We start from the raw sequence: 115343 nt of genomic DNA, 5'->3' as shown, positions 1-115343 counted from the left end.
CCTCGGCTGTCTTGATAGCGGATTCGCGGTGGCCTTCAGCCGTCAGAATCATCGCGCGCTTCTCGCGGTCCGCCTTCATCTGCTTTTCCATCGACTCCTGGATGGAGGGCGGAGGATCGATGCTCTTGAGTTCGACGCGGGCCACTCGCAGGCCCCAGCGACCGGTCGCCTCGTCGAGGACACCTCGAAGCTGACCGTTGATGGAATCACGCGAGGTCAGCGTCTCTTCGAGGGTCATTCCGCCGACGACGTTTCGCAGCGTCGTGGTTGTCAACTGCTCGACGGCAGCGATGTAGTTGCTGATCTCGTACACCGCAGCTTGCGGATTGGTGACCTGGAAGTACACCACCGTGTCGATGGACAGTGTCAGGTTGTCCTGGGTGATCACCGGTTGCGGTGGGAAGGAGACCACCCGCTCACGAAGATCCACCTTGGCGCGCACACGATCGGCGAACGGGATCAAGAATGTGAGCTGACCGGACACCGTCTTCGAATACCTACCGAGCCGCTCGATCACCGCGGCTTCTGCCTGCGGTACCAGTGCTACCGACTTCGCGACCACCAAGATCACGAATAGCACCAACACACCGAGCACTATGAGTGCTGCCATTAAGGTCCCCTCCAGACGACTGCTGTTGCGCCGTTGATTTCCATCACCGTCACCTTGGTGCCCGGCGGGTACACCTCGGTGGTGTCGTACGGCCTGGCAGTCCACACCTCGCCGTTCAACTTGACCTGCCCGGAATGCTCGCCCACTTCTTCCAGAACCAGAGCGTGTTTACCTTCGAGTGCCTGAATTCCGGTCGGGGTCGGTGGCGGACTACCGAAGCGACGCAACATGATCGGTCGCACACCCAGGACGAGGGCGGCGGAGAACACTCCGAACATGACGGCGTCGACCCACACCGGGAAGTCGGTGACAGCACTGACACCGGCAGTAGCGAGCGCCCCACCGGCGAGCATCAGCAGGAAGAAATCCCCCACCAGCGCTTCGGCCCCGGCGAGCACCAGTGCTCCGATCAGCCAAATAAGTGCAGCCACAACACCATCTAACCAGAATGTGTGACCCAGGCCGCCGCTACGTCAGTTCGGCTCGGTAACGAAATCGACAAGTTGTTCGACGGCACCGATCAAGGGAGCTTCCAGATCGCGGAAGCTCTCGACCGAGTTGTAGACCCGCCGCCAGCCCTCCTGAGGTGTCCCCCAGCCCAGTTCGCGGCAGATTCCCGTCTTCCAATCCTCGCCGCGTGGAATCTTCGGCCAGGAGGCGATTCCGACAGATTTGGGACGAACGGCCTCCCACACGTCGATGTACGGATGTCCGGTCACCAACACGTTCGGGCCGAGGCCCTGAGTCAGTTGGGTTTCCTTGGAACCGGTGACCAGGTGGTCGACGAGGACACCGACACGGCGGCCGGGGCCCGGCCCGAATTCGGCAAGCCGCTCCCCCAGATTGTCGAGCCCTTCGAGATGTTCGACGACAACACCTTCGACGCGAAGGTCATGGCCCCACACCCGCTCGACGAGGGCAGCATCGTGTACTCCCTCCACCCAGATCCGGCTGGGCAGTGCCGTGCGTGCACGTAAGCCTTCGACTCGGGTCGAACCCGAAGCCGATCGTGCGGGTTTGGTGGACGCGGGCTTGGGGGCCGGGCGAACGAGGGTGACCGGTGAGCCGTCGATGAGGAAGGCCGCCTCGCGCATCGCGAACAACCGCGTCCGGGAACGCCCGTCCTCGAGTCGCACGAAATCGCCGTCGTACGTGCGCTCGAAACCGACTACCGCACCGCAGAATCCTGTCGCCGCATCCTCGACGACAAGATCACGTTCGGCCGCCACTTCAGGCGTCACGCGCTTCTGTTTGCGGGTATGACCCGCAAAAATGTCACCGTATCCGTTGCCACCGCTCACGCCGGATCACGCTAGGTCACAACGCCGGGGCCGCGCATGTCGCCACGCCGAACTAAACTTCACGGTCATGAGTTCTCCCAGCGCAACCCTCACCGTGTGGGCAGCGTCATGGCTCGCCGGCGACGCAGCGCCGGACGACGTCATCGACGCCCTTGCCGCGTGGGCGCCGATGCACCTGATCGGCGCCGCCGATGCGGAAACCGCGGTCCGCCACGATCTCGAGTGGCCGGGAGTCACGGCTTCGGGTGTGTCCACCCTGTTGAGAATCGCACGCTCGGAGGCCGCTGAAGTCCGCCTCGTCCTTCCTACGGCCGGCGATGTACGTGGCCTGCCCACTGGCACCGAGTTCGCACGCGCTGCGATCGCAACGGGTGAAGGGATACAGATCGGCGCCGTCGGCAAGCCGGGAGTCGGCCTCGTGCCGTCGAAGGAAGGTCCGGACGTCTTGCGGTGGACGGTTTTCTCCATTCCCACTGTGGCGGGCAGCGCCGAATCGATCGGACTCCGTGAAGCCGAATACGAACTGCGCCAGGCTGTTCGGGACGCAGCGGAGGTGCTCGGCGGGCTTCCGACCGTAGCCACCGGAATGCCTGGGGGCGACGCTCGTACGCTGGTCGCCGAAGCGCTGCAGGCCCAGTCCGGGTACCGCTGGCCGTCGACACTGTCACCTCGGCACCTACAGGTGATCGACACCGCCGACAACGTGGCAGCCATTCTTACGGTCGCTGCGTCGGTCTCGACCAATCAGGCCCCGAGCGTGTCCACTGCGCAGAGGCGTGACGACCTGCTGCGACGACTGTGGGACGTCGTTCGCACTGCCCGTGTCGCGTCGGCGAACAGCGTGTCGATCAGAGCTTGAGCACGAAGTTCCGGCGTTTCTCGGCAAACCCGTTGCGGTCACCGAACATGTCGATCTTCATCTCTTCGAGCTCACGCTCCTCGTAGGGCTCCACCGGATCACGTTCCAGTCGAAGACGTTTGCGCTCCAGCATCGATTCCATCCGATCTCCTTCGAGCAAGTCGGTGGCGACCTCGTGCAACCACGCCTGGAACAGATCCGGCCGCCTGGGGCCGATCGCGTCGACAAGTCCGATGTCCAAGGCTCGACGGATACCGATCGCACTGCACTCGGCCAGCAGGCTGCGGGCCTGCTCCTCGCCGACCCGAGCCGGAAGTGTGTACGTGTGCAGTTCCGAGCCGAACAGGCCCATCGTGGCGTAATGAGGATTGAGAACCACACCGTCCCTGGCCACGACTACGTCGGCTCCAAGCGGGAGCATGACCCCGCCGGCACCGGCGTTGCCTGTGAATGCCGCCACCACAACCTGTTCCGTACAGGTGACGATCGCTTTCGCGATCTCGTTGATGGCTTTGATGTTGGCCCACGCTTCTCCGGCTTGATCAGACGCGGCCTCGATGACGTTGAGGTGGATACCGTTGCTGAATCTGTCGTAGTCACCCGTCAGGACAAGGATCTTGGTGTCCTGCGCGATCGCCCAGCGGAGCCTGGCGGCCAGTCGGGTGCATTGCTTCGTACTCATCGCACCGTTGTAGAAGCGGAACGAGAGATATCCGATTTCGCCGTCGCGGTGATAGTCGGTCTCGGGGTAACGACTCTCCCAGACCTGTGGAACGAACACGTCCGGACGTACGACCGCGGTCGACGGAAGTTTGACATTGCCGGCGCCGACGAGCCGCGCATGTCCGATCCATACGGAGCCCGCACCGGTGGCGACACGTATCGCCTGGTGGAAGTACTCGACGATGGTGCCGGGCGCTGCATCGACGTGGGTATCGGGGTGAGCGTCGTAGACGTAGACCCGGTCGAGCCCCAACTGAACGGCGACGCCGGGAAACCCGTCGGCGGCGTTGACGGCGCGGACGATGCTCGACGCGTCTTCCTCCCAGCTGAAAACGCGATCGGCCTGTTTCATGCTGGGCCTCGATCGGGCCGATGCCACGGGCCGCGCAACTCGGTCCGATGGGATCGCCTGGAAGTCAGGAGTACGGAAATGTTCGACGACCTCCGTAATGCACTCCATCGCCGCGTCGGTGACTGCCTCGTTGTATACCGAAGATTTGGTTGCACCGCTCTGGAGTTCGAATGTCCGCCACGCCCACAACGCTCCGGCATCGAGTTCCTCGGCGGCCTGCAACGCGGTCACTCCCCAGATCGGTTCGCCATCCGTTATCGCCCAGTCCAGCGACGACGGTCCGCGATCACCGGGCGGGCCGGGATGGATGATGATCGTTGTCCACCGCTGCCAAATAGATTCCGGTACATAGGCTTTCAGAAACGGGCAGATGATGAGATCAAAATCTCCCGCAGACGTCGCGGCCAGCGCTGCGTCCGCGTCGGCGACGACGGCGGTGCGGACTTGGTGCCCCGCCTCGCGAAGAACAAGACCAGCCCGCTGCGAGAGACCATTGTCGGAGGTGACGAGAAGAAGCACGCTCAACGGTGGCGCGGAAGCCGCGCGTGGGCGTGAGCGCCGGAACAGCGCCGCCGTCGCCGCTCGCAGACGGCCCCTGCCCGGTGCAGCTTCGCGTAGCTTCGTCGTTGCTCCAGCGCTGGAAATAGCCACAGAAGTCGTGAGTGCGGCCGATTTGGGCATCGGTCTAACTTCGGGGGTCGAAACCATGGATTCCTGCTCGCATGCTCGGGTATCTGCAGCGCAGACCAAACTCCCCCCAGAGCAGGGCCGACGCACCGATAGATTGATTGAGGTATTTAGGGACTTTATACCTACCGTCGGTTTGTTTCAATAGCTATTTTCAGGCAAACCGCTTGATCGGTCAACCCGCAGTCTTGTGATTGATCGCAATATGGCGGTCGATGCGAATATGTTCGTCCAACGTCGGGTAGCGCAAACCGGTGTCCTGGCTGTACCCCTGACGGCGCAACCAATCCAGGACATCGCCCCAGAACCAGATCCCCCCGGCGACCGAGTTGTACGGAATCGGGAAGGGAGTGGCCGCCTGCCGGACCCCTCGCACCCATTGTCCGACAGCCTGCCTCGTCACTCCCGCACGGTCGGCAATGTCCTGACGTGACACCAAATCGGGATGTGTCCGCTGGGGACGCACGCCTGCAGCCACCAACTGGTCGACCACGGTGATAGCCGTCGTCGCCGCTCGCATACCTTCCGAGGTGAGCGTCAGCAACTGCAGTCCGCGCCGGTCCTCGACCCTTCCGCCCAAGCTCTCTTCGATCGCCTGCTCTTGCGAGACTGTCAGCATCTGAACGATGAATGTGAATTCGTAACGGTGATAGAGGTCTTCGGCCACGCAATGAACATAGCCGTAAGCTGCACTGTTTCCACATGGACACACCCGGATCCCGCCCTCGCACGCACAATGGGCAGATGATCGACGTGGACGACAGTCAGTTCGAGGACATGGTCAAGCGGGCGCTCGACAGTCTGCCCCCGAAGTTGGGAGCGGAGATGGCCAACGTCGCGGTGACCGTACAACTCGAAGGTGGACGACCGGGGCTGCTCGGGTTGTATCAGGGCATCCCACTGACCAAGAGAACCACCACGTACGCCGGCGTCCTCCCCGACCGCATCACGATCTACCGCAGGGCCATCTGTGCGATCTGCAGCACCGAAGACGAGGTGATCGAGCAAGTTCGTCGAACCGTGATCCACGAAATCGGCCACCACTTCGGGATCGGAGATCCCCGGTTGCGTGAACTCGGATGGTGACAACCGACTCATCTACAAGTCGGAAATCAGCTAGAGGTTGATAATCGGCGAATTGTCATGTCAGCTGTACCAAACCCGCAACAATTGAACACTTACAGGAGTTCGCATGGTCAATTTGATCCAGATCGCCCCGAAGAATGCCCCGACGTTTGCGATGAGCCGACAGAAGGCCGCCGAACTGCTGGGCATCTCGGTCGACAGCGTTGCGTTTCTCCTCAAGTCTCGCTATCTCCCGGATCTGGACGCCGGCCGGTTGATCTCGATGGCCAACCAACCCTGGTTGTACTCGGACGGCGACTTTCCCGTGCTACAGCAAGGTGCATCCGAACTTGCGCCTAAGAAGATGCTCCCCGCCCGTAAGTACATCGGCGAGAGCGCAATTCACTCCGACGCCGAATGCGTGGAAGCCAACCAGGGGCAGTGGGCGGGATTCAACGTCGACCATGTGCTCGGCGCCCGCTTCCTGCCTGTGACGCTGCGCAAGTTTCCGGTGTCGGTGCTGCAGATCCACGACGTCAACGACGACGACGAAGAACGAGTGTCATTTGTAGCGACCCTCGCCGGGCGAGTCCGCGAACTGGGGGCGCCCAAGCTCAACTTCATCGACCCGTCACTGAGCCCCGAGGATCGACAGATCGTCGAGACGCTCCTCACCTCACGCAGCACGTCCACCGTTCCGGGACCCTGCGGAAAGCTGAAGCAGCCGAACTCCTGAGCGTCGGAAAGCTTCCGTCAGCGGGGGCGCTGAACGGCGGCGCAGCAGTTCACCGCACACGAGAGACCGTTGGTGGTCGAGCCGAGCAGCGGCTCGACCCCCAATCGCAGTGGCTGCTCGGCGTCGGCCAGTTCCCGAACGAGCGTGGGCACCAGCTGCGCAAAACGCTGATCGCGGCCGGGTGTCGCGGCGCGCACGAAATCCATACCGAGTTCGGCCGCCTTGTCCTTGGCCTCGGTGTCCAGGTCCCACACCACTTCGAGGTGATCGGAGACGAAACCGACAGGACACACGATCACGGCGCGAACGTCCTTGGCGGACAGCGTATCCAGGTGATCACAGATGTCGGGGTCGAGCCACGGAACCTGCGGCGGGCCTGATCGCGACTGCCACACCAGATCAAAATCTTCGACGCCGACGGCCTCGGCAACCAACTTCGCAGCCTCGGCAACCTGTCGGCTGTAGAGGTTTCCGCCCTCTGCCGGCGGCCCTGCATTGCGGTCTGCGGCACTCGGGACCGAATGCGCCGTGAACACCAGGCGCGCGGTATCGCGAGTCGCTTCGGGCAACTCTGCGCGGGCCGCGCGCACACCGTCGGCGAACGCGCCGACGACGAGCGGATGGTCGTAGTACTGACGAAGTTTTGTCAGCGTCGGTGCGCCGTCACCGACGGCTTCACGGGCACGGACGATGTCCTCGTGGTACTGCCGACATCCCGAGTAACCGCCCCACGCCGACGTGGCGAACACGGCGGCATTGCGGACACCGTCCTCGCGCATCTTGGCGACGGTGTCTTCGACCATCGGGTGCCAGTTGCGGTTGCCGAAGTACACGGGCAGGTCCACGCCGGCTGCTGCCAACTCACCTTCGACCCGTTCGATCAGGTCTCGGTTGAGCGCGTTGATGGGCGAAACTCCACCGAAATGCATGTAGTGCTCGACAACGGCGTCGAGCCGCTCCGGTGGCACTCCCCTACCGCGCGTGACGTTTTCGAGGAACGGCCGTACGTCTGCGGGTTTTTCGGGACCGCCGAACGACAAAACGAGAAGAGCATCGAACTGCATGTCCATACTTGCGGTCATGAGTTCAATCTTGCGTGATGCCGTTCGGCGGGGGTCACCCGGGTACTCACCTGTGTAGTAGAAGGGGTGCTACTAGCCGACCATCGCGTGGAAGCCGCCGTCGACGTAGATGATCGACGCGGTCGTGCCGGGCAACCAATCCGAGAGAACGGTGCAGACCGTTTTGGCGACCGGCTCGCGATCGTCGACGTCCCAGCCGATGGGCGCAGCACCGTCCCATGCGGTGTTCAGCTTGTCCAACTCCGCGCCCGGACCGGTGCTGTCACCGGCAATGGCCTTGGCGGCCAGGGTCTTGATCGGGCCGGAGGACACCAGGTTCGAGCGGATGCCGCGGACGCCGACCTCTTTGGCCACGTACCGATTGACGGCCTCGAGGGTTGCCTTGGAGACACCCATCCAGTTGTAGAAGGGCATTGCGCGTGCCGGATCGAAGTCCATTCCGACGATGGACGCGTTGTCGTTGAGCACCGGCAGCAAGGCCTTGGCCAGTGCGCTGTACGAGTATGCGGACACCTCGAGTGCGACCGCCACGTCTTCCCACGGCGCGTCCATGAACGGGCTTCCCAGGCAGGAGCGGGGAGCGAAGCCGATCGAGTGGACCACGCCGTCGATACCCTCGGGAGCCAGCTCGCGCACACGCTCGGCGAGAGATGCGAGATCCTCCGAGCTCTGGACGTTGAGCGAGATTGCCGGCGGCACGGGCTGCGGCAGTCGCTGGGCGATGCGATCGATGAGGCGCAGACGATCGAATCCGGTGATCAGCACCTTCGCGCCCTGCTCCTGCGCGACCTTGGCCACGTGGAACGCGATCGACGAATCGGTGATGATGCCGGTGACAAGAATGGTCTTACCCTCGAGCAAACCGCCCATGAGATGTCCTCCTGATTTCAGACGTACGAGAAAGGTGTGTGTGCGAAAAGCGGGTCAGTGCCCCATGCCGAGTCCGCCGTCGACGGGGATGACTGCACCCGAGACGTATGCCGAATCGTCGGAGGCGAGGAAACTGACAACTGCTGCAACATCTTCCGGCTTTCCGGTCCGCTGCAACGGGATGAACTCGGTGGCCTTGTCCTTCACGTCGTCACCCAGTGCTGCCGTCATGTCGGTCTCGATGAAACCCGGTGCGACGACGTTGGCGGTGATCGAACGCGAGCCGAGTTCCCTTGTCAGGGAACGAGCGATACCGACGATGCCTGCCTTGGACGCGGCGTAGTTGACCTGGCCGGCTTGTCCCGCCAGACCCACCACCGAACCGAGGAAGATGAAGCGTCCGAAACGCGCGCGCAGCATCGACCGGGTCGCACGCTTCGAGAGGCGGAACGTACCGGTGAGGTTCGCGTCGACGACGCTCGTGAACTGCTCTTCGCTCATTCGCATGATCAGTGTGTCGTCGGTGACGCCGGCATTGGCGACGATGACCTCGACCGGCCCCTGGTGCGCTTCGACCTCTTTGAATGCACGGTCGATCGACTCGGTGTCGGTGACGTCGCAAACGACGCCGAACAACCCTTCGGGGACACCGGAACCGCGATGAGTGACGGCTACCTTGTGGCCGTCTGCGGCGAGCCGCTGAGCGACGGCCAAGCCGATTCCGCGGTTACCGCCGGTGACGAGCACCGAGCGCGGTGTGGTGACGGTCCGTTCGGAAACCACTGTCGTGGGAGGGGTAGACATGGCGATCAACCTATCAATTCTCTGCGGGCCGCGTACCAGCGGTATTTGGACAATTCGGAACTGCTCTCGATCAGGGCAGACGCTGCCTGCGTACCAGGGCAATCGTCAGACCAGCGGTCGCGAACACGACGCCGAGGACCAACCACGGTCGACTCGCATCGCCTCGTGTCGTCTCGAAACCGATCTGCTCTTCGAGCGTGTCGTACACCTGGCGCAGTTCTTCGAGGCTCGATGCCGTGAAGAAACTTCCGCCGGACAGGTTGGCGATCTCCTTCAGCGACGCATCGTCGACCGGGACGGGGATTCGGTCTCCTTCGATCTCGACTCGCCCGTATGTCGTTCCGAAGGAAATGGTCGAGATCGGAACGCCCTTGTCCTTGGCCTGACGGGCAGCGGTGAATCCGCCCCTCGGATCGTCCGAGTTCTCGGGAACGGTCTGCTTACCGTCGGACAGCAACACGATGCGCGCCGGTGGCGCCTGATCGCTGCCGCCGAGAACAGCCGACAGCGTGTCGATCGACTGCAACGAGGTGAAGATCGCCTCGCCCGTCGCCGTTCGCTCACTGAGCTTGAGGTTGTCGATGGCGACCTTCGTCGCGTCACGATTCGTGGTGGGCGACACCAGAACCGAAGCGGTTCCGGCAAATGCGACCAACCCGAGGTTGATGCCGGGAGTCAGACCGTCGGCGAACGACTTGGCAGCTTCCTGCGCTGCTGCCAATCGCGTCGGCTCGACGTCGGTGGCCTGCATCGACAGCGACACGTCGATCACGAGGATCACCGTGGCACGGTTTCGCGGGACCTTCTTGTCTGCCGTCGGACCGGCAAGGGCGACGGTGAAGAACACCAATGCGACGACCATCAGAATCGCCGGAATATGACGCCACCGCCCGGGCCGCGAAGGCGCGACCTTCTCCAACAGTGCGAAGTTCGTGAACCGAAGTGTGTGCTTGGCTCGCTGCTTCTGCACGAGTACGTAACCGACCACCAACGCGGCGATGACAGCGAGGAACAGCAGCCACCACGGTGCGGTGAATTGAGAAAGACTCACGAACGAACGCCCCCAGTTCCGGCGCCGGCACCATAACTGTGTCGGCGTGCCGAGATGAATCTCACGACGTCGGCGATCCAGTCCCGATCGGTGTGCAGGGACATGAGCGGTGCGCCGCAACGACGTAGAGCTTGCCTGACCTCGACGCGGTGCTCGGCGGCGACTCTGGCGAAGTCGGCGCGCAGTTGCGGCGTCGTGGTGAATTCTCTGGTCCGGCCGGACTCGGGATCGTGGAGCACAACGTCGCCGACGTCCGGAAGTTCGAGGTCGCGCGGATCTACCACCTCGACGCCGAGCACGTCGTGACGTCCCGAAATGGCGCGCAGCGAGCGTTCCCAGTCGATCGGCCCGAGGAAGTCGCTGATGACGACCGCGAGTCCGCGCCGACGCTGTGGCCGTCTGAGCGCTTCGATCGCGCCGACCAGATCACCGCGTACCCCGTCCGGAGCGTGCGGAGTCGTCGCGATCTTGCGGAGCATCGCCTGTGCGTGAATGCGCCCACCGCGGGCCGGAATTCGAGTTGTCTGGGCGCCCGTCGAGATGATGGCGCCGACGCGGTTACCGCCCGAACTGGTCAGGTGAGTGATCGCCGCGGCTGCGGCGACAACCAGGTCGCGCTTCTCGCATCCGGCGGTCCCGAAGTCGAGACTTGCAGACAGGTCGATGACAAGCCACGTTTCGAGCTCACGATCCGCGACCGACTGGCGCACGTGTGGGTGCGTCGTCCGTGCAGTCACGGACCAATCCATCTGCCGCACGTCGTCGCCCGGCTGATACTCGCGGGCGTCACCCGGTTCGGAACCCGGGCCGGGAATCAGGCCGAGGTGATCGCCGTGCAGCACACCGTCGAGGCGACGACGAACCGTCAGCTCGAGGGTGCGCAGCGCAGCGGTGAGTTTGGGATCGCTGAGCTCGCCGGATCGGAACGACGGCGGAGAACCGGTGGATCCGGCGGGTGTCGCCTGGCCACCGTCGCGGCCTTCGGTCACTGCGGGCGACTCATCGTCTCAGCGGTCGCGATCGGCGCGCCGTTTCCCTGTGGATTGACTGTGCCCTGTGGATTCGCGGTGCCCTGTGCGTTGAACTGAGGTGCCTGCGGTGCGCCCTGCTGAGGCGGACCGGGAACGGTAGGAACAGGCCGCGCGGCGATCTGCGGCAGTCCGACGGTCTGCAGCACCCGGGCGATGACCGCGTCGGGAGTCACCTCGTCGGCCATGGCGTCGTAGGAGAGAACGAGGCGGTGGCGCAACACGTCCGGGATCACCTCGATGACGTCTTGCGGCACGACGTAGTCGCGGCCGCGGACGAGAGCGAGAGCCCGCGACGCGGCGATGATGCCGAGCGTCGCGCGGGGTGAGGCGCCGTACGCGATCCAGCCCGCGACGTCCTCGAGTCCGATCTCACGCGGCGTACGCGTAGCGGCGATGACCCGGACAACGTAGTCGACGAGCGCGTGGTGGACGAAGACGTTGCTGGCGACGCGTTGGAGCCTGACCAACTCCTCCGGACCGAGGATCTGGTGCGGTTCCGGGGCTGCCACGCCCATCCGGTAGACGATTTCGCGCTCTTCCTCCACTGTCGGGTAGTCGACGAGGATCTTGAACAGGAAGCGGTCGCGCTGCGCCTCGGGGAGCGGATAGACACCCTCGTTCTCGATGGGGTTCTGTGTCGCCATCACCAGGAACGGGTCGGGCATGTGGTAGCGCTTGCCGCCGATCGAGACGTGGCGTTCTGCCATCACCTCGAGGAGCGCGGACTGCACCTTGGCCGGGGCACGGTTGATCTCGTCGGCCAACACGAAGTTGGCGACGACGGGTCCGAGTTCGGTGTCGAACTCCTCGCGGCCCTGACGGTAGATGCGCGTGCCGATGAGGTCGGTTGGCACCAGGTCGGGGGTGAACTGGACCCGGGAGAACGAACCGCCGACGACCTTCGCGAAAGTCTCGACGGCCAGCGTCTTGGCGACACCGGGTACGCCTTCGAGGAGGACGTGCCCCTTGGCGAGAAGTCCGACGAGAATGCGCTCGACAAGCCGGTCCTGCCCGACGATGACTCGCTTGACCTCGTAGATCGCTCGTTCCAAGGTCTGAACGTCGGCTGCCAGGGAAGGTGCTGCTCCGTCCGCACTTCCGCTCGCCTTGCTTACGTCGACCGTTCCGACCGAATCTTCACGTGAGGTCACCAAGAATCCATCGCTTTCACCTAGAAAAGTACCGACAGTAACGTGTTCCCCGTCAACTATTCCAGGTAGTTGCGCTCGATGCCGTAACACCACGTCGGGAACTTGATAGTTCCCTGACAATGCGGGTGTCAGCGGCATTTCCTCTGACGGTCAGGACACCAGTCGGACGGCGTACGGCGTCATTCCGCCCCAGCGAACCGGGGAGACCATGACACTCGAACCGGATTGTGGTGCCTCGAGCATCTGCCCGTTACCGAGGTAGAGCGCCACGTGCTGGCTGGCGTTGGGGCCGTAGAAGATCATGTCGCCGCGTTTCATCTCCGAAGACGGAACCTGCGTGCCCGCGGTGTACTGATAGCCGGTGTAGTGCGGCAGCGAGATTCCGATGCCGGCGAAGGCGTAGATCATCAAGCCCGAGCAGTCGAACCCGACTTTGTTGAAGTCGCCGTAACTGTCGGCGACGCCGCCGTCACGGATGCCTCGCGTCGGACCGTTTTCGTCGCCTCCGCCCCAGGCGTACTGCACGCCGAGCTGAGACATTCCGCGGTCGATGACGGATTCGATTGCAGCGCTTCCGGTAACGGAAGGCTTCGGCGTGCTGGGCTTCGGCGTCGTCGGCTTGGGGGTGGTGGGCTTGGGCGTCGTGACCGTTTCCTCTTCGGTGCCGGTCTCTTCGTCCGTGCCTGTTTCCTCGTCGGTCCCGGTTTCCTCGTCAGTCCAGGTGTCGTCGTCGTCCGGGATGACGGTCGGAGTCGGGTCTTCCACAGCGGTGTGCGGACGCTGAGCCGCTGCCAGTGCTGCAGCTCGATCCTTGGCGGCCTGGTCGGCAGCTGCGCGGGCGGCAGCCTGTGCGGCAGCTTCCTTGGCGGCAGCTTCGAGAGCCTTCTGATGAGCTTCCTCGGCGCGACGCTGCTCGTCCCACGTCGCATACGCCTGGCGTTGGCCCTGCAAACCTGCGACTGCATTGCGGGCGGCGTCGAGCTGAGCCTGAGCGGAGTTCCGCTCGGCTTCGATCGCGGCCTTCTTGGCAACCTGCTGATCGAGAGCGTTGCGCGCGATCTGAATCGCCTGCTCGGCCAGATCCTTCAGTTGTGCCGCGACCTCGGCGGCGGCGTCGGCCTGCTGCTTTGCCTGGCGGGTCGCGGAGTCCTTGTTCGCCTGCTCGGTACGTGCTCGTTGGAGACCGTCAAGCACTGCGCTCTGCGTATTGGCGAGCAGTTTGAGGACCTGCGCGCGGTCGAGGACGTCGCCCGGGCCCTTGGCGTCGAGGAACGACGAGATGGACGCGGTGTTGGTGCCCTTGACGTAGCTCGAGCGTGCGTACTTGTCGAAGTCCGTCTGAGCGACCTCGATCTGCGCCGACGCGTCCTTAAGAGCTTGTTTGGTGACGCCGACGGCCTGCGCTGCGGTGTCTGCGGCGCCGCGAGCGTTCTGCAGATCCACGAGCGTCTTGTTGACGTCTTCACGCTTGATCGCAACTTCGTTGTCGAGTGCCGACAACTGTTCGTTGGCCGATGCGACTTGATTGATGAGCGCGCTGACGGTGCCGACGCTCGACGAGACCTGCGAATCGGCCGCAGCGATGTCCGAGTCACTCGGATTCGGCGGCGGCGGTGGTACGGCCGAGGACATGGCGGGCGTACCGACGATCAGGGACCCGACAACGCCGAATCCGATGACCAGTTGCGCCAGGCGCATCGACTTACGGGAAGGACCACGACGGGACTCGCCGCCACGTGTTACTTGCCTCACAAATAACTCTCCCTCGCGTGTAACGCCACGGCCCGCTGGGTCGCCGATCCGTGCGGGGAGGGAATGCGCAGACCAAGCTCCGGTCGCCCACAGCCCGAGAGCTGCTCGTCGACCTGGACGTGCCGTACGAACGCCACCGTCGACACCTCGAGAACAAGGCAACCGACAAGTACGCGTCGAACAACATCAGCCTGTCTGCGACACTTCTTCCCCAAAAAGTGCCAGTTGTACCGTACGACACTCAAGCGTTCTTTGGAAACTTTAGCCACAAATAACACAAACGGTATTTGAGCTGGTCGAATGGCATGCAGGTACCAAAAAGGGCAGGTACTCACCGCAAACAGCGGTGAGTACCTGTTTTCGACGAGTTACTGAAAATCTCGCAAAAGGACCAAGGTCAGACGGAATCGGCCCGGTGGTCGGAAGATGTCGCCGTTTCTGAAGTCGAAGCGATATGTCTGGTTTGCGCGTTTTCCGGCTCTCGCCGCCACTTGACGGCAAAGGTAATTCCTGCAATAACCGCAACCAGTGCGATGACAAGGACCGTGTAAAGCGTCCACGGCGGACCCGGCGCCACGATCTCGTGCGAGAAGCGGTCCGCGGTCACGCTCGCGCTTTCTCCGAAAGATCGGTCCTGCGCGGTTTCGAGCTGCACGCGACTGATCGAGTCGCTGTAGCTACCCATCCAGTCTGGGCTCAGAACGAGAACCGTGCCGCCTTCGGTTTTGCCGACCGTCGTGGCCAGGTCGCGAAGATCGGACGGCCGGCCCGGATTTGCGTCGACCACCACGACGCTCAAGTCGACACCACGTTCACGGGCGTCGGTCACCACCGCAGTCAGCCCCACAACATCGGACTCCGGGGCGGAGACGCCGTCCGTCGAAAGGTCCGCGAGCACGTCGTCGAGATCGACATCCGACGGAACAGCGACGTGCAACGGGGACTTCACGTACACAGGCGCAAAAGCGTGATTGGTAGGAGCAGACATCTCTCATCCGGGTGCTGTTCGGATTCCGTCCACCGCTGAGATGCGGGGAGTTCTTCCGAGGTCGTTTTTCGGCGGCCGACCCGCGACGGGCCTGCATGCAGCCTACTTCAGGTCGACTGCCACCAGGCGTCACACGCAACCGCCGCGCGTGCCGCCCGAGCGGTAACTGTGGGTGTGGTCACCCAGCCAAGCCTGCGTTGCGCAGGCCCGCAGTCTGCATGAAGATTGTTTCGGTCAACTTGCCCTGAATTCTCACAGGACAAGCGTACTGTTAGACTTGGACCAAGAGGTACCACCGGTCAGGACAGGTTCTACTGCAGCTCCGATGTTCGGACAGTTCTCACGCGAACTGTGCGATTGGCGTGAGCTACGGAGGGTCTTCCCGGCCGAAGTACCTCGCTTCAGCTGCCGACACAGCCCCGTCGGTAGCGACCCTCATAGACGAGTGGAGCAGACGTGAGCACCAGTATCGATTCATTCGGAGCCAAGGGAACCCTCGAGGTCGGTGAGAACTCTTACGAGATCTTCCGCCTCTCGGCCGTCCCCGGCACCGAGAAATTGCCCTATTCCTTGAAGGTTCTCGCCGAGAACCTTCTCCGCACCGAAGACGGTGCCAACATCACCGCGGATCACATCCGCGCGATCGCGAGCTGGGATCCCTCAGCCGAGCCGAGCATCGAAATCCAGTTCACGCCTGCCCGCGTGATCATGCAGGACTTCACCGGCGTTCCTTGCATCGTCGACCTCGCCACCATGCGTGAGGCCGTCACCACCCTCGGCGGCGACCCGAACAAGGTCAACCCGCTCTCCCCCGCCGACATGGTCATCGACCACTCGGTCATCCTCGACGTCTTCGGCCAGGCCGACGCACTCGAGCGCAACGTCGACCTCGAATACGAGCGCAACGGCGAGCGTTACCAGTTCCTCCGTTGGGGCCAGGGCGCATTCGACGACTTCAAGGTCGTCCCCCCGGGAATGGGCATCGTTCACCAGGTCAACATCGAATACCTGGCGCCCACCGTCATGTCCCGTAACGGACAGGCATACCCCGACACCTGTGTCGGCACCGACTCGCACACCACGATGGTCAACGGCCTCGGCGTGCTCGGCTGGGGCGTCGGCGGCATCGAGGCCGAGGCAGCAATGCTCGGCCAGCCCGTCTCCATGCTGATCCCCCGCGTTGTCGGCTTCAAGCTCTCCGGTGAGATCAAGCCCGGCGTCACCGCAACCGACGTCGTGCTCACCGCCACCGAGATGCTCCGTAAGCACGGCGTCGTCGGCAAGTTCGTCGAGTTCTACGGCAACGGTGTTGCCGAGGTTCCGCTCGCGAACCGCGCAACGCTGGGCAACATGAGCCCCGAATTCGGTTCCACCGCAGCGATCTTCCCGATCGACGCCGAGACCATCGAGTACCTGCGCCTCACCGGCCGCAGCGACGAGCAGCTCGCTCTCGTCGAGGCGTACGCCAAGGAACAGGGCCTGTGGCACAACCCCGACAAGGAACCCGTCTTCTCGGAGTACATCGAGCTGGATCTGGGAACCGTTGTTCCCTCGATCGCCGGCCCGAAGCGCCCGCAGGACCGAATCCTGTTGTCGGAGTCCAAGACTGCGTTCCGCAAGGACATCCACAACTACGTGGAAGAGAACTACCCGACCGAGCACACCCAGCTCGACGAGGCCGTCGAAGAGTCCTTCCCGGCTTCCGATCCCGCGGTTCTGTCGTTTGCCGACGACGGAGCGGTCGACGTTCTCTCTGCTGCCAACGGTGCAGAAGGCCGTCCGAGCAAGCCGGTCGTCGTCAAGTCAGACGCCGGTGAGTTCGTTCTCGACCACGGCGCCGTCGTTGTTGCAGGTATCACCTCCTGCACCAACACGTCCAACCCGTCGGTCATGCTCGGTGCTGCACTGCTCGCACGCAACGCCGTCGAAAAGGGCCTCGCCACCAAGCCGTGGGTCAAGACCAACATGGCTCCCGGTTCGCAGGTCGTCACCGATTACTACGAGAAGGCCGGCCTGTGGCCGTACCTCGAGAAGCTCGGTTACTACCTCGGCGGTTACGGCTGCACCACGTGCATCGGTAACACCGGACCCCTGCCCGAGGCAGTCTCGAAGGCCATCAACGACAACGACCTCTCGGTCACCGCGGTGCTCTCGGGTAACCGTAACTTCGAGGGACGTATCTCCCCCGACGTCAAGATGAACTACCTGGCTTCCCCGCCGCTCGTGATTGCATACGGCCTCGCCGGAACCATGGACTTCGACTTCGAGACCGATTCGCTCGGTAACGACACCGACGGAAACCCCGTCTACCTCAAGGACATCTGGCCGTCCACGCAGGAAATCGAAGAGACGATCAAGTCCTCGATCGACCAGGACATGTTCCGCAAGTCGTACGCAACCATCTTTGCGGGCGACAGCCGCTGGCAGAACCTCGAAACCCCGAAGGGTGACACCTTCGAGTGGGACGTGAACTCCACCTACGTGCGGAAGCCACCTTACTTCGACGGCATGACGATGGATCCGGCTCCGGTCAAGGACATCAAGGGCGCTCGCGTCCTCGCACTGCTCGGCGACTCGGTCACCACCGACCACATCAGCCCGGCAGGTCCGATCAAGGTCGGTACCCCCGCTGCGCAGTACCTCGACTCCCACGGCGTCGAGCGTGCGGATTACAACTCGCTCGGCTCGCGTCGCGGTAACCACGAGGTCATGATTCGCGGAACGTTCGCGAACATCCGTCTGCGCAACCAGCTCCTCGACGACGTCTCCGGTGGTTACACCCGCGACTTCACGCAGGAAGGCGCACCGCAGGCATTCATCTACGACGCGTCGCAGAACTACCAGGCAGCCGGCATCCCGCTGGTCGTCCTGGGCGGCAAGGAGTACGGCTCCGGATCCTCGCGTGACTGGGCAGCCAAGGGCACCAGCCTGCTCGGCGTCAAGGCCGTCATCACCGAGTCGTTCGAGCGCATCCACCGCTCCAACCTCATCGGCATGGGCGTTGTCCCGCTGCAGTTCCCGGTCGGCGAGTCCGCAGGTTCGCTCAAGCTCGACGGCACCGAGACCTTCGACATCGAAGGCGTCGAGAAGCTCAACGAGGGCGTCACCCCGAAGACCATGAAGGTCACGGCAACGCGCGAGAACGGCGAGAAGGTCGTGTTCGACGCAGTCGTACGCATCGATACCCCCGGCGAAGCGGATTACTACCGCAACGGTGGCATCCTGCAGTACGTGCTTCGCAACATGATCCGGGGCTAGTCAACCGAGCCCTGCTCTAACCCACGTGGCGGACTCAGCGAGGTGCTGAGTCCGCCACGTGCGTTCAGAGCACAAAGAAAGCGCGAGACGAGGACAACAACGTGCCCAAGGTCAGTGAAGACCATCTCGCGGCACGGCGCAGTCAGATCCTTGACGGCGCCCGCCGCTGCTTTGCGGAATACGGCTACGACGGCGCCACAGTTCGCCGTCTCGAAGAAGTCACCGGTTTGTCCCGAGGAGCGATCTTTCATCACTTCAAGGACAAGGACGGCCTGTTCCTCGCTCTCGCAAGCGAGGATGCGAGCCGGATGGCAGATGTCGTCGCCGAAGAGGGCCTTGTCCAGGTCATGCGGGACATGCTCGCGCAGCCCGATCAATTCGATTGGCTGGGAACGCGACTGGAGATAGCGCGTCGACTGCGCAACGACGCCGACTTCCGCGAGAAGTGGTCACAGCGCTCCGTAGAACTGACGGAAGCGACCAGTGCGCGCCTCGCCAGACAGAAATCGGCCGGTCGGCTCCGTGACGACGTTCCCACCGAAATTCTGATCGGATACCTGGATCTGGTGATGGACGGCCTGGTCGCGAGAATCGCCTCCGGCCACGGCGTCGACAACCTGTCAGCTGTTCTCGATCTGGTCGAGGAATCGGTGCGGCGGCGAGATTGAGGGGCTTCGCCCCTGTGAGTGGTTGAGGAGTGCGGGGACTCCCTAACCACTCACAGGGGGTTAGGCGAGCTGGATCAGCTCGAGGTATTCCTGCGACCAGTGGTCCTCGTTGCCGTCGGGCAGGAGGATGACCCGCTCGGGGTTGAGTGCCTCGGCAGCGCCCGGATCGTGGGTGACCAGGACGACGGCACCGGTGTAGCTGCGGAGCGCGTCGAGCACCTGCTCGCGTGAGATCGGGTCCAGGTTGTTGGTGGGCTCGTCGAGAAGCAGAACGTTGGCAGCGGACGACACCAGACCGGCCAGAGCCAGACGCGTCTTTTCACCACCCGAGAGCGTTCCGGCCGGCTGTTCGAGCTGTGGGCCGGTGAACATGAAGGCACCGAGCAGAGAACGCAGTTCCTGCTCCCCCGTATCCGGCGCAGCGTGGCGGATGTTCTCCCACACGGACGCGTCGTCGTCGAGGGTGTCGTGCTCCTGAGCGAAGTAGCCGACCTTGAGTCCGTGGCCGGCGATCAGCTCACCCGCGTCCGCCTTCTCCGCGCCCGCGAGGATGCGGAGCAGCGTGGTCTTACCTGCACCGTTGAGTCCGAGGATAACCACACGAGACCCACGATCGATCGCGAGATCGACACCGGTGAAGATCTCGAGCGAGCCGTACACCTTGGTGAGGTTCTTGCCCATCAGCGGAGTCTTGCCACAAGCGGCGGGCTCGGGGAAACGAATCCGCGCAACCTTGTCCGAGACACGTTCGGCATCGAGGTTCGCCATCAACTTGTCGGCTCGCTTGGCCATGTTCTGAGCCGCGACCGCCTTGGTTGCCTTTGCACCCATCTTCGCTGCCTGAATCCGCAGCGCACCGGCCTTCTTCTCGGCGTTCGCGCGCTCGCGGCGACGACGCTGCTCGTCAGTGGCACGAGCGTCGAGGTACTTCTTCCAGTTCATGTTGTAGACGTCGGCCTCACCGCGGACGGCATCGAGGAACCACACACGGTTGACGACGTCGTTGAGCAGGTCGACGTCGTGACTGATGACCACCAGTCCGCCCTCGTGGTTCTGGAGGAAACCACGCAGCCAGGTGATGGAGTCGGCGTCGAGGTGGTTGGTGGGCTCGTCGAGCAGCAGAGTCGTGTCCGAGCGGGCACCGCTGCCGTCGGAGGCGGCAAAGAGGATTCGCGCCAATTCGACACGACGACGCTGACCGCCGGACAGCGTGCTGAGCGGCTGCCCGAGAATACGGTCTTCGAGGCCGAGGCTGCTGGTGATACGTGCGGCTTCGCTCTCGGCTTCGTAGCCGCCGAGGGCCGAGAATCGATCCTCGAGCTGGCCGTACTTCTTGACCGCGCGGTCCTGAGATTCCTGATCGAGCACCTCGCCCATCAGGATCTGCTGCTTCTCCATCTCGCGGAGCATCGTGTCGAGGCCGCGGGCAGAGAGAACCCGGTCCTTGGCGAGGATGCTCAGGTCGCCCTCTTTGGGGTCCTGCGGGAGGTATCCGAGTTCACCGGTGCGTACGACGCTTCCCGCATATGCCTCACCTTCACCGGCGAGGATGCGCAGAGTGGTCGTCTTTCCGGCACCGTTACGTCCGACGAGTCCGATCCGGTCGCCCGGCTGGATGCGCAGCGAAGGCCCGGGAGCTGTGAGAAGGGTGCGGACACCGGCACGAACTTCGAGGTCAGTGGCGGTAATCAAGCAAACTCCTCAGGAAAAACGACGAATACGGGTAAACAATGCCTGACTACAGACACAAGAACTATCGATTTTACCGTGACCTGACGGTCGTTCCGACCAGGAGCGTGTGAGTCCGCTAACGTTCGGGACATGACTAGCGAAAACAGCACTCGTCCTCGCGACCTCGAAGGCCGCGCCGCCATCGTCACCGGCGCAAGTCGCGGAATCGGCAAAGCTGTCGCCGCCGAACTCCTCGCTCGCGGCGCCGACGTCTTGATCACAGCCCGCAAGCCGGAGCCCCTCGAGGCCGCTGCATCCGAACTGTCCGATCTGGGGCACGGCGGCAAGGTCGTCGCATTCGCGGGCAACGCAGCCGATGCCGAGGCCCGATCCGGTGCCGTCGACCGCGCCGTCGCCGAGTTCGGTTCGCTCGACATTCTGGTCAACAACACCGGAATCAATCCCGTCTTCGGTTCGCTCATGGAGGCGGACCTCGACGCCGTGCGCAAGATCTTCGACGTGAACGTGGTTGCCGCCCTCGGCTACGTCCAACAAGCACATCGGGCGTGGATGGGCGAACACGGTGGAGCCGTCGTGAACCTGGCAAGTGTGGCCGGGATCCGGTCGACGGGCGTCATCGCGGCGTACGGCGCGTCGAAGGCTGCGCTCATCCGGTTGACGGAAGAACTGGCCTGGCAACTGGGACCGAAGATTCGTGTGAATGCCGTAGCACCCGGGATCGTCAAGACGCAGTTCGCGGCAGCACTGGTCGCTGCCGGCGAGGACAAGGCGTCGGCGGGCTACCCGATGAAGCGGCTCGGCACCCCCGAGGACGTTGCCGGCTTGGTCGGCTTCCTCGTCTCCGACGCGGCGGCATGGATCACCGGCGAAACGGTCCGGGTCGACGGCGGTCTGCTCGCAACGGGATCGATGTAGTGCGCCGATCATGAGCACACTCGACTCCTCCGCCGACGTGGTGATCGTGGGCGGAGGGCCGGCGGGGCGGGCACTCGCGACGCGCTGTATCGCCCGGCAACTCACCGTTGTCGTTGTCGATCCGCATCCTCATCGGGTGTGGACGCCGACGTACTCGGCGTGGGCAGACGAGCTGCCGTCGTGGCTGCCGGACGAGGTGATCGCGAGCCGAATCGAACGCCCGAGCGTGTGGATCAGCGGGCAGAAAACGCTTGATCGCATTTATTGCGTATTGAATACATCTTTACTGCAATCATTTCTCTCCGACACATCCACAGAGTTCAGAGGCTTACGCGCTCAAACACTGTCCACCACCACCGTCGTGTGCGTGGACGGATCGCAGCTGACGGGATCCGTCGTCGTCGACGCCCGAGGCACCGATCTGGCAGTGACAACCGCGCAGCAGACGGCCTTCGGAATGATCGTGGACCGAGCTCTGGCCGACCCGATTCTGGGCGGCAGCGAGGCCTGGTTCATGGACTGGCGAACAGACAACGGCACCTCCGACGCCGACACTCCGTCGTTTCTCTACGCGGTCCCGCTCGACGACGAGCGAGTCCTCCTCGAGGAGACCTGCCTCGTCGGCCGGCCGGCGTTGGGGTTGCGCGAACTCGAAACACGTCTGCGCACCCGACTTCACAATCGGGGCTGCGAAGTCCCCGACGACGCGCCGATCGAGCGAGTCCGTTTTGCAGTCGAAGGCCCGAAGGACTCGTCCCCGGACGCTGTCCTCCGGTTCGGCGGGCGAGGCGGTCTGATGCATCCGGGAACCGGATACAGCGTTGCCTCCTCACTCGCCGAGGCCGACACTGTCGCGAAAGCAATCGCCGACGGTGAGGATCCGAACGCGGCACTCTGGCCTCGCTCGGCCAAGGCGGTATCCGCTCTCCGCCGCGTTGGTCTGAACGCACTTCTCACCCTCGACTCGGGCGAAGTCACCACATTCTTCGACAAGTTCTTCGATCTACCGGTCGAGGCTCAGCGGTCATACCTTTCCGATCGGCGGGACGCGGCCGCGACGGCGAAGGTGATGGCAACACTGTTCCGATCGTCACCGTGGCACGTGAGAAAGACGTTGATGCGCGCGCCGTTTTTCCGGTGACTAGATCCGCACCGACTACTGCGCTGCCATCGAGCCGGCGATCATCGGCCAGGAGTTGTGGAGGTCGTCCTGCCAGTAACCCCACGAGTGGGTTCCGCTCGGCTTGAAGTCGAAGGTCGCGGGGATGCCCAGTGCGTTCAGTCGGTCCGCCAATCCGTGTGTGCACCCGTTGACCGCGGATTCGATGATGCCGCCGACGATGATCTGATTCAGGAGTGCTCCGGGGTTTCCGTTCACATCGGGCGCCTGAAGGTTGTCGTGCGGACCTGGCAGCCCGGATCCGGTGGAGACGTACAGTTCGGTCCCCCGCAACTTCTCCGCGTTCACGACGGGATCGTTCTCGCGCCATCCCGGACCGTCGAACGGTCCCCACATGTTTGTCGGATCAGCGCCACCCCGCGCACCGACCACCAGTCGCACGTAGTCCTGACCCGGCTGGGTGGAAGTCTCCGCGCACCCGCTGTAGGCCCCGACACTCCGATACAGCCCTGGGGCTGAGATCGCGAGATTGAGTACCGAGGTCGCGGTCATCGAGATCGCCGCGATGGAGTTGACCCCGTTGGTACCGAACTGCGCATCGATGACTGGCGGCAGTTCACGCGTGAGGAACGTCTGCCACTTGTTGCGTCCGAGTACGGGATCGTCCTTCTGCCAGTCGGTGTAGTAGCTGAACGCTCCTTCCAGCGGCGTCACGACGTTGACGTTCTTGTCGGCAAAGAAGTCCAGGACATCGGTCCGTCCTTCCCACGTTGCACTGTCCTCGCCACCACCGGCGCCGTTGAGCAGATACAACGTGGGCCGTGGGGCGCTCGTGTCGGCGGGGAGGATCACCTCGAGTGGAATGTCGCGGCCCATCGCATCGGAGTGGACGCTGATGGTTACGGTGCGTGCCGGATCTGCGTTCGCGGGCCAAGGCGCAAACAGCAGTGGAACCAGTGAAATTGCCAGCGCTGCTGCTACGCGTCGACGGTAGGTTCGGATACTCATCGGAGTATGCCCCCAGGTGTGCGAGTCGGATTCTCGGAGCGGATACCCGCTCGCCGCGCCTCGAACCGGCCCACCCGGACGCAACGGTTCGGGATCAACCGTGAGCGTTTGCCTCGCGCAATCGGCTGGGGGCGACCATCATGGGAGGCATGCGCTCGATTTGGAAAGGCTCGATAGCCTTCGGTCTGGTCAACGTTCCGGTCAAGGTGTACTCGGCGACCGAGGACCACGACATCCGATTTCACCAGGTCCATGCAAAAGACGGTGGCCGCATCAAGTACAACCGTGTGTGTTCCGAGTGCGGAAACACGGTTCAGTTCGCGGACATCGACAAGGCGTACGACTCGGAAGACGGATCGCGCGTCATCTTGAGCGACGAGGACTTCAACAAACTCCCGGCCGCGGAGAAGCACGAGATTCCGGTGCTGGAATTCGTGCCGAACGATCAGATCGATCCGATCTTGTTCGAGAAGAGTTACTTCCTCGAACCCGATTCGGCGTCGCCGAAGGCGTACGTCCTGCTTTCGACTGTGCTCACCGAGAGTGATCGAACGGCACTGGTGCATTTCACTCTGCGACAGAAGACGCGCCTGGCCGCGATGCGCGCTCGCGACGGCGTCCTCGTGATCCAGACGTTGCTGTGGCCCGACGAAGTTCGCGCAGCAGAGTTCCCTTCACTCGACGACGTGGAGAAGCCGAAGGCCAAGGAACTGAAGATGGCGCAGACGCTCGTCGAGAGCATGGCGGGCGATTTCGATCCGACCGAGTTCACCGACGACTACCAGCTCCAACTGCGGCAGTTGCTCGACGAGATGATCGAGAACGGCGGCAAGAAGGTCATCCCCGCCGCCGAGGTCGACCAGGAGGGCACCGATGCAGAGGTGGTCGACCTCGTTGCCGCACTGCAGCGCAGTGTGGACGAAGCGAAGTCGAACGCCTCCAAGGCCGGCTCGTCGAAGTCGACGACGCCGAGGAAGAAACGAGCCTGAGGTCAGCCGCGCACGTCTTGGATCTCGATAAGAGCGTCCAACTCGGCGTCGACGTCCGGGGCCGCGTGACGACCCGTTCCGACCGCCAGGTTGATCACGGGCCCGATCGCCTCCAGACCTGCCTCGGCGAACATTTCGGCGTGTGACGTGGGCACCGGACGGTCGATGATCACCCCGGACACGAACGGTCGCCACGCCGACGCCGTGCGCAGCGGGTCGAAGGTGTCGGTCTGTGCCGAGAAGAACAGCAGATCGCCCACGAACTTGCCCGGGCGGTACCGCTGGGCAAGCTCCGCGCCTGCGGAGTATTCCTCGAACAGTCGCTCGATCCGATCGCTCGAGACCAAAGGGTGATCGCCGATGGACTCATGCAAGAGCGCTTCGGCGTCCTCCGGTGTCAGATCACGCTCGTCGGCGTCCGGGACCGAGATCCCCAACCCGCCGATCAGTTCGGCGAGAGAAGGCTGCGCGCCCGCCATCGTCGGGTCTTCGAGAACGAAGCTGTCGAGCAGAATCAGGTCGGCGACGCTCTCACCCGCTGCTTGCAACTGCACCGCCGCCGCGTGAGCGATCAATCCCCCGATCGACCACCCCAGCAGGTGATACGGACCGTGCGGCTGAACTCCGCGAATTTCCTCGACGTACCGCGCCGCGAAATCCTCGATCAGCTCCGCCCGGAATTCGGGGTCCGTCAGAATCGGCGACTGCAGGCCGTAGAGCGGCCGGCTGGAATCGACGTACCGATCGAGTGCCCCGTAGCACCAGGCCAATCCGATGGCCGGATGGATGCAGAACAGTGGCTCGGCGCGGCCTTCCGGGCGTAGTGGCAGGACTACTGCAAGTGCGGAGGTATCCGCGTCACTTGTCACAACTGTTGCCTCGAGTTCGAAGAGTCTGCGCGCCAATGCCTCCGGCGTCGGGTCGGAGAATATCCACGCGACGGGGACGGTCATGCTGGTGCGTTCCTTGATGGCAGCGACCAAACGCGTTGCCATGAGCGAGTTTCCGCCGAGTTCGAAGAAGCTCGAATCGGCGTACGTGTCTGCGTCGGCGAGATCGAGTACCTCCGCGAAAGCAGCGCAGATCGCAATCTCGTCGCTGCCTTCCGGACTGCGTCCACTCGGCGCCTCCCAGAGGGGCGCAGGCAGAGCTGCGCGATCCAGCTTGCCCGCCGGTGTGGTCGGGACTGCACCGATCGTGACAAAAGCGGACGGGATCATGTGCGCAGGCAGGGATGTGCCTGCGTGGCGTCGTAGTGCGGTGACGTCGACGTCCCCGTGTGCCGGGACGACGTACGCGACGATCCGAGCGTCGACGCCGTCGCCGACGACCACGCTCACAGCCGAATGCACGGACGCCTCCGACGCCAGCACCGCGTCGATTTCACCGAGTTCGATCCGGAACCCTCGGACCTTGACCTGGTGGTCCGCGCGTCCGAGATAGACAAGCGACCGTGCGCGATCCTCACGCACAAGATCCCCGGTGCGGTACATCCGAGAGCCTTCGGGTCCGTGCGGGTCGGCGACGAACCGCGCTGCCGTGAGCGCGGGGTTGCCGAGGTACCCGCGGGCGAGACCGTCGCCGCTGACGTAGAGCTCACCGACGACCTGTCCGGGGACCGAGTGCAGTCGGGAATCGAGAACCATCGCATCCACACCGCGGATCGGACCGCCGATCGTCACAGACTCCCCCGCGACGAGTGAATCGCTGATGGTGACTGCGACGGTGGCCTCGGTCGGGCCGTACGCGTTGAACATTCGGCGCCTCGGCGCCCACCGAGATACGAGGTCGGCGGTGCAGGCGTCGCCACCGACAACGACGGCCTCGAGATGGTCGAGACCGGCGGGATCGACAGTCGCCAGGGCGGCCGGAGTCACGAATGCATGGGTGATCGCCTGCTCGTCGAGCAGTTCGTGCAATTCGACACCGCCGAGAACCGTCGGAGGCGCAATCACCATCGTTGCGCCGGCGCCGAATGCCAGAAGGAGCTCGAGAACCGACGCGTCGAAGCTCGTCGAGGCGAAGCTCAGAGCGCGAGAGTGCGCGGTGACGCCGAAACGTTCCCGCTGTTCGTCGGCAAACGCGGCCAATCCCGCGTGAGTGACCAATACGCCCTTGGGTTTTCCGGTCGAGCCCGAGGTGTAGATCAGGTAAGCCGGGTTGTCGAACTCGAGTGGCGCGTCCGGCAGTGTCTCGGAATGGGCTGCCTCGATTTCGGTGGTGAATTCGACCGCGTCGAGCTCGATCCACGACGTGGCGCCCGGAAGGCCGGCCACATACTCGCCCCTGGTGATACCGAGTACCGCCCCACTGTCGGTGAGCATGTGCTCGATCCGCTCGGCGGGGTACGCCGGGTCCACGGGAAGAAACACTCCGCCGGCTTTCGCTACGGCCCAGAGCGCGATCACATAGTCGGCCGACCTCGGAAGCGCGAGTGCCACAATCATTTCCGGCGCAATCCCGCGAGCGATCAACGCAAACGCCATTGCGTCGGAGCGTCGGTCGAGTTCGCCGTACGTGAGCGTGGCGGAAGCCGCGACGTCGACGATTGCCGGAGCATGCGGATCGGCCGCGCTGCGAAGCAGCAACTCCGGCAAGGTCAAAGCATCGCCGGCCGGACGTCCGGGCAACGCACGCAGGCCACGTCCCGCAAGATCCACGTCACCGACGACGGCGGAGGGCTGGGCAGTCAGTGTCTCGATGACCGTTTCCAGCATCACCGCAAACGACTCCGCCGTATCGGTGTCGAAGAGGTCCTTCGCGTAGGTGAGGGAGGCCTCGTAGCCGCCGCCTTCCTCCGCGGTCTGTTCGACAACGGTGAACTGCAGGTCGTACTTGGCGATGTCCGGTGTGATCTCGTGGGCACGAACGGCAAGTCCAGGCAGGTCCCACGTCGTCGGGTGGGCGCCGTGGAACGAGATCATCGTCTGGAACACCGGATGACGGTCGGTGGTCCGGGTCGGCGCCACAACGTCCACGACCTGCTCGAACGGAATGTCCGCGTGGGCGAAGGCGTCGAGATCGACGGAGCGGACAGTACGCAGAACGTCGACGAACGTCGACCCGGGATCGACCGTCGTGCGCAGTCCGACCGTGCCCACGAACATTCCCACGAGGTCGTCGAGAACTCGGTGTCCTCGCCCGGCGACCGGAGATCCGATCACGATGTCCGTGCTTCGACTCAGCCTGGACAGCAGCACGGCATAGGCAGCGTGCAACACCATGAACGGCGTCGCCGCATTCGAGCCGGCGACCGCCTCGACCGCGATCCGGGTGTGCGCCGGAAGCGACACCGCGGTGTGGCCGCCGCTCAACGACTGGGTGAGCGGGCGCGCTCGATCGCACGGAAGGTCGATCAGCTCAGGTGCTCCCCGCAACGTCTCCCGCCAGTACGACGCCTGTGCCCCGAGCACGCTCTCGGATTCGTTCACAGAGCCCAGCGCTTCCCGCTGCCAGATGGCGAAGTCCGCGTAGTGCACCTCGAGCGGAGTGAACTCGGGAGCGCGTCCCGAACTTCTCGCGACGTAGGCGGTGAGCACGTCCTTCATCAACGGCGCGATCGACCATCCGTCCGCCGCGATGTGGTGGATCACGATGACAAGCGTGTGGTGCTGCGGCGTCGACTCGAGCAGGAGCGCGCGAACGGGAGATTGGGTCGTGATGTCGAATCCACGCGACGCGAATTCTCTGGCGAGCTCTGCCGGTTCACGGGTGTCCACATTTCCGTACTCGAGCGAGGTGAATGCATCCTGGATCACCTGGTGTGGGCCGGTGTCGGAGTCGGGGAACACCGTGCGCAGGATTTCGTGCCTTTCAATCACGTCGAGGACCGCAGCTTCGAGGGCTGGGACGTCGAGTGCACCGTCGAGGGAGATCGCGGCAGGGACGTTGTACGCGGGTGAGCCGGGATCCATCTGGTTGAGGAACCAGATGCGGGCCTGCGCGTAGGACAGCGGAATTTGCTCGGGGCGGTCGACGGCGGTGATCGGTGGTAGCGCCTTCGGCCCGGCGGATGTGTCGAGTACGGTGGCAAGTTCCCGAATTTCGGGGTGCTCGAACAGCATTCGGACAGGTACCTGCCTGCCCAACGATTCGCCCAGTCGCTGGGCCAGTCTGGTGGCGAGCAGTGAGTTGCCGCCGAGTTCGAAGAAACTGTCCGACGCACTGATCTGTTCGATACCCAGTAGTTCTGCCACGACGCCGGCAACCTGGAGTTCGGTCGCGGTGGTCAGCGGCTCGACACTCCGCTCGGACGAACGCAGTGTCGGCGCCGGCAGCGCCGATCGGTCGAGTTTCCCGACGGGGGTCAGCGGAACGTGCTCGATCGGGGTGATCGCCGACGGCACCATGAAGGCGGGCAGTGAGCGGCGCGCATGGTTCAGCAGTTCGTCCATCTCGACCGCATCGGCGCCGAGTACTACGTACGACGCCAACATCGTCTCACCGGAAGCTGCGTCGATGCCCACGGTGACCGCGAACTCGACGCCGGGGTAATCGCTGAGGACGGAGTCGATCTCGCCCAGTTCGATGCGGAATCCGCGTACTTTCACCTGGTGATCAGAGCGTCCGACGTATTCGATCGTCTCGAGCGGCGTCCACCGAACGAGGTCACCGGTCCGGTACATGCGGGCGCCGGCCGGGCCGAACGGCGCTGCCACGAATCGCGTCGCCGTCAACGCGGGTTGGTCGAGGTAGCCGCGGGCAAGTCCGAGGCCGGCGATGTAGAGCTCACCGGTGACCCCGACGGGTACCGGCTGAGCCGAGCCGTCGAGAATTACCGCGGACACGCCCCGGACGGGTCCACCGATGGTCACGGTCTCCCCCACCGTCAGGGCATCGCTGATGCACACCATGACCGTGGTTTCCGTCGGCCCGTAACCGTTGAACAACCGGCGACCCGGTGCCCACTTGCGGACCAGTTCGGGTGAACAGGCCTCGCCGCCGACAACGATCGACTGCAAGACGTCCAGCCCGGTGGGATCGACCGAGGCCAGCGCTGCCGGCGTGATGAACGCGTGGCTCACCTGGTGATCGGTGATCAGTTTTGCGAGGTCCTCGCCGCCGTACACATCGGGAGATGCGATCACCATCGTCGCGCCCTCACCGACGGCGAGCAGCAGTTCGAGGATGGATGCGTCGAAGCTCGGTGAGGAGAAGTGCAGCGTCCTCGACTGCGCCGAGATGCCGTAGCGCGCCGTCTGCTCGGCGGCCAATGCGCTCAGGCCACGGTGAGTGACGCTGACACCCTTGGGCTTTCCCGTCGATCCGGAGGTGTAGATGATGTAGGCGAGGTTGTCGATTCGGATCGGCGCGGCAGGAACCGGCTGCCAGACACCGTCGCCGTGGATGTCGTCCATCGTCATCCACGGAACCGGACGGGGCAGTGATTCGATCACCGCTTCCGTTGTCACTCCGCGAGTGGCTCCGGAGTCGGTGAGCATGTGCAAAATGCGATCGGCTGGGTATCGCGGATCGACCGGAACGAACGCGGCGCCGGTCAAGGAAACGCCCCACAACGCGACGATCGAGTCGATCGAACGCGGAATCGCTATCGCCACAATGTCTTCGGCGCCGATACCTTCCATGGTCAAACGGCGGGCAAGCGCCGATGCACGGGAGAAGAGATCTCGGTAGAGCACGGTGGTGTCACCAGATCGAAGGGCCACCGAATCGCCTGAACGGGTGGCGGTCCGCGTCAATATTTCGGCCAAGGTGCGCGAACTGGTCCACGCCGGACCTCGTACCGGCATCAGCGACGCACGCTCGAGGGTGCTGAGGAATTCCATGTCGTCGATCGCGGTGTCCGGGTCTGCGGCGACGGCGCGGGCCACCGACTGCACACGTGCGGCGATCGTTTCCGCGGTGGAAATGTCGAAGAGCGCTTCGGCAAACCTGAGCGACCCGGTGATCTCCGCGTTCTCGGAATCGCCTGCCAGCAGGGTGAACTCGAGGTCGAACTTAGCGACGGACGGTTCGAGCGCTTGCGCCTCGAGATGGGCGTCGTGGACGGTTACCTGCGGCGAGACCACATTCTGGTGGTACGACAGCATGACCTGAAACAGCGGGTGTCGCGTAGTTGACCGGTCGAGATCGAGGGCGTCGACCAGCACCTCGAATGGCAACTCGGGGTGCGCGAAGGCGGCAAGGTCGCGTTCACGGACGACCTCGAGCAGGGAGGTGAACGACGCTCGGTGATCGACCGGTGTGCGAAGCGGTAGCGAATTGACGAACATCCCGATCAGGGAATCCAGTTCGGGTCGGCCGCGGCCTGCCACCGGAGTACCGACCACCACGTCGTCGGTAGCACCGAGACGCGCCAGAACAACCGTCAAGATCGCGTGTACGACCATGAATTGCGTCGTGCCACTGCGCCTTGCCAAGGCGGCGAGCCGCTCCCCGGTCGCCGCGTCGATGACGATCGGCACCGATCCGACGGCGGTCGTGGTGACAAATCCGCGTGGGCGATCCACCGGTAGCAGTACCTCGTCCGGGGCACCGGCCATGGCAGCGGTCCAGAAGGTCAGCTCGCGGGCAACCAGAGACTCCTGGTCGTCGATCTGCCCGAGCGAGTCTTGCTGCCACACCGCGTAGTCGGCGTACTGCACGTCGAGCGGTGTGAAAACCGGGGCGTCTCCGACGACGCGTGCGGAGTACGCCGCGACGAAATCTGTCGCGAAGGGAGTCAGGGACCAGCCGTCGAAGGCGATGTGATGGATGACGACGACCAGTACGTGAGCGAAAGTGTCCTCGCGCACCAGCATGGCCCGAATCGGCAGATCCGAACCGAGATCGAACCCACGCGCCGCGAACTCCGTCGTCGCGGATTCGATACCTTCGGATCCGCGGTAGCGCTCGACGGAGAACTGCACGTCGGAAATTGCTCGGATGACCTGACTCGGGCCGTCGGCGCTGTCGACGTAGATCGTTCGAAGCACCTCATGGCGTGCAATGACGTCCGCAAGCGCCTCCTCGAGTGCATCGCCGTGGATGTCTCCGGTGATCCGGATCGCGAACGGAATGTTGTAGACCGCGGACTGCGGGTCGAAGCGATTGACGAACCACAGCCGCTGTTGCGCAGCGGAGAGCGGTAGTCGGTCCGGGCGAGCACCGGCGCTCAGGGCAGGTCGATCGTCTGATTCTTCGGCGCTCGCCGCCAGACGTGCAGCGAGCGCTTCGACGGTCGGCGCTTCGAAGATCGAGCGCACGTCCACGGCGAGTCCCGTCGCTGCGCTCAACCGCGCGGACACCTGCGTCGCGACGAGGGAGTTGCCCCCGAGATCGAAGAAACTGTCTCCGGCCCGGACCTCGGGTACGTCGAGCAGTGAAGCGAACACGTCGGCGACGGTGCGTTCGAGCCCGGCCTCGGGTTCACGACCCGTACCGAGGACTTCGCGCGGTATCGGCGTCGGCAATGCTCTCCGATCGAGTTTGCCGACCGGAGTCAACGGAATCGCGTCGATCGGGGTGATCGACGACGGAATCATGTACGACGGCAGCGTGTCGGCGAGTGCAGCAAAGAGCGACTCGATATCAGCGTCGCCGCTGAGCAACACGTACGACGCCAGAGTGGTGCCTGCGGCGGATTCGACGGGAATCGTCGTGGCGAAGTGAACGAGAGGGGAATCCATCAGAGCAGCGTCGATCTCGCCGAGTTCGATGCGGAACCCGCGGATCTTGAGCTGATGATCGCTGCGGCCCACGTAGCGAAGGGTCAGGTCCTTGGTCCAACGGACCAGGTCACCGGTTCGGTACATCCGCGCACCGGACGTCGAGTACGGATGCGCGACAAAACGATCCGACGTCAGCGCGGGACGAAGGTGGTAACCACGTGCAAGCCCCGGCCCACCGATGTACAGCTCGCCGACGCCGCCGATCGGGACCGGTTGCAGCCGAGCGTCGAGCACCACGGCGTCGATTCCGCGGATGGGACCGCCGATGGTGATCGGATCGCCCGGTGAGAGTGGGTCACTGATGGCAACCATGACAGTGGTTTCGGTCGGACCGTATCCGTTGTGCAGTCTGCGCCCGTTGCCCCAGCTCGAGACCAATTCCGGGGTGCACACGTCGCCGCCGACGACTACGCATTCCAGTGCCGTCACGCCCGCCGGATCGACGGTCGCCAGAGCAGCCGGAGTGATGAAGGCATGAGTGACCTCGCGGCTTCGGAGGAACTCGCTCAACGCCTCCCCTCCGTAGATGTCGGGAGGGGCGATCACCATCGTCGCGCCGGTCGAACCGGCGAGCAGTAGCTCGAGTACGGCGCCGTCGAAGCTCGGTGACGCAAAATGCAGAGTTCGCGACCCGGCGGTGATCCGGTACCGATCCTGTTGTTCGCGAGCGAGATTGGCCAAACCTGCGTGAGTGACGACGGTGCCCTTCGGCACTCCGGTCGAGCCGGAGGTGTAGATGACGTACGCAGCCGACGCCGCAGTGATCGACGCTGTTCTGTCAGCGTCGTCGATGGCAGCGTCGTCGATGGCAGCGTCGGAGTAGGCGGCACATTCTGCAACCGTGTCCGCGTCGCCGAGGTCGATCCAGACTGCGACGTTCCCGCGGGTTGCCGGACCGGCCGCAACCTCGGCGGACCGAATTCCGATCCGCACACCCGAATCCTGGAGCATGTGCGCAACTCGATCTGCGGGGTAACGGGGATCGACCGGGACGAAAACACCGCCGGCTTTGGTGACCGACCAGACTGCGAGCACAGAGTCGACCGATCGGGCGACGGCCAGTGCGACCGGTGTCTCGGGGCCGACGCCCAGGTCCATGAGGTATCGAGCGATCCGATTCGATCGACGCTCCAGCTCCCCGTACGAGAGTGAGCGCTCGGAGTCTTCGAGGGCGATCGCGTCGGGATACGTCCTCGCGGTAGCCCCGAGGATCTGCGCCAGCGTCGATTCGCCGACCGAAGCCACGCCGCGCCGCGGCAATATCGCGGCACTCTCCCGGGATCCGAGTACACGAAGATCACCAACCGGTGCAGTCGGTTCCGACACTGCCGATTCCACGAGGGTCACGAAGTTTCGCGCCAACGCTTCGACCGTCGCGTTGTCGAACAGGTCGGTGGAATAGGTGAACGTGGCATCGATTCCAGCTGCGGCCCCGGACTCGTGACGTTCGGTGACGGTGAGCTCGAGGTCGAACTTGGTCAGCCCCGTCTCGACTGCCCGCGCCGTCATCGACACCCCGGCCAGTTCGGCTGTGTGAGCCGTGGTTATCCGAGAGGTGATGGCAGCTTGAAAGACCGGATGGTGCGCAGGCGAGCGGTCGAGTTCGAGCGCGTCCACGACGACGTCGAAAGGCACGTCCGCATTGTCGAAGGCATCCACGTCGACGGCCCTGACCTGCGACAGGTGTGCGGCGAACGTCGCGTCCCGATCGACGACGGTCCGCAAGGCCAGAGTGTTGACGAACATGCCGACGAGCAGATCGAGAGATCTGTCCCCTCGTCCTGCCACCGGTGTTCCGATGACGATGTCGTCCGTCCCGCTGTACCTGGCCAGAAGCAGGGCGAAGCACGCGTGCAGGGCGATGAACGGCGTGGCGTCGTGATCGCCGGCAAGTACAACGAGCTTCTGATGAGTGGAAGCGCCAATTCTGATGTCGACTCCGGCCCCGCGCATGGTCGGGTCGAGTGGGCGCGGACGGTCCGTCGGCAGGTGGAGTTGCTCGGGCGCTCCCGCCAGCTGCTGCTTCCAGAACGCGATCTGTGAGTGGGCAAGCGAATCGGTGGATGCCACGTCGCCTAGGTGTTCTCGGTGCCAGAGCGTGTAGTCGGCGTACTGCACCGGAAGGGGCGCCCACTGCGGGCTGTTGCCGCCGACGCGGGCGGCGTAAGCGCCGGTGAGATCAGCAGCCAACGGCGCGAGCGACCAGCCGTCGGCCACCATGTGGTGCAGAACTACGACGAGGACTGCTTGCTCGTCATCGCCGTCCTTGCCATCGCCTTCCTCATCGTCGGCGACAGTGATCAGCAGGTAGCGGACCGGGCGTTCGCGGACCAGATCGAAACCCGCCGAGGAGAATTCGAAGATCACACTTTCGAGATTCTCGCGTTCCACTTCGATCGACTCGAGCCCCGCGATACCCTCGCCCAGGCCCAGAACCTTCTGCGTTGCGTTGTCCCCGATTTGAGGAAACACGGTGCGTAGTGACTCGTGACGTGTCACGACGTCCACGATCGCGGCACTCAGTGCGTCGGGATCGACGGCGCCGCGCAACGACACCGCCAACGGAATGTTGTATGCACCTGATTCCGGTGCGACGCGGTTCAGGAACCACAGTCGCTGCTGCGCGGGAGCGAGAGGCAGTACCGTCGGCCGGGCCACGACCTGGATACCGTCGGCGTCCGGGGTCTGGGCGGCACGCTCGATCGTCGCCGCGATCCCGGACACCGTGGGATGGTCGAAAAGCGCACGCAGTGGCATACGAACTCCGGTGGCTTCGGTCAAGCGCGCCACAGCCGTCGTCGCTACCAGCGAGTTTCCGCCCAAATGAAAGAAATTGTCGTCGAGCCCGAGCGGTCCACTACCCAGGATGTCAGCCAGAACCGCGGCTACCTTGCCCTCGGTCGGAGTCGTCGGGGGCCGGAAGACCTTGGTGGAGGCGAGGATCGGCGACGGCAGCGCACGCCGGTCGAGTTTTCCGTTGGTGGTCAACGGAATCGAATCGATGACCATGAAGGCATCGGGAACCATGTAGGTCGGGAGGGCTTCGGCGGCGTGCGCGCGAAGGGCTTCGGCGTCCACGGCGTCCGAAGCGGTCACATAGGTCACGAGAGCGCCGCCGGCCGGCGTCGGAGCCACGACGGTCACGGCGTCGTCGATTCCCGGCGCGCCGAGGATGACGGAATCGATTTCGCCGAGTTCGATCCGGAATCCGCGGATCTTGACCTGCGCGTCGCCGCGTCCGAGGTACTCGAGCTGTCCAGGCGCAATCCATCGTGCGAGGTCACCGGACCGGTACAACCGCCGGCCGCCCGCGTTGAATGGATCGGCAACGAACCGGCCCGCGGTGAGGTCTGGTCGGCCCAGATAGCCACGGGCGAGTTGACCGCCGGCGACATAGATCTCCCCCGCAATCCCCACCGGGACCGGGGAGAGATGCTCGTCGAGCAGGTACACACGAAGTCCGTCGATCGCGTCACCGATCCGGCTGCCGGTAACCGCACTCGCGCTCGCCCGGTCGAGTTCGAGATGGGTGACATGCACCGTCGTCTCGGTTATGCCGTACATGTTGACGAGTGCGGGCCCGGATTCCGTGTGATCGTCGTAGCCCGCGTGATTGTCGTACCAGCGCCCGAGGCGACGAAGATCCAAGGCTTCGCCACCGAAGATCACGTACCGGAGCCGGGTCGCCGAATCGGCCCGAAGGTCGGCTTCGATGTACTGGTAGAAGGCCGAGGGCGTCTGATTGAGCACGGTGACGCCTTCTGCGGCGACGAGCGTGCGGAAGGCATCGGGGTCGCGTGAGACTTCGTGATCGACCAGAACCAGCGTTCCACCGTGGAGCAGCGCGCCCCACAGTTCCCACACCGAGAAGTCGAAGGCGAACGAGTGGAACATCGTCCACACGTCGTTGCCGTCGAATCCGAATTCGACCTGCGTGTTCTCGAACAATCGCACCACGGTGGCGTGGGTAACCGAGACGCCCTTGGGTCGGCCCGTCGACCCCGAGGTGTAGATCACGTACGCCAGATTGTCGGCTCCGTGCCCGCGCGGGCACTCATCGGTTTCCAGACCCTCACCGGAGTACTCGTCGGAGTCGACCCCGACGACCACCACGTCAGAGTTCGGGAAGGCGGAGTTCGGGAAAGTGGAGTTCGGGAAAGTGGAATCGGAGATGACGCACACCGGTTGCGCATCCTCGACCACGTATGCCAAACGCTCGGCGGGGTGCGCACGATCGAGTGGGAGGTATCCGCCGCCGGCCTTCACTACCGCGACAGCGGCAACGATCATGTCCACGGATTTCGGCAGCATGATTCCGACCAACGACTCGGATTGCACGCCATGCTCGACGAGCTTGCGCGCCAACTGATTCGATCGTCGATCGAGTTCGCGGTACGACACGCGCTCGCTACCTGCGACAACGGCGATCGCTTCCGGGGTCGCCCGAATGCGATCGGAAAGGATGTCGGAGAGCGTTCGGACCGGGGTAATCGGCAGAACGGGCGGCACCAGCGCCTGGCGCGCGTCCGGGCGGAGTAGATCCACTGAGCCGAGCGCCGAGTGCGGAGCACCGACCATCGCGGTCAAGATTCGTAGATAACGGTCGGCGAGGTCCTCGGCTTGCTCCTTCGTGCCGAGCCAATCCAGAACACCGGAGATCGGCTGATCGAATTCGGCATGCTCACCAGTCGGAATCGCCAGGGAGACAAACAGTTCGGGCACGGTGGCCAGATCCGATCCGATAGGCGCACCGACCATGAGCCCCGGAAATCTCGGGTGAGCATCCAGCGGCTCCTCGAAGCAGACCATCGCCCGGAACAACGGGCCCGTCTCCACCCAGCGGCCGTCACCGAGTGCGGCGGTCACCGAAGACAGAAGAATGTCTGCGTGTTCGAAAGCTTCGATTGCGACGGTGTCCACCGCACCGACCAGGTCGTTGAGCGTCATGGTGTTCGACACCGTCGAGCGAAGCACCAACTGGTTGGCGAACATCGAGACGAAATCGTCCGGGTTCGAGGCGCCGTACCCGCGGACCGAGACGCCGATCGACACCTCGTCAGCCGAACCGACGCGGCGCAGCAGTCCGGCCATCGCAGACTGGAACAGCACGAACAGACTCGTGTTCATCGTCGTCGCCATCGTCTCGAGGCGGCGGCAGAGGTCTGCCTCGATCTCGAGGGGCGTGGACGTCCGACCGGATCCGGCGACGACCGGCAAACCCAGATCCTCGGCGGGGTTCGACAATGTCGAAGACCAGTACTCGACGTTGCGGGCGTGTTGAACTTCGGCGATCCACTTCCCCGCGGCGTCCGGGTCGATGTCCATCAATCGAGTTCCCGATTCCGCAGCACAGAACAATTCGAGGAATTCGAGGAAACGTCGGTGGTGACGCGTGATGTCCTCGTTGGTGTAGAGGTCTGGATTCGCGGCGAAGTCGATCTGGATCTCTTCGGCTGCGGAAGTCTGATAGACGTTGACCGAGAGGTCTTCGATCGGTCCGGTCGAGATCACGTTCAGTTCGCCGTGCGCGTCCCCGAGAGTGATTCCCGAGTGGAACAGCATGAGGTTGATCAACGGCCCGTGGAAGCCGCGTCCGTCGGCGATGCTGTGATCACCGGCGTTGAGGTCGCGTCGTAGGTCCTCGTGGCGGTACTTCTGATGACGCAGTGCGCCGGTGAGTTCGATCTTCACCTCGTGCAGCAAGTCTCCCACCGCGAAGTGCGGATCGACACTCGCACGTATCGGGACGACGTTCGACATCATTCCGCCGGACCGGCGAGCAGCTTTTGTCGTCCGCCCCGAGACCGGCAAGCTGAGGACCACGTCGCGGGTCCCGGTGGCCCGGGCGAGGTAAGCCGCCAGTGCACCGATCACCACTGACGACGTAGTCACGTCGTGAGCGACGGCGAGCCTTTCGAGGGAGCTTCGCAGTTCCGTAGGTACCGTCGCCGACCGTAGGCGTGACCACGCCTGCGACGGAGCAGTCGAGGACGCGAGCGAGGTTCCGCCCGGCTTGTCGGCCATCTTGGTGTTCCAGTAGTCGCGATCGCGTTCCCACCGGGAAGAGCCCAGATAGTCGGCCTCTGCCTTCACCAACGATTGGAGGGGGGCAGTTACCGCTGGGGGAACTGGCAGATCCCGCACCGCGGCGGTGTAGATCTCGGCTGTGCGGTTCATCATCGACATCGCGCCGAAACCGTCGAGCGCCACATGATGAATACGGCTGTACCAGTAGTAATGGTCGTCGCGAAGCACCAGGACTGCCAGCCTGACCAGGCGATCGGTGAACGGATCGATGGCAGCAGTGTGCTCTTTGCGCATCCATTCTCGCGCCGCCGATTCCGGATCGGATTCGGCGCGCAGGTCGACCACGTCGAGGGAGTCGTCCATGTCGAGATCGAGCCACTGACGCGCAACCCCGTCCACCTCGACCAGGCGCAGGTATCCGGAGCCGATCTCACGGCCGGTCTGTTTACTGGCAGCGGTCAGCAGCTCGATGTCGAGCGGGCCGTCCACGTCGACGTACTGAGCGATGCTGACGGGAATCTCGGGTCGAAGCTGTTGTGCGACAAGCAGGGAAAGTTGCGCGGCAGAAAGAGGGAAGGTGAGTTCGTCGTCCGGACGAGCTGCGGAAACGATTCCTCGGTCGGGACTGCCATCCACACGAATCTCCCTCTTACAACTTGATCATGATGCAAACAGGTATATGCGTCCGCTGGACGCTTCGAACTGATCGGGGCACTTCGAAATGAGACGAATACATTGGAAAGCTCGGGTGGAAACTGGCAAATCGCCCGCCGGAGATCACATCGTGACAATCAGCTGCGATGTTACCGATCAGTCAGCTTCCAGCAAATATTCATCAAACAACCATTTGGGACTATTGTCCTGAATATCATGGCTAAAACGGCCCTATATAACAAACCGAAGCGCCGGTACCCGACGAACGGGCACCGACGCTCCGGTGAAATGTATTCAGTTGATCGTGCAGCGAGGCTGCTTGTCAGACCGTGAAGCCGAGTGCGCGCAGTTGCTCGCGTCCGTCTTCGGTGATCTTGTCCGGTCCCCACGGCGGCAACCACACCCAGTTGATCTTCATGTCGGTACACAGATCGCTACGCACAAGTGCGCCGCGCGCCTGGTCCTCGATCACGTCGGTCAACGGGCACGCCGCCGACGTCAAAGTCATGTCGATCGTGACGACACCGTCGTCTTCGAAGAGTCCGTAGACCAAGCCGAGATCGACGACGTTGATTCCCAGTTCGGGGTCGACGACGTCGCGCATCGCTTCTTCGAGTTCGTCGAGTCGCTCAGGCGACGGGACAGTGCCACTGCCCTGTGCGCCACCGAATTCCGCAGTGGAATCGGGATTCGGATTCACCGGAGCGCCGACCTCGGCGTCCTGCACTGGTTGTGTCTCGGTCATGATCCCTGTCCTTCAGTCGTGTCGACCAATTCACTGCTGCTGTCCGCCGTCGTCACAGCACTGCCGTCGACAATCTGGACTACAGCATCCTTGAATGCCATCCATCCGAGCAAGGCGCACTTCACGCGTGCCGGATACTTCGAGACACCGACGAACGCGATGCCGTCGCCGAGAACGTCCTCGTCCCCCTCGACGGTGCCCCGACTGCTCACCATCTCGTTGAACGCCGTCACCGTCTTCAGTGCGTCGGTGACCTGCATCCCGATGACGAGGTCGTTCAGCACCGACGTCGACGCCTGGCTGATCGAACAACCCTGACCGTCGTACGAGACGTCGGAGACCGTTCCGTCCTCGGAGATCTGGACGCGCAACGTCACCTCGTCGCCACACGTCGGGTTGACGTGGTGCACCTCGGCGCCGAACGGCTCACGGAGTCCGCGGCCGTGCGGATGTTTGTAGTGATCGAGGATCACTTCCTGATACATCTGCTCCATGCGCATGATTCAGTTCAACTCCCCTGCGACACCGAAAAATTCCTGCGCACGCTTGATCGCTGCAACGAGAACATCGATTTCCGAGGTGGTGTTGTAGAGCGCAAACGACGCACGGGCCGTCGCAGCGACCCCGAACTTACGATGCAGCGGCCACGCGCAATGGTGTCCGACGCGGATCGCGACGCCCTCGTCGTCGAGGATCTGGCCGAGGTCGTGGGCGTGAATACCGTCCACGACAAAGGAAATCGCTCCGCCGCGGTTCTCGGACGTCTGTGGTCCGATGATGCGCAGACCTTCGATCGCCGACAACTTTTCGAGAGCAGCCTCCACCAACACGTGCTCGTGCGCGGCGACGGCGTCCATCCCGAAGGTGTTCAGGTAATCCACGGCAGCGCCCAATCCGACCACCTGTGAGGTCATCGGGACGCCGGCTTCGAAACGCTGAGGCGGCGGCGCGTAGGTGCTGACCTCCATGGTGACCGTCTCGATCATCGATCCGCCGGTGATGAACGGAGGCATCGCTGCCAGCAGTTCACGACGGCCGTAGAGAACTCCGACCCCCGAAGGGCCGAGCATCTTGTGGCCCGAGAACGCCGCGTAGTCCACTCCCAGTTCGTGGAAGTCGACGGCCATGTGAGGCACCGACTGGCACGCGTCGAGCACGACGAGTGCCCCGACGGCGCGTGCTCGTCGCACCAATTCCTCGACGGGCGCGATCGCGCCGGTCACGTTGGACTGGTGGGTGAACGAAACGACCTTCACCGCGTCTGTCAGCTCCAGCGAATCGAGATCGATCCGGCCGTCGTCGGTCACGCCGTACCACTTGAGCGTCGCACCGGTTCGGCGCGCAAGTTCCTGCCAGGGAACGAGGTTGGCGTGGTGTTCGAGTTCGGTGATGACGATTTCGTCGCCAGGACCGACATGGCGGTCGAAGCGATCGTCACCGAGAACGTAGGTCACCAGATTGAGAGCCTCGGTGGCGTTCTTGGTGAACACCAACTCGTCCGAATCCGCGCCCACGAAAGAAGCGATGGTGGCGCGAGCATTCTCGAACGCGTCCGTCGCCTCTTCTGCGAGCTGATGAGCACCCCGGTGTACTGCCGCGTTACACGTGGTCAGGAAGTCCCGTTCGGCATCGAGAACCTGGACCGGACGCTGCGAGGTAGCGCCGGAATCCAAGTACACCAAAGGTTTTCCGTCGCGCACGGTTCGCGCCAGGATCGGGAAGTCGGCCCGAACCGCTGTGACGTCGAGCTCGCGCACCGAGGTGGTCATCGTGATTACGCTCCCTGGGTAGCTGCGGTGTCCGCGGTGAAACGAACGTAGCCGTTGGTCTCGAGCTCGTCGGCCAGCTCCGGTCCACCGGACTCGACGATGCGGCCACCGACGAACACGTGAACGAAGTCGGGGTTGATGTAGCGCAGAATGCGCGTGTAGTGCGTGATCAGCAGAACGCCGCCGTTCTCGCGCTCCTTGTAGCGGTTGACGCCTTCGGAGACGGTGCGCAGAGCGTCGACGTCGAGGCCGGAGTCGGTCTCGTCGAGGATCGCGATCTTCGGCTTGAGCATGCCCAACTGCAGGATCTCGTGGCGCTTCTTCTCGCCACCGGAGAAGCCTTCGTTGACCGAGCGCTCGATGAACGAGGGATCGATCTCGAGCTCGCTGAGGGCTTCCTTGACTTCCTTGACCCAGTGGCGCAGCTTGGGAGCCTCGCCTCGCACGGCCGTAGCGGCGGTGCGCAGGAAGTTGGACATGGAAACGCCGGGAACCTCGACGGGGTACTGCATCGCCAGGAAGAGCCCGGCACGTGCACGCTCGTCGACGCTCATTGCGAGGACGTCTTCACCGTTGAGGGTGATGGAGCCGGACGTGACCTGGTACTTGGGGTGACCGGCGATAGCGTACGACAGAGTCGACTTGCCGGAGCCGTTGGGGCCCATGATCGCGTGGGTCTCCCCCGAGCGGACCGTCAGGTCGACGCCCTTGAGGATCTGGATGGGCTCGGCGTTGGCATCGGAGTTGGCGACCTCGACGTGCAGGTCACGAACCTCGAGGACCGAGGTGGTGGTGTTGTCACTGGTAGACATGAAATTCCTTCAAGATGAGGCGGGCGAGCGTAGCGACGGGGTGGTGTCGCAGGCGGGGCGGTCAGGAGCCGACGGCTGCGAGTTCGGCTTCGACTGCGGCTTCGAGGCGATCGCGCACCTCGGGAACAGCGATCTTGTTGATGATTTCGTGGAAGAACCCACGTACGACCAGACGACGAGCCTGATCCTCCGGGATACCACGAGCACGCAGGTAGAACAGCTGCTCGTCGTCGAAACGTCCCGTTGCACTTGCGTGGCCGGCACCGACGATCTCACCGGTCTCGATTTCGAGGTTCGGAACCGAGTCGGCGCGGGCGCCGTCGGTCAGCACCAGGTTGCGGTTGAGCTCGAACGTGTCGGTGCCCTCCGCTGCGGCGCGGATGAGAACGTCGCCGATCCACACGGTGTGCGCGTCGGGCTTGCCGGATCCGGGATCGCCCTGAAGCGCACCCTTGTAGACCACGTTGGACTTGCAGTTGGGCTGCGAATGATCGACCAGCAGACGCTGTTCCAGATGCTGGCCGGCGTCGGCGAAGTACAGGCCGAGCAGTTCGGCGTCGCCGCCCGGTCCGTCGTACTTGACGGTGGCGGACAGGCGAACCAGGTCGCCGCCCAGGCTGATCGAGGTGTATCGAAGCACTGCGTCGCGGTTCAGGCGAGCGTGGTGTGACGTCACGTGAACTGCGTCGTCCGCCCAGTCCTGGATGGCCACCACGGTCAGCTGCGAACTGTCACCGAGAACGAATTCGATGTTCTCCGCGAAGGTTCCGCTGCCGCGCTGGTCGATCACGAACGTCGCCTTGGCGAACTGTGCCAGGTGAATCTGGGTGTGTCCGTAGGCGACGTTGTCGACTCCGGGGCCGGTCATGGTGACCACGACTGGCTTCTCGACCTCGACCTCGGCGCCCACCGAGATGACCGTTGCAGTCTCGAAGCTCGAATACGCCTGCGCTGCAATGCGATCAGCGGGAACGCCGGCTTTGCCCAGACGCACGTCGTCACGGCCGACGGTCTCGACGGTGATGTCGCTTCCCCCGTCGACCTCGACGGTGACCTGTCCGTTGGCGACGGCGCTGCCGTCATGCAGTCCCCGGAGACGACGCAGCGGGGTGAACCGCCAGATCTCGTCACGTCCGCCGGGAACCTCGAATGCATTGACGTCGAACGAGGAGAACTGCTCGCCCTTGTTCGTGATAGGTGAGCCTGTGGCTGCACCCTTTACAGGAGCGGTCGGGTTCTCCCCGGCAACAGCTCCGATGACTCCGGTCTCTGGCGTGGTCACTAACCCACAGCCCCTTCCATCTGAAGTTCGATAAGGCGGTTGAGCTCGAGCGCGTACTCCATCGGGAGTTCCTTCGCGATGGGCTCGACGAATCCACGCACGATGGTGGCCATCGCCTCGTCCTCGGTCAGTCCGCGGCTCATCAGGTAGAAGAGCTGATCGTCACTGACCTTGGAGACGGTGGCCTCGTGACCCATGGTGACGTCGTCCTCGCGGATGTCGACGTACGGGTAGGTGTCGCTTCGGCTGATCTGGTCGACCAGCAGAGCGTCACACTTGACGGTCGACTTGGAGCCATGGGCACCCTTGTTGACCTGCACCAGACCGCGGTACGACGCACGTCCGCCACCACGGGCGACAGACTTGCTGATGATGGTCGAGGACGTGTGCGGCGCGAGGTGGAGCATCTTGGCGCCGGTGTCCTGGTGCTGGCCCTCGCCGGAGAACGCAACGGAGAGAACCTCACCGCGGGCGTACTCGCCCATCAGCCACACGGCCGGGTACTTCATGGTGACCTTGGAGCCGATGTTGCCGTCGACCCACTCCATGGATCCGCCTGCCTCGACCTTGGTGCGCTTGGTCACCAGGTTGTAGACGTTGTTGGACCAGTTCTGGATGGTCGTGTAGCGGCAGTGGCCGCCCTTCTTCACGATGATCTCGACGACGGCCGAGTGCAGTGAATCGGACTTGTAGATCGGCGCGGTGCAACCCTCGACGTAGTGCACGGAGGCATCTTCGTCGACGATGATCAGGGTGCGCTCGAACTGACCCATGTTCTCGGTGTTGATGCGGAAGTACGCCTGCAACGGGATGTCCACGTGGACTCCCGGCGGAACGTAGATGAACGAGCCACCGGACCACACGGCGGTGTTCAGCGCGGAGAACTTGTTGTCGCCGGCCGGGATGACCGATCCGAAGTACTCCTTGAACAGCTCCGGGTGCTGCTTGAGACCGGTGTCCGTGTCGAGGAAGATGACGCCCTGCTCCTCGAGGTCCTCACGGATCGAGTGGTAGACGACCTCGGACTCGTACTGAGCTGCGACGCCGGCAACGAGGCGCTGCTTCTCCGCCTCGGGGATGCCGAGCTTGTCGTACGTGTTCTTGATGTCCTCGGGCAGGTCTTCCCACGACTCGGCCTGCTTCTCGCTGGACCGGACGAAATACTTGATGTTGTCGAAGTGAATACCTTCGAGGTCGCTGCCCCAGTTCGGCATCGGCTTCTTGTCGAAGGTGCGCAGCGCCTTGAGGCGGATGTCGAGCATCCACTCGGGCTCGCTCTTCTTGGCGGAGATGTCCCGCACGACAGCCTCGGACAACCCGCGCTGCGCGCTGGCTCCGGCTTCGTCGGAATCGGACCAGCCGTAGCCGTAATGACCGAGGGACGCGATGGTCTCTTCCTGCGTGAGCGGCTCGGTGCCTGCTGCCGCAGTGGTAGTCGCCTGGTCTGATGTGACGGTCATGCGAGCTCCTTCCGGAGTCTTGTTTCTTGACGGCTGCTCGGGTTCAGCGAGGGCTGGTCGCTGTGGTCGAGCAGTTCTGACTTTGAAGAACTAGCTGAAAAATCTCTATTCGAACGCTGCACGGTGGCAACGCTCGGTAGAACACTGTGGTCCGGTCATCTACTCCCGGTGGACACGAGGGGCACGTGCGTCGTGCAGGCGCAGTCACCGTTGGCGATGGTCGCCAGACGCTGGACATGAGTCCCGAGCAATTGCCGGAATGCTTGCTGCTCTGCCTCGCACAGTTCCGGAAACTCTTCTGCCACATGGGAAACCGGGCAATGGTGTTGGCAGATCTGCACGCCGTTGCCGACCGGCCGGGTCGACGCTGCGAACCCCACCGCGTTGAAGGCTTCGGCGATTGCGTCCGCTGTCGCCTCGACGTTGTCGACATCTGTCGGATCAGCCGGTTCGACGTCTCCGACGATCGCCTGGACCCGACGCTTGGCGAACTCCTCGATTGCCGCGTCTCCGCCGATTTCACGGAGTTGCCGCATCGCGGCTCCCGCCAGATCGTCGTAGGTGTGGCCGAGGCGGCCGCGACCGGTCGCGGTGATCTGGAACTGCTTGGCGGGACGACCTCGTCCGCGCTGACGCAGCGACGACGCCGAAGCGGTACGGGCTTCGCCCGACTCGATCAACGCATCCAAGTGACGTCGGACACCTGCGGCACTCAAACCGAGGCGTGTGCCGATTTCGGAGGCGGTAATGGGGCCTTCTTCGAGTAGCAGCTTGACCACTGCCGCCCGCGTCTGACCTTCGACGCTCACCGTAACCGGATTTGCGGCAGCACTCGGCGAGGCCGCTACAGTGGGCTGACCTGCAACTTCCTTGCTTCGTGGGTCTGACGCATTTCTTTTCACAACACAAGTGTGACGGAATTCTTTTCGCAGGTCTACTAAGGGCAACCTGCATTACATTCGGGAATATCCGGACAACGTACGTTGTTTGTGCTTGTCTGTCCGGCTGGATGGAGCCGCTACGCTGCCTGGTGTGCCGCAGACCCCCGAGAAGACGACGACCGCGCGATCGGCGCGCGCGATCCTGCTGGAAAAACCCAAGGCACTCGCGCTTTCCACAATCGGCGTTCGACCTTTCGGATCCGCTCCCCGGCAGAGTATGGCCGCGGTGCTGCACGGCGACGAGGACGAGCGCCCGGGCCTGAACGCGAAGGAAACCGCGCAACTGCGAGGGATCCGCCGATTCGGCGCGACCGGCGCGGTCTTGATGGCAGTCGGAGCGCTCGGCGCCGGCGCACAACCCGTCCTGCAGAATCCGACCGCAGGACTTCGAGTCCTCAGCCTCCCCGGACGTATGCCGACGGTCTCACTCACCATGACGATGACCGGAACCGTGCTCGTCGTTCTCGCCTGGCTGATGATGGGCCGATTTGCAGTCGGGGACATACGCAGCCGTTCCGGCGCACCGCGGCGCATGACCCGTTCCCAGTTGGACCGCACACTCCTGCTGTGGATCCTGCCGCTCTCGGTCGCACCGCCGATGTTCAGCCGCGACGTCTACTCGTATCTGGCACAAAGCGAAATCGCGGCCCGTGGACTCGATCCGTACGCCATCGGCCCCAAGGCGGCACTGGGCGTCGACCACGTTCTGACCCGCACGGTTCCGACGATCTGGCGCGACACCCCGGCTCCGTACGGTCCGTTCTTCCTGTGGCTGGGACGCGGGATCAGCTCACTGACCGGCGACAACATCGTGGCCGGAATCTTCTTGCACCGCTTGCTCGCATTGGCCGGCGTCGCGCTCATCGTGTGGGCGATACCTCGACTGGCAAAGCGATGCGGTGTCTCTGCCGTCAGTTCGCTCTGGCTCGGTGCCGCGAACCCGCTGTTGCTCTTCCACTTGGTGGCCGGCATCCACAACGAAGCGCTCATGCTCGGGTTGATGCTCGCCGGAATCGAGATCGCCCTCCGCGCAGTCGAAGGGTCCGGGCCGATCCGTGGGCGAGCGCTGTTCTATCTCGTTGCGGGATCAGGTTTGATCGCGTTGTCGTCGACCGTCAAAATTCCGTCCTTGCTTGCCTTGGGATTTGTCGGCATGGCCTTGGCTCGGCGTTGGGGTGGAACCTGGAAAGCCCTGGCGGGAGCCGCGATTCTCCTGGGCATCGTTGCCGCTGTCGTCACGTTTGTCATCAGCGTGGCCAGTGGGCTCGGTATGGGTTGGATCAACACCCTCGACACCGCCACCGCAGTCCGGAGTTGGATGTCCATCCCGACGCTCCTGGGCGTCGGCACGGGATTGGCCGGTGTACTGCTCGGACTCGGCGATCACACGACGGCGATCCTCACGATCACGCGGCCCATCGCGACTCTCGTCGCCATGCTCGTCACCGCACGGATGATGATCTCGGTGTACATGGGCCGCATACACCCGGTCGGTGGGCTCGGCATCGCACTCGGAGCGATCGTTCTCCTGTTCCCCGTCGTTCAGCCGTGGTACCTGCTGTGGGCGATCCTTCCGCTGGCCGCGTGGGCCACCGCACCGATTTTCCGCATCCCTGCCGTCGTTTTCACCTCGATCGTCAGCGTCATGTTGATGTCCAACGGCGCCGAATACCTTCCGTTCATGATCGTGCAGGCCGTCATCGCGACCATCCTCACCGCCGGAACGCTCATCGTCTTCACCCGCAATTCACTCCCCTGGCGTAGCGACAAGCCAGTAGCGGAGATCACGAAAGGCGGACCGGTAGACGAAGACAACTCGGCGGGGGCTTACGCTGATTCCCCGTGACCTCGAGAGCCTCCAGATCGTCGACGCCGGCGGTACAGATCCAGGGTGTCGTCAAGTCCTTCGACGGTGTTCGAGCCGTCGACGGTATCGATCTCACTGTCGAGACGGCCCAGGTCGTTGCCCTGCTCGGCCCCAACGGTGCCGGTAAGACAACCACCGTCGAGATGTGCGAAGGGTTTGTCACCCCCGATGCCGGCACGGTTCGAGTGCTCGGTCTCGACCCCATCGCCGACTCCGGTGAAGTCCGCTCACGAATCGGCGTCATGCTGCAGGGCGGCGGCGCGTACCCCGGGTCCAAGGCCGGGGAAATGCTCGACCTCGTGGCCGCATACTCGGCCGACCCGCTCGATCCCGCCTGGCTCCTTTCCAGACTCGGCCTCACCGATGCGCGCAAGACCCCGTACCGCCGTCTCTCCGGAGGCCAGCAGCAACGACTGTCCCTGGCGTGCGCGCTGGTCGGCCGCCCCGAATTGGTATTTCTGGACGAACCCACCGCTGGACTCGACGCTCAGGCGCGCCTGCTCGTGTGGGAACTCATCGACGCTCTGCGACGCGACGGCGTGAGCGTCCTGCTCACCACACACCTCATGGACGAGGCCGAAGCACTCGCCGACGAACTGGTCATCATCGACCACGGCAAGATCGTCGCATCGGGAACGCCGGCCGAGGTCACCAGCAAGGGCGCCGAAGGACAACTCCGTCTGACGACGGTTCCCGGTTTGAGCCTCGATTCGCTGGCCGGTTCACTCGCCGGGTTCCGCATCGAGGAATCCAACCCAGGCACCTACGTCGTCGAAGGTGCAATCGATCCGGCAACCGTGGCAACAGTTGCGACGTGGTGTGCCGATCAGGACGTGCTGATCAACGACATTCGCGTCGATCAACGGAGTCTGGAAGACGTCTTCCTCGAATTGACGGGCCGGGAACTGAGGGGATGACGGAGATCAAGGTCATGAACGAAACAGCGTCGAACGGCCAGAGCAGTCCCATCAGCGTTGCCAGAGACCGACGGCTCGCCGAGAACCGCTTCGAGCCAGGCACCTTCTCGCCGGATCCCCGCCCCAATTCGGCGGCCAAGATGCTGGCGGCGCAGACCAAACTGGAGCTGACACTTCTGCTCCGCAACGGTGAGCAATTGCTGCTCACCATGTTCATCCCGATCACCCTGCTCATCGGACTGTGTCTACTTCCGATCGGCGATTTGGGCGATTCTCGGGTCGATACCGTGCTCCCTGGTGTCATGATGGTTGCCGTGATGTCGACGGCGTTCACCGGACAGGCCATCGCCGTCGGATTCGATCGCCGATACGGCGCGCTCAAACGACTCGGTGCAACGCCTCTACCGCGGTGGGGAATCATCGCAGGCAAGAGTGCTGCCGTCATCATCGTCGTGGCGCTGCAGTCGCTGTTGCTCGGCGCTATCGGTTTGGCGTTGGGGTGGCGTCCGTCGTTCGTCGAACTTGTGCTCGGCGCAGTGGTCATTGCCATCGGTACTGTCACATTTGCAGCGCTTGGCCTGCTGCTCGGCGGTACATTGCGAGCAGAAATCGTTCTCGCGCTCGCCAACGTCCTGTGGTTCATCATGGTGGGCATCGGCAGTGTGGTCTTCGCCAGCGGTGAACTCCCGACCGCTGTTCACACGCTGGTGCGCATTGTTCCGTCCGGCGCTCTCGCACACGCACTCGAAGCGGCCCTCGACACCTCGATGGACTGGTTCTCGATTCTCGTACTTCTCATCTGGGCCGCAGTGGCCGGAGTCTGCGCAGCAAGGTGGTTCAAGTTCACGTGAGTACACGACGGACAGCTCAGATCGTCGGCTGTGTGGCCGCAACAGTGATGTTGTGTGCCGGACCCGCAACGGCGACCCCTTCGGTGTCCGGTCCACTCGCACCTGCAAATCCGCACCTCGGTCCCGTCGGTACTTCCACCATGCACGGTGACGCGGGCTCGTCCGACGTCACGCCGCTGCCTGGTCCAGGGACCGGCCCACACGAGGTGACAGCTTTCCCGATGATGGCCGCCTGCCCGACGGTCCTCCAGGGTTCCGACGGCATGATCGTCTCGCTCTGCACGACGATGATCGGCCAGATCCCGACCATCCATTTGATCGATCCGAAGGCCGACGCCACACCCTTGGGACGGTCGGTCGCGCAACTGCCGCTCGCGAAGGGCAGCCTGCTCGGCGGCGTCTACGCCTACCTCGACAACGAGAACCGTCTCGTAGCCGTCGACGGAAACCGTCAACTGGTCCGCATTTCCCATGCGCAGAATCCGGACGGCAGTTGGCGGCTGGAACTCGCGGATGTCATCGATCTCAGTGGTGCGGTTGCCGCCGACGACAACGTCACCGGCCTCGCTCCGGATTGGGACGGCAATGTCTGGTTCGCCACGGGGCACGGCACCGTCGGGTATGTCGGCACAGATCGAATCGCGCACAGCATTGCGCTCCCCGAGGGTGAGCAGGTGCAGAACAGCATCTCCACCTCCCCGACGGGCACTGCCGTCGCAACGACCCACGCGCTTTACCAACTGAAGCGAAGTGGCGACGAAGTCGTCATCGACTGGCGTCAGCCGTACGACCGAGGGCCGGCCCGCAATCCGGGTCAGCTCAGCTGGGGAACCGGATCGACTCCGACATACTTCGGCCCGTCGACGGGCAGCGATTTCTTGACCATCGTCGACAACGCCCACCCGACGGTGAGCTTGCATGTCTATCGCGCTGACACGGGCGCCGAGGTGTGCACGCAGCCGGTGTTGTCCGCGGCCAGCAAGGACGGCTCACCGAGTGGCAGCGAGAACTCCCCCGTCGGCATCGGTCATTCGGTCTACGTGGCCGGCACTTACGGATACCCGTACCCCACGACTCCTGAAGGTGCCGGTCCAGCGGTCCCCGCCACGGCACCCTTCAACGGCGGAATGACCCGGGTCGACATCGATCCGGTCGGCTGCCATGTCGTGTGGGACAACACGATTCGTAGCTCCGCGGTACCGCACCTCTCGACGGCGGACGGCTCGATCTACACCGTCACGCGGGACGGTAATCCGAGCACCTCTCCGCTCGACGGGTACTCGTTCGCGGTGATCGACTCGAAGGACGGGTCACAGATCGGTTCGACTCCGCTGCCGTCGACGATCCTCAACGACACCCTGCAGATGTCGGCACTCATCACCGAGTCGGGCGAGTACTTCCAGGGAACGATCTCGGGAATCGTGCGCGTTCGCGCGAACTGACGCGAGCTGGTCCCGACGACGCGGGGCAGCTCGCTTCGCGCCTGCTTCAACGCCTGCCCCCAACGACACTGTGTAGTTGATGGGGAACTACGATCGTTGGCGTGGTGAATCGTGTGTATGCCGGATTTTTACGCTTGGTGGATCGACTACCTCTCCCCTCGCTGAAAACGCAGAAAATCATCGCGTTCATCGTGATCCTGACGCAGGGCGGCATCGCTGTCACCGGCGCGGTGGTGCGCGTGACGGACTCGGGACTCGGTTGCCCGACGTGGCCGCAGTGCTTCCCCGGTAGCTTCGTCCCGGTCGGCCACGGACAGGTCGCGGTGATTCACCAAGCCGTCGAGTTCGGCAACCGCCTACTCACGTTCCTGGTCGTCATCGTCGCTGCCGCAATCGTGCTCGCGGTGACTCGCGCTCGCCGCCGCAAAGAGGTGCTTGTCTACGCCTGGATGATGCCGCTCGGCACTGTCGTTCAGGCAGTGATCGGCGGTATCACCGTCCTCACAGGTCTCCTGTGGTGGACGGTCGCCATTCACTTGGTGGCGTCGATGCTGATGGTCTGGGTTGCCACGGTGATGTACGCGAAGATCGCGGAACCCGACGAGGCAACAACTCTGGTCGTGATGCCGAAGCCGCTGCGCTGGCTTACCGCGCTGTCAGGTGTCGCGCTCGCCGGCGTATTGGTCGCCGGAACTCTCGTGACGGGCGCAGGTCCCCACGCGGGCGACAAGGGCCTGGACCGCACGGTTCCGCGCCTGGAGGTCGAGATCGTGACGCTTGTTCATCTGCACTCACAGCTGCTGGTCGGATATCTTGCGCTGGTCGTGGGTCTGACATTCGGTCTATATGCGGTCGGGACATCTGCGGCCGTGAAGATCCGTCTGAAGGTCCTGCTCGGACTGATCCTCGCCCAAGCGCTCATCGGGGTCGTGCAGTACTTCACCGATGTGCCGGAAGTTCTGGTGATCATGCACGTCGCCGGTGCGGGACTGTGCACGGCTGCGACCGCAGCAGTTTGGGCTGCGGGTAAGACCCGCCAGTACACGCCGACCGATTCGCCGATACCGGCTCTCTGACGCTTCAAGACACGTGTGGGGCGTAGGAACACCAAGAAGTGTTCCTACGCCCCACACGTCATTTCAGGCTTCGTTGCGTGCTTTCGGGAACCGAGTCTGGTTGGCGACCCAACCGGCCATCTTCTTGAAGTGGCCTTCCTGGGGGGTGACGATGCTCGTCAGCTCACGCTCCCACTCGGCAACGGTGACGGTGTCGAAGGACGCAACGACGGCATTGGCCGTGGCGAGGTCCTCGACGACCTGATCACCGAGGATGCCGTCGGCACCCACGAGAGTGATGCGAACGCCGGCCAGGCCGACCGGCTGAATGACGGCGCTGGCGGTGCCGCCGTGCTCGGCGACGAACTTGGTGATGGCGTTCACCGTGGACTTCGGCAGTTCCGGCGCGGACGGGGTGGCGTCCGACTTCTCGGTATCGGTGCTCATGACTCGACAATACTGGTCGGTAGCCCGGAAGCGACACCAGGCATGGACTGAGCGTCGGCCGTCTCGGGTGTAGAACAGAAACCATGCGAGCCATCTACGTGACCGAGACCGGCGGACCAGAGGTTCTGACTCTGACCGAACAACCCGAACCGACACCCGGCCCAGGCGATCTACTCGTCAGGACCGAAGCGATCGGCATCAATTTCATCGACACGTATTTCCGAATGGGCCAGTACAAGCGTCCGCTCCCCTACATTCCCGGCGACGAGGGCAGCGGCGTCGTCGAAGCTGTCGGTTCCGACGTCACCGAATTCGCCGTTGGTGACCGTGTCGCGTGGGCGGCCGCCACGGGCAGCTACGCCGAGAAGGTGGCTGTTCCCGCCGCAGTCGCCGTGAAAGTGCCTGACGGTGTCCCGGCATCGGCCGCAGCGTCGGCGCTCCTGCAGGGGATGACGGCGCACTACCTCGCGAAGTCGACGTATCCGATCCAGAGCGGCGACACCGTGCTCGTGCACGCAGGCGCGGGCGGCGTCGGGTTGATCCTGACGCAGATGGCCGTCAGCCTCGGGGCGAAGGTCATCACGACTGTGTCGTCGGATGCGAAGGAAGAACTTTCGCGCGGCGCCGGTGCCTCGGAGGTCCTGCGGTACGACGAGGACATCGCAGCGCGAGTCCGGGAGTTGACCGGCAGCGAAGGAGTAGCGGCGGCATACGACGGCGTCGGCGCGACAACTTTTGATTCGAGCCTGGCTTCCGTCCGTATTCGCGGCACTGTCGCATTGTTCGGTGCGGCCAGTGGCCCGGTTCCGCCCGTCGATCCGCAGCGGCTCAATTCATCGGGTTCGCTGTTCCTGACGCGTCCGACGCTCGCACATCACATTCGCACTCGTGAGGAACTGACCTGGCGTGCCGGCGATGTCTTCGACGGCATTGCGGCCGGAAATCTCGATATTCGCGTCGGCGCCGAGTATCCGCTCGCCGATGCGGCAACAGCGCATCGGGATCTGGAGGGTCGAGCAACGACCGGGTCGATCGTTCTGATTCCCTAGCAAAGTGCTGTGCGCCTTTATTAACCGCCCGCGGTTAATAAAGGCGCACAGCAGAATCAGCTGAGCATGTCGCTGATCGTCTGGAGTCCGAGAACCGAGTCGACAGCGAGGCCGACGAAAACGATCGCAAGATAGTTGTTCGACTGCAGGAACAGGCGCAGCGGCTTGACCTGAGCACCGCCGCGAACGCTGCGGTACAGCTGATGAGCCATGAGCAGGAACCACGCACCGGCGACGATGGTGATTGCGGCGTAGATGACGCCCGACGCAGGGACGAGGACAAGCGTCGTGACGACCATCGCCCAGCTGTAGAACAGGATCTGCTTGGTCACGTGCTCCTCGGTGGCGATCACCGGAAGCATGGGAACGCCTGCCGCCTTGTAGTCCTCTTTGTATCGCATCGCGAGCGCCCAGGTGTGCGGCGGCGTCCAGAAGAAGATGATCAGGAACAGCACGACGGGCTGCCAGCTCAGCGACCCGGTGACAGCGGCCCAGCCTACGAGGACGGGCATACATCCGGCTGCGCCACCCCAGATGACGTTCTGCCAGGTACGACGCTTGAGAACCATCGTGTAGATGAGGACGTAGAACGCGATCGTGATCACGACGAGGATGCCGGCCAGGAGGTTGGCTCGCCACCACAGCCACAGGAACGACGCGAGTCCGAGAAGAAGTCCGAAGACGAGTGCGTTACGGGTCGGCACCGCCTCGCGGGCCAACGGACGCTTCGCGGTGCGCTTCATGACCTTGTCGATGTCGGCGTCGACGACGCAGTTGAGCGAGTTCGCACTCGCTGCGCCCATCCAGCCACCGAAGAGGGTGCTGAGGATCAGAACGATGTCGACCGTTCCGCGATCTGCCAGCAGCATTGCCGGAATGGTTGCCACCAACAGCAATTCGATAACTCGCGGCTTCGTGAGCGCGATATAAGCCAGAACCTTGCCCGTTGCGCGTCCCCACACCGTATCGGTATTGGTCGCCCGCGGGGCGGCACCTGGGCTGCCGAAGCCATGTCCGCTCGGCTGTTGCCCTGTCCGCACGTTCTCTCCTTGCACCACGCGTTACCGCACTAACTGTTCACGACACACTGCTGACACTGTCCTCTACTACGAACGATGGTAGACCGCAGCCATTGAGGAACCGAATCGACCCGGACAGCCAGGACCATTAGGCTGGGTTACGCAGTGGAGGGACACCCCACCCTCGCAATCCACGTACACCATGTCAGGAGACATCTGCCAGTGTCGATCACAGACGAGATCCACGTCCTCACGCAACCCGTCCACCCCTCGGACTGGACCGACCTGGACACCAAGGCTGTCGATACCGCCCGCGTGCTCGCCGCCGACGCGGTTCAGAAGGTCGGCAACGGCCATCCCGGAACTGCAATGAGCTTGGCGCCGTTGGCATACACCCTCTTTCAGCGCATCATGCGCCACGATCCTTCGGATGCAGAATGGGTCGGCCGTGACCGCTTCGTTCTTTCCTGTGGCCATTCGTCCTTGACGCTGTACACCCAGCTCTACCTCTCGGGGTACGGTCTCGAGCTTGCTGACCTCGAAGCTCTCCGCACGTGGGGCGCACTGACCCCCGGTCACCCCGAGGTAGGCCACACCGTCGGCGTCGAGATGACCACCGGTCCGCTCGGCCAGGGCCTTGCGTCCGCAGTCGGCATGGCCATGGCGGCGCGTCGTGAGCGCGGGCTGTTCGATCCGGAGACCCCGGTCGGCTCCTCCCCCTTCGACCATCACATCTACGTGATCGCGTCCGACGGTGACATCGAGGAAGGCGTCACCTCCGAGGCGTCGTCACTCGCCGGTGTCCAGGAACTGGGCAACCTGATCGTCTTCTACGACGACAACAAGATCTCCATCGAGCACGACACCGCCATCGCTCTCGGCGAAGATGTCGGAAAGCGCTACGAGGCATACGGCTGGCACGTTCAGCACGTCGATGGCGGCGAGAACGTCTCCGGCATCCTCGACGCGGTTGCCGCAGCCAAGGCCGTCGTCGACCGTCCGTCCATCATCTTGCTCCGCACCATCATCGGTTTCCCGGCGCCGAAGAAGATGAACACCGGCGACGTTCACGGCTCTGCACTCGGTGCCGACGAGGTCGCCGCGGTCAAGGAAGCCCTCGGGTTCGATCCGAGCAAGTCCTTCGACGTCGACGCCGACGCTCTGGCTCACGCCCGTGAGGTCGTCTCGCGCGGAGCCGACGCACACAAGGCATGGCAGGTCGAGTTCGACGCGTGGGCCGCACGTGAGTCCGAGCGCAAGGAACTCTTCGACCGCCTGTTCGCCGGTGAGTTCCCTGCCGGCTGGGCCGACGCTCTCCCGACCTACGAGGCCGACGCCAAGGGCGTTGCGACTCGCAAGGCCTCCGGTTCGGCACTCAACGCGCTCGGACCGATCCTGCCCGAACTGTGGGGCGGTTCCGCCGACCTCGCCGGCAGCAACAACACCACCATCAAGGGCGCAGATTCGTTCGGCCCCTTCTCCATCTCCACGAGCGACTGGACTGCGCAGCCTTACGGCCGCACGCTTCACTTCGGTATCCGTGAGCACGCGATGGGCTCGATCCTCAACGGCATCGCGCTGCACGGCCCGACCCGCCCGTACGGCGGAACCTTCATGGTCTTCTCCGACTACATGCGTCCGGCGGTTCGCCTGGCTGCACTGATGAAGACTGCCGTCACCTACGTCTGGACCCACGACTCGATCGGTCTCGGCGAAGACGGCCCGACTCACCAGCCGGTCGAGCACCTCGCTGCTCTTCGAGCGATCCCGAACCTCGCCGTCGTCCGCCCGGGTGACGCCAACGAGACCTCGTTCGCATGGCAGGCAGCACTCGAGAACAAGACGGGCCCGACGGCTCTGGCACTCACCCGCCAGGACATCCCGGTTCTCGAAGGCACCAAGGAGAAGGCTGCCGAGGGCGTCAAGCGCGGCGCTTACGTCCTCGTCGACGCTGCCAACGGTTCGCCCGAGGTCATCTTGCTTGCGACCGGTTCCGAACTGCATCTGGCCACCGAGGCTCGCGAGACCCTCGAAGCTCAGGGCGTCGCAACCCGCGTCGTTTCCGTGCCGTGCCTCGACTGGTTCCTCGAGCAGGATCAGGCGTACCGCGACGAGGTCATTCCGCCCGCCGTCCGCGCACGCGTGTCCGTCGAAGCCGGTATCGCAATGCCGTGGTGGCGCATCCTCGGCGACGCCGGCCAGGCCGTCTCGCTCGAGCATTACGGCGCTTCCGCCGATTACAAGACCTTGTACCGGGAGTTCGGCATCACCGCCGACGCGACTGTCGAAGCCGCGCAGCGCTCCCTCGCAGCTGTGAAGGGATGATCTCGATGACACAGAACGTGAATACCGAAAAGCTCTCCGCTGCAGGCGTTTCCATCTGGCTCGACGACCTCTCGCGAGATCGCATCCAGTCCGGCAACCTGCAGAACCTGATCGACACGAAGTCGATCGTGGGTGTCACGACCAACCCGTCGATCTTCCAGGCGGCACTGTCCAAGGGCTCGGCCTACGACGCTCAGGTTCGCGAGTTGGCCGAGCGCGGCGCCGATGTCGACGCCACCATCACGGCCGTCACCACCGACGACGTGCGCGCTGCGTGCGACATCCTGGCCCCGCAGTTCGAGGCCTCGAACGGCGTCGACGGCCGCGTGTCCATCGAGGTCGATCCTCGTCTGGCGCACGACACCGACGCGACTGTCGCGCAGGCGATCGAGTTGCACAAGATCGTCGACCGCCCGAATGTCCTCATCAAGATCCCCGCGACGCTGGCCGGTATCCCCGCCATCGCCAAGGTGATCGGTGAAGGCATCAGCGTCAACGTCACTTTGATCTTCTCGGTCGAGCGCTACGAAGCTGTCATGGGCGCGTACCTCGACGGTCTGGACACCGCCAAGGCTGCCGGCCGTGACATCTCGTCCATCGAGTCGGTCGCCTCGTTCTTCGTCTCCCGTGTGGATTCCGAGATCGACAACCGCCTCACGGCGATCGGCACGCCGGAAGCTCTCGAGCTTCGTGGCAAGGCTGCACTCGCAAACGCTCGTCTGGCGTACAACGCGTACCAGCAGATCTTCGAGGTGCAGCCGCGCTTCCAGGCTCTCCTGGCCGATGGCGCCAAGGCTCAGCGCCCGCTGTGGGCGTCGACCGGCGTGAAGAACCCGGATTACCCGGACACGCTCTACGTCACAGAGCTGGTTGCGCCCAACACGGTCAACACCATGCCGGAGAAGACGCTCGACGCTCTCGCCGACCATGGTGAGATCACGGGCGACACGATTTCGGGCACCGCTCAGGACTCGCAGGTCGTCTTCGATCAGCTCGCAGCTGTCGGCATCGATCTTGCGGACGTGTTCAAGGTCCTCGAGACCGAGGGCGTCGACAAGTTCGAGGTGTCCTGGAACGAGTTGCTCGACGCAACTGCCGAGCAGCTTCGCGCAGCAACCCAGAAGAGCTGAGCCTGTGAGCGATTCCGCGGCGGCATCAGATTGGGTGAATCCCCTTCGGGACAGCACCGACAAACGGCTTCCGCACATTGCGGGGCCCTGTGCCCTGGTGATCTTCGGTGTTACCGGCGACCTCGCCAGGCGCAAGCTCATGCCAGCCATCTACGACCTCGCCAACCGTGGACTGTTGCCGCCCGGATTCGCTCTGGTCGGGTTCGCCCGGCGTGAATGGACGGACGAGGACTTCGCGAACGTCGTCCTCGAAGCAGTCAAGGACGGTGCTCGCACCAAGTTCCGTCAGGACGTCTGGGAGAGGCTCGCCGAAGGTATCCGGTTCGTGGAGGGCAGTTTCGACGAGGCCGAGGCCTTCCAGAACCTGTCCGAGACGTTGGCCACCCTCGACAACGAACGTGGTATCGGCGGCAATCACGGGTTCTACCTTGCGATTCCGCCCAACGCGTTTCCTCAGGTGCTCGAGCAACTGTCGGCGTCAGGCCTCGCGCAGGCCGAGGACGGTCAGTGGCGACGAGTTGTCATCGAGAAGCCGTTCGGTCACGACCTCGAGAGCGCTCGCGAACTGAACGCCGTCGTCAACAAGGTGTTCCCCGAGGACACGGTCTTCCGTATCGACCACTACCTCGGCAAGGAAACGGTCCAGAACATCCTGGCTCTGCGGTTCGCGAACCAGTTGTTCGATCCGATCTGGAACGCGCACTACGTCGACCACGTCCAGATCACGATGGCCGAGGACATCGGCCTCGGTGGCCGTGCCGGGTACTACGACGGCATCGGCGCGGCCCGTGACGTGATCCAGAACCACCTGCTCCAATTGCTCGCGTTCACGGCGATGGAAGAACCCATCAGCTTCGAACCGCTCAATCTGCAGGCGGAGAAGATCAAGGTTCTTTCGGCAACGCGTCTGGCCGAACCACTCGACGAGACCACTGCCCGCGGACAATACGAAGGTGGTTGGCAGGGCGGGTTGCCGGTGGTCGGACTCCTCGAAGAAGAGGGCTTCGCAGCGGACTCCACAACGGAGACCTTTGCGGCCATCACCCTCGAGGTCGACACCCGTCGCTGGGCGGGCGTGCCGTTCTACCTGCGCACGGGCAAGCGTCTCGGCCGCCGCGTCACCGAGATCGCGGTGGTCTTCAAGCGCGCACCACACCTGCCGTTCGACAAGACCATGACCGAAGATCTCGGCCAGAACGCACTCGTGATCCGCGTGCAGCCTGACGAGGGCGTCACCATGCGGTTCGGCTCGAAGGTTCCCGGATCGAGCATGGAAGTCCGTGACGTCAACATGGACTTCTCGTACGGTCAGGCTTTCACCGAGTCGTCACCGGAGGCGTACGAGCGACTCATCCTCGACGTGTTGCTCGGCGAGCCGTCTCTCTTCCCCGTCAATGCCGAAGTCGAATTGTCTTGGGAAATCCTCGATCCCGTCCTCGAACACTGGGCAGCCGGCGGCAAGCCGGAACCCTACGAGGCTGGAACGTGGGGACCACCGTCTGCGGACGAAATGATGCAACGCACCGGACGCGAATGGAGGCGACCCTAGTGATTCTCGATTTGCCCTCCACCACCACGGTCCAGGTCAGCAAGAAACTGGTCGAGGTACGTAAGACCGGCGGCGCTGTCACCTTGGGACGTGTGCTGACGCTTGTCGTCTGCACCAGGGACACCGGGAACGCCGAGGCCGCAATCGAGGCCGCCAACGAAGCAAGCCGCGAGCACCCCTGCCGCGTCATCGTGCTTCTGCGTGGCGACGAGCAGAGCGAGCCTCGGCTCGATGCTCAGATCCGCGTCGGTGGGGATGCCGGCGCCTCTGAGGTCGTGGTGCTGCGCCTCTACGGTCCCCTGGCGGACCACGAGAGCAGCGTCGTCATCCCGTTCCTGCTCCCCGACACACCGGTAGTCGCGTGGTGGCCCCTCGAGGCACCCGAGATTCCGGCGAAGGACCCCGTCGGAAAGCTTGCGATCCGTCGTATCACCGACGCCACCGGCGCCCCGGATCCGACTGCCACCATCAAGGGACGACTCGCGTCGTACACCGCCGGTGACACCGATCTCGCCTGGAGTCGCGTCACCTACTGGCGCGCACTGCTCGCGTCGGCTCTCGATCAGCCGCCGCACGAGAAGATCACCTCAGCGGTGGTCTCCGGTCTCAAAACCGAACCGGCACTGGATATTCTCGCCGGTTGGTTGGCAGCCAAGATCGACGGTCCGGTCATCCGACGTACGGGTGAGCTCACCGTCGAGCTGAAGCTGGAGACTCGCAGCATCTCCATCAGCCGCCCGCAGGAGGGTACGACCGCAACCCTGATCCGCACCGGTCAGCCCGACTCGCTGGTCTCGCTCGGTCGTCGAGAGACGCGCGATTGCCTCGCCGAGGAATTGCGTCGGCTCGATCCGGACGAGATCTACGAAGAAGCGCTGGCTGGATTGGAGAAGGTGACCTATGAGTGATGTTGTCGTAGAGAAGTTTTCCGACGCCGGCCAACTGGTCGATGCCGCTGCCGCACGCCTGGTCACGACGATCGTTGATGCCCAGAAGGCTCGCGGGTTCGCATCCATCGTGCTGACGGGTGGCGGAACCGGGATCGCACTTCTCGAGAAGTTGCGTGACGCTCCCGGCGACATCGACTGGTCGCAGATCGATCTGTACTGGGGCGACGAGCGGTTCCTGCCGTCCGGCGATCCCGAGCGGAACGAAGTCCAGGCTCGTGAGGCGCTTCTCGATCACGTGCCGGTCGATCCCGACAGGGTGCATGCGATGGCCGCCTCCGACGGTATCTACGACGGTGATCCGCACGGGGCGGCGACGGCGTACGAACAACTGCTGGGCGCTCAGGCACACGGCAATCAGGTTCCGACGTTCGACGTGCACCTGCTCGGCATGGGTGGAGAAGGACACGTCAACTCGTTGTTCCCGCATACCGACGCCGTTCGCGAGGAAGCTCGTTTCGTTGTCGCGGTGACGGACTCCCCCAAGCCGCCACCGGTACGGATCACCCTGACGTTGCCTGCTGTTCGGCGTGCCAAAGAGGTCTGGCTGCTCGTCTCGGGTGCTGCAAAGGCCGAGGCCGTTGCCAAAGCTGTCGGAGGTGCTTCGTCCGAGGACTGGCCGTCCGCCGGCGCCACCGGTTTGGTGGCGACGCGTTGGTTCCTCGATACGGACGCTGCCTCGCAGCTCTGATCTGATTTCACGGATCTGATTTCACACCGGGCCGGGAATCGTCTTCAGGCGATTCCCGGCCCGGTGGTACATCGAGGACATTTTCACAGTGGCGAGTCATGACTACCCGCCGAGTCCGGATCCGATGCGAATTTCCTTTTGACGGAACGGAACTCAATCCCGAGATCCCTTGTCTCCAACGGGCACTCTGCCCTGCACAACGATTCATCTCTCCCCCTGTCTCGTTCTTTCGAGCGATTACTACCTTGGACGCCGCGAAGTAGGGTTCGGTTCCGTAGATCGCTTTCACTCTTGAACGAATCAATCCAGGCGAGAACAATCGAACAATGTCGTGGACACCGAATCCGGATGCACTTCGCGGGCGAGTGGCTGTTGTTGCCGGGGCGACGAGGGGCGCCGGACGCGGAATCGCCGCAGCCCTGGGTGAGGCCGGTGCAACCGTCATCTGCACTGGCCGGAGCACATCTGCCGGAATACTTCAGTCGGACTATCCGCGCGGCGAAACCATCGAGGAGACGGCAGAGCTTGTCACCGAACTGGGCGGCGTCGGCGTGCCGATTGCCGTCGATCATCTCAAGAGCACGCAAGTGGCTGATCTCGCCGAACGCTTGCGCGCCGACTATCAACATATCGACATCTTGGTCAATGACATCTGGGGCGCGGAACTGCTCAAGGGCGGGCCGGCAGAGTGGAACACGCCGGTATGGGAACACGATCTGGACAAGGGCTTTCACATTCTGCGCCTGGCGATCGACACCCACATCACCACGTCGCACCACCTCCTGCCGCTGATGATCGATCGGCCAGGCGGACTGGTCGCCGAAATAACCGACGGCACTACCGAATACAACGCATCGAACTATCGCATCTCGGTGTTCTACGACCTGGCGAAGGTGTCCGTGAACAGGCTTGCATTTTCGCAAGGCCACGAACTTGCCCCGTTCGGCTGTACTGCCGTCGCCATCACTCCGGGGTTCCTGCGATCGGAGATGATGCTCGACAATTTTGGTGTCGGCGAATCGAATTGGCGTGACGCTTTGTCGCCGGAGCGGGATGGGCCGACTGCACCTCCGGATTTTGCCCGCTCCGAGTCACCAAGATTCACAGGACGTGCGATCGCCGCCCTCGCCGCCGATTCGAATCGGAAGCGATGGAATCAGCGATCGGTCAGTTCAGGCGAACTCGGAACGGAATACGGGTTCACCGACACCGACGGCAGCCGCCCCGATTTTTGGCGAGCCAACTGAATCCGACAGTGATTAAGATCCGTTTCATGGCCGAATTCGCGACGATCGACGATTACATCGCGTCGTTTCCCACCGACGTGCAGCGATCCCTCGGTAGCATCCGCGAGACGATCCACAGCACTGTTCCCGGCCTCGATGAAACCATCAGCTATCAGATGCCGACCATGACGGTGAATGGGAAGAACCTGGTTCACTTCGCAGGCTGGAAACACCACATCTCGATGTACCCACTCCCGGCAGGTGACGCAGAATTCGAGAAGTCCGTCGCCCCGTACCGGGCTGCGAAATCAACCGTGAAGTTCCCGCTGAACAAACCGATCCCCCTCGATCTCGTGGCTCGAATCGTCGAATTGCTCGCGCATCGCCACTAACCTCAGTTCCCGTCGGAGCCTTGTGAGAGCGTATGGCCGTGCAGAGACAACCCATCCGACGCATCAAGGCCGGGACATCGTCGGGCGCTGACGTAGGCAGCTGGCCGATGACGGTACCCGCGGTTGCGCAGATCGTTCAGGACGGTCTTGAACTTCCACCGGGTGTCACCATTCTGGTCGGCGAAAACGGAGCGGGGAAGTCGACCGTCATCGAAATTCTTGCCGCCGTTCTCGGTCTCAATGCCGAAGGCGGGTCTACCAATACGCGACATCAGACCAGATCGAGTGAACCGAGCGGCCTCGACCTTGTGGTCGAGCGGAGCCCCGGCGCATCGAAGTGGGCGTACTACCTCCGAGACGAAACCTTGCACGGGTTGTACACGTATTTGGAGGACAACCCCAATCCCACGCGACCTGAACCGCTTTACCATCACCTCTCCCACGGTGAGGCGCTGCTCGAGATCTTGTCGTCGAGGACCTCCGACGGCGGCTTCTATCTCATCGACGAACCCGATGCCGCACTCTCCTTCCAAGGGACCTTGACGCTGGTCGCACTGCTCGGTGAGCTGGTGGAATCCGGCGCGCAGGCGGTGATCGCGACGCACTCGCCGATCATCGCGGCCCTGCCGAACGCCAATCTGCTCGAGATCGGCGAATGGGGAATCCGAGCCGCGAGCTGGGAGGACCTCGATCTGGTCTCGAACTGGCAGCGGTTCCTTCACGACCCGCAGACGTACCTGCGCCACCTGATCTAACCTGGAACTCCACCCCAGGAGGCCTCCATGGCATACGACAAGGCGCTGGCTGAGCGTATCCGCGATGCGCTCTCGGGCGAGAGCGACGTCGAAGAAGTAAAGATGTTCGGTGGGCTGAGCTTCATGGTGAACGGGAAGCTGGCCGCCAGTGCGAACTCACACGGCAACATCATGGTTCGGTGTGACCCCGATCGAGTTGACGAACTCCTGACGCACAAGGGTGCAAGTTGGCCCGAGATGCGGGGTAAGCCGATGAGCAAGGGATGGATCGTCGTCGACCGAACCGGGACGAGTTCGAACGTCGAGTTCAATGCGTGGATCAAGGAAGCTCTGGACTTCGTGCACTGACTGGTACTGCCGGTTCGATCAATTTCGCTCGATTCGGCAAAAAGTGAAGTGGGCGGCCCTAGACTCCGAAAAAGCATTGGATTGGGCGCCACGACGGCGCGGAGGAAAGGTGGTCCGTCGCGTGACGTTCACACCCAATCAGCCGGATCACCAACGCGCCTTCGGGTTTCAGCCGCCGTCGACCCGCACGATTCCCTCCCTCATGCCCGACCGTTTCGGACCTAGCCTCATCGGATCGCTGTGGGCGTGCGCCGGGATCGTCGCCGGAAGCCTCGGCCCGTGGACGTCGTCCTCCGCCCTCGACCACAGTGGTATCGACGAATGCGGAGTGATCACACTCGTCCTCGCTCTGGGCGCGGTAACCGCGCTGATCACCCTCATGGTTCGGGACGTCACGCCCGAGATGAAGAATCACTGCACGGGACCGCTGGTGGGAATCGCCGTCTTGATCGTTGCCGTCGGAAACGCCGCGTCCATTGTGCGACGTAGTACTGAGGTCGCAGGGCACACCGCCGGACCGTCCATCGGGTGGGGACTGTGGGTGGTCATCGCGTCCGCAGTGATCCTGTGCATCACGTCGTCGACCGTCGCGCACATGATCAGGTTTCAGGCAGCAATGATCACAAGGTCTTGATCAGACCGCCGTCGATCACGAAATCCGCGCCCGTCACGTTCCCCGCGCGATCGCTGGCGAGGAACAACACCAGGTCCGCTACCTCTTCGGGAAAGGTGAAGCGGCCCGTCTCGGCGCCGGCGGCCGCACTTTCGACGATATCGTCGGCGGCTGAACCATTCGCCTTCGCCAGCGTCGAGGCCACTCCGTGCTTGCCGAGCCACAACTCCGTCTGCACCGGACCAGGGCTGACGGTATTGACGCGGATCCCCTTCCCGCCCAGTTCTTTCGACAACGACTTCGAGAAGTTGGTCAACGCCGCTTTGGCGGCGCTGTAGTCGATCACCGTGGGGTCAGGCAAGAATGCGTTGACCGAACTGATCGTCACGATGCTCCCGCCACCTCGGCGGATCAACTCCGGCAGCGCAGCGCGAACAGTGCGTACAGCCGACAAGAACGTCAGACTGAACGACGACGCCCACTCTTCGTCCGTGATAGCCGCGAAGCCGCTCGTTCTCGGAGTGACGGCGCCGACGTTGTTGACCAAGATGTCGACGCCGCCCCTCGCTGCTGCAACCTCGAGCAGTCGGGTAGATCCTTCGACACTCGCGAGGTCGACGCCGACAAAGGTGACGGCGCCGCCGGACTGCAGCGATTCGAGTTCCGGCGAGAGCGTCCGCGAGCCCGCGACGACGTGGACTCCCTCGGCCACCAAGGCCCGAGTGATCGCCAACCCGATACCTTTTCCCGCGCCGGTAACCACGGCAGTTCGTCCGTCCAATTGCAGATCCACTGCGGTCCCCGTTCGGTCCGGTGCGCAGCGTTGGGTGTGCGTGCGACAACTCTAGAGTCGCCGCACGCACACCCTGGTAAACCTGCAGAACCAGCCGCTGTTACCTAGCCACTGTTACGAAGCGCAGTGGCCAGGCCGTTCATCGTCAGCTGGATACCCCGACGCACCTGATCGCTCTCGTCGCCGGAACGGTACCGACGGATCAGCTCGACCTGTAGATGGTTGAGTGGTTCGAGGTACGGGAACCGGTTGTGAACCGAACGCTCGAGGCCCGAGTTGTCGGCAAAGAGGTTCTCGTTGCCTGTGATTGCCTTGTACATGCGAATTGTGCGTTCGTGCTCGTCGGTGATCATTCCGAAGACTCGATCGCGCAGTTCGGCGTCGGGCACGAGGTCCGCGTAGCGGGCCGCCAAACCGAGATCAGACTTCGACATCACCATGGCCATGTTCGAGAGCACGGTTCGGAAGAACGGCCACTTCTCGTACAGGGCCGTCAACGTGGCAAGGCGAGTGTCGTCTCCGTCTATCCATCTTTCGAACGCGGCGCCGGTTCCGTACCAACCCGGAAGCATCACGCGAGACTGACTCCACGAGAGCACCCAAGGAATGGCACGCAGATCGGAAATCGCCTTGGTCTGCTTGCGAGAGGCCGGACGAGAGCCGATATTGAGTGCTCCGATCTCGGCGACCGGTGTCGACGCTTCGAAGTACTGCACGAATCCTGGTGTGTCGTGCACCAATTCGCTGTACGCGGTGCGGGCGAGTGCAGCCAACTCGTCCAACACCGCGTAGGCCGCATCTGCGTCGCTGCCAAGACCTTCGACGTCGAGCAACGTCGACTCGATAGTCGCGGCGATGAGTGTTTCGAGGTTGCGATGCGCCAGACGCGGTTCGGCGTACTTGGCCGCAATCACCTCACCCTGCTCGGTGATTCGCAGAGAACCAGCGACTGCGCCGGGGGGCTGCGCGAGAATCGCTTCGTAGCTCGGTCCGCCGCCACGTCCGACGGTTCCGCCGCGGCCGTGGAAGAGCCTCAACCTGATTCCGCTCTTACGCGCGGCATCGACGAGGTCGAGTTCGGCACGGTACAGCGCCCAGTTGGCGGCCAAGTACCCGCCGTCCTTGTTCGAGTCGGAGTACCCGAGCATCACTTCCTGACTGTCACCGCGAGAACGGACGATCGCACGATAGATCGGGATGTCGAGCGTCGCCAGCAATGTGTCGGCGCCGCCCTGCAGATCCTCGATCGTCTCGAACAACGGGACGATTCCGATCGGGCAGGAGGGCTCGCTACCGACGCCCGGATCGAGCACCCCAACCTCTTTGAGCAGCACCGCAGCTTCGAGCATGTCGCTGACCGAGGTACACATGCTGATGATGTAGTTGGGTACTGCGCCCGCTCCGAGAACCCGCACTGCCTTGGCGCCGGCAGCCATGATGGCCAGTTCCTTGGTGGTCAATTCGCTGAACTCGGCGTCCGGCGAAGTCAGTGGTCGCCGCGTCGTCAACTCGGCCGACAGCAGTTCGACTCGATCGGCTTCCGGCAAGGACGTGTAGTCCGGGTGAACTCCGGCCCACGCCAGAAGTTCTGCGACGACGCTTTCGTGTACCTCGGAGTTCTGCCGCATGTCCAGACCGGACAGGTGAAAGCCGAACACCTCCACCGCTTCTCGGAGCCGATCGAGTCGATCGTCGGCGATGGTCTCGTCGCCGAAACGACGCAACGAGGTGTCGATGATTCCGAGATCCCGCTGCAGCTGTGCCGGGTCGGTGTACGCCTCGAGTCCGTCGTCGGAGCCGTGGGCGGGCAACTCCCCCAGCACCGTCAGTGCGGTTGCGCTCAATCGCCCGCGGATGCCGCGAATCGCGCGACGGTACGGCTCGTCGGCCCGGAATGCAGAATCGTCGCCGGAGGTAGACGCCAGCAGATCGAGTTCGGGCGTGACGGACACCAGCCGCGCCGACATCGACAGTTCACGCTCGAGATGTTCGAGTTCCTCGAGATGATGCTCGAGAGCAGTCGCCGCAGCGCGCGACGTGGCGCGCTGGACGATTTCGCCGGTCACGTACGGATTGCCGTCCCGGTCACCGCCAATCCACGAACCCGGCCTCAGGATCGGTTCCGGCAGGAGCCCGGCGTCCGGCCAACGCGTGCGCAGAGCTTTGCGGACCTCGGCATTGATCTTCGGAATCACCTCGAACAACGCCGCGTCGTAGTAGCGCAGGCCTACCTCGATTTCATCCTGGATACGGAGGCGGCTGAGCCGGATCAGAGCCGTCTGCCACAGGGTCAGAATCTGACGGCGCAATTGCAGATCGACATCAGCGGTTTCTGCGACGCTCAGCGCCGTGCGCTCGCGGTATCGCATCAACTCGGTGATCCGACTCTGCGTCTCGAACACCGTGCGGCGTCGAGTCTCCGTCGGGTGAGCGGTGATGACGGGTGAGACCAGGGCGCCCCGCAGCGCTTCTTCGACGGTAGCCGAATCGATATCGGCTGCATCGAGTTTGGTGTACGTGGCGGCGAGAGTGCTGTCGCGGGGCGGTTCACCCGCGTTGACGTGGATGGCCCGTCGACGCTCGCGGTGGATGTCCTCGGCCAGGTTGGCGAGCAGCGCGAAGTGACTGAACGCACGAATGACGGGAATGGCGTCGTCCGTACTGATTTCGGCGAACAGCGACACCAGTTCGGCGCGGTCGATCTCCGACCGACGGACTCGGAACGACTCGACACGAGCTCGCTCGACCAGATCGAAAACATTGTCGCCGGCTTGCTCTCGCACTATTTGTCCGAGTATTCCGCCGAGAAGCCGGATGTCTTCGCGCAGCGGCTCGGTGGCCTCTCGCGGTGTTTCTCGATGCGACGCGGTTTCAGTCATCACTCAATTATCGACCGAAACAAAGAACCCCGCTCGATAGGCGGGGTTCCGTGTCTTAAATTCGTGTGTGAAAAACTACCGGCTGCAAGTCATGAGCCGAGAATCAGGCGAACTTGATCTCCAGGCCGATGCCGACGATCGAAATGAGCCAGATCAACGCGGTGAAGACCGTCAACCGGTCGAGGTTCTTCTCGACAACAGTCGATCCGGACAGGCTGGACTGGACACCGCCACCGAACAGACTCGACAAACCGCCGCCCTTACCGCGGTGCAGGAGCACCAAGGCGATGAGGAGCAAGCTGGTGATGACCAGCAGGATATCCAGGAACAGTTTCATGTCTGTCTACGTCCACCAATCCAATAGGGACAACTACAACCGATAACACCATACAGGCGCGCACAGATAGCCTGACCACATACCCGCCTCGCACATGACTTTGCACCCGGCCAGGCACGACTCTTGGTCAGTGGCATCGATCACACTGTCGAGATACCGATTCAGTAGTTTTTCAAGTTGACGCGACTCTACCTCCGAAAGGCCGGCTCCATGCTTTCCGACACTGCCCTGCCCGACACTGCCCTGCCCGACACTGCCCTGCCCGACATACCCTTGCCTGACACACCACGTCTTGCTTCGATTCACAACTTCCGCGACGTGGCCGGCCCCGGGTACGTCACGACCAGCGGACAGGCGATGAGTCGCGGAGTTTTCTACCGCGCAAACGTGCTGACGCCCTCGCCTGAGGATCTTGCGATCGTGGAATCGCTGGGGCTGACCGCCGTCTACGACGTGCGCTCCGAAACCGAAGCGAACGAAACTCCCGACACCGTGCCTACGCCGGCTATGTACGCCCACATTCCCATCCTGTCCGGCAACATCCACGCCGAAGCGATGGCTCTCCGAACAGCGGACGCTGCAACAGCTTTCATGCAGAACATCAATCGCAGCTTTGTCGCAGACCCGGTCACTCGCAACGGATTCTCGCAGTTGTTCGCCGCCCTGGCCACTACCGCCGGGCCGCAACTCTTCCACTGCACGGCAGGCAAGGACCGAACAGGCTGGGCAGCAGCACTACTGCAAACACTCGCCGGTGTACCGCGCGAAACGATCATGGCGGACTACCTGCTCACGAATACGTACTCGGCCGAGTACATCGATGCGACGGTCGCAACGATCGCCGCCGCCACAGATGCAGACAAGGGCGAGGTGATCCGGTTGCTGCTGTCCGTCGACGCAAGTTACCTGGGCGCTGCCTTCGAGCAGGTGGAGCACCACTACGGGACCGTCGAGAACTATCTGACCACCGGGTTGGACCTTGCTCCCGAACTCGTCGGCGCTTTGGAAACCAAACTCGTGAGCTGAATCCGGCGAATCAAAAAACTGCGGGCGTGTGACCTACTCGGTCACACGCCCGCAGTTCAGTGTCATGCAGTGACAGTGTCCTGCAGTTTCCAGCTCACTACCCGATCACATCACGGGAGTGGACCGCCTGCAGCGATCGCAGACAGTGTCGCGAACTCGTCAGACTTGAGCGACGCGCCGCCGACCAGAGCGCCGTCGACGTCGGTCTGGCCGACGATCTCTCCGACGTTCTTGGAGCTGACGCTGCCGCCGTACAGAACGCGAACGCCGGCTGCGACCTCGGCGTCGGCAAGTTCGGCAACTGTTGCTCGTACCGCAGCGCACACTTCCTGTGCATCGGCGGCAGAAGCGACCCGGCCGGTGCCGATGGCCCAAACAGGTTCGTACGCGATGACGATCTTGGAGATCTCCTCCGCGCTCAGGCCCGCCAATGAACCCTTGAGCTGGTCGACGTTGTAGGCAACGTGATCGCCCGCTTCGCGGATCTCGAGGCCTTCACCGATGCACACGATCGGCGTGAGGCCGTTCTTGAGAGCGGCCTTGGTCTTGGCGAGGACGGTCTCGTTGGTCTCACCGTGAAGGGTGCGACGCTCCGAGTGGCCGACCACGACGAAGGTGCATCCGAGCTTGGCCAGCATGGAGCCGCTGATCTCGCCCGTGAACGCACCCGAGTCCTGCGCCGAGACATCCTGCGCGCCGTACGTGAGGAGGAGCTTGTCGCCCTCGATCAGCGTCTGGACGCTACGGATGTCGGTGAACGGCGGGATGACCGTGACGTCCACTTTGTCGAAGTACTTCGCAGGCAAGGAGAAAGCGATCTTCTGCACCAGGGCGATAGCCTCGAGGTGGTTCAGATTCATCTTCCAGTTGCCGGCGATCAACGGCTTACGTGCCATGTCGGATCAGCCTTCCAGTACTGCGATGCCAGGCAGCTCTTTGCCCTCGAGGTACTCGAGGGAAGCGCCACCACCGGTGGAAATGTGCGAGAAGCCCTCGTCCGGGATACCGAGCTGACGAACGGCTGCTGCGGAGTCGCCGCCGCCGACGACGCTGAAGGCGCCCTTCTCGGTTGCCTCCACGATTGCCTCGGCGACACCGCGGGTGCCTGCCTCGAACTTCGGGAACTCGAACACGCCCATCGGGCCGTTCCAGAACACCGTCTTGGCGCCGGTCAGGATCGCGGCAAAGCGCTTGACCGACTCCGGTCCGATGTCCAGTCCCATCCAGCCGTCGGGAATCTTGTCGAACGGAACGATCTTCGACTCGGCATCGGCCGAGAAGGAGTCCGCGACGACAACATCCTGAGGGATGTGGATGACGTCGGCGTACCGGTCGAGGAGACCCTTGCAGGTCTCGATCATGGACTCTTCGCACAGCGAATTGCCCACGGAGACACCCTGAGCCGCGAGGAACGTGTAGAACATTCCGCCGCCGATCACCAGAGTGTCGACCTTCGGTGCCAGTGCCTCGATGACGGCCAGCTTGTCCGAGACCTTGGAGCCACCGAGCACCACCGCGTACGGACGCGCAGCGTCCTGCGTGAGCTTGGCGAGCACCTCGACCTCGGCGCCGACCAGGTAACCGGCGTAATGCGGGAGCAGCTTCGCGACGTCGAAGACCGACGCCTGCTTACGGTGAACAACACCGAATCCGTCGGAGACGAATGCGCCGTCGTCACCGACCAGCTCGACGAGAGCCTTGGCGAGCTTGACCCGCTCGGCTTCGTCCTTGCTGGTCTCGCGAGGGTCGAAACGGATGTTCTCGAGCATCAGGACGTCACCATCGGTGAGTCCTTCGGAACGAGCCAGCGCGTCCTGTCCCACGACGTCACCGGCGAGTTGCACGTTGCGACCGAGGATTTCGGCCAACTTCGCGGCAACCGGTGCGAGGGAGAACTTGGGATCGGGCTGACCGTCGGGGCGCCCGAGGTGCGCGGTCACGATGACCTTCGCTCCACCCTCGGCAAGTGCCCGCAGGGTGGGAGCGGACGCGACGATGCGGCCCGGGTCCGTGATTTCTCCGCCATCCAACGGGACGTTGAGGTCGGAACGCACCAGTACGGTGCGCCCCTCGACCCCAGCGTCCAGCAGATCCTTCAGCGTCTGAACTGCCACTGTTATCGAAACTCCGCTCAGAGAGACTTGGCGACGAGGCCGATGAGGTCGGCGAGGCGGTTGGAGTAGCCCCACTCGTTGTCGTACCAGGAAACGATCTTGACCTGGTCGTCGATGACCTTCGTCAGACCCGAGTCGAAGATCGACGAGTGCGGGTCGGTGACGATGTCCGAGGAGACGATCGGTGCGTCGGTGTACTTCAGGATGCCCTTGAGGGGTCCTTCGGCAGCGGCCTTCATCGCGGCGTTGATCTCGTCGGCGGTAGCCGACTTCTTCAGGTTCGCGGTGAGGTCGGTGACCGAGCCTGTGGGGATCGGCACGCGCAGTGCGTAGCCGTCGAGCTTGCCGAGCAGCTGCGGGAGAACCAGGCCGATTGCCTTGGCTGCACCGGTGCCGGTGGGAACGATGTTGAGGGCAGCTGCGCGGGCGCGACGGAGGTCTGCGTGCGGAGCGTCCTGCAGGTTCTGATCCTGGGTGTACGCGTGGATCGTGGTCATCAGACCCTTGACGATGCCGAACTCGTCGTCGAGAACCTTGGCGATGGGGCCGAGGCAGTTGGTGGTGCACGACGCGTTGGAGATGATGTTCTGGCTGCCGTCGTACTTGTCGTCGTTGACGCCCATCACGATGGTGATGTCTTCACCCTTGGCCGGAGCCGAGATGATGACCTTCTTGGCGCCGGCTTCGAGGTGTCCCTTGGCCTTTGCGGCGTCGGTGAAGATGCCGGTGGACTCGACGACGACGTCGACGCCCAGCTCGCCCCAGGGAAGCTCGTTCAACGGGCCGCGGTGTGCGAGGGCCTTGATGCGCTGATCGCCGACGACGATCGTGTCGTCACCGTCGAGCGACACGTCGTACGGCAAACGGCCGAGGATGGAGTCGTACTTCAGCAGGTGAGCGAGCGTCGCGTTGTCAGTCAGGTCGTTGACTGCCACGATCTCGATATCGGTGGTTCCGAGCGCCTTCTGCGCATCCACCGCCCTGAAGAAGTTACGTCCGATACGGCCGAAACCGTTTACGCCAACCCGGACAGTCACAATTCGCTCCTTTGACCATGATTCTGGTGTGCAACTTGACCCACGCATACTCCGAATCCGTGTGTGCACGACGCGGACGTGGGGTTCATCGGTCGATGTGACTCATACCCTAATGCGCGTGGCCCGAACGTGCGCAGCCCACCCTGACGGAGGGCAGGTCACCCCTCTTCGAGTAGCTCCACATTCACTGCGGATTCGGTGTCGGGTATGCCCGTTTCCTTGGCCTTGCGATCAGCCATGGACAGCAGGCGACGGATACGTCCGGCAACGGCGTCCTTGGTCATCGGCGGGTCGGCCAACTGGCCGAGTTCTTCGAGGGACGCCTGCCGATGCTCGACGCGCAGTGCGCCCGCCGCCGCGAGGTGATCGGGCACGTCCTCGCCGAGGATCTCCAACGCACGCTCGACGCGCGCAGCAGCCGCAACGGCAGCGCGAGCAGAGCGTCGCAGGTTTGCGTCGTCGAAATTGGCGAGACGATTGGCGGTGGCGCGGACCTCGCGTCGCATCCGTCGCTCCTCCCACACCAGGCGTGTGTCCTGGGCTCCCATTCGGGTCAGGAGATCGCCGATGGCCTCACCGTCGCGGATCACCACACGATCCGTTCCGCGAACCTCACGTGCCTTCGCCGAGATCCCCAGACGCCGCGCAGCTCCGACCAGAGCAAGTGCAGCTTCCGGGCCGGGGCAGCTCACTTCGAGCGCCGACGAACGGCCGGGTTCGGTCAGGGAACCGTGCGCGAGGAACGCACCGCGCCAAGCTGCTTCGGCGTCGCCGACACTTCCGCCGACGACCTGCGCAGGCAAGCCGCGAACCGGGCGCCCGCGAAGATCGAGCAGTCCCGTCTGGCGCGCGAGGGCCTCACCCTCCTTCGCCACACGCACGATGTAGCGAGCGGATTTTCGAAGCCCGCCCGCACTGAGTACGTGAACATCGGCACTGTAGGTGAACAGGTCGAATATCTCCCGGCGCAGACGTCGCGCCGTAGAGCCCAGATCCACCTCTGCTTCGACGACCACCCGGCCGCCGACGATGTGGAGCCCACCGGCAAAGCGCAGCAACGCGGAGACCTCTGCCTTGCGGCAGCTGACCTGAGTCACCACTAACCGGCTCAGTTCGTCCTTGACCTCCGCTGTCATTGCCACGAAGCGTTCTCCCTCTGTTCTTCGGATTGCTGTTCTTGCAGGGAAGACTGTGTCGAATCCCCTACTGCCGCACTGCTCGACAGTTCAGCCAGTACATCGGCCAGTTTTGCCGGATCGTGTACATGCGCTGCGCCCGGTGAGGTGTCCGCGACATCCGCGTACCTGACTTCGGCTGAAAATTGATCCGCCGCACGCTGCAGATGTTCACGTTCACGCCCGGCCGGTACCGACGCCGAGTCGACCACCACGTAGTCGACCCGAAAATCGGGCACGTGTTGGGAGAGTACGTGCAGGTGACGCTCTGCGGAGAATCCGGCGGTCTCCCCCGGCTCGGGTGCGAGATTGAGCACCAGCACCTTTCGAGCATTCGTCGACGACAGTGATTCGACAAGTTCGGGTACCAGTACGTGCGGGATCACGCTCGAGAACCACGATCCCGGGCCGAGAACCACGAGATCGGCACGATCGATCGCAGTCACAGCCTCGGGACACGCGGGCGGATTGGACGGGAGCAGTCTCACACGCCGAACCTTGCCCGGCGTGGTCGCGACGGCGACCTGTCCACGAATGCAGCGGCTGACGCGTGGGTCCTCTTCGAGTCCTTGAACGTCGGCTTCGATCTCGAGCGCGATCGGCGACATCGGCAGCACGCGGCCACGGATTCGCAGCAGTCGCGCCATCTCGTCGAGCGCGACGACCGGATCGCCGAGCACCTCGGTGAGTCCGGCCAGGATGAGATTGCCCACCGAGTGCCCGGCAAGTGCGCCGACACCGCCGAAGCGATGCTGAATGGTCCGAGTCCAGTCGACTATCTCGGGTTCGTCCGACGCGAGAGCCGCGAGCGCCATCCGGAGGTCACCGGGCGGGATGACGCCGAGTTCGGCGCGCAGTCGGCCCGACGAACCACCGTCGTCGGCGACCGTGACCACTGCGGTGACGTCGACCGTCAGGCGTCTGACGGCCTGGAGCGTGGCGAACAATCCGTGCCCGCCGCCGAGCGCGACGATGGCCGGCCCATCTGGCTTCTCCCGCGAGCTATGTGTCGGTTCACTCATTCGCGCCCCAGATCCCGGTGCACGATGCTGACCGAGATGTCGTCCTCGGAACCCAAACGCCCCGCGAGAGCTTCGGACATGGCCACGCTTCGGTGCTTACCGCCGGTGCACCCGACCGCAATTGTCATGTAGCGCTTTCCTTCTCGCCGATATCCGGCGATCGTCAAATCGACCAGATGTCGGTAGGTGTCTAGGTAGTCTTCCGCGCCCTCGCGGGACAACACGTAGTCGCGGACGTCGGCATCCTGACCGGTGTGCGGGCGAAGTTCCGGGATCCAGTGGGGATTGGGCAGGAATCGAACGTCACAGACGAGATCGGCGTCCATCGGCAGGCCGTACTTGAATCCGAACGACTGGACCGTCACCTTCATCGTGCGGTTGGCATCGTTCCCGAACGCCGTTTCGATCTTCTGACGCAACTGATGTGCCTTCAGCGCCGACGTGTCGATGACCAGATCGGCGGCCGCCTTCACCACGGCCAACTGCCGACGCTCGGCTGCGATCCCTTCGGACAACGTGCCGTCGATGCCGTCGTTCTGCAACGGATGACTGCGGCGCACCTGTTCGAACCGTCGGATCAATACGTCGTCGGATGCTTCGAGGTACAGCACCCGAGTGTGGATCGGCTCCGCCTCGAGTTCGGTGAGCACCCACCCGAGATCGCCGGTGAAGAGTCGACTCCGCACGTCGATCACGACGGCGAGACGATCGACCGGCGGATCGGAGGTCAAGCTCAGACCGACCATCCGGGAAATGAGCTCAGGTGGCAAATTGTCCGCGACATACCAGCCGAGGTCTTCGAGCACCTTGGCAGCGGTACTCAAACCGGCTCCGGACAATCCCGTCACCAGCAGGAAATCCATCGTTCGACTGTCTTTGGCGCTGTCGGTAGTCACTGTGCACTCGGCCCCGTCGTCGGCATGGACAATTCTCGCGACTCGGAGCCCTCGTCACCGCTACCGGATTCGGCGCTTGGCGCGTCAGCAGAGGTAACAGACGATTCGGATTCCTTGTCCAGCTCATCATCCCCTACCGCGGCTGGCAGCGCTCGAGCTTCAGCACCCGCATCGGCTGCAGCCGAATCCGTGCCGAGTGCGGCCAGAACTGCTGTGGCTGTGGTCTCACCGATACCGGGGACCTGCATGATCTCCTCGACCGTTGCCGTTTTCAGCTTCGCCACGGAACCGAAGTGAGCCACCAGAGCAGTACGGCGAGTTTCACCGAGCCCCTTGACCGAGTCCAGAGCCGAAGCCGTCATCCGCCTCGAGCGCTTGCTGCGATGGAACGTGATCGCGAAGCGGTGGGCTTCGTCTCGGATGCGTTGCAGGAGGTACAACGACTCGCTCGTTCGGGGAAGGATGACCGGATCTTCTTCCCCCGGTACCCACACCTCTTCGAGTCGCTTGGCCAAGCCGACTACCGCGACGTCGGTGACCCCCAGCTCGTCGAGGACCGCCGCTGCGGCCGTGACCTGGGGGGCGCCGCCGTCCACGACGAACAGATTGGGTGGATAGGCGAACCGCCGAGGCCGGCCCGTCGCCGGGTCGATCGCCGCTTCGGGAGCCAGATCCCCACCGTCCGCGTCCATGGTCGACGCCGACGCAGCGAGAATGCCCAGGTCGCGGTTGTGTCGCAGGAACCGCCTGCGCGTGATCTCGGCGATACTCGCCACGTCGTCGGAATGACCGTCGCCGGCAGCTTCCTTGATCGCGTAATGGCGGTAGTCCGACTTACGCGGGAGCCCGTCTTCGAACACGACCAGTGACGCCACGACGTCGGTTCCCTGGACATGACTGATGTCGATGCATTCGATTCGTAGCGGAGCCGAGTCCAGGTCCAGTGCTTCCTGGATGCCCTGAAGCGCCGCAGAACGCGAGGTGAAATCACCGGCGCGTTTGAGCTTGTGCTGCGCCAGAGCCTCTTTCGCGTTTCGCTGGACCGTATCGGCGAGGTCTTTCTTGTCGCCGCGTTGCGGAACCCGCAGTTGCACTTGCGATCCCCGAAGCTTGCTCAGCCACGCCTGGATCTCGGTCGCGTTGGCGGGCAGGACCGGCACGAGAACTTCCTTGGGAACGGCGCTGATCCCGGCCTCGGAGCCCGCTCCCGGGTCGAGTGCCGCCTGCTCCCCGTAGAACTGGGTGAGGAACTGCTCGACCAGGATCGGCAGGTCGGACTCGGCGTCGAGTGCGGCCCAGTCGATGGCATCGCCTGCCTTCTCCACGACCCATCCACGCTGACCCCGCACGCGTCCGCCGCGCACGTGGAACACCTGAACGGCGGCTTCGAGATCATCGGTGGCAAAGGCGACGAGATCGGCGTCGGTGCCGTCACCGAGTACGACGGCCTGCTTCTCGAGCGCCTTGCGCAAAGCGCCGATATCGTCACGCAGACGGGCCGCGGTCTCGAAGTCGAGGTCCTCGGAAGCCTGCTGCATGCGCTTTTCGAGATCTTTGACCAGCTTGTCCGTGCGGCCGGCGAGGAAGTCGCAGAAATCTTCGACGATCTGACGATGCTCCTCGGCGCTGACTCGCCCGACGCAGGGCGCCGAGCACTTGTCGATGTAGCCGAGCAGACACGGCCGGCCGATCTGGTTGTGTCGTTTGAAGACTCCGGACGAGCACGTTCGTGCGGGAAACACTCGCAGCAGCAGATCGAGTGTTTCGCGAATCGCCCAGGCATGGGAGTAGGGACCGAAGTAGCGGACGCCCTTGCGCCGCGGACCGCGGTAGACGAACAGCCGCGGGAACTCTTCGTTGAGCGTCACGGCGAGAACCGGATACGTCTTGTCGTCGCGGTACCGCACGTTGAACCGCGGATCGAATTCCTTGATCCAGTTGTACTCGAGCTGAAGCGCTTCGACTTCGGTACTGACGACGGTCCACTCGACGCTGCCGGCGGTGGTCACCATCTGCCGAGTACGGGGATGAAGTGTCGTGACGTCCGCGAAGTACGAGTTCAAACGTGAACGGAGGCTTTTCGCCTTTCCGACGTAAATGACCCGACCATGCGGATCGCGAAATTTGTAGACGCCCGGCGCAGCCGGAATGGTTCCGGTAGCGGGGCGGTAAGTCGAGGGATCCGGCACGGTTTCAGGTTAGTCGCCGCCACCGACCGACTCGGAAACGCGCAGGATGCGGGCACCGAACCGGTCGGAAGACGTCAGTTGCTCTTGTGCGCGACCGGTGCGTAGCGGTCGGCCAGTTCGCGGAACTTGCCGACCGTGTCGACGGCGTACTCACGGTCGTTGGACTGGATCGCCATCACTGCCATGTACTCGTCGTCGGGCAATTCGATGCGTGCCCAGGCGGCGCCGTCGGGGAACGAGAGTCCCTCGAACAGATCCCAGTCGACGATCTTCTCGCCCAAGATGTTTCGTACGGCGATTCCCTGCTTGCCCACCTTGACCCGGGGCCGCGTCAACATCAGTACACCGAGAGCCAGAATGGTGCCGATGCCTGCCATCGCAAGTTGGTCCGCGGCGCGGAAGTACACGCCGGTGGACCCCTGGCGGAGCAGGAGTGCAAGTGTGACGTGAACGATCACCAGGAGGACAGCAACTCCGATCGCGTATCGCGTCGACTTACGCGGTGACGCAATCAGTTCCCAGTTCTCGTTGTCGCCGGGTGTACTCATCGAAACGAATCCTCGGTCCATGGTGCTCGGAGATGGCGCAGGGTCACTGCGGTGTCCAGTGCGGCGGCGCAGGCCTGTGCGCCCTTGTCCTCGACGCTACCCGGCAGCCCCGAACGGTCAAGAGCCTGCTGCTCGGTGTCGGTGGTCAGGACACCGTTCCCCACGGGAGTGCTTTCGTCGAGCGAGACGCGTGTAAGGCCCGCGGTGACCGCGTCGCACACGTACTCGAAGTGCGGCGTGCCGCCGCGGATGACAACACCGAGTGCGACGACGGCGTCGTGCGTGCGAGCCAATGCCTGCGCAACGACCGGCAGTTCGATCGCACCGGCGACACGGACCAGTGTCACGTCCTTGATCTGTGCCTCCTGCGCGACGCGCTGCGCGCCGGCGATCAGAGCCTCGGAGATCGTCGCGTGCCACTGCCCGGCAACGATCGCCAGCTTCAGATCCTTGGCCTCGGCGATCGCGAGCTGCGGCTGACCTTCGCCGCTCACAGTGCGGTTCCCGGCTGTGCGGTGTTCTGGTTCGCCTCGTACTCGTCCAGTCCGATCAGATCGTGACCCATCCGATCGCGCTTGGTGCGCAGGTAGGTGAGGTTCTCCGCATTCGCGCGCAGCGGCATCGGAACGCGATCGGTGATCTGCAGGCCGTAGCCGTCCAGACCCACACGCTTGGCCGGGTTGTTGGTCAGCAGACGCATCGACGAGATCCCCAGATCGACGAGGATCTGCGCACCGATGCCGTAGTCGCGGGCGTCCGCCGGTAGCCCGAGTTCGAGATTGGCGTCGACTGTGTCGGAACCGGCGTCCTGGAGCTGGTAGGCCTGCAGCTTGTGCATGAGCCCGATGCCACGACCCTCGTGTCCGCGCATGTACAGGACAACGCCGCGGCCTTCCTGGGCGACCATGTCCAGTGCGGCGTCGAGCTGTGGGCCGCAATCGCACCGCAGCGAACCGAAGACGTCGCCGGTGAGGCACTCGGAGTGAACGCGGACGAGTACGTCGCTACCGTCTCCGTCGGGGCCTGCGATGTCGCCGCGCACCAGCGCAACGTGCTCGACCTCGTCGTAGATGCTGGTGTAGCCGACAGCGGTGAACTCACCGTGGCGGGTGGGGATGCGGGCCTCGGCGATGCGCAGTACGTGCTTCTCGTGCTTGCGACGCCACGCGATGAGGTCCGCGATCGAGATCAGAGCAAGGTTGTGTTCGTCGGCGAAGACTCGCAACTCGTCGGTCTGAGCCATCGCGCCTTCGTCCTTCTGGCTGACGATTTCGCAGATGACGCCGGCGGGACGCAGGTCCGCCATGCGGGCGAGGTCGACTGCAGCTTCCGTGTGGCCCGGACGACGCAGCACTCCGCCTTCCTTCGCGCGGAGCGGAACGACGTGGCCGGGACGAGTGAAATCGTTGGCACCGGATTCGGGGTTGGCGAGCAGACGCATCGTCGCAGCGCGGTCCGATGCCGAGATGCCGGTACCGATTCCTTCACGGGCGTCGACGGTCACGGTGTAGGCGGTGCCGTGCTTGTCCTGGTTGGTGGCGTACATCGGGGGCAGGCCCAGCCGATCGCAATCGTCACCGTCGAGCGGCACGCACAGGTAGCCGGAGGTGTACCTGACCATGAACGCCACCAGTTCCGGGGTGGCTTTCTCGGCGGCGAAGATGAGGTCGCCCTCGTTCTCGCGATCCTCGTCGTCCACGACGACAACAGCTTTACCTGCAGCGATATCTGCTACTGCGCGCTCGATACTGTCGAACCTGGTCACGTGCTCGCACTCCAAAGTCTTGACTTTTAACATCATCGAATACAACAAGTGCATCCGACGGATGCACTGACAACCCTACGACCAATCGGACGGGTCCGATCAGCCTGGTCCTACCGACCGGCAGAGTGAAGCCGCTCGACGTACTTGGCGATCACGTCCACCTCGAGGTTGACCGGCGTACCGACCCCAGCGGTTCCGAGCGTCGTCAACTCGAGCGTTGTCGGGATCAGCGAGATCTCGAAGTACTCGAACCCGCGGTCGCCACCCAGCGCGGAGACCGTCAGCGAGACTCCGTCGACAGTGATCGAACCCTTCTCCACCACGTATCGGGAAATGGAGTCCGGCAGTGCGATCCGCACTACCTCCCAGTTCTCGGAAGGCGAGCGGGAAATGACGTGGCCAGTTCCGTCGACGTGCCCTTGAACCAAGTGGCCGCCGAGTCGACTGTTCAGCGCCGCGGCGCGCTCGAGGTTGACGCGAGAGCCGACATCCAACTTCGCCAGGCTCGAGCGGTTCAGCGTTTCCTGCATGACGTCTGCGGTGAACGAACCGTCGGCAAGCACATCGACGACCGTCAGGCACACGCCGTTGACCGCGATCGAATCGCCGTGACCGGCGTCGGAGGTGACCAGTGGCCCGCGCACCGTGAAGCGTGCAGCATCGACCAGTTCTTCCTTGGCGACAATTTCGCCGAGTTCTTCCACAATTCCTGTGAACACGCGCCCTACTCCTCGTTCCCCGGAGCAGAACTCTCCGGAACCAGACTCAACAAAATATCGGGGCCGATCGTTACCGCGGACTCCAAACGGAATCGGTGGGCGTCGGTGATGGTGTGCACTCCGGCATCGACGAGCGCGGAAGCGCCCGCGCCGAGCAGTATCGGAGCGATGTACGCCTCGATGACGTCGACATATCCGGCGGCGAGGAATGCTCCGGCCAGACGGGGCCCACCCTCGAGCAGTACGTCTGTGTACTCCCCCAACGCCTCGACTACTTTGTCGATGTTGTCGGTGTTGAGCACCAGAGTCGGTGCGGTGTCATCGAGAACGCTTGCCGTCGAAGGTATTTCACGCTTTCCGACGACGACGCGTACGGGCTGGTGCGCCGCTAGCTCACCGGTGGGCTGACGCGCCGTCAGCCACGGATCGTCGGCGAACACGGTGCCGGTGCCGACCACGATCGCATCGATCTGCGCCCGCTGAGCATGCACGCGCGCCCTCGCCTGCGGACCGGTGATCCACTGACTCGTTCCGTCCTCGGCGGCGCTGCGCCCGTCCAGACTGGCCGCGTACTTCCACGTGATGTGCGGGCGACCGGTGCGCTGTTTGTGTAGCCAGGCTCGCAGTGGACCAGCTTCCACCTCGGGTGCTCGCAGTCCGGCGGTGACGCTGATTCCAGCGCGCATGAGCGTCGCTGCGCCGCCGGAAGCCTCGGGATTGGGATCACCGACTGCGTAGACGACCGCCGAGACTCCGGCGTCGATCAATGCCTGCGAGCAGGGCCCGGTTCGCCCCTGGTGATTGCACGGTTCCAGTGTCACCACGGCCGTTCCACCACGTGCCGCATCGCCGGCCTCGTCGAGAGCCACGACCTCCGCGTGCGGTCCACCGGGCGGTTGCGTCATACCGACACCCGCGATGGTGCCGTCGGCGGCGAGGATGACAGCGCCGACCGGCGGGTTGGGGCTGGTGAATCCGCGCGCAGAATCGGCTGCGGCCAGCGCAATCTGCATCGCGGCGTCAAGATCAGCCGTCGACGCCTGTCCACCCTTTGCCATCGAGCGGCTCAGACCGACAGCGTCAGGTGCGGCGACGCCGAGGCGGCCTGCGCGCGTAGCTTGCGCACCGCCTCACCGGGATCACTCGCCCCGTACACCGCCGAACCGGCGACGAAGCAGTCGATCCCTGCTTCAGCGGCCTGCTCGATCGTGGAAGCGTTGATGCCGCCGTCGATTTCGACGAGGAGCGTCAGCTCACCCGAGTCGACGAGCTTTCGAACTGCGCGTGCCTTGTCGAGCACCTGAGGCATGAAGGACTGACCACCGAATCCGGGTTCGACGCTCATGATCAAGAGGGTGTCGAAGTCCTTGAGGATTTCCAGGTAGTCGTCGATCGGGGTTCCAGGCTTGATGCTCAGCCCCGCCTTGGCACCAGCTGCACGAATATCGCGGGCAACCGAACGCGGGTCGTCGGTGGCCTCGGCGTGGAACGTGACGTTGTACGCACCGGCCTCGGCGTACGGCGGCGCCCAGCGCTCCGGATTCTCGATCATGAGATGGCAGTCGAGAGGAATGTCCGTCGCCTTCAGCAGACTCTCGACCACCGGCAGACCCAGCGTGAGATTGGGAACAAAATGCGCGTCCATCACGTCGACGTGAAGCCAGTCGGAGCCGGACACGGCAGTCGCTTCATCGGCGAGTCGAGCAAAATCTGCGGACAAAATGGACGGTGCAATCATCGGGGAAGCCACGCCGCCGAGTTTAGCTGTGACTCATCGCCGACCGTGCATGCACATCGGCTGTGCTTCATCGCCGACCGTGCATGCACATCGGCTGCGCTTCATCGCCGACCGTGCATGCACATCGGAGCCGGTGAAATCCGATCAGTTCTTGACGACGGTGCGGAGCTTTCGCACCTTGGCGGGCGCCTTGATCCGCCACGCATCTTCGAGCATCTCGCCCAACTGCACCTCGTCGATCAGTTCGAGGTGCACGAGGATCGATCCGTGCCCGTGATAGTGATCTGTGGTGAAGAAAGCCGCCTCGCCACTGGCGAGTAGCGCCTCCTTCTCGTCCAGACCGCACATCACGACCAAAGCGCCCTCCGCTTCGGTGCGGAGCCGCGCAAAAGTTTTACCTGCCACCTTGAGTGCCGGGGTGTTGTACGAGGTCGACTCTTCCACGGAGGGAAGAGCCGAACCCAGTACTACAACCTGTTCCCACGTAACCATGTAGGCACCATACGACTACCGATGCCCAGAAGTCATCCGATCAGGCCAGCGGCTTGCGCAAAGCGGCCATGAACATAGCGTCCGTGCCGTGTCGATGCGGCCACAACTGAACCGACGATCCGTCGCCGACGTCCGGGACACCTGGCACCAATTCCTTGGTGTCGAGTTCCACGACGCCATGACGCCGCACCGCATCGGCGACCACTGCCAGCGTTTCCGACAAGTGCGGCGAGCACGTGGAGTACAGCACCACTCCGCCGGGGCGAACCAGTTCGATTGCGGCAGCAAGCAATTCACGCTGCAACTTCACGAGCGGAGCCACATCGGACGGCTGGCGACGCCAACGTGCCTCCGGGCGCCGACGCAGCGCACCCAACCCGGTGCAGGGAGCGTCGACGAGGATGCGGTCGTATCCGGGTTCGAGCCCGGATTCGCGGCCGTCCGCCACGTGTACGTCCACGGGAAGCTCGCGAGTGGTCTTGCGAATCAACTCGGCACGGTGTTCGACCGGCTCGACGGCGTCGAGTCGACCACCTTCGATGCCGGCAAGAGCACCGAGAAGTGCCGCTTTTCCTCCTGGACCTGCACAGAGGTCGAGCCAGCGTCCGGAGTCTTCACCTTCGAGAGGAGCAATGCTGAGGGCGCGGGCAACCAGCTGACTGCCCTCGTCCTGCACTCCCGCCAGGCCTTGGCGGACCGCCTCGAGTTGTCCGGGGTCACCGCCGTCGAGATGCACGGCGTACGGCGAGTACGGCCCGATCTCGCCGCCGGTCACCAGTGCGAGCTCCTCGGCGGAGATCTCACCGGGGCGGGCGACGAGGTGCACGGCGGGGCGGGCGTCGTCGGCGATCAGAACGTCTTCGAGCTCTCCGGCTGCGGCGCCGAGCGAGTCGGCAAATACCTGCGCGATCCACAGGGGATGCGCGTGCTCGAAGGCGAGTCGGCCGACCGGGTCCTTCGGGGCTAGCAGCTCGACCCACTCGTCCTGGGTGCGTTCGGAGACACGGCGCAGGACCGCGTTGACGAATCCTGCTCGGCCCTGGCCGTTTTCGGCGCGGACGAGGTCGACCGAGGTGGCAACAGCAGCGTGCGGTGCGACACGAGTACGCAGCAGTTGGTACGAGCCGAGTCGAAGAACATCGAGCAGGGTTCCGTCGATCTCTTCGATCGGCCGACCCGCTGCGTGGGCGATCACCGCATCCAGGAGGCCCTGAGCACGTGCCGCGCCGTACGCGAGTTCGGTTGCCAGCGCCGCATCGCGTACGTCGAGTTTGCGGTCGCGCAGGAGCCCTGGCAGAACCAGGTTCGCGTATGCGTCACGTTCACGGACCGCGCGCAGGACGTCGCGCGCAGCCAGTCGCGGCTGATCGAGCCCGGCGGTTGCCGGATCCGGCCGCTTGGCCTGCTTCGGCTTGGTGTTCTTGCCGCCGGTTGCATTCTTGGCTCCGGGACCCTGTGTCCGCCGTGCCGGTCGTCGTGATTCGGTCACTGTGCTCGTACCTCCGCGTCGAGTCGGGCACCGCGTGCCCAGTCCCCTGCCGACATCAATTTCTTGCCCGGGGGCTGAATCTGCCCGAGTCGTACCGCGGTGGTCGCGGTACCGATGTACAGACCATCCTTGCGTACCGAGATCTCACCGACTGCCAGGGTCTCGTCCGTAACGGTGACCGGGCCGACCTTGACTCGAAGATCACCGATCATCGTCCATGCCCCAGGCGCGGGTGTGACTGCTCGGATGTGCCGGTCCACCGTGCGAGCGGGCAATTCCCACCGCACGCGGGCCGCGTCCACAGTCACCTTGGGGGCGTACGAGACGCCGTCGGCAGACTGCGGAACCGCGTTGATCTCTCCGGCCTCCAGGCCGTCGAGTACCGATTCGAGCAGGGCAGCGCCGTTTTCCGCCAGACGCCCGAGCAGGTCGCCTGCCGTATCGGTGTCGCGAATCCGCTCGGTCATCACTCCGTACACGGGGCCGGTATCCATGCCGGCTTCCAAACGGAACGCACTGGCGCCCGTCACTTCGTCACCGGCACTGATCGCGGCCTGCACCGGCGCGGCGCCGCGCCACGCCGGAAGCAGCGAGAAATGCAGATTGACCCAACCGTATTTCGGAATGTCGAGGACGTTCTGCGGCAACAGGTTTCCGTAGGCGACGACGGGTGCGCAGTCCGGTTCGAGGCGGGCGAGTTCGGCTGCGAAGTCGGGATCGGACGCCTTGACCGGGGTCAGGACCGGGATGCCGTGCTCGTCGGCAAGCAGACCGATCGGCGAGCGGGTGACTTTGCGACCGCGGCCCGCCACAGCGTCCGGACGCGTGACGACGGCTACCACTTCGTGGTTGGCGGACTCGATGAGACGCCGCAGCGAAGGAACCGCGGGTTCGGGCGTTCCGGCGAACACGACGCGCATGTCAGCTCTCCCGTTTCGTTGGGCTCTTCGGACTCTGATCAGCCGATCGGCCTGTCGAACGCGGTGGACTGCAACTCACGAAAATGCTCCCGGATGTGTCGGTGGGTGGAACTGTCAGTCTAAGGACTGCGGGAGCTACGACCTACCTCGCGCCACACCGAACCACTTTCTCAGCAATTTCTTTGATCAGAACCCTGCAGATTCACCGGTCCTCGGGTTGACTGTCTCTGTCGTCGCCACTCGGCGGAGGCTGATACGGGATACACCGATCACACGGAGGAACTTAGATGGCAGGCATCGACAGTAAGTTCGACAAGGCCTACGCAGGAAAGTCCGTCGAAGAATTGGCGGACGCCCCGGTCGCGGCACTCAACGGCGTAAGCGATTCGGACGCAGAACATTTGAAGGCAGCGTTCAACATCAAGACCGTCCGCGACCTCGGAACGAACAAGTTCTTCCTGTGGGCGCAGGCCACTGCCAAGCTCGCCGAGTAAACATCCCGACCCACGTGGTCTCGGTGCTCACGAGTTAGCAGCTCACGAATTTGCAGCTCACGAATTTGCGTCGATGACCACTTGCGGAATATCCGTGCCGAGCGGCACCGCGCTGCACGAAGCGTGCCGCTCGGCATCGGGGTCGAGGACCGTCCGGATGACGTCGATCACGTAGGGGTCGTACGGCATGCGGAAGTGGCCGGTCAGGTTCGACGGGCACAGATCCTGGAGGACGATGTTTTCTGCACCGGCGTCACGGAGCGCGATGTTCGAGGACGGCTGGATCATCTCGTCGACAGTGGACCCGATAGTCGTGTAGCGCACTCCGGGTACGGTGTCGCCGCCGTCGTTGAGGGCGTTCAACGTATCCGACCCCTGCATCTGCTCGCGGACAGCTCGCGAAAAGACATCTTCGACAAAGTCTTCTCCGCCGGGGATCGCACGGACGATGGGAACCAACCCGAACATCACCCCGCCATAGGTCGGCGAAGCCAAGCCGACCCAATGATCGACGTAGGCGCCGCCGCCCATTTTGTTGACGTAGTACCGCGTCACCGTCGCGCCTTGGGAGTAGCCGATCACGTCGACCTTGTCCGCTCCGGTCGCGGTCAGCACCTGATCGACGAAAGAACCGAACGCGGTGGCACTACCCACTATGTCGCCGACGCCGTAAGTCTCGTGTGCGACGTCCCCGTCTTCTTCTTCGATCGCACCGCCGTAATTGAGGGCGAAGACGCAATAGCCGTCAGCTGCCAGTGCCGGCGACAGGGCCGCCCAATCCGCGTACGCCTCGGTGTCGGTTCCGTGGGCGAGTACAACCGGTCGGGGATGCGTGGCGGAAGGCTCACAGGCGAAATCGTTCGACCCGGCGGGCGCGGATCCTGGATGAGCATGCGCATATGCCGTGGCAACGGAACGCGTCGCCTGACCCGGACCTATGTCGAGAGGAACGTCCATCGCGTCGGCACTCGCAGACGGGAGTGTCGGTGCGGCAGCCGATATCGCCGGCGGTGCTCCGATCAGCAGCGCCACTGCTACCGAAAATGTCAGTCCCACAGACCGTTTGACGCCAGCCATTGTTCCTGCTCCTGCTCTGATCCTACGAGGGAGCTGACCGTAACACCAGAAACTTCGGGGCGCATACCCTACCGAACAGTAGGTATCCGACGTCTCAATTGCCGCCTTCATCGGCGTCATCACCGGCAAGCACTCGATAGAGCGACTTGCGCGCCTCGACAAGCACGTCGGCTGCGGCCTTGACGTGCGCGGGTGTGCCTACAGCGGCCACTTGACCGGCCGCGCCCATCAGCTGGCCGATCAGTTCACGAAGGTCCTGCTCCGGCTCCCCTACGCTGAGACGAACGTCATCCCACGGTGCCCCGAGATCGGCGCGATGCTCCTCGACGTACGCGAGGCCTTCCTCGGTCAGCTTGGCGGTCTTGCGGCCGGCAACCTTTTCGATGATGACCAGTCCCTCGTCCTCGAGTTGGGACAGCGCGGGATAAATGGAACCCGGACTTGGCTTCCAGACGCCGCCGCTGCGCTCGACGATCTGTTGAATCAATTCGTAGCCGTGCATCGGCTCTTCCGCGATCAACAACAGAATCGCAGCGCGCACATCTCCACGACGACCTCGTCCGCCACGTCCTCGCCCGCGACCGAACTGAGCGCCCGGACCGAAGCCGGGGCCGGGTCCGCCGTCTGGACCGAAACGCCCCCGCCGATGGCCTCTGCGTGGCATGTCACCGAAGCCCGGCCGCTCGTGCGGTCGACCGCGTCGTCCACCGTCTCGATCGCCGGGACCATCGCCCGGCGCGCCGTCGTCCGTCGGCACCCACATCACAAATGGTGGCCGTTGCTCACGGCCGAAACCGCCGAAGAAACCGCGTCGGCCGAACATCCCCTCGTTCGGGAAACTTGCATCCATCGTCGAACCTCCATCACTATCGCTGATAGTTCGACGATATATCGCCATATCGGGTTGCGCAACATTTTTGCTGCACACAACCAGGCCTTGGAGAACTCGAAAATCAGCCGATGCGGCGTGGGTCGATCTGAATGCGGACCGGACCCGATGACTTCCGCGCACTGCGCGCGGCCCTCGCATGTGCCAGAGCGTCCGCAAGGCCTCGACCGTCCTTGCGTGGAACGCGGACCAGCATTCGCTCCGGCGCGACACCGCTCTCGTCCTCACCGGAATACGGAAGCCTCTCCCCCGCAGGCAATTCCACTGGTCCGAGTAGTACAGCACTTGCCGGCAGATCAGCTGAGTCCACCAACTCCGCAATTGCTGCGGATCCACCGTCGATCGCAGCCATGTGAACGGCCGGAGGAAAGCCGACCTCGTCCCGTTCCTCGAATTGAGACTGTGCGTGCCCCACTGGATCCCATCGGACCAACGCCTGCACCGTCGGGATACCCGAGTCTGCGACAACCACAACTTCACCGCCTTCGGACAGCGGAATCACCATGGCAGCAGCCGACATCCAGCGTCTGAGTGTTTCCTCGGCGGCGCGAAGATCTGGCCGGCCGAGCAGTGCCCAACCGTCGAGCAAGAGCGCGGCGCCGTAGCCGCCGGTCATCACCGGCTCCGCACCCACTGTCGAGACCACCAACGCGGGCCCGTGTGGCAGTTCCTTGACCACATCACCGCCCCCTGACAGAACAACTTTCACACCGGGAAACGCCCGCCCGAGTTCTTCGGCGGTCCGGCCGGCACCGACTACCACCGCGCGCAACGCTTTCGCCCCGCACGCGTGACATCGGTAGGCGGCATCGGCAACCCCGCACCAGCGGCACGCCGGTGTCCCGGCGCCGTCGGGACCTGCCGCAGCGGGAAGAGCCAGTGGGCCGTTGCACCGACGGCACCGTGCCGGGGCACGGCACTTTCCACAGGCCAGGGTCGGTACGTACCCCCGCCGAGGCACCTGCACCAGGACTCCGTTGCCCTCACCCAGAGCGCGCCGGGCGGCCGCGAATGCAATAGCGGGCAAACGAGCCGCTCTGGCTCCCGGATCGCGGGCCAAGGCTTGATCGCTGTCGGCAAGCGCGGTGATCTTGGGTGCGTGAGCACGAACGACGTCCCGCGTAGCGACCAGATCGTGCGCCCATCCCGAGTCGACGAGTACCTGCGATTCTGCCGTACGGGAGAACCCACCGATCACGACGGCGCACCCGGCGACGTAGCCACGCAGGACGGCAACTTCGCGGGCATGTGGATACGGCGACCGCGGCTCGGACAAGTTGTCGTCGCCGTCGTCCCAGACGACGACAAGACCGGTCTCGGGCGTCGGCGCAAAAACTGCACTGCGCGTGCCGACGACGATCCTGGCGGTCCCGCGCAGTGCAGCGAGCCACCTTCGGTATCGCATGGCCGGCCCCAGGCCTGCGGACAGACCCACCACTGCATCCGCTCCGGAGAGTTCGGTACATGCGGCGACGACGCGGTCCAGGTCGCGTTGATCGGGCACAACCAGAATCGCGGATTTACCACTTGCCGCTACAGCCCCGGCCAATTCGGCCAGGCGCAGTGGCCAGTTTTCACCAGGCAACGCCTGCCAGACCGCACGCGGGCTTTTCGACTCGCGAATCGCGGACAGAAAGGCGTCACCGAATCTGTAGAGATGCCAACCATTTTCGATCGGTTCAGGAGCGGACGGCGGCTCGGCGGGCTCCCACGGTTCCGCCTCGACCTTCGCGTGGCGCGGCGGTACCGCCAAACGGAGAACATCGGCGCGGGTTCCGGCATAACGCTCCGCCACACGATCGACGACTTGCGCGATTTCTGCCGTCAGGACCCGCTCGGACGAGATGACGCGTTCGAGCCAGCCGAACTTCCCCTGATGGTCACTGGTCGCCTCGCGCGAGACGATGAAACCGTCCACCAGACGACCAGCGAAGCGGATGCGCACCCGGACTCCGGGCTGCGCATCCGCTTCGAGTTCACGAGGAACGAGGTAGTCGAATTCACGGTCGAGGTGAGCGAGCGGGAGCATCGGCAGCACCCGGGCGACCGGATCGACTTCTGCCGCTACTCTTTCCGCGCCCACCCGCGCCCCGTCTGTACGTCAGTGATCAGAGACCAGCTGCGCTACGCAGCTTGTCGGCACGATCGGTGCTCTCCCACGGGAGGTCGATGTCGGTGCGACCGAAGTGACCGTATGCCGCCGTCTGCGCGTAGATCGGACGCAGCAGGTCGAGGTCGCGGATGATCGCTCCCGGACGCAGGTCGAAGATCTCGGTGATCGCCTTCTGGATCCGTGCCGGATCGGTCTTCTCGGTGCCGAAGGTCTCGACGAAGAGTCCGACCGGAGCTGCCTTGCCGATCGCGTATGCGACCTGAACCTCGATGCGGTCGGCCAGACCTGCGGCAACAGCGTTCTTGGCCACCCAACGCATGGCGTAGGCAGCGCTTCGGTCGACCTTTGACGGGTCCTTGCCGGAGAACGCGCCGCCGCCGTGGCGAGCCATTCCGCCGTAGGTGTCGACGATGATCTTGCGGCCGGTCAAACCGGCGTCACCCATCGGGCCACCGAGGACGAACTTGCCCGTCGGGTTCACCAGCAGACGAACATCGGAGGTGTCGAGATCGGTGAGGTTCACGTCGGTCAGCACCGAGTGAAGCACCTTCTCGCGAAGATCGGGCGTCAACAGGTTGTCGAGGTCGATGTCAGCGGCATGCTGGGTGGAGATGACCACGGTGTCGAGACGGACAGCCTTGTCACCGTCGTACTCGATGGTGACCTGGGTCTTGCCGTCCGGGCGCAGGTACGGCAGCACGCCGGACTTACGGACCTCGGTCAACCGGCGAGAGAGACGATGAGCCAACGCGATGGGCAGCGGCATCAGTTCCGGCGTGTCGGTGGTGGCGTAGCCGAACATCAGGCCCTGGTCGCCCGCACCCTGACGGTCGATCTCGTCGTCGCTGATTCCGTCGACGCGAGCCTCGTGCGAGTGATCGACACCCTGCGCGATCTCGGGCGACTGAGCGCCGATCGCGACGTTGACGCCACAGGAGTTACCGTCGAAGCCCTTTGCCGAGCTGTCGTAGCCGATCTCGAGGACCGTGTCGCGCACGATCTTCGGAATGTCTGCGTACGCAGTGGTCGTGACCTCGCCGGCTACGTGAACCTGGCCGGTGGTGACCAGAGTTTCGACGGCCACGCGGGCGCGCGGGTCCTGGGTGAGAAGCGCGTCGAGGATCGAGTCGCTGATCGCGTCACAGATCTTGTCCGGATGCCCCTCGGTGACGGACTCGCTGGTGAATAGCCGACTGCCGGACTTGCTCACAGATCTCCCTCTCGACGACTGAGTTCTTGACTACAGCTTATTGAAGTATCCGAATCACCGTTCGGTGACCGTTTTGTCATGCTTTGTTAGCTGGGGGCTGAGCCGACGATAACGGTTGGACCGCCTGCGCAACACCCTTGTGCTCACCCGATTATCGTGGGGTAACTCTCACCACCGGGCGCGTGTCGCTACTCGGGGAAGAGCTTGACCAGGGCGTCGAGTACTCGACTGGCCATCAAAGCCTTGGATCCGTGCTCGAGCGCGGACTCCGAGCCGTCGGAACCGAGCAGCCAACCGTCGTTGTGATCGACCTCGAACGCCTTGCCCTCGCCGACCGCATTGACCACGAGGAGGTCGCAACCTTTGCGGGCAAGCTTGGAGCGGGCGTAACTGAGAACGTCACCATGGGCGTCACCGGTCTCTGCGGCGAATCCGACGATCACCGTTCGAGCGTCCAGATCGCCGTCACGACGCGCTTCGACGAGACCGGCGAGGATGTCGGCGTTTCTGGTGAGGCTGATCGAGTCGGGTTCGTTTGCGCCCTTCTTGATCTTGCTGCCTTCGACGGTGGTGGGGCGGAAGTCCGCGACAGCTGCAGCCATGACGACTCCGTCGTGTCCCGGTGCGTGCTTCTCCACTGCCAACCGGAGATCTTCGGCCGTCTTGATGTGCACGACGTCGACAGCGGCGGGGTCGGCAAGATCGGCCGTGTAACCGGCGATCAGCGTGACGTGAGCGCCGCGTTGGGCGGCCAGACGGGCGAGCGCGTAGCCCTGTTTGCCGGAGCTGCGATTACCGAGAAAGCGCACCGGATCGAGCGGCTCGCGAGTACCGCCGGCGGTGACCAGAATGCGGCGACCTTCCAGGTCGCGCGGCAACGCGTCCGAGCGCTCGAGGAGCAACGATGCCAACCCGACGATCTCGTCGGGTTCGGGAAGTCGACCGGCCCCGGTGTCTTTTCCGGTCAAACGCCCGGAGGCAGGTTCGATCACGTGGACGCCGCGCGAGCGCAGTGTCGCCACGTTGGACACCGTTGCGGGGTGCTCCCACATCTCGGTGTGCATTGCGGGGGCGAAGACGACCGGACAGCGTGCGGTCAACAAGGTGGCTGTCAACAGGTCGTCTGCGCGGCCCATGACAGCTCGCGCCATCAGATCAGCGGTTGCCGGCGCGATGACAACGAGATCGGCTTCCTGTCCGAGGCGGACATGCGGAACCTCCGGGACGTCGTTGAAGACGCCGGTGTGAACCGGGTTGCCGGAGAGTGCTTCGAACGTGGCGCGGCCGACGAACTCCAGAGCGGATTCGGTCGGAATCACGCGGACGTGATGACCGCTCTCGGTGAAGCTGCGGATGATCGAGCACGCTTTGTACGCGGCGATACCCCCACCGACACCGACGACAATGCGCTTACGTATCGATGTGGGCGCGTCGGACACTCCCCCGACACCCGAACGAGGTTCGGGTGCGGCAGACGTGGTGCTCACTCGCCTTCGGTGTGCTCGAGGAGATCAGCGTGGATTTCACGCAACGCGATGGACAGCGGCTTTTCCTGCAGACCGGGCTCGACCAGAGGTCCGACGTACTCGAGGATGCCGTCACCGAGCTGGTTGTAGTAGTCGTTGATCTGGCGCGCACGCTTGGCCGAGTAAATGACCAGGGCGTACTTGGAAGAGGTGCGTTCGAGCAACTCGTCGATCGGCGGGTTGGTGATGCCGAGCGGGGTGTCGTAGGCAGGCAGAGCGCCCTGACCTGCTGCGGACGCGGCTGAAGTGCTGCTCACTCTTGTGTCTCCTGAATTAGATCTTCATTGAAGAACTAGTTTTATCGATCCGGATATCTGAGAAACGGGGCGGAAATCGGTTCCCGAAGGGTGCGGAATCAGTTCCCAACCAACAAGGATACCAACTCATCGCAAGCACGGCTTACATCCTCGTTCACGATGACCGTGTCGAACTCGTCTTGTGCGGCCAATTCCACTCGGGCCGTCTCGAGTCGGCGTGCCACGACGTCTTCCGTTTCGGTTCCCCTTCCGGTCAGCCGTTGCACCAGAACGTCCCAGCTCGGTGGAGCCATGAACACCAACAGAGCTTCGGGCATCGCCTTGCGGACAGCTCGTGCTCCGGCGAGATCGACCTCGACGAGTACGGGCTTTCCAGCTTCGAGCGCTTCTTCGATCGGAGCTGCGGGGGTGCCGGAGCGCTGTAGACCGCCGTGGATTTCCGCCCATTCGAGAAGTTCACCGGAGTCGATCATCCGTTGAAATTCTTCACGGGAGGTGAATCGGTAGTCCTTGCCGTCCACTTCACCGGGACGGGGATCGCGAGTGGTCGCCGAAACGCTGAAAACGAGTTCAGGCAACCGAGTTCTCAGCTCGCGAACGACGCTGGACTTACCGACAGCCGAAGGGCCGGCCAGTACAACCAGCCGACCCCTCCGCACTGCGGTCTTGCTCTCTGACACTGTTGCGTCAGCAATCATCAGACACTGCCGCGTCAGCAATCATCACTTGTCGGCTCAGGCCTCGAAGTCAAACTTGGTGAGCAGAGCCTTGCGCTGCCGATCACCGAGGCCACGAAGGCGACGGGTCGGTGCAATCTCCAGCTCGGTCATGATCTCCTGAGCCTTGACCTTGCCCACCTTGGGCAGCGCCTCGAGCAGTGCCGAAACCTTCATCTTGCCCAAGATTTCGTTGTCTTCGGCGTCCTTGAGGACCTGCTTGAGGTCGGTGCCGCCACGCTTCAGGCGCTCCTTGAGCTCAGCCCTGGCCTTGCGGGCAGCAGCTGCCTTCTCCAAAGCAGCAGCGCGCTGCTCATCAGTCAACTGGGGAAGGGCCACGGTTCCTCCGTCTCGTCGTGTGCAAATTTTGTCTATTCCGCTGATAACCAGCAGCGATAGCGACCGTACTCACGCCTGGCGCGAATTGCTAACCCACCCCCCGCGGTCCGATGCAGATCGCGGTGGGTTATGCGCGTCGAATCGATGTCACACATCGTCGCCGTTTTCGGCTGGATCGAGACGGATTCGACGCAACACGAACGTGCGTACAGTACCGAAATAGACTGTAACACAAAGCATTTCGATACATCGGGTGCGACGTCCCCATGCGTGTGTGCGAAATCGTTACCTGCGGGAATGAACGTGGTCGCCGACACATCCAAAAATTTCGAGCATTTTCGACGCCCATGCGCGTGTCGCGGCCTGTTTTCAGGTCGGCAACGACGATTTCGGATCGTCGGCATCGACCGTGTCCGGTTCGGTGCGGCTCACGCCGGGGGCGGCCAGAGCGAGTACTACCGCGAGGCTCGCCCAGAGCAATGAATTCTCCAGGACGAAGCCGACGACCGGGATATCCATGTCCGCGCCGACCCGAGGAAGCCGAAACAGCACGACCGCAGCGGTGAGGCCGATCGCGATCCAGGACCACGCGGGTACCGATCGGGTGTCCTCCCCCACGCCCGACTTGATCGGAACGAGGAGCACACCCACCGCCGGCACCAACCACACGAAGTGGTGGGTCCAGGCAATGGGAGTCACGATTGCCGCCAGCAGAGCCACCACCGTGAAACCGGCAAGATCACCTCGCAGGCGCTGAGCGCGCCGCGTCGCGACAATTCCGAGGACACCCAACACTGCACAGGCGACGAGCCATGCCGGACCCACCAGGCCCTCGGGGAGTAGCCGTAATGCCATTCCACGCACGGACTGGTTACCGAACACGGACGGGTCACCGACCGCGACGCGCCCCGAGAGTGAGGCGATGTCACCGAAGTAGTCGATCGTCTGGCGCGGGAGAACGGCAAAGCCGAGTGCCGAGGCGCCGAGGAAGCCGGCGAGGCCGCCCGCAACTGCTTTCCAACGCCCGGTGATCACGTAGTAACCGATGTAGACGAGAGGCACCAGTTTGACGGCCCCGGCGATCCCCACCAGCACACCCTCGGGAATCCACCGTGGTCGAGCCAGCACGTCGATCAGGCACAGGAGTGTCAGGAACAACCCGACCTGCCCGTACCCGAGGTGATCGGAGATCGGCGATGCCGCCGTCCACAGGACCAGGAAACCTACGTAGACGACGACGGGCCGCCTACGTGTGAACGGGACTTCGCGATAGCTGAGCACGATGATCGCGGCCAGCATCAGGAGGCTGACGAAACTCCATCCCCACTGGACCGCACCCCAGGAACCCAAGGCGACCGGAACGGCGACGAGCGCAGCGAAGGGCGGATAAGTGAACGGCAGTCTCGCGTTGAACGACTCGTCGTACAGGTTCGAGCCGTCGAGGACGGCTTGACCCGCCGTCCGGTACACGGCGAGATCGTCGCCGTGTACGCCGGTGACGGATTGGAACCCGGTGGCGAGCAGCGCGCACGCCGCGACGAGAAGTCCGATCTGCCACCAACGATTCACCGACGGACGGTACCACCGGGTTCCACCGCTCGAACGAGCCTCGAGGTCACTCACGGATCAGTGCGCCAATGCGGCTTCGATCTCGTCTCGGTCACGCATTGCTGCCTCCCGAAGTGCCGATACCGAAGGACCATGCTTGAGCACCCCACGGGAAGTGTTCGGCAGCAGGAGTTCGGTCGATCCCGCGAAGATGTCTGCGAGATCCGCTGCCGTCGCACCCTGCGCGCCGAGCCCCGGAGCGAGAATCGGGCCGTTGAACTGCGACAGGTCCAGACCGTGGTCCCGAGTTGCACCGACCACCAGTCCGACGGTGTCACGGCCGTCGGAGTTCGCATCGACCGCAGCGTTGACGATCGACTGAGCCACGCTCACACCGTCAGCCGACGACTGTTGAAGTACGCCGCCTTCCGGATTGGAGGTTCGTGCCAGCACGAAGATCCCGCGTGCGTTCTGCCTTGCCAGTTCGAGTGTCGGAGCCAACGCCCCGAATCCCAGGTACGGCGAAACGGTGACCGAGTCGGAGGCCAACGGCGAATCACCCAACCAGGCTTGCGCGTACGCGTCCATCGTCGAACCGATGTCACCGCGCTTGGCGTCCGCGACGACAAGCGTTCCAGCATCGCGAAGAACCGAGATGGTCCGCTCCAACACGGCGAAGCCGGCGCTTCCGTACGCCTCGAAGAACGCAACCTGAGGTTTGACGAGTCCAACCTCACCGGTGAAGGCCTCGACGCAGATCTCGGCGAAAGTCTCCAGACCTTCGGCGGTACGTGGCAGTCCCCACGCGTCGAGAAGCGCGGGATGCGGGTCGATACCGACGCACAGCCGCCCCCGGTCCGCGATCGCGGACCGGAGACGATGCCCCCAACTGTGACTCACGACTGCTGTGCCGGCTGACGAAGACCTGCGTGCAGTTCCTGCAGGGAGTGAACTCCGATGTCGCCGCGGATGGCCGCTTCGATGCCCTGCACGGCGGCCGAGGCGCCCTGGACCGTCGTGATGCACGGGATGTTCGACGCGACTGCTGCGCTTCGGATCTCGTAGCCGTCGACACGCGGACCGTTGTTGCCGTACGGGGTGTTGATGACCATGGCGACCTCGCCGCTGCGGATCTGGTCGACGATGGTCTCGGCACCGGCCGGAACATCCTCACCCGACTGCTTGTACACCTGCTTGCACTCGATACCGTTGCGCCGCAACACATCTGCGGTTCCTTCGGTGGCAAGGATGGTGAATCCGAGATCTGCCAGGCGCTTGACCGGGAAGATCAGCGAACGCTTGTCCTTGTTGGCGACCGAGACGAACACCGCGCCGGTGGTGGGCAACGACCCGTAGGCGGCAGTCTGCGACTTGGCAAAAGCCGTACCGAAGTCGAAGTCGATTCCCATGACTTCACCGGTGGACTTCATTTCCGGGCTGAGCAAGGTATCCACGCCGGTACCGTCGGCGCGACGGAAGCGGTTGAACGGCAACACAGCTTCCTTGACCGCGATCGGTGCACCGGCCGGGGTGTTTCCACCGTCGCCGGTCGCCGGCAGGATGCCGCTTGCGCGCAGGTCGGCGATGGATTCGCCGAGCATGACGCGGGCGCATGCCTTGGCCAGCTGGACGGCCGTCGCCTTGGAGACGAACGGAACCGTACGGCTGGCGCGGGGATTTGCTTCCAGCACGTAGAGGATGTCGTCCTTGAGGGCGTACTGGACGTTGAGCAGGCCCTTGACGCCGATGCCCTTTGCGAGAGCCTCGGTGGAGCGGCGGACGTTCTCGAGATCCGCACGGCCCAGAGTGATGGGCGGGAGCGCACACGCCGAGTCACCGGAGTGAATGCCGGCTTCCTCGATGTGCTCCATGACGCCGCCGAGGTACACCTCGGTGCCGTCGCACAGAGCGTCGACGTCGATCTCGACCGCGTCTTCGAGGAAGCGGTCGACCAGGACCGGACGATCGTCGGAGATCTCCGTGGCACGCGAGATGTAGTCGGCGAGTGAAGCCTCGTCGTAGACGATCTCCATGCCGCGTCCACCGAGCACGTACGACGGACGCACCAGCACCGGGTAGCCGATGCCTGCTGCGATCTCGCGGGCGCCGTCGAACGTGGTGGCGGTACCGAACTTCGGTGCAGGCAGACCGGCTTCGGTGAGCACGCGACCGAATTCGCCGCGGTCCTCCGCCAGGTCGATGGCTGCGGGGCTGGTTCCCACGATGGGAACGCCGGCAGCTTCGAGGCGCTTCGCCAATCCGAGCGGGGTCTGGCCGCCGAGCTGGACGATGACGCCGGCAACGGTGCCCGACTGCGCCTCCGCGCGGTAGACCTCGAAGACGTCCTCGAATGTCAGCGGCTCGAAGTACAGGCGATCAGCGGTGTCGTAGTCCGTGGAGACGGTCTCGGGGTTGCAGTTGACCATGACGGTCTCGTACCCGGCCTCGGACAGCGTCTGGGCAGCGTGGACACACGAGTAGTCGAACTCGATGCCCTGGCCGATGCGGTTGGGGCCGGATCCGAGGATCAGAACCTTGGGTCGCTCGGTCTGCGGAGCCACTTCGGACTCGGCCTCGGGATCAAGCTCGTAGGTCGAGTAGTGGTACGGCGTCTTGGCCTCGAACTCTGCGGCGCAGGTGTCGACGGTCTTGTAGACGGGGCGCACGCCAAGCTGATCACGCAGAGCGCGAACGGCGTCCTCACCTGCGTGCGTGTCACCACCGAGTTCGGGGCGCAGAGCCGCGATCTGGCGGTCCGAGATGCCGTGGTACTTGGCCTGACGCAGGGCAGCCTCGTCGAAAGACTCTGCAGCGCGAAGCTTTTCACCGAGCTCGTGAATCTGCTGGAACTGGTCGAGGAACCACGGATCGATCTTGGTGGCGTCGAAGAGCTGCTCGACAGTTGCGCCGAGGGCGAATGCCTTCTCGATGCCGTACATGCGGCCGTCCTGCGGAACGCTCAGATCGGCGAGCAGGGCGTCCAGGCTCTCCGTCTCGATGTCGGCGCCGGTCCAGTAACCCGCACGCTTGGTCTCGAGTGAACGCATGACCTTGCCGAAAGCCTCGGTGAAGTTGCGGCCGATGCTCATGGCCTCGCCTACCGACTTCATCGTGGTGGTCAGGGTTCCGTCGGCACCGGGGAACTTCTCGAAAGCGAACCGCGGAGCCTTGACGACGACGTAGTCGAGTGTCGGCTCGAAGCAAGCCGGGGTTTCCTTGGTGATGTCGTTGACGATCTCGTCGAGCGTGTAGCCGATGGCAAGCTTGGCGGCCATCTTGGCGATCGGGTAACCGGTCGCCTTCGACGCCAGCGCCGACGAGCGGGAAACGCGCGGGTTCATCTCGATGACAACCAGGCGGCCGTCGGCCGGGTCCATCGCGAACTGGATGTTGCAGCCGCCGGTGTCGACGCCCACCTCACGCAGAATGTCGATGGAAAGGTCGCGCATCGCCTGGTACTCGCGGTCGGTCAGCGTCATCGCCGGAGCAACGGTGACCGAGTCTCCGGTGTGGACACCGACCGGGTCGACGTTCTCGATGGAGCAGACGATCACGACGTTGTCGCGACTGTCGCGCATCAGCTCGAGTTCGTATTCCTTCCAGCCGAGGATGGATTCCTCGATCAGGACGTTCGCCGTCGGCGACGCGGCCAGACCGCCACCGGCGATGCGGTTGAGATCGTCGACGTCGTACGCCATGCCGGAACCGAGGCCGCCCATGGTGAAGGACGGACGCACGACAACCGGGTAACCGAGTTCGGCGACCGTGGCGTGTACTTCGTCCATCGTGTAGCAAACTGCGGACTTCGCGGATTCGCCACCGACCTTGGCGACGATGTCCTTGAACTTCTGGCGATCCTCGCCGCGCTGGATGGCGTCGAAGTCGGCGCCGATCAGCTCGACGTCGTACTTCTCGAGGATGCCCTGCTCGTGCAGCGCCACAGCGGCGTTGAGAGCGGTCTGACCGCCGAGCGTCGCGAGGACGGCGTCGATCTTGTTGCCCTGCAACGCTTCCTTGGCGATGACCTTCTCGAGGAACTCGGCCGTGATCGGCTCGACGTACGTGGCGTCGGCGAACTCGGGGTCCGTCATGATGGTGGCCGGGTTGGAGTTGACCAGGCTGACGCGCAGTCCCTCCTCCTGGAGGACGCGGCAAGCCTGGGTGCCCGAGTAGTCGAACTCACAGGCCTGACCGATGACGATCGGACCGGAGCCGATTACCAGGATGTGCTTGAGATCTGTACGGCGTGGCATTAGTTCTTGACTCCGGTTTCTTTCCGTGCGGAGAGCAGGCTGGTGAAGCGGTCGAAGAGGTACGCAGCGTCGTGCGGGCCGGCTGCCGCCTCCGGGTGGTACTGCACCGAGAAGGCCGAATCGTCGAGCAGGCGAACACCTTCGACGGCTCCGTCATTGGCGCAGGTGTGGCTTACCACGGCGCGACCGAACGGGGTGTCGAATTCCTGGCCGGCTTCACCTTCGAGTGCGAAGCCGTGGTTCTGCGCGGTGATCGCGATGCGACCCGTCTGATGCTCGATCACCGGGATGTTGATGCCGCGGTGGCCGAACTTCATCTTGTACGTGCTCAGGCCGAGGGCGCGGCCCAGGATCTGGTTACCGAAGCAGATACCGAACAGCGGCAAGCCCTGTCCGATGACCTCTTTCGTCAGGTGCACTGCGCCGTCGGCGGTGGCCGGGTCACCGGGACCGTTGGAGAGGAACACTCCGTCGGCCTTCAGGTCGAGGATCTGTTCGAGACTCGCATTGGACGGCAACACGTGGACGCGGATACCGCGCTCGGCGAACATGCGCGGGGTGTTGGTCTTGATACCGAGGTCGATCGCGGCAACCGTGTACAGCGCCTCCCCGCCCTTCGGCTCGACGACGTAGCCGCTGGTGGTGCTGACTTCACCGGCAAGATCGGCGCCGAGCATGGTCGGCTGATCCTGAACCCGTCGGACCAGTTCGTCATCGGCGGCGATGGCTTCACCGGAGAAGACGCCTGCCTTCATCGAACCGCGAGTACGCAGGTGGCGAACCAGGGCACGAGTGTCGATCCCGGCGATTCCGACGATGCCCTGCTCTTCGAGCTTGGCCTGCAGCGAACCGGTTGCACGCCAGCTCGAGGTGACGCGCGAGGGGTCACGAACGACGTACCCGGCAACCCAGATCTTGGCGCCGGCACTCTCGCCGGTCGGTCCGACTGACTCGTCGTCTTCGTCGTTCCAGCCGGTGTTGCCGATCTGCGGCGCGGTGGAGACCACGATCTGGCGGTGGTAGCTGGGATCGGTGAGCGTTTCCTGGTAGCCGGTCATGCCGGTGCTGAACACCGCTTCGCCCAGGGTCTGTCCAACCGCACCGAAGGTGGTTCCGCGGAACACCCGTCCGTCTTCGAGGACCAGTACTGCGGGGCTGTTGCCAAAGCCGCTCATGCGTTCTTTCCGTTCTGCTCGATGTCGCCAGAGCTTGCGTCTTCGTTGTCATTCGTCTTGTTCGAGGCAGTCTTGTTCGAAGCAGTTACCGGCTTGACCCAGTCCGGATAAACCGTCTTGTCGTCACCGCGCACGCCCGTGTCGATCTCGGTTCCGCTCGGCAATTCCCAGCGAATCACCAGGACGCCGTCCTTGCTCATGACCTTGCCGGCAAGACCGTTCTCCGTGCGGATCGCACGGATCGACTTCTCCGGAATCCAGATGGCCGACGCACCGTCACGCTCGACCAGAATTCCGCCGCTGTAGCGGCTGATCTCGCAGGTGGCGCGGAAACCGAGGTCGCCGACGGCGATGCGGTCCTGCCAACTGGGTGCGATGGTGCTACCGACGTACAGGCCGGTGGTCGGCAGGACGAGCAGTTCCCCCAGGGTTGCCGGTACCGTCGGCAGTTCGCCGATCTTGTCTTTCTGGCGTCGAGCGCGTCCACGCCAACCGACGTACATCAGGCCGATCATCGCGACCCAGAAGATCGCCAGACCGATGATCCACAGTGCTCTGTCCATGACGCGCTACTCCTCGCTACTCCGCAGCCGCACATTCCCGTCGTGTGCGGTGATGCGGCCACGTAACAGTGTGGTCGTGACCCGTGCGGGCAATGTCATCGACTCGTACGGAGTGTTATGCGCGACACTCGCCAGGTCGGGTCCGTGGACCGTCCACTCGGCCGACGGATCGACCAATGTCAGGTTGGCGGGCTCCCCCACCTCGATGGGACGGCCTTGGTCGTCGAGCCCGACGATCGCCGCCGGGCGCTCGCTCATGACCCGCGCAACACCGCGCCAGTCCAACAGGCCGGGCTGGACCATCGTCTGCACGATGATCGAGAGCGCGGTCTCGAGGCCGAGCATTCCGGGGCGGGCGGCCGCGAATTCGCAGCACTTGTCCTGCTCGGCGTGCGGAGCGTGATCAGTCGCGACGCAGTCGATGATGCCCTCGGCCAGACCCTTGCGCAGGGCAGCAACATCGCTGGCCTCACGCAACGGCGGGTTGACCTTGTTGATCGCGTCGTACGTCTCGAGACGTGAATCATCGAGGAGCAGGTGATGCGGGGTGACCTCGGCGGTGATCGAAATCCCTTGGCTGCGAGCCCACTTCACGAGTTCGACGGTTCCGGCGGTGGATGCGTGGCAGATGTGAACGCGGGCGCCGGCGTCACGCGCGAGCAGTGCGTCACGGGCCACGATCGATTCTTCGGCTGCTCGCGGCCAACCGGCCAGTCCGAGACGCGCGGCCGTGGGACCCTCGTGGGCGACCGCACCGACCGTCAAACGCGGTTCTTCCGCGTGCTGCGCGATCAGGACGCCCAGTGAGCTGGAGTATTCGAGCGCGCGACGCATGATCAGTGGGTCGTAGACGCAGTGACCGTCGTCGGAGAACATCTTGACCTTGCCGACGCCTGCGGCCATGGTCGCCATCTCGGCGAGCTGCTTGCCCTCCAGGCCTGCGGTGACTGCGCCGACGGGGTGGACGTCGACGAGGCCGACTTCCTGTCCGCGTCGCCAGACGTGATCGGTGATGACCACCGAATCGGCGACGGGGCTCGTGTTAGCCATCGCGAAGACCGCGGTGTATCCACCCAGAGCGGCCGCGGAGCTTCCGGTTTCGATGGTCTCGGTGTCTTCGCGACCAGGCTCACGTAGATGGGTGTGCAGGTCCACGAAGCCGGGAAGCAGGATCTGCCCGCCGGCATCGATCACCTCGGATGCCGTGGCCGGATCGAGGTCCACGCCGATCTCGAGGATCGTGCCGTCGCCGACGAGGACGTCGGTGGGCTCACCTTCTCCGTAGATCAGGACTCCGCGGAGCAGGACACTCACGGGTGATTCTCCGTTCTCGTTTCTGGTCACAGCGCACCGTCCTCCGACCCGACCAGCAGTCGGAACAAGACAGCCATGCGCATGTGTACGCCGTTGGTAACCTGTTGCAGTACAGCAGTTTTCGAGGAATCGGCGACGGCGGATGCGATCTCCATGCCGCGCAGCATCGGGCCGGGGTGCAAGACCACCGCGTGATCGGCCAGCATCGCCAGTCGCTTCTCGGACAGGCCGTAGTTGATCGAGTACTCGCGCTGCGAAGGGAAGAAGCCGCCGTTCATGCGTTCGGCCTGGACCCGCAGCATCAGCACCGCGTCGAGTCCGGGCAGTTCGGCGTCGAGCGAATGCGAGACCGTGACCGGCCACGTGTGCGCGCCGACCGGCAGCAGTGTCGGAGGCGCCACCAACACGACCTCCGCGCCGAGCATCGAGAGCAGCAGCGCGTTGGACCGGGCCACACGGCTGTGCAGAATGTCGCCGACGATCGCGATCCGCTTGCCCTCGATGTCGCCGAGGCGCTGGCGAAGGGTCAAAGCGTCGAGAAGCGCCTGAGTGGGATGCTCATGCGTGCCGTCACCTGCGTTGATGACTGCCGGGCCACCGTCGTCGGCCGCTCCGGTCCACTTGGCGATCTGATGGGCGGCACCCGAAGCCGGATGCCGCACGATGAGGGCGTCAGCACCGGCCGCGCGCAGGGTCATCGCGGTATCGCGCAGGGATTCGCCCTTGGACACCGAGGAACTCGATGCGCTGACGTTGATGACGTCCGCGCTCATCCACTTACCGGCCACCTCGAAGGACACCCGGGTGCGCGTCGAGTTCTCGAAGAACACCGTCATGACCGTGCGTCCGCGCAGCGTCGGGAGTTTGCGTACTTCGCGACCCAGCAGCGCCTGCTCGAAGCGTTCTGCCTCGTCGAGAAGTTCTACCGCGGACTCACGATCGAGGTCCGCGATGGAAAGAAGGTGCTTCACGCGCTCTTACCTCCGGAGATGACTACCGCTTCCCTGCCGTCGTGTTCCTGGAGGAGAACCTTGACGTCTTCTGACCTCGCGGTCGGGACGTTCTTGCCGACGTAGTCGGCGCGCAGCGGCAGTTCGCGATGACCGCGATCGACCAGCACTGCGAGTTGGACGGCCCGGGGGCGACCGAGATCGCGCAACGCATCGAGGGCGGAGCGCACGGTGCGACCGGAGAAGAGGACATCGTCCACCAGGACGACCAGAGCATTGTCGACGCCACCTTCGGGGACGGACGTGCGCTCGAGCGGGCGATGCGGCTTGGTGCGGAGATCATCACGATAGAGCGTGATGTCGAGAGATCCGATGGGAAGACGCACACCGGAGAATTCTTCGATCTTGGCGCGCAGTCGCGTGGCGAGGGTGGTTCCGCGCGTCGGGATGCCGATCAGGACCACACGAGGGGCTGTTCCCTCGGGTCCGTCGAGTGCGGTTTTCTCGATGATCTCGTGAGCGATCCGCGCGATGGTCCGGCCCACATCCTGGGCGGACAACAATTCACGGGTCTCACTACTTGCCTCGGCACCAGCGGATGCCTTGGCGCTGCCTGGACCTGCAAGATCGGATGGGCGAGACCCTTCGGGCACGCTCATACAGCGACCTCCTTCTCCGCCTCACTGGACGGATCGTTAAAGGATGTCTGACGGTCCCCACCCTATCAGCCGACAGACCTGATCCCGCCGTGCGAGCAGCGACTGAGACCGGTTGTGTGCAGACACACAACGCGCACGGTGACACTCGCACGGCGGTGGTGGAACAGAACGTGCTACTCGGTACCCGAATCCGATTCCTGCGCGCGCTGCGAGGTCGCAGCTGCAGCCGATCGAACCTGCGGCGCAACGAGAACGACCTGACCGAGGATTCCGTTGACGAATCCCGGAGAGTCGTCCGTCGAGAGCTGCTTCGCGAGTTCGACGGCCTCGTCCACGGCGACAACCGGCGGAACGTCCGTCGCATGGAAGAGCTCCCACACGGCGATACGCAGAATCGCACGGTCGACGGCGGGCAGACGCTCGAGCGTCCAATCCTGCAGATGCGAGGAGATGACCTGATCGATCCGGTCCAGGTTCTCCGCAACGCCGGACACCAACGTGACGGTGTAGGCCGCGACGGGTGCTACCGCGTCGTCCTTGACGGACAGATCGGAACGCTCCGATGCGAGCGCGACCGGATCGAGGTCACGTGCCTCGGCTTCGAAGAGGAAGTCGACGGCACGCTTGCGCGCCTTGTGGCGTGCACCGAGTTTCTTATGTGTGCCGGACACTCAGGAATTCACACGCCCGAGGTAGTTGCCGTCACGGGAATCGACCTTGAGCTTGTCACCGGTGTTGATGAAGAGCGGCACGTTGATCTCGGCACCGGTCTCGAGGGTGGCAGGCTTGGTGCCGCCGGTGGAGCGGTCGCCCTGCAGGCCCGGATCGGTGTGCTTGACGACGAGCTCGACCGTGACCGGAAGCTCGACGAAGAGGGGAACGTCTTCGTGGGTCGCGACCTGGACGGCCATGTTCTCGAGCAGGAAACGCGACTGGTCGCCGACGGTGGATTCACTGATCGACACCTGGTCGTAGGTGTCGCCGTCCATGAAGATGTAGTCGCTGCCGTCGTGGTACAGGTAGGTCATGTCACGACGGTCGACCGTGGCGGTCTCGACCTTCACACCGGCGTTGAACGTCTTGTCCACTACCTTGCCCGAGAGCACGTTCTTGAGCTTGGTGCGCACGAAGGCAGGGCCCTTGCCGGGCTTGACATGCTGGAACTCGATGATCGTCCACAGCTGGCCTTCGATCTGCAGAACCAGACCATTCTTGAAATCACTGGTGGAAGCCACTTGCTTCGCGTCTCCTAGGGGTCGGGAAACCGTCTCAGACGACGGTAAGGTCTTTTGCGGTCAGTGTGAGCAGCTCTGGCCCCTGCTCACGAACAACGAGCGTGTCCTCGATCCGTACACCTCCGCGCCCGGAGAAGTACACGCCCGGCTCGACGGTCACCGCCGCGCCGGAAAGAAGTGTACCGGTGCCGAGCTTGCCGATTCCCGGTGCTTCGTGGATTTCGAGGCCGACACCGTGGCCGAGGCCGTGCAGGAACAACTCGCCGTAGCCTGCATCGTCGATCACCGAACGGGCGGCGGCGTCCACGGCCGCACATTCGACACCCGGAGCGAGGGCATCGCAACCGGCAGCTTGTGACCGCGCGACGAGTTCGTAAATCTCCCGTTGCCAATCGGAAACGGACTCGAGCACGTACGTCCGGGTCATGTCCGAGTGGTACCCACCGACCTGTGCGCCGAAGTCGAGTTTCACGAAGTCACCCGACGCCAGGATCGCGTCGGTCGGTCGGTGATGCGGAATCGCCGAGTTGACGCCTGCCGCCACGATCGTCTCGAAGGAAATACCGTCTGCGCCGTTGTCGAGCATCAGGTTTTCCAGTTCACGACCGACCTCTCGTTCGGTTCGGCCAGGTCGCAGACCGCCGCGAGCGATCAACTGCGCCAACGCGACATCGGCTGAAGTGCATGCGGCGCGCAACAACTCCACCTCGTGCTCGTCCTTGACCATGCGCAACTGTTCGACGAGTCCACTCACCGGTTCGAACCGGATCTTCGGTGCTGCCTCGGTCCATGCGCGATGTTCGGCGAACGTCGCGACGTGTGACTCGAACGCGAGAACGGGCATCGTCGACTTCTCGATCAAGTGCGCAGCACTCGAACGGGCGATTTCAGCGCGCAGGTCCGGAACCTGCTCCGCCACCTGTGTCACGTAACGACCGTCGGTGCAGATCACCGTCGCGCGTTCGTCGGACGCCGAATCGGACGCACTGACGACGAGCGCCGCATTGGAACCGGTGAAACCGGTGAGGTACCTGATGTTGAGGAGATCTGTGACGAGAATCGCGTCGAGTTCGCGCTCCGCGAGGAGGCGTCTGAGGGATTCACGGCGTGTTTTGAAGTCGACCGGCATCCCTCGAACCTACCGCCCTGGCAGACCTGCCGATCAACTCGAAACTCACGGTTACAGCAATAAGTGTGGGTTAGGCCACAAGGTGGAATGGGTTCTAGTTAGGCTGTACCCATGAATGCGTGGTTGGTACGTGGCCTCGGCATGGCCCTGATACATGTTGTGTTTCGTGCATTGCTCGGTGCAGCAATCGCACAGTGGCCACTTCAGGGGTCCACCCTGCGCTGGCTGTCCCTGTTGATCGTCATCGTCTTCGCCGCGATCTGGGGTGGTATCGACGGCATTCGCGACCGCCGAAACTTCCCCGAACCCGAGGACGGCGCCGATCTGACCATGCTGTGGCTCAAAGCTGCTTTGGTCGGCGGATTCGTCGCCGGCGCTGCCAGCTGGGCACTCAGCCTGGTCCCCTCCCTCGAACTCACTCAGCAGGGCTTGTTCTTCGAGGTGACCTCCGGTGCGGCGTTCACGATCCTTCTCATCTTCGTCCCTGCCATGATCGCCATCACCGTCGGACGTTTCTTCGTCAGTCGTGAACAGCGCAAGAACGGAACCGCTCCGCAGACCCCGTCCCACGAGCGTCACCACGAACCGGTGCCCGTCAGCGAGGGCTACGACTCCCCCACCGAGCAGCACGCATACAGCGGAGCCGCCATGTCCGTCGAGGAATCCGACGCCGATACCGCGGTCTTCCCAGCGATCGATCTGGGCAAGCGCGAGCAGTAACGCCCGCCGTCCACACAACCGAATGCGGCCCCGAGGAAATTTTCCTCGGGGCCGCATTCGTGTGGTCGGCTTTTCGACTTCCCTCGTTCAGCCTCGCTCGGCGAGGAACCTGATCGCCAGCGGATACGCGGCGACGCCGAGTCCGACGATCACGCCGGTCGCAATCGGACTCAGGTAGGAATGGTGCCGAAACTCTTCTCGCGCATGAACGTTCGAGATGTGCACCTCGACGAGACCTGCGGTCAGTTCGGCGCATGCATCTCGCAGGACCACCGACGTGTGCGTCAAGCCACCGGCATTGAGGATCACCGGTTCCCCCGCGTCCGCCGCGTCGTGGATCCAACCGAGCAGATCGCCTTCGTGATCGCTCTGACGGACGATCACCTCGACGCCGAGGTCCTTACCTGCCGCGACGCACAATTCGATCAGATCGTCGTGTGTGGTCGCGCCGTAGACCTCGGGCTGACGCTTACCCAGACGCCCCAGATTGGGTCCGTTGACGACGTTGATCCTCACAGCAGGACCGTCCCGCCGGCCGGCCTGGGATCACGGGCGATCGCGGAGTACGCCGCGACCAGCAGGCTCGGATCCGGCCCTTCGAGGCGGCCCGGCTTGGCGAGGCCGTCGAGGACCACGAAACGGAGTAACCCGGCACGGTTCTTCTTGTCGGTCTGCATTCCCTTCATCAGATCGCCGAACGCATCACCGTCGTACGACGTCGGCAGCCCGACGAGATCGAGGATCGACTTGTGACGATCGGCGGTGGCGTCGTCGAGTCGGCCCGCGAGCCGTCCGAGTTCGGCAGCGAAGACCAGGCCGACGGAGACAGCGGCACCGTGGCGCCACTTGTAGCGCTCACGACGTTCGATCGCGTGGCCGAGGGTGTGGCCGTAGTTGAGGATTTCGCGCAGATCCGACTCGCGCAGATCCGCGGCCACGACCTTGGCCTTGACCTCGACGGAGCGCCGAATCAGCTCGGGCAGAACAGTTCCCGACGGATCGAGAGCAGCCTTGGGATCGGCTTCGATGAGGTCCAGGATCACCGGGTCGGCGATGAATCCGGTCTTGATGACCTCGGCCATGCCTGCAACGATCTCGTTGTGCGGCACAGTCTCGAGCGTCGCGAGATCGATGAACACCGCTCCCGGTTCGTGGAACGAACCGACGAGGTTCTTGCCCGCTTCGGTGTTGATACCGGTCTTGCCGCCCACTGCTGCGTCGACCATCGCGAGCAAAGTGGTGGGGACGTGAACAACCTTGACACCACGCATCCACGTAGCCGCTACGAAGCCGGTGAGGTCGGTCGCCGCTCCCCCGCCCAAGCTCATGATCGCGTCGCTGCGAGTCAGGCCGATCCGGCCGAGCACGTCCCAGCAGAAGCCCGCGACGGCAAGATCCTTACCGTCCTCGGCGTCGGGGATTTCGATGCGGTGAGCGTCGATTCCCTTCTCCGCCAATGCAGCCCGTACAGCCTCCGCGGTCTCTGCCAGCGGCGGCTGATGGAAGATCGCGACAGTGCGCGCGCCGTCGAACTCGGCAACAAGGTCACCGAGCAGGCCGCGGCCGATCACGACCGGGTAGGGACTTGCGGTCTTCACCTCTACACGTACGGGTTCGGTCACTGCTCCACTACTCCGCTCCGGTTGTTCATTTGTCTTGAAGTTTCGACACCAATTGCCCGACGACACGCGCCGGGCTTCGGCCGTCGGTCCGAATCCGAATCGTGGCCGAACGCCGGTACAGCGGACGACGACGCCTCATCAGCTCCTGGTACTTGACCTTGGGATCTCCGCCGGCCAGCAGCGGACGATGATTGTTCGCCCCCGTGCGGCGAAGCCCTTCGGCGACACTGATCTCCAGGTAGATGACCGTGTGGCCCTGGAGCAGTTCGCGCGTGCGATCGGACAGGATCGCACCACCGCCGAGCGAGACGATTCCGTCGGTGGCCTGCAACGCGTCGCGAACCACCGATTCCTCGATCTCACGAAACCGAGGCTCTCCGTCGTGGGTGAAGATCTCCGGGATCGTTCTACCCGTGGTCCGTTCGATCTCGGCGTCGGTATCGACCAATTCGAGTTCGAGTGCCTGCGCGAGACGTCGACCGATGGTCGATTTGCCGGCGCCGGGCGGACCGATGAGTACAGCCTTCGGCTTCATCGATACGTGAGTCCTATCGAGGCGGTCGGGCTGCGATGCCCTCGGCGTAACGACGGTAGTTGGCAGTGGTTTCAGCAATGGAATCACCACCGAACTTTTCGAGTGCGGCCTGAGCGACGACAAGTGCAACCATCGACTCGGCGACGACGCCGGCGGCCGGAACCGCGCACACGTCGCTGCGCTGGTGGATGGCCACGGCCTCTTCGCCGCTCTCCATGTCGACCGTCGCCAGAGCGCGCGGAACCGTCGAGATCGGCTTCATCGCGGCGCGAACTCGAAGAGCCTCACCGTTGGTCATGCCACCTTCGATACCGCCTGCGCGGTTCGTGGAACGCACGATGCCGTCGGGGCCCGGACGGATTTCGTCGTGAGCCTCGCTGCCACGACGGCGCGCGGTCTCGAAGCCGTCACCAACCTCGACACCCTTGATGGCCTGAATTCCCATGAGAGCTGCGGCAAGTCGTGAATCGAGACGCTCGGCGCCACTGACGAAAGTGCCGAGTCCGACCGGCAGTCCGTGGATGACGACCTCGACGACGCCACCGAGGGTGTCGCCGTCCTTCTTGGCCGATTCGATTTCGGCGATCATCGACTCTTCTGCAGCCTTGTCGAATGCGCGGACCGGGCTCGCGTCGATCGCGTCCAGGTCCTTGCCATCCGGCACGGGCCCGACGTACGGCTCGGAAGCACCGATGGAAATAACGTGTGAAACGACCTCGGCACCGAATACCTGACGCAGGAACGACCGTGCGACTGTTCCGGCGGCTACACGGGCTGCGGTCTCGCGAGCGCTGGCGCGCTCGAGGACGGGACGCGCGTCGTTGAAGCCGTACTTGAGCATGCCGCTGTAATCGGCGTGACCGGGACGCGGGCGCGTCAGCGGAGCATTGCGAGCCTGATCGGCGAGCAGGTCCGGGTCGACCGGGTCGGCGGACATGATGGTTTCCCACTTGGGCCACTCGGTGTTGCCGATTTCGATGGCCACGGGGCCACCGAGCGTAAATCCGTGGCGGACACCACCGATGATGGTGACCTTGTCGGCCTCGAACTTCATCCGCGCGCCACGGCCGTAACCGAGTCGACGACGGGCAAGTTCGGACGAGATGGCCTCAGAGGTCACTTCGACCCCCGCGACCATGCCCTCGAGCATCGCGACGAGGGCGGGACCATGGGATTCTCCGGCAGTTATCCAACGCAGCACGCCGACCATCTTTCCACGTCGCAGACCTCAGTTGTCACAGTGGCCCTCCGGGTGAACGCAGATGGCCCACACGCACGATGCGTGTGGGCCATCTCAGAGGTTCCTGCGGGCCTAGAACAGGCGGAATCCTCCACCGTTGGCATTGATGTCAGCCAAACCGATGTTGATGTCTGCCGAGTTGTCGGGAGCATGGAACGGCGGCGGGAGCGGCTCGAAGCAGTACGGTTCGAAGCCGTTGCTGATCAAGCCCACCAGGCGATCGCCGACGACGAGTGGTCCACCGGAGTCTCCGGGAATCGAGCACGTGTGCTCGACAATTTCACCGTAGACGGAGTCGTAGCCCCAGGTGATACCGCACGTGTTGCCGGTCGAACGGCCTTCCTTGCACACGATCGTGCCCGGTGCCGGCGGAGCGCCGATTCCGTTGATCGTCGTGCCGCCGACGGTACGTAGCGGGGCTACCTTCGCGTCGTCGAGATCGATCACCGCGATATCCGAGACCGGACTCGAGTAGGAGAACCGACCGATGGGGCCGGCTTCGGGCAGGTATTCGGCGAACACCCGGTCCCCGACAACTCCGCAGTGTCCGGCGGTGAGTGCCACGAGCGAGCCGGCGTTGTCGTATCCGACCGCGGTCAACGTGCACGCCGCAACTTGCTCCGGATCGGAATGATCCACGTCCGGCAGCAGGATTCCTGAGCCCCCGCCCAGTGCCACCGACGAAGGTGCAGGCGCGGCGCCGGCGACGCCCGCCCCTGCAGCCACAGCCGCCAAACAGGCTGCCGCAGCGACGAAAAGCCTTGTGCGCATAGGTTCCCCCGATAATCGAGTGCGAAACGAGATTCGTTTTGTCCCATTTCCGAAGCCTCAGTCAACGTCAGGGAGTGGACATTCGGCAAGTCCGACTCGCCGCATGCTGGGACTGCGCGCCTGCGATACCCGCCTTTATGAAACCGACGGTTACGTCTTTCCTGCAGATCACGGTCCGTCGTTGAATAGTCAATAACGCAAGGTTTTCCGCGGATGTTGCACTCGTCACGTCAACCAGGCAAACGCCATCGAACCGCAGGCTGCCAGGCACATCGAGGGACCGTGCGCGATGGGCGAATTGTGGGCTACCGGCCCCGACTGTCGCCGGCCCAGTTTTCGCAGTTCGATCACGACACCCAGGGTTGCGGTGAGCACCGACGCAGACACCAACGACCACAGCCAGGCGTCAGCGCCCACCAATCCGGTCAGAGCGCCCAGCGGAAGAGAGAGCTTCACATCGCCGAGACCCATCGAACCAGGCGACATCACGTGCGCCAGGAGGTGGATTCCGGCGAGCAGTGCCGATCCCACCGCAGCAACCCACACCGTTCCCGACGCCGCCGCATAGACCATCACGACTGCGTAGCCGGGCAGCGTGAAACTGTTGGGCAGCCGGCGCACGGCCAGGTCGACAGTCGAGATTGCGACGCACCACCACACCACGGCAAGACCTGAGATCAGTTGCACCACCGAGGTATTCAGTGCGCCGACGGCAACCCAACCTGTGGCGACACCGCACTGGGGCACACAACAGAGAGCCACGACTGGTCGATAACCGTGTCGTCGCAACCAACTGTCGACGATCGCCCGAGCACCGACACCACCGACTACCCCAGCGCCTGCCAAGACCACCAACGTCCACATGGTTTCGAGCTTGGTGTCTAGCGTTCACCAGCGGCACTCTACGAATCGTCTTGTGGACTACCTCGACACTGTGAACAGAGCTAAGCGATAGCGGCTGCCATCGCCTCTCGCGGAGCGGGCTTGCCCGTGAACTGCTCTACCTGCCCGAAGGCCTGATTGAGCAACATCTCGAGGCCACCGATCACCGTGCCACCAGCCGCCTCGACAACCGAAGCGAGTGGCGTCGGCCAAGGGTTGTAGATCGCGTCGAGGACAAATCGCGCCTTCCCCAATTGCTGGGCAAAGGGCGCTGCCGCATCCGCGGGAACGGTACTGACCAAGACCGAGGATTCGGCACAGATCCCGCCCAGCCGTGCGTCGTCGAAGGAGACCAGATCAATGTCCAACCCGACCGCGCCGCCGCATTCGACGGCCCCGGACGCACGTCCCGGATCACGCGCGACCACGGTGACTGCCCGAACTCCCATGTCGGCCAACGCGACCAGCGCCGGACGCGCGGTGCCTCCCGCGCCGACAACTACCGCCGAAGTCCCGCTGAGATCGCCGACACCGCCGGCGATCAACGCACCGCTGACTCCGTCGACGTCCGTGCAGTCGGCGCGCCAACCGCCCTCGATGCGAACCAAGGTGTTGGCCGAGCCGATGGTCACCGCTCGCGGTGTGCGTTCGGTGGCATATTCGAGTGCTGCGATCTTGCCCGGCATCGTCACGGAGAGGCCGACCCATTCGGGGCCGAGTGAGTCAACGAGGGCAGGCAACTGCTCGCCGGTGCATTCGATCCGCTCGTAGGTCCAATTACTCAGCCCCAAAGCCTCGTACGCTGCCAGATGCAACAACGGCGACTTCGAGTGAGCGATCGGACTTCCGAGAACTGCCGCCTTACGCGGCGTCTCGAGTGCTGTTGCGGTACTACCGTCCACTGTCGAGAATCCCACTTTGCTGTGCCAGTTCGATGTTGGCGAGATGCTCCTCGTAGCTCTTGGTGAAGAGCGTCTGGCCTTCCTTGTTGATCGTGACGAAGTACAACCAGTCACCGTCTGCCGGAGATTCCACGGCCTTGAGAGCATCGATGCTCGGTGAAGCGATGGGGGTCGCGGGCAGGCCGGGCATTGCGTACGTGTTCCACGGTGTGACGCGCTCACGGTCGGCATCGGTCGTGGCGACCTCGGTGGTGTCGAGTGAGTAGTTGACCGTGGAGTCGAACTGCAACGGCTGATCGACTGCGAGTCGGTTGACGATCACCCGCGCGACCTTAGCCATGTCACCGGGCAATGCCTCACGTTCGACCAGCGACGCTGCAACCAACAACTGGTACGGCGACATTCCGACTCCGCTGCCTGCTGTCAGGATCCCGGTGGCCTCGTACTTAGCGGCGCTGCCCTCGACCAACGAACGCAGGATCTCGGTCGGCGTCGCAGTGGGGTCGAAATCCCAACTGCTGGCGGCGATCAGGCCTTCGAGCTGACGGTCCTTGTCCGGAACACTCTTGACCGACGACATCGCCCAGTCCGGCACACCGAGCGAAGCCAGATCGGAAGATGCTCCCGCAGTGTTCAATTCGTCTGTCGAGACACATTTCTGAGCAGAAACCGGGCCGACACAACTCGCCTCGGAAATCAGGTTGTATATGCCCTTCTTGAGCGAGCCGGTCTGCGCGTCCGAACTGTCGTGCAGCTGACGCCCTTCGGCGATGACAACACTGCCGACACGGGAGTCCGGGGCAACCAAACTGTCGAGTGCGCTCGCGGCACTACTCTGCACCGGCACCTGGTAGAAGCCGGGTTGTACCTTCTGGATCTCCGACGGATTGGCGATCGCAGCGTTGTAGAAAGCAGCGGAACTCGCGACGACGTTCTTCGCCTCCAGCGTCGCACCGATCTCCGATGCGGTTTCTCCACTGTTGATCTGGATGACCACGGGTGCGCCGCCCGGGCCGGCGAAGTCCTCCGCGGCCTTGTTGCGATCCATGTACCAGAGGGCACCGTAGGCACCGACACCGAGAACCGCGATCACCAACACCAGGAGAGCGAGAACACCAACCTTCTTACCTCGCTTGGCGCGCTTGTTGCGCGCTTCGCGTTGCTTGCGTGCCTCCGCTCGCGACATATGCGGCGGATCGATGTTCTGCGGCAACGCACGCATGACCATGGTCTCGTCGTTGTCGAAGTCGAACGAACTGGTGGGCCGGCTTCCGCCGCCCTCATCCCACCGCGCGTTCACAGATCGCCCTCCAGTGCAGCGTCCTTCGACGACTCCCCTGGTTTCACAGCTCTACTCCGCTCGTCCAGCCAGCCTTGCAGGATTTCCACC

At 63.7% G+C, this 115343-nt stretch carries 99 protein-coding genes (2 of these 99 running past the window's edge); 27 read left to right on the top strand and 72 right to left on the bottom strand.

The features are described 5' to 3' along the window. The 3 genes in view from AC3WQS_RS20495 to AC3WQS_RS20485 are tightly spaced (at most 42 nt apart) and all read right to left on the bottom strand, a layout consistent with a single transcriptional unit that may run on beyond the window. Positions 1-610, bottom strand: the beginning of a protein-coding gene (locus tag AC3WQS_RS20495; RefSeq protein WP_003944935.1) for an SPFH domain-containing protein. 674 nt of this gene lie to the left of the window's left edge; only the first 610 of its 1284 coding nucleotides appear in the window; it begins with the start codon at positions 608-610; its stop codon lies beyond the left edge, outside the window. Next, the gene (locus AC3WQS_RS20490; protein ID WP_019748432.1) at positions 610-1041 is read right to left on the bottom strand and encodes an NfeD family protein; all 432 of its coding nucleotides are present in this window, start codon (positions 1039-1041) and stop codon (positions 610-612) included. The genes AC3WQS_RS20495 and AC3WQS_RS20490 overlap by 1 nt, the downstream gene beginning before the upstream one ends. Before the next feature lie 42 nt (positions 1042-1083). Next, the gene (locus AC3WQS_RS20485) at positions 1084-1911 is read right to left on the bottom strand and encodes a DUF3097 domain-containing protein (protein WP_003944813.1); all 828 of its coding nucleotides are present in this window, start codon (positions 1909-1911) and stop codon (positions 1084-1086) included. A 67-nt stretch (positions 1912-1978) separates the two neighbouring features. Between AC3WQS_RS20485 and AC3WQS_RS20480 the strand changes: the two genes are divergently transcribed. After that, positions 1979-2770: an Rv1486c family protein gene (locus AC3WQS_RS20480; RefSeq protein WP_092764016.1), complete on the top strand. Its 792-nt coding sequence runs from the start codon at positions 1979-1981 to the stop codon at positions 2768-2770. Here the strand turns inward: AC3WQS_RS20480 and AC3WQS_RS20475 are convergent. Together AC3WQS_RS20475 and AC3WQS_RS20470 are read right to left on the bottom strand one after the other, a co-directional pair. Beyond that, positions 2760-4526: an enoyl-CoA hydratase-related protein gene (locus AC3WQS_RS20475; RefSeq protein ID WP_492712200.1), complete on the bottom strand. Its 1767-nt coding sequence runs from the start codon at positions 4524-4526 to the stop codon at positions 2760-2762. The genes AC3WQS_RS20480 and AC3WQS_RS20475 overlap by 11 nt on opposite strands. Positions 4527-4707: 181 nt before the next feature. Next, the gene (locus AC3WQS_RS20470; protein WP_020907745.1) at positions 4708-5199 is read right to left on the bottom strand and encodes a hypothetical protein; all 492 of its coding nucleotides are present in this window, start codon (positions 5197-5199) and stop codon (positions 4708-4710) included. A 77-nt stretch (positions 5200-5276) separates the two neighbouring features. Here AC3WQS_RS20470 and AC3WQS_RS20465 point away from each other — a divergent pair, with 77 nt between their 5' ends. Next, positions 5277-5618, top strand: coding sequence for a metallopeptidase family protein (locus AC3WQS_RS20465; protein ID WP_003944783.1), 342 nt, complete (start codon positions 5277-5279; stop codon positions 5616-5618). 106 nt (positions 5619-5724) lie between these two features. Next, positions 5725-6333: a hypothetical protein gene (locus AC3WQS_RS20460; protein ID WP_019748428.1), complete on the top strand. Its 609-nt coding sequence runs from the start codon at positions 5725-5727 to the stop codon at positions 6331-6333. A 17-nt stretch (positions 6334-6350) separates the two neighbouring features. Here the strand turns inward: AC3WQS_RS20460 and AC3WQS_RS20455 are convergent, their stop codons facing one another. The 8 genes from AC3WQS_RS20455 to AC3WQS_RS20420 form a co-directional block, all read right to left on the bottom strand. Next, positions 6351-7403 (bottom strand): ferrochelatase, encoded by a 1053-nt coding sequence (locus AC3WQS_RS20455; protein ID WP_060938556.1) that lies wholly within the window; start codon positions 7401-7403, stop codon positions 6351-6353. Positions 7404-7487: 84 nt separating this feature from the next. After that, on the bottom strand, positions 7488-8285 hold the full coding sequence (gene inhA, locus AC3WQS_RS20450) for an NADH-dependent enoyl-ACP reductase InhA (protein ID WP_003944803.1): 798 nt from the start codon (positions 8283-8285) through the stop codon (positions 7488-7490). A 54-nt stretch (positions 8286-8339) separates the two neighbouring features. Continuing rightward, positions 8340-9089 (bottom strand): 3-oxoacyl-ACP reductase FabG1, encoded by a 750-nt coding sequence (gene fabG1, locus AC3WQS_RS20445; protein WP_007727875.1) that lies wholly within the window; start codon positions 9087-9089, stop codon positions 8340-8342. Positions 9090-9159: 70 nt separating this feature from the next. Continuing rightward, entirely contained in the window at positions 9160-10140 is a 981-nt protein-coding gene (locus tag AC3WQS_RS20440; RefSeq protein ID WP_019748426.1) for a VWA domain-containing protein, read from the bottom strand. Beyond that, on the bottom strand, positions 10137-11129 hold the full coding sequence (locus tag AC3WQS_RS20435) for a DUF58 domain-containing protein (RefSeq protein WP_003944991.1): 993 nt from the start codon (positions 11127-11129) through the stop codon (positions 10137-10139). Before AC3WQS_RS20435 ends, AC3WQS_RS20440 begins: the two co-directional genes overlap by 4 nt. After that, a complete protein-coding gene (locus AC3WQS_RS20430; RefSeq protein ID WP_099697590.1) occupies positions 11126-12322 on the bottom strand; it encodes an AAA family ATPase in 1197 nt (398 codons plus the stop codon). Before AC3WQS_RS20430 ends, AC3WQS_RS20435 begins: the two co-directional genes overlap by 4 nt. A gap of 150 nt (positions 12323-12472) precedes the next feature. Next, positions 12473-14020, bottom strand: a complete 1548-nt coding sequence (locus tag AC3WQS_RS20425) for an NlpC/P60 family protein (RefSeq protein WP_029255350.1) — start codon at positions 14018-14020, stop codon at positions 12473-12475. A gap of 451 nt (positions 14021-14471) precedes the next feature. Further along, positions 14472-15062 carry an Rv1476 family membrane protein gene (locus tag AC3WQS_RS20420; RefSeq protein WP_070797005.1) on the bottom strand — a complete coding sequence of 197 codons (591 nt, stop codon included), beginning with the start codon at positions 15060-15062 and terminating at the stop codon, positions 14472-14474. Positions 15063-15518: 456 nt separating this feature from the next. On the opposite strand from AC3WQS_RS20420, the gene acnA reads away from it, so the two are divergent. Both acnA and AC3WQS_RS20410 read left to right on the top strand, forming a co-directional pair. Further along, positions 15519-18320, top strand: a complete 2802-nt coding sequence (gene acnA / locus AC3WQS_RS20415) for an aconitate hydratase AcnA (protein WP_019748421.1) — start codon at positions 15519-15521, stop codon at positions 18318-18320. Between the two features lie 101 nt (positions 18321-18421). After that, complete coding sequence (locus tag AC3WQS_RS20410; RefSeq protein ID WP_003944970.1) at positions 18422-18988, top strand: TetR/AcrR family transcriptional regulator; 567 nt, start codon at positions 18422-18424, stop codon at positions 18986-18988. Positions 18989-19048: 60 nt separating this feature from the next. On the opposite strand, the gene AC3WQS_RS20405 is transcribed toward AC3WQS_RS20410, so the two are convergent. After that, a complete protein-coding gene (locus AC3WQS_RS20405; protein ID WP_020907739.1) occupies positions 19049-20680 on the bottom strand; it encodes an ABC-F family ATP-binding cassette domain-containing protein in 1632 nt (543 codons plus the stop codon). Positions 20681-20809: 129 nt separating this feature from the next. Here AC3WQS_RS20405 and AC3WQS_RS20400 point away from each other — a divergent pair, with 129 nt between their 5' ends. Next, entirely contained in the window at positions 20810-21595 is a 786-nt protein-coding gene (locus AC3WQS_RS20400) for an SDR family oxidoreductase (protein WP_019748418.1), read from the top strand. Positions 21596-21605: 10 nt separating this feature from the next. Further along, positions 21606-22736: a lycopene cyclase family protein gene (locus AC3WQS_RS20395; RefSeq protein WP_492712197.1), complete on the top strand. Its 1131-nt coding sequence runs from the start codon at positions 21606-21608 to the stop codon at positions 22734-22736. A 15-nt stretch (positions 22737-22751) separates the two neighbouring features. Here AC3WQS_RS20395 and AC3WQS_RS20390 read toward each other — a convergent pair whose 3' ends face one another. Continuing rightward, positions 22752-23723, bottom strand: a complete 972-nt coding sequence (locus AC3WQS_RS20390) for an alpha/beta hydrolase (protein ID WP_029255347.1) — start codon at positions 23721-23723, stop codon at positions 22752-22754. Between the two features lie 149 nt (positions 23724-23872). Between AC3WQS_RS20390 and ku the strand changes: the two genes are divergently transcribed. After that, the gene (gene ku / locus AC3WQS_RS20385; protein ID WP_172932851.1) at positions 23873-24712 is read left to right on the top strand and encodes a non-homologous end joining protein Ku; all 840 of its coding nucleotides are present in this window, start codon (positions 23873-23875) and stop codon (positions 24710-24712) included. A gap of 2 nt (positions 24713-24714) precedes the next feature. Here ku and AC3WQS_RS20380 read toward each other — a convergent pair whose 3' ends face one another. The 8 genes from AC3WQS_RS20380 to AC3WQS_RS20345 all read right to left on the bottom strand — a co-directional run bounded on the left by AC3WQS_RS20380 (position 24715) and on the right by AC3WQS_RS20345 (position 46033). Further along, positions 24715-39045, bottom strand: coding sequence for an amino acid adenylation domain-containing protein (locus AC3WQS_RS20380; protein ID WP_492741535.1), 14331 nt, complete (start codon positions 39043-39045; stop codon positions 24715-24717). A gap of 340 nt (positions 39046-39385) precedes the next feature. Beyond that, positions 39386-39808 carry a metal-sulfur cluster assembly factor gene (locus tag AC3WQS_RS20375; RefSeq protein WP_003944963.1) on the bottom strand — a complete coding sequence of 141 codons (423 nt, stop codon included), beginning with the start codon at positions 39806-39808 and terminating at the stop codon, positions 39386-39388. Then, positions 39805-40308, bottom strand: a complete 504-nt coding sequence (sufU, locus tag AC3WQS_RS20370) for a Fe-S cluster assembly sulfur transfer protein SufU (protein ID WP_003944894.1) — start codon at positions 40306-40308, stop codon at positions 39805-39807. Before sufU ends, AC3WQS_RS20375 begins: the two co-directional genes overlap by 4 nt. Before the next feature lie 3 nt (positions 40309-40311). Then, positions 40312-41577, bottom strand: a complete 1266-nt coding sequence (locus AC3WQS_RS20365; RefSeq protein WP_492712380.1) for a cysteine desulfurase — start codon at positions 41575-41577, stop codon at positions 40312-40314. A gap of 5 nt (positions 41578-41582) precedes the next feature. Then, on the bottom strand, positions 41583-42389 hold the full coding sequence (gene sufC / locus AC3WQS_RS20360) for a Fe-S cluster assembly ATPase SufC (RefSeq protein WP_003944795.1): 807 nt from the start codon (positions 42387-42389) through the stop codon (positions 41583-41585). Positions 42390-42450: 61 nt separating this feature from the next. Next, a complete protein-coding gene (sufD, locus tag AC3WQS_RS20355; protein WP_019748412.1) occupies positions 42451-43671 on the bottom strand; it encodes a Fe-S cluster assembly protein SufD in 1221 nt (406 codons plus the stop codon). Continuing rightward, complete coding sequence (sufB, locus tag AC3WQS_RS20350) at positions 43671-45131, bottom strand: Fe-S cluster assembly protein SufB (protein ID WP_003944799.1); 1461 nt, start codon at positions 45129-45131, stop codon at positions 43671-43673. The genes sufD and sufB overlap by 1 nt, the downstream gene beginning before the upstream one ends. 155 nt (positions 45132-45286) lie before the next feature. After that, positions 45287-46033, bottom strand: coding sequence for a helix-turn-helix transcriptional regulator (locus AC3WQS_RS20345; RefSeq protein ID WP_269455348.1), 747 nt, complete (start codon positions 46031-46033; stop codon positions 45287-45289). A 130-nt stretch (positions 46034-46163) separates the two neighbouring features. Between AC3WQS_RS20345 and mptB the strand changes: the two genes are divergently transcribed. The 5 genes from mptB (at position 46164) to AC3WQS_RS20320 (ending at position 52225) form a co-directional block, all read left to right on the top strand. Beyond that, positions 46164-47918 (top strand): polyprenol phosphomannose-dependent alpha 1,6 mannosyltransferase MptB, encoded by a 1755-nt coding sequence (gene mptB, locus AC3WQS_RS20340; RefSeq protein ID WP_003944776.1) that lies wholly within the window; start codon positions 46164-46166, stop codon positions 47916-47918. Continuing rightward, complete coding sequence (locus AC3WQS_RS20335) at positions 47915-48856, top strand: ABC transporter ATP-binding protein (RefSeq protein ID WP_070386033.1); 942 nt, start codon at positions 47915-47917, stop codon at positions 48854-48856. Before mptB ends, AC3WQS_RS20335 begins: the two co-directional genes overlap by 4 nt. Before the next feature lie 14 nt (positions 48857-48870). Beyond that, entirely contained in the window at positions 48871-49707 is an 837-nt protein-coding gene (locus AC3WQS_RS20330; RefSeq protein WP_371735117.1) for an ABC transporter permease, read from the top strand. A gap of 47 nt (positions 49708-49754) precedes the next feature. Next, entirely contained in the window at positions 49755-51149 is a 1395-nt protein-coding gene (locus tag AC3WQS_RS20325; RefSeq protein ID WP_223257842.1) for a hypothetical protein, read from the top strand. Between the two features lie 101 nt (positions 51150-51250). Then, positions 51251-52225, top strand: coding sequence for a COX15/CtaA family protein (locus tag AC3WQS_RS20320; RefSeq protein ID WP_019748407.1), 975 nt, complete (start codon positions 51251-51253; stop codon positions 52223-52225). Positions 52226-52288: 63 nt separating this feature from the next. On the opposite strand, the gene AC3WQS_RS20315 is transcribed toward AC3WQS_RS20320, so the two are convergent. Then, positions 52289-52651 carry a hypothetical protein gene (locus tag AC3WQS_RS20315; protein ID WP_020969598.1) on the bottom strand — a complete coding sequence of 121 codons (363 nt, stop codon included), beginning with the start codon at positions 52649-52651 and terminating at the stop codon, positions 52289-52291. A gap of 83 nt (positions 52652-52734) precedes the next feature. Between AC3WQS_RS20315 and AC3WQS_RS20310 the strand changes: the two genes are divergently transcribed. Beyond that, a complete protein-coding gene (locus AC3WQS_RS20310; protein ID WP_492712374.1) occupies positions 52735-53700 on the top strand; it encodes a quinone oxidoreductase family protein in 966 nt (321 codons plus the stop codon). Between the two features lie 56 nt (positions 53701-53756). Here AC3WQS_RS20310 and AC3WQS_RS20305 read toward each other — a convergent pair whose 3' ends face one another. Beyond that, entirely contained in the window at positions 53757-54740 is a 984-nt protein-coding gene (locus AC3WQS_RS20305) for a heme o synthase (protein WP_003944994.1), read from the bottom strand. Between the two features lie 201 nt (positions 54741-54941). On the opposite strand from AC3WQS_RS20305, the gene tkt reads away from it, so the two are divergent. The 10 genes from tkt to AC3WQS_RS20255 all read left to right on the top strand — a co-directional run bounded on the left by tkt (position 54942) and on the right by AC3WQS_RS20255 (position 64716). Then, positions 54942-57044, top strand: a complete 2103-nt coding sequence (gene tkt, locus AC3WQS_RS20300; protein ID WP_020907724.1) for a transketolase — start codon at positions 54942-54944, stop codon at positions 57042-57044. Positions 57045-57049: 5 nt separating this feature from the next. Beyond that, positions 57050-58174: a transaldolase gene (gene tal / locus AC3WQS_RS20295; RefSeq protein WP_029255341.1), complete on the top strand. Its 1125-nt coding sequence runs from the start codon at positions 57050-57052 to the stop codon at positions 58172-58174. Between the two features lie 4 nt (positions 58175-58178). Beyond that, positions 58179-59723, top strand: a complete 1545-nt coding sequence (zwf, locus tag AC3WQS_RS20290) for a glucose-6-phosphate dehydrogenase (RefSeq protein ID WP_020907722.1) — start codon at positions 58179-58181, stop codon at positions 59721-59723. Then, complete coding sequence (gene opcA, locus AC3WQS_RS20285; RefSeq protein ID WP_019748400.1) at positions 59723-60631, top strand: glucose-6-phosphate dehydrogenase assembly protein OpcA; 909 nt, start codon at positions 59723-59725, stop codon at positions 60629-60631. The genes zwf and opcA overlap by 1 nt, the downstream gene beginning before the upstream one ends. Beyond that, positions 60624-61361, top strand: a complete 738-nt coding sequence (gene pgl / locus AC3WQS_RS20280; protein WP_029255340.1) for a 6-phosphogluconolactonase — start codon at positions 60624-60626, stop codon at positions 61359-61361. Before opcA ends, pgl begins: the two co-directional genes overlap by 8 nt. A gap of 326 nt (positions 61362-61687) precedes the next feature. Continuing rightward, positions 61688-62608, top strand: a complete 921-nt coding sequence (locus AC3WQS_RS20275; RefSeq protein ID WP_269577222.1) for an SDR family oxidoreductase — start codon at positions 61688-61690, stop codon at positions 62606-62608. Between the two features lie 26 nt (positions 62609-62634). After that, entirely contained in the window at positions 62635-62979 is a 345-nt protein-coding gene (locus AC3WQS_RS20270) for an iron chaperone (RefSeq protein ID WP_445387792.1), read from the top strand. 32 nt (positions 62980-63011) lie between these two features. Continuing rightward, positions 63012-63734, top strand: coding sequence for an AAA family ATPase (locus tag AC3WQS_RS20265; protein ID WP_445387791.1), 723 nt, complete (start codon positions 63012-63014; stop codon positions 63732-63734). 27 nt (positions 63735-63761) lie between these two features. Continuing rightward, a complete protein-coding gene (locus tag AC3WQS_RS20260) occupies positions 63762-64082 on the top strand; it encodes a TfoX/Sxy family protein (protein WP_019748395.1) in 321 nt (106 codons plus the stop codon). A 121-nt stretch (positions 64083-64203) separates the two neighbouring features. Beyond that, positions 64204-64716, top strand: a complete 513-nt coding sequence (locus tag AC3WQS_RS20255; RefSeq protein ID WP_400820984.1) for a hypothetical protein — start codon at positions 64204-64206, stop codon at positions 64714-64716. On the opposite strand, the gene AC3WQS_RS20250 is transcribed toward AC3WQS_RS20255, so the two are convergent. From AC3WQS_RS20250 to secG, 3 genes are all read right to left on the bottom strand, one after another. Continuing rightward, positions 64703-65488: an oxidoreductase gene (locus tag AC3WQS_RS20250; RefSeq protein ID WP_060938549.1), complete on the bottom strand. Its 786-nt coding sequence runs from the start codon at positions 65486-65488 to the stop codon at positions 64703-64705. The genes AC3WQS_RS20255 and AC3WQS_RS20250 overlap by 14 nt on opposite strands. A gap of 104 nt (positions 65489-65592) precedes the next feature. Then, a complete protein-coding gene (gene ppc / locus AC3WQS_RS20245; RefSeq protein ID WP_029538096.1) occupies positions 65593-68367 on the bottom strand; it encodes a phosphoenolpyruvate carboxylase in 2775 nt (924 codons plus the stop codon). Positions 68368-68470: 103 nt separating this feature from the next. Beyond that, positions 68471-68704, bottom strand: coding sequence for a preprotein translocase subunit SecG (gene secG, locus AC3WQS_RS20240; RefSeq protein WP_003944946.1), 234 nt, complete (start codon positions 68702-68704; stop codon positions 68471-68473). A gap of 210 nt (positions 68705-68914) precedes the next feature. Between secG and AC3WQS_RS20235 the strand changes: the two genes are divergently transcribed. Further along, positions 68915-69730 (top strand): tyrosine-protein phosphatase, encoded by an 816-nt coding sequence (locus tag AC3WQS_RS20235; RefSeq protein WP_492712369.1) that lies wholly within the window; start codon positions 68915-68917, stop codon positions 69728-69730. A gap of 110 nt (positions 69731-69840) precedes the next feature. Here the strand turns inward: AC3WQS_RS20235 and tpiA are convergent, their stop codons facing one another. The 16 genes from tpiA to fmt form a co-directional block, all read right to left on the bottom strand. After that, the gene (gene tpiA / locus AC3WQS_RS20230) at positions 69841-70626 is read right to left on the bottom strand and encodes a triose-phosphate isomerase (RefSeq protein ID WP_492712367.1); all 786 of its coding nucleotides are present in this window, start codon (positions 70624-70626) and stop codon (positions 69841-69843) included. 6 nt (positions 70627-70632) lie between these two features. After that, on the bottom strand, positions 70633-71844 hold the full coding sequence (locus AC3WQS_RS20225; RefSeq protein ID WP_019748389.1) for a phosphoglycerate kinase: 1212 nt from the start codon (positions 71842-71844) through the stop codon (positions 70633-70635). Between the two features lie 17 nt (positions 71845-71861). Next, entirely contained in the window at positions 71862-72881 is a 1020-nt protein-coding gene (gap, locus tag AC3WQS_RS20220; RefSeq protein WP_003944851.1) for a type I glyceraldehyde-3-phosphate dehydrogenase, read from the bottom strand. A 158-nt stretch (positions 72882-73039) separates the two neighbouring features. Next, positions 73040-74017, bottom strand: coding sequence for a DNA-binding protein WhiA (gene whiA / locus AC3WQS_RS20215; RefSeq protein ID WP_021344225.1), 978 nt, complete (start codon positions 74015-74017; stop codon positions 73040-73042). Then, entirely contained in the window at positions 74014-75078 is a 1065-nt protein-coding gene (locus AC3WQS_RS20210) for a gluconeogenesis factor YvcK family protein (RefSeq protein ID WP_019748388.1), read from the bottom strand. The genes whiA and AC3WQS_RS20210 overlap by 4 nt, the downstream gene beginning before the upstream one ends. Continuing rightward, a complete protein-coding gene (gene rapZ / locus AC3WQS_RS20205) occupies positions 75075-75974 on the bottom strand; it encodes an RNase adapter RapZ (RefSeq protein WP_492712364.1) in 900 nt (299 codons plus the stop codon). Before rapZ ends, AC3WQS_RS20210 begins: the two co-directional genes overlap by 4 nt. Continuing rightward, the gene (gene uvrC / locus AC3WQS_RS20200; protein WP_492712363.1) at positions 75971-78163 is read right to left on the bottom strand and encodes an excinuclease ABC subunit UvrC; all 2193 of its coding nucleotides are present in this window, start codon (positions 78161-78163) and stop codon (positions 75971-75973) included. The genes rapZ and uvrC overlap by 4 nt, the downstream gene beginning before the upstream one ends. Before the next feature lie 74 nt (positions 78164-78237). Beyond that, on the bottom strand, positions 78238-78711 hold the full coding sequence (locus AC3WQS_RS20195) for a PH domain-containing protein (protein ID WP_007727982.1): 474 nt from the start codon (positions 78709-78711) through the stop codon (positions 78238-78240). Then, on the bottom strand, positions 78708-79205 hold the full coding sequence (gene ribH / locus AC3WQS_RS20190; protein WP_003944999.1) for a 6,7-dimethyl-8-ribityllumazine synthase: 498 nt from the start codon (positions 79203-79205) through the stop codon (positions 78708-78710). Before ribH ends, AC3WQS_RS20195 begins: the two co-directional genes overlap by 4 nt. After that, positions 79202-80476 carry a bifunctional 3,4-dihydroxy-2-butanone-4-phosphate synthase/GTP cyclohydrolase II gene (locus AC3WQS_RS20185; protein ID WP_003944833.1) on the bottom strand — a complete coding sequence of 425 codons (1275 nt, stop codon included), beginning with the start codon at positions 80474-80476 and terminating at the stop codon, positions 79202-79204. The genes ribH and AC3WQS_RS20185 overlap by 4 nt, the downstream gene beginning before the upstream one ends. 110 nt (positions 80477-80586) lie before the next feature. Then, a complete protein-coding gene (locus tag AC3WQS_RS20180; RefSeq protein WP_445387787.1) occupies positions 80587-81195 on the bottom strand; it encodes a riboflavin synthase in 609 nt (202 codons plus the stop codon). Positions 81196-81200: 5 nt separating this feature from the next. Next, the gene (gene ribD, locus AC3WQS_RS20175) at positions 81201-82253 is read right to left on the bottom strand and encodes a bifunctional diaminohydroxyphosphoribosylaminopyrimidine deaminase/5-amino-6-(5-phosphoribosylamino)uracil reductase RibD (RefSeq protein ID WP_141487302.1); all 1053 of its coding nucleotides are present in this window, start codon (positions 82251-82253) and stop codon (positions 81201-81203) included. A gap of 8 nt (positions 82254-82261) precedes the next feature. Next, the gene (gene rpe / locus AC3WQS_RS20170) at positions 82262-82945 is read right to left on the bottom strand and encodes a ribulose-phosphate 3-epimerase (RefSeq protein ID WP_019748384.1); all 684 of its coding nucleotides are present in this window, start codon (positions 82943-82945) and stop codon (positions 82262-82264) included. Positions 82946-83077: 132 nt separating this feature from the next. Next, a complete protein-coding gene (locus AC3WQS_RS20165) occupies positions 83078-83425 on the bottom strand; it encodes an MmcQ/YjbR family DNA-binding protein (RefSeq protein ID WP_019748383.1) in 348 nt (115 codons plus the stop codon). A gap of 40 nt (positions 83426-83465) precedes the next feature. After that, complete coding sequence (locus tag AC3WQS_RS20160; RefSeq protein ID WP_214500032.1) at positions 83466-84914, bottom strand: RsmB/NOP family class I SAM-dependent RNA methyltransferase; 1449 nt, start codon at positions 84912-84914, stop codon at positions 83466-83468. Next, a complete protein-coding gene (gene fmt, locus AC3WQS_RS20155; RefSeq protein ID WP_020907709.1) occupies positions 84911-85834 on the bottom strand; it encodes a methionyl-tRNA formyltransferase in 924 nt (307 codons plus the stop codon). Before fmt ends, AC3WQS_RS20160 begins: the two co-directional genes overlap by 4 nt. A 287-nt stretch (positions 85835-86121) precedes the next feature. Between fmt and AC3WQS_RS20150 the strand changes: the two genes are divergently transcribed. Continuing rightward, positions 86122-86328 (top strand): hypothetical protein, encoded by a 207-nt coding sequence (locus AC3WQS_RS20150; protein ID WP_003944900.1) that lies wholly within the window; start codon positions 86122-86124, stop codon positions 86326-86328. 57 nt (positions 86329-86385) lie between these two features. Here the strand turns inward: AC3WQS_RS20150 and AC3WQS_RS20145 are convergent, their stop codons facing one another. The 19 genes from AC3WQS_RS20145 to AC3WQS_RS20055 form a co-directional block, all read right to left on the bottom strand. Continuing rightward, positions 86386-87405, bottom strand: a complete 1020-nt coding sequence (locus AC3WQS_RS20145) for an esterase/lipase family protein (RefSeq protein WP_070796970.1) — start codon at positions 87403-87405, stop codon at positions 86386-86388. A gap of 94 nt (positions 87406-87499) precedes the next feature. Then, positions 87500-88168 carry a PadR family transcriptional regulator gene (locus tag AC3WQS_RS20140; protein WP_492712388.1) on the bottom strand — a complete coding sequence of 223 codons (669 nt, stop codon included), beginning with the start codon at positions 88166-88168 and terminating at the stop codon, positions 87500-87502. Positions 88169-88358: 190 nt separating this feature from the next. Beyond that, entirely contained in the window at positions 88359-90377 is a 2019-nt protein-coding gene (locus AC3WQS_RS20135) for a primosomal protein N' (RefSeq protein ID WP_019748377.1), read from the bottom strand. A gap of 25 nt (positions 90378-90402) precedes the next feature. Beyond that, positions 90403-91617: a methionine adenosyltransferase gene (gene metK / locus AC3WQS_RS20130; RefSeq protein WP_003944827.1), complete on the bottom strand. Its 1215-nt coding sequence runs from the start codon at positions 91615-91617 to the stop codon at positions 90403-90405. 188 nt (positions 91618-91805) lie between these two features. Continuing rightward, positions 91806-93104 (bottom strand): bifunctional phosphopantothenoylcysteine decarboxylase/phosphopantothenate--cysteine ligase CoaBC, encoded by a 1299-nt coding sequence (gene coaBC / locus AC3WQS_RS20125; protein WP_492712361.1) that lies wholly within the window; start codon positions 93102-93104, stop codon positions 91806-91808. Next, positions 93101-93400: a DNA-directed RNA polymerase subunit omega gene (rpoZ, locus tag AC3WQS_RS20120; RefSeq protein WP_003944996.1), complete on the bottom strand. Its 300-nt coding sequence runs from the start codon at positions 93398-93400 to the stop codon at positions 93101-93103. Before rpoZ ends, coaBC begins: the two co-directional genes overlap by 4 nt. Positions 93401-93498: 98 nt before the next feature. Next, positions 93499-94098 (bottom strand): guanylate kinase, encoded by a 600-nt coding sequence (gene gmk, locus AC3WQS_RS20115; RefSeq protein ID WP_020907704.1) that lies wholly within the window; start codon positions 94096-94098, stop codon positions 93499-93501. A 36-nt stretch (positions 94099-94134) separates the two neighbouring features. After that, positions 94135-94455: an integration host factor, actinobacterial type gene (mihF, locus tag AC3WQS_RS20110; protein ID WP_003944825.1), complete on the bottom strand. Its 321-nt coding sequence runs from the start codon at positions 94453-94455 to the stop codon at positions 94135-94137. Positions 94456-94824: 369 nt separating this feature from the next. Next, entirely contained in the window at positions 94825-96024 is a 1200-nt protein-coding gene (locus AC3WQS_RS20105) for a glycosyltransferase 87 family protein (RefSeq protein WP_258955535.1), read from the bottom strand. A gap of 57 nt (positions 96025-96081) precedes the next feature. Continuing rightward, positions 96082-96903 (bottom strand): orotidine-5'-phosphate decarboxylase, encoded by an 822-nt coding sequence (gene pyrF, locus AC3WQS_RS20100; protein WP_020907702.1) that lies wholly within the window; start codon positions 96901-96903, stop codon positions 96082-96084. After that, a complete protein-coding gene (carB, locus tag AC3WQS_RS20095) occupies positions 96900-100256 on the bottom strand; it encodes a carbamoyl-phosphate synthase large subunit (RefSeq protein WP_047888353.1) in 3357 nt (1118 codons plus the stop codon). Before carB ends, pyrF begins: the two co-directional genes overlap by 4 nt. Further along, positions 100256-101431 (bottom strand): glutamine-hydrolyzing carbamoyl-phosphate synthase small subunit, encoded by a 1176-nt coding sequence (carA, locus tag AC3WQS_RS20090; RefSeq protein WP_003944927.1) that lies wholly within the window; start codon positions 101429-101431, stop codon positions 100256-100258. Before carA ends, carB begins: the two co-directional genes overlap by 1 nt. Next, positions 101428-101994 (bottom strand): PH-like domain-containing protein, encoded by a 567-nt coding sequence (locus AC3WQS_RS20085; protein WP_003944773.1) that lies wholly within the window; start codon positions 101992-101994, stop codon positions 101428-101430. Before AC3WQS_RS20085 ends, carA begins: the two co-directional genes overlap by 4 nt. A 6-nt stretch (positions 101995-102000) precedes the next feature. Further along, positions 102001-103308 carry a dihydroorotase gene (locus tag AC3WQS_RS20080; RefSeq protein WP_003944990.1) on the bottom strand — a complete coding sequence of 436 codons (1308 nt, stop codon included), beginning with the start codon at positions 103306-103308 and terminating at the stop codon, positions 102001-102003. 26 nt (positions 103309-103334) lie between these two features. After that, on the bottom strand, positions 103335-104279 hold the full coding sequence (locus tag AC3WQS_RS20075) for an aspartate carbamoyltransferase catalytic subunit (RefSeq protein ID WP_003944883.1): 945 nt from the start codon (positions 104277-104279) through the stop codon (positions 103335-103337). After that, on the bottom strand, positions 104276-104917 hold the full coding sequence (gene pyrR, locus AC3WQS_RS20070) for a bifunctional pyr operon transcriptional regulator/uracil phosphoribosyltransferase PyrR (protein ID WP_020907698.1): 642 nt from the start codon (positions 104915-104917) through the stop codon (positions 104276-104278). The genes AC3WQS_RS20075 and pyrR overlap by 4 nt, the downstream gene beginning before the upstream one ends. 173 nt (positions 104918-105090) lie before the next feature. Beyond that, positions 105091-105588, bottom strand: a complete 498-nt coding sequence (gene nusB / locus AC3WQS_RS20065; protein ID WP_007728014.1) for a transcription antitermination factor NusB — start codon at positions 105586-105588, stop codon at positions 105091-105093. Beyond that, positions 105589-106152 (bottom strand): elongation factor P, encoded by a 564-nt coding sequence (gene efp / locus AC3WQS_RS20060; protein ID WP_003944958.1) that lies wholly within the window; start codon positions 106150-106152, stop codon positions 105589-105591. Between the two features lie 34 nt (positions 106153-106186). Next, positions 106187-107281 (bottom strand): M24 family metallopeptidase, encoded by a 1095-nt coding sequence (locus AC3WQS_RS20055; RefSeq protein ID WP_084325918.1) that lies wholly within the window; start codon positions 107279-107281, stop codon positions 106187-106189. 111 nt (positions 107282-107392) lie between these two features. Between AC3WQS_RS20055 and AC3WQS_RS20050 the strand changes: the two genes are divergently transcribed. Next, positions 107393-108001, top strand: a complete 609-nt coding sequence (locus AC3WQS_RS20050; RefSeq protein ID WP_019748369.1) for a B-4DMT family transporter — start codon at positions 107393-107395, stop codon at positions 107999-108001. An 87-nt stretch (positions 108002-108088) separates the two neighbouring features. Here AC3WQS_RS20050 and aroQ read toward each other — a convergent pair whose 3' ends face one another. From aroQ to ruvX, 9 genes are all read right to left on the bottom strand, one after another. Next, positions 108089-108517, bottom strand: a complete 429-nt coding sequence (aroQ, locus tag AC3WQS_RS20045; protein ID WP_020907695.1) for a type II 3-dehydroquinate dehydratase — start codon at positions 108515-108517, stop codon at positions 108089-108091. Next, entirely contained in the window at positions 108514-109623 is a 1110-nt protein-coding gene (gene aroB / locus AC3WQS_RS20040) for a 3-dehydroquinate synthase (protein WP_020907694.1), read from the bottom strand. Before aroB ends, aroQ begins: the two co-directional genes overlap by 4 nt. Before the next feature lie 25 nt (positions 109624-109648). Beyond that, positions 109649-110158, bottom strand: a complete 510-nt coding sequence (locus AC3WQS_RS20035; RefSeq protein ID WP_020907693.1) for a shikimate kinase — start codon at positions 110156-110158, stop codon at positions 109649-109651. A 13-nt stretch (positions 110159-110171) separates the two neighbouring features. Then, positions 110172-111359 carry a chorismate synthase gene (gene aroC / locus AC3WQS_RS20030; protein ID WP_024487252.1) on the bottom strand — a complete coding sequence of 396 codons (1188 nt, stop codon included), beginning with the start codon at positions 111357-111359 and terminating at the stop codon, positions 110172-110174. A 111-nt stretch (positions 111360-111470) separates the two neighbouring features. Next, complete coding sequence (locus AC3WQS_RS20025; RefSeq protein ID WP_020907692.1) at positions 111471-112169, bottom strand: S1 family peptidase; 699 nt, start codon at positions 112167-112169, stop codon at positions 111471-111473. Positions 112170-112394: 225 nt separating this feature from the next. Beyond that, positions 112395-113033, bottom strand: a complete 639-nt coding sequence (locus tag AC3WQS_RS20020) for a prepilin peptidase (RefSeq protein WP_046378530.1) — start codon at positions 113031-113033, stop codon at positions 112395-112397. An 80-nt stretch (positions 113034-113113) separates the two neighbouring features. Then, the gene (locus AC3WQS_RS20015) at positions 113114-113953 is read right to left on the bottom strand and encodes a shikimate dehydrogenase (protein WP_084325917.1); all 840 of its coding nucleotides are present in this window, start codon (positions 113951-113953) and stop codon (positions 113114-113116) included. Beyond that, entirely contained in the window at positions 113943-115253 is a 1311-nt protein-coding gene (gene mltG, locus AC3WQS_RS20010) for an endolytic transglycosylase MltG (protein WP_084325916.1), read from the bottom strand. Before mltG ends, AC3WQS_RS20015 begins: the two co-directional genes overlap by 11 nt. Further along, on the bottom strand, positions 115250-115343 hold the 3' portion of the coding sequence (gene ruvX / locus AC3WQS_RS20005; protein ID WP_003944838.1) for a Holliday junction resolvase RuvX. It continues 440 nt past the right edge of the window; only the last 94 of its 534 coding nucleotides appear in the window; its start codon lies beyond the right edge, outside the window; the stop codon is at positions 115250-115252. The genes mltG and ruvX overlap by 4 nt, the downstream gene beginning before the upstream one ends.

This window comes from Rhodococcus sp. FW305-130 (genome assembly GCF_058788335.1).
Note: the sequence above shows the minus strand (reverse complement) of the source record. Positions and strands in the feature narration are given on the sequence as shown.

Coding starts and splice junctions, on each gene's coding strand:
- AC3WQS_RS20055 (WP_084325918.1), bottom strand. CDS start 107,281: ATGCCGGTCGACTTCAAAACACGCCGTGAATCCCTCAGACGCCTCCTC.
- AC3WQS_RS20425 (WP_029255350.1), bottom strand. CDS start 14,020: ATGCGCCTGGCGCAACTGGTCATCGGATTCGGCGTTGTCGGGTCCCTG.
- carB (WP_047888353.1), bottom strand. CDS start 100,256: ATGCCACGCCGTACAGATCTCAAGCACATCCTGGTAATCGGCTCCGGT.
- AC3WQS_RS20275 (WP_269577222.1), top strand. CDS start 61,688: ATGTCGTGGACACCGAATCCGGATGCACTTCGCGGGCGAGTGGCTGTT.
- AC3WQS_RS20395 (WP_492712197.1), top strand. CDS start 21,606: ATGAGCACACTCGACTCCTCCGCCGACGTGGTGATCGTGGGCGGAGGG.
- fmt (WP_020907709.1), bottom strand. CDS start 85,834: ATGCGCGTCGTGTTCGCCGGAACGCCCGAACCCGCGGTTCCTTCGCTG.
- AC3WQS_RS20480 (WP_092764016.1), top strand. CDS start 1,979: ATGAGTTCTCCCAGCGCAACCCTCACCGTGTGGGCAGCGTCATGGCTC.
- gmk (WP_020907704.1), bottom strand. CDS start 94,098: ATGATTGCTGACGCAACAGTGTCAGAGAGCAAGACCGCAGTGCGGAGG.
- sufC (WP_003944795.1), bottom strand. CDS start 42,389: ATGTCTACCAGTGACAACACCACCACCTCGGTCCTCGAGGTTCGTGAC.
- tal (WP_029255341.1), top strand. CDS start 57,050: ATGACACAGAACGTGAATACCGAAAAGCTCTCCGCTGCAGGCGTTTCC.
- inhA (WP_003944803.1), bottom strand. CDS start 8,285: ATGGGCGGTTTGCTCGAGGGTAAGACCATTCTTGTCACCGGCATCATC.
- ppc (WP_029538096.1), bottom strand. CDS start 68,367: ATGACTGAAACCGCGTCGCATCGAGAAACACCGCGAGAGGCCACCGAG.
- AC3WQS_RS20265 (WP_445387791.1), top strand. CDS start 63,012: ATGGCCGTGCAGAGACAACCCATCCGACGCATCAAGGCCGGGACATCG.
- AC3WQS_RS20310 (WP_492712374.1), top strand. CDS start 52,735: ATGCGAGCCATCTACGTGACCGAGACCGGCGGACCAGAGGTTCTGACT.
- AC3WQS_RS20085 (WP_003944773.1), bottom strand. CDS start 101,994: ATGGACAGAGCACTGTGGATCATCGGTCTGGCGATCTTCTGGGTCGCG.
- AC3WQS_RS20020 (WP_046378530.1), bottom strand. CDS start 113,033: ATGTGGACGTTGGTGGTCTTGGCAGGCGCTGGGGTAGTCGGTGGTGTC.
- pgl (WP_029255340.1), top strand. CDS start 60,624: ATGAGTGATGTTGTCGTAGAGAAGTTTTCCGACGCCGGCCAACTGGTC.
- AC3WQS_RS20475 (WP_492712200.1), bottom strand. CDS start 4,526: ATGCCCAAATCGGCCGCACTCACGACTTCTGTGGCTATTTCCAGCGCT.
- AC3WQS_RS20165 (WP_019748383.1), bottom strand. CDS start 83,425: ATGGTTACGTGGGAACAGGTTGTAGTACTGGGTTCGGCTCTTCCCTCC.
- AC3WQS_RS20235 (WP_492712369.1), top strand. CDS start 68,915: ATGCTTTCCGACACTGCCCTGCCCGACACTGCCCTGCCCGACACTGCC.
- pyrR (WP_020907698.1), bottom strand. CDS start 104,917: ATGAGCGTGCCCGAAGGGTCTCGCCCATCCGATCTTGCAGGTCCAGGC.
- AC3WQS_RS20460 (WP_019748428.1), top strand. CDS start 5,725: ATGGTCAATTTGATCCAGATCGCCCCGAAGAATGCCCCGACGTTTGCG.
- AC3WQS_RS20145 (WP_070796970.1), bottom strand. CDS start 87,405: ATGGCTGGCGTCAAACGGTCTGTGGGACTGACATTTTCGGTAGCAGTG.
- AC3WQS_RS20465 (WP_003944783.1), top strand. CDS start 5,277: ATGATCGACGTGGACGACAGTCAGTTCGAGGACATGGTCAAGCGGGCG.
- AC3WQS_RS20195 (WP_007727982.1), bottom strand. CDS start 78,711: ATGAGTACACCCGGCGACAACGAGAACTGGGAACTGATTGCGTCACCG.
- AC3WQS_RS20150 (WP_003944900.1), top strand. CDS start 86,122: ATGGCAGGCATCGACAGTAAGTTCGACAAGGCCTACGCAGGAAAGTCC.
- AC3WQS_RS20140 (WP_492712388.1), bottom strand. CDS start 88,168: ATGTGGGTGCCGACGGACGACGGCGCGCCGGGCGATGGTCCCGGCGAT.
- AC3WQS_RS20315 (WP_020969598.1), bottom strand. CDS start 52,651: ATGAGCACCGATACCGAGAAGTCGGACGCCACCCCGTCCGCGCCGGAA.
- ku (WP_172932851.1), top strand. CDS start 23,873: ATGCGCTCGATTTGGAAAGGCTCGATAGCCTTCGGTCTGGTCAACGTT.
- whiA (WP_021344225.1), bottom strand. CDS start 74,017: ATGACAGCGGAGGTCAAGGACGAACTGAGCCGGTTAGTGGTGACTCAG.
- tpiA (WP_492712367.1), bottom strand. CDS start 70,626: ATGGCACGTAAGCCGTTGATCGCCGGCAACTGGAAGATGAATCTGAAC.
- AC3WQS_RS20420 (WP_070797005.1), bottom strand. CDS start 15,062: ATGTCTGCTCCTACCAATCACGCTTTTGCGCCTGTGTACGTGAAGTCC.
- AC3WQS_RS20035 (WP_020907693.1), bottom strand. CDS start 110,158: ATGAAGCCGAAGGCTGTACTCATCGGTCCGCCCGGCGCCGGCAAATCG.
- AC3WQS_RS20050 (WP_019748369.1), top strand. CDS start 107,393: ATGAATGCGTGGTTGGTACGTGGCCTCGGCATGGCCCTGATACATGTT.
- fabG1 (WP_007727875.1), bottom strand. CDS start 9,089: ATGTCTACCCCTCCCACGACAGTGGTTTCCGAACGGACCGTCACCACA.
- AC3WQS_RS20375 (WP_003944963.1), bottom strand. CDS start 39,808: ATGACCGAGACACAACCAGTGCAGGACGCCGAGGTCGGCGCTCCGGTG.
- AC3WQS_RS20325 (WP_223257842.1), top strand. CDS start 49,755: ATGTTGTGTGCCGGACCCGCAACGGCGACCCCTTCGGTGTCCGGTCCA.
- AC3WQS_RS20400 (WP_019748418.1), top strand. CDS start 20,810: ATGACTAGCGAAAACAGCACTCGTCCTCGCGACCTCGAAGGCCGCGCC.
- AC3WQS_RS20210 (WP_019748388.1), bottom strand. CDS start 75,078: ATGAGTGAACCGACACATAGCTCGCGGGAGAAGCCAGATGGGCCGGCC.
- AC3WQS_RS20270 (WP_445387792.1), top strand. CDS start 62,635: ATGGCCGAATTCGCGACGATCGACGATTACATCGCGTCGTTTCCCACC.
- sufB (WP_003944799.1), bottom strand. CDS start 45,131: ATGACCGTCACATCAGACCAGGCGACTACCACTGCGGCAGCAGGCACC.
- AC3WQS_RS20260 (WP_019748395.1), top strand. CDS start 63,762: ATGGCATACGACAAGGCGCTGGCTGAGCGTATCCGCGATGCGCTCTCG.
- secG (WP_003944946.1), bottom strand. CDS start 68,704: ATGAAACTGTTCCTGGATATCCTGCTGGTCATCACCAGCTTGCTCCTC.
- ribD (WP_141487302.1), bottom strand. CDS start 82,253: ATGGCAAAGGGTGGACAGGCGTCGACGGCTGATCTTGACGCCGCGATG.
- sufU (WP_003944894.1), bottom strand. CDS start 40,308: ATGCGCATGGAGCAGATGTATCAGGAAGTGATCCTCGATCACTACAAA.
- AC3WQS_RS20365 (WP_492712380.1), bottom strand. CDS start 41,577: ATGACCACCTCGGTGCGCGAGCTCGACGTCACAGCGGTTCGGGCCGAC.
- AC3WQS_RS20390 (WP_029255347.1), bottom strand. CDS start 23,723: ATGAGTATCCGAACCTACCGTCGACGCGTAGCAGCAGCGCTGGCAATT.
- carA (WP_003944927.1), bottom strand. CDS start 101,431: ATGAGCGGCTTTGGCAACAGCCCCGCAGTACTGGTCCTCGAAGACGGA.
- AC3WQS_RS20025 (WP_020907692.1), bottom strand. CDS start 112,169: ATGCGCACAAGGCTTTTCGTCGCTGCGGCAGCCTGTTTGGCGGCTGTG.
- AC3WQS_RS20330 (WP_371735117.1), top strand. CDS start 48,871: ATGAACGAAACAGCGTCGAACGGCCAGAGCAGTCCCATCAGCGTTGCC.
- AC3WQS_RS20455 (WP_060938556.1), bottom strand. CDS start 7,403: ATGGACATGCAGTTCGATGCTCTTCTCGTTTTGTCGTTCGGCGGTCCC.